Origin of the sequence: Paenibacillus periandrae (assembly GCF_022458865.1) — a bacterium.
Taxonomy (GTDB): Bacteria; Bacillota; Bacilli; order Paenibacillales; family NBRC-103111; genus Paenibacillus_S; species Paenibacillus_S periandrae.
In genome coordinates, this window is record NZ_JAJNMU010000017.1 from 115,344 (window position 1) to 230,686 (window position 115,343).

113 protein-coding genes, 1 tRNA gene and 3 pseudogenes (2 of these 117 cut by a window edge) are annotated in these 115,343 nt (G+C 45.2%); 75 read left to right on the forward strand and 42 right to left on the reverse strand.

Annotation, left to right across the window (positions count from 1 at the left end; translation table 11 throughout):
• The 5 genes from pstC to LRL21_RS26940 all read left to right on the forward strand — a co-directional run.
• Window positions 1-673, forward strand: partial view of a phosphate ABC transporter permease subunit PstC gene (pstC, locus tag LRL21_RS26920; protein ID WP_240418873.1) — the 3' portion only. It extends 260 nt beyond the left edge of the window; 673 of the gene's 933 nt are visible here — the last part of the coding sequence; its start codon lies beyond the left edge, outside the window; its stop codon occupies window positions 671-673.
• Complete coding sequence (gene pstA, locus LRL21_RS26925) at window positions 670-1,527, forward strand: phosphate ABC transporter permease PstA (RefSeq protein WP_240418874.1); 858 nt, start codon at window positions 670-672, stop codon at window positions 1,525-1,527. Before pstC ends, pstA begins: the two co-directional genes overlap by 4 nt.
• A gap of 2 nt (window positions 1,528-1,529) precedes the next feature.
• Window positions 1,530-2,291, forward strand: a complete 762-nt coding sequence (gene pstB / locus LRL21_RS26930) for a phosphate ABC transporter ATP-binding protein PstB (RefSeq protein ID WP_372237345.1) — start codon at window positions 1,530-1,532, stop codon at window positions 2,289-2,291.
• A gap of 18 nt (window positions 2,292-2,309) precedes the next feature.
• A complete protein-coding gene (phoU, locus tag LRL21_RS26935) occupies window positions 2,310-2,969 on the forward strand; it encodes a phosphate signaling complex protein PhoU (RefSeq protein WP_240418875.1) in 660 nt (219 codons plus the stop codon).
• 175 nt (window positions 2,970-3,144) lie between these two features.
• Entirely contained in the window at window positions 3,145-4,980 is a 1,836-nt protein-coding gene (locus LRL21_RS26940) for a GGDEF domain-containing protein (RefSeq protein ID WP_240418876.1), read from the forward strand.
• Here LRL21_RS26940 and LRL21_RS26945 read toward each other — a convergent pair.
• Window positions 4,969-5,724: an HAD family hydrolase gene (locus LRL21_RS26945; protein WP_240418877.1), complete on the reverse strand. Its 756-nt coding sequence runs from the start codon at window positions 5,722-5,724 to the stop codon at window positions 4,969-4,971. The genes LRL21_RS26940 and LRL21_RS26945 overlap by 12 nt on opposite strands.
• Before the next feature lie 158 nt (window positions 5,725-5,882).
• On the opposite strand from LRL21_RS26945, the gene polA reads away from it, so the two are divergent.
• The 5 genes from polA to LRL21_RS26970 all read left to right on the forward strand — a co-directional run bounded on the left by polA (window position 5,883) and on the right by LRL21_RS26970 (window position 11,643).
• On the forward strand, window positions 5,883-8,549 hold the full coding sequence (polA, locus tag LRL21_RS26950; protein ID WP_240418878.1) for a DNA polymerase I: 2,667 nt from the start codon (window positions 5,883-5,885) through the stop codon (window positions 8,547-8,549).
• An 84-nt stretch (window positions 8,550-8,633) separates the two neighbouring features.
• Window positions 8,634-9,494, forward strand: a complete 861-nt coding sequence (mutM, locus tag LRL21_RS26955) for a DNA-formamidopyrimidine glycosylase (protein WP_240418879.1) — start codon at window positions 8,634-8,636, stop codon at window positions 9,492-9,494.
• A 61-nt stretch (window positions 9,495-9,555) separates the two neighbouring features.
• Complete coding sequence (locus LRL21_RS26960; protein WP_240418880.1) at window positions 9,556-10,281, forward strand: MntP/YtaF family protein; 726 nt, start codon at window positions 9,556-9,558, stop codon at window positions 10,279-10,281.
• Window positions 10,282-10,426: 145 nt separating this feature from the next.
• Window positions 10,427-11,023, forward strand: a complete 597-nt coding sequence (gene coaE / locus LRL21_RS26965; RefSeq protein WP_240418881.1) for a dephospho-CoA kinase — start codon at window positions 10,427-10,429, stop codon at window positions 11,021-11,023.
• Window positions 11,020-11,643, forward strand: coding sequence for a lytic transglycosylase domain-containing protein (locus LRL21_RS26970; protein WP_240418882.1), 624 nt, complete (start codon window positions 11,020-11,022; stop codon window positions 11,641-11,643). The genes coaE and LRL21_RS26970 overlap by 4 nt, the downstream gene beginning before the upstream one ends.
• A 41-nt stretch (window positions 11,644-11,684) precedes the next feature.
• Here the strand turns inward: LRL21_RS26970 and LRL21_RS26975 are convergent, their stop codons facing one another.
• Window positions 11,685-11,909: an alpha/beta-type small acid-soluble spore protein gene (locus LRL21_RS26975; protein ID WP_076229044.1), complete on the reverse strand. Its 225-nt coding sequence runs from the start codon at window positions 11,907-11,909 to the stop codon at window positions 11,685-11,687.
• A 124-nt stretch (window positions 11,910-12,033) separates the two neighbouring features.
• Between LRL21_RS26975 and nrdR the strand changes: the two genes are divergently transcribed.
• Window positions 12,034-12,510 carry a transcriptional regulator NrdR gene (gene nrdR / locus LRL21_RS26980; protein WP_076229045.1) on the forward strand — a complete coding sequence of 159 codons (477 nt, stop codon included), beginning with the start codon at window positions 12,034-12,036 and terminating at the stop codon, window positions 12,508-12,510.
• A gap of 176 nt (window positions 12,511-12,686) precedes the next feature.
• Window positions 12,687-12,762 (forward strand) — tRNA-Ala (locus LRL21_RS26985).
• A gap of 208 nt (window positions 12,763-12,970) precedes the next feature.
• Here LRL21_RS26985 and LRL21_RS26990 read toward each other — a convergent pair.
• Complete coding sequence (locus LRL21_RS26990; RefSeq protein WP_240418883.1) at window positions 12,971-13,348, reverse strand: hypothetical protein; 378 nt, start codon at window positions 13,346-13,348, stop codon at window positions 12,971-12,973.
• A gap of 715 nt (window positions 13,349-14,063) precedes the next feature.
• Here LRL21_RS26990 and LRL21_RS26995 point away from each other — a divergent pair.
• The 3 genes from LRL21_RS26995 to LRL21_RS27005 are packed head-to-tail and all read left to right on the forward strand — an operon-like array spanning window position 14,064 to window position 16,077.
• The gene (locus tag LRL21_RS26995) at window positions 14,064-15,017 is read left to right on the forward strand and encodes a helix-turn-helix transcriptional regulator (RefSeq protein WP_240418884.1); all 954 of its coding nucleotides are present in this window, start codon (window positions 14,064-14,066) and stop codon (window positions 15,015-15,017) included.
• 59 nt (window positions 15,018-15,076) lie between these two features.
• Complete coding sequence (locus tag LRL21_RS27000; RefSeq protein WP_240418885.1) at window positions 15,077-15,610, forward strand: GyrI-like domain-containing protein; 534 nt, start codon at window positions 15,077-15,079, stop codon at window positions 15,608-15,610.
• Between the two features lie 47 nt (window positions 15,611-15,657).
• Window positions 15,658-16,077 carry a DUF1801 domain-containing protein gene (locus LRL21_RS27005; protein WP_240418886.1) on the forward strand — a complete coding sequence of 140 codons (420 nt, stop codon included), beginning with the start codon at window positions 15,658-15,660 and terminating at the stop codon, window positions 16,075-16,077.
• 150 nt (window positions 16,078-16,227) lie between these two features.
• On the opposite strand, the pseudogene LRL21_RS46845 reads toward LRL21_RS27005, so the two are convergent.
• Window positions 16,228-16,359 (reverse strand): annotated as a pseudogene (locus tag LRL21_RS46845) (DDE-type integrase/transposase/recombinase); the annotation flags it as partial.
• 425 nt (window positions 16,360-16,784) lie between these two features.
• Entirely contained in the window at window positions 16,785-17,522 is a 738-nt protein-coding gene (locus LRL21_RS27015; protein WP_240418887.1) for an SDR family oxidoreductase, read from the reverse strand.
• A gap of 122 nt (window positions 17,523-17,644) precedes the next feature.
• Between LRL21_RS27015 and LRL21_RS27020 the strand changes: the two genes are divergently transcribed.
• Window positions 17,645-18,247 carry a Crp/Fnr family transcriptional regulator gene (locus tag LRL21_RS27020; RefSeq protein WP_240418888.1) on the forward strand — a complete coding sequence of 201 codons (603 nt, stop codon included), beginning with the start codon at window positions 17,645-17,647 and terminating at the stop codon, window positions 18,245-18,247.
• Between the two features lie 130 nt (window positions 18,248-18,377).
• Here LRL21_RS27020 and dhaK read toward each other — a convergent pair whose 3' ends face one another.
• On the reverse strand, window positions 18,378-20,135 hold the full coding sequence (gene dhaK / locus LRL21_RS27025) for a dihydroxyacetone kinase subunit DhaK (RefSeq protein WP_240418889.1): 1,758 nt from the start codon (window positions 20,133-20,135) through the stop codon (window positions 18,378-18,380).
• A 337-nt stretch (window positions 20,136-20,472) separates the two neighbouring features.
• Between dhaK and LRL21_RS27030 the strand changes: the two genes are divergently transcribed.
• From LRL21_RS27030 to LRL21_RS27060, 7 genes are all read left to right on the forward strand, one after another.
• Window positions 20,473-20,949 (forward strand): VOC family protein, encoded by a 477-nt coding sequence (locus LRL21_RS27030; RefSeq protein WP_240418890.1) that lies wholly within the window; start codon window positions 20,473-20,475, stop codon window positions 20,947-20,949.
• A 125-nt stretch (window positions 20,950-21,074) separates the two neighbouring features.
• Window positions 21,075-21,968 carry a LysR family transcriptional regulator gene (locus tag LRL21_RS27035; RefSeq protein ID WP_240418891.1) on the forward strand — a complete coding sequence of 298 codons (894 nt, stop codon included), beginning with the start codon at window positions 21,075-21,077 and terminating at the stop codon, window positions 21,966-21,968.
• Between the two features lie 163 nt (window positions 21,969-22,131).
• Window positions 22,132-23,265 carry an MFS transporter gene (locus tag LRL21_RS27040; RefSeq protein WP_240418892.1) on the forward strand — a complete coding sequence of 378 codons (1,134 nt, stop codon included), beginning with the start codon at window positions 22,132-22,134 and terminating at the stop codon, window positions 23,263-23,265.
• Window positions 23,266-23,475: 210 nt separating this feature from the next.
• Window positions 23,476-23,811: a hypothetical protein gene (locus tag LRL21_RS27045; RefSeq protein ID WP_240418893.1), complete on the forward strand. Its 336-nt coding sequence runs from the start codon at window positions 23,476-23,478 to the stop codon at window positions 23,809-23,811.
• Window positions 23,812-23,831: 20 nt separating this feature from the next.
• Window positions 23,832-24,032 carry a hypothetical protein gene (locus LRL21_RS27050; protein WP_240418894.1) on the forward strand — a complete coding sequence of 67 codons (201 nt, stop codon included), beginning with the start codon at window positions 23,832-23,834 and terminating at the stop codon, window positions 24,030-24,032.
• A gap of 58 nt (window positions 24,033-24,090) precedes the next feature.
• A complete protein-coding gene (locus tag LRL21_RS27055; protein WP_240418895.1) occupies window positions 24,091-24,300 on the forward strand; it encodes a DUF1801 domain-containing protein in 210 nt (69 codons plus the stop codon).
• Between the two features lie 452 nt (window positions 24,301-24,752).
• Window positions 24,753-25,520, forward strand: a complete 768-nt coding sequence (locus LRL21_RS27060; protein ID WP_240418896.1) for a class I SAM-dependent methyltransferase — start codon at window positions 24,753-24,755, stop codon at window positions 25,518-25,520.
• A 50-nt stretch (window positions 25,521-25,570) separates the two neighbouring features.
• Here LRL21_RS27060 and LRL21_RS27065 read toward each other — a convergent pair whose 3' ends face one another.
• Window positions 25,571-26,305, reverse strand: coding sequence for a WecB/TagA/CpsF family glycosyltransferase (locus LRL21_RS27065; RefSeq protein ID WP_240418897.1), 735 nt, complete (start codon window positions 26,303-26,305; stop codon window positions 25,571-25,573).
• A 278-nt stretch (window positions 26,306-26,583) separates the two neighbouring features.
• Between LRL21_RS27065 and LRL21_RS27070 the strand changes: the two genes are divergently transcribed.
• The 3 genes from LRL21_RS27070 to cysI all read left to right on the forward strand — a co-directional run bounded on the left by LRL21_RS27070 (window position 26,584) and on the right by cysI (window position 31,831).
• Window positions 26,584-27,873, forward strand: a complete 1,290-nt coding sequence (locus LRL21_RS27070; protein ID WP_240418898.1) for a Gfo/Idh/MocA family protein — start codon at window positions 26,584-26,586, stop codon at window positions 27,871-27,873.
• Between the two features lie 339 nt (window positions 27,874-28,212).
• Window positions 28,213-30,069 (forward strand): assimilatory sulfite reductase (NADPH) flavoprotein subunit, encoded by a 1,857-nt coding sequence (locus LRL21_RS27075; RefSeq protein ID WP_240418899.1) that lies wholly within the window; start codon window positions 28,213-28,215, stop codon window positions 30,067-30,069.
• Between the two features lie 37 nt (window positions 30,070-30,106).
• A complete protein-coding gene (gene cysI / locus LRL21_RS27080; protein WP_240418900.1) occupies window positions 30,107-31,831 on the forward strand; it encodes an assimilatory sulfite reductase (NADPH) hemoprotein subunit in 1,725 nt (574 codons plus the stop codon).
• A gap of 270 nt (window positions 31,832-32,101) precedes the next feature.
• On the opposite strand, the gene LRL21_RS27085 is transcribed toward cysI, so the two are convergent.
• The gene (locus LRL21_RS27085; RefSeq protein ID WP_240418901.1) at window positions 32,102-32,377 is read right to left on the reverse strand and encodes a hypothetical protein; all 276 of its coding nucleotides are present in this window, start codon (window positions 32,375-32,377) and stop codon (window positions 32,102-32,104) included.
• A 169-nt stretch (window positions 32,378-32,546) separates the two neighbouring features.
• On the opposite strand from LRL21_RS27085, the gene htpG reads away from it, so the two are divergent.
• Both htpG and LRL21_RS27095 read left to right on the forward strand, forming a co-directional pair.
• Window positions 32,547-34,427: a molecular chaperone HtpG gene (gene htpG / locus LRL21_RS27090; RefSeq protein WP_240418902.1), complete on the forward strand. Its 1,881-nt coding sequence runs from the start codon at window positions 32,547-32,549 to the stop codon at window positions 34,425-34,427.
• Between the two features lie 230 nt (window positions 34,428-34,657).
• The gene (locus tag LRL21_RS27095; RefSeq protein WP_240418903.1) at window positions 34,658-35,995 is read left to right on the forward strand and encodes a cytochrome P450; all 1,338 of its coding nucleotides are present in this window, start codon (window positions 34,658-34,660) and stop codon (window positions 35,993-35,995) included.
• 1 nt (window position 35,996) lies between these two features.
• Here LRL21_RS27095 and LRL21_RS27100 read toward each other — a convergent pair whose 3' ends face one another.
• Window positions 35,997-36,824 carry an SDR family oxidoreductase gene (locus LRL21_RS27100; protein ID WP_240418904.1) on the reverse strand — a complete coding sequence of 276 codons (828 nt, stop codon included), beginning with the start codon at window positions 36,822-36,824 and terminating at the stop codon, window positions 35,997-35,999.
• 187 nt (window positions 36,825-37,011) lie between these two features.
• On the opposite strand from LRL21_RS27100, the gene LRL21_RS27105 reads away from it, so the two are divergent.
• Window positions 37,012-37,620: a TetR/AcrR family transcriptional regulator gene (locus tag LRL21_RS27105; protein ID WP_240418905.1), complete on the forward strand. Its 609-nt coding sequence runs from the start codon at window positions 37,012-37,014 to the stop codon at window positions 37,618-37,620.
• Window positions 37,621-37,718: 98 nt separating this feature from the next.
• Window positions 37,719-38,678: a dihydrodipicolinate synthase family protein gene (locus LRL21_RS27110; protein ID WP_240418906.1), complete on the forward strand. Its 960-nt coding sequence runs from the start codon at window positions 37,719-37,721 to the stop codon at window positions 38,676-38,678.
• 140 nt (window positions 38,679-38,818) lie between these two features.
• Here the strand turns inward: LRL21_RS27110 and LRL21_RS27115 are convergent, their stop codons facing one another.
• Window positions 38,819-39,865, reverse strand: coding sequence for a LacI family DNA-binding transcriptional regulator (locus tag LRL21_RS27115; RefSeq protein WP_240418907.1), 1,047 nt, complete (start codon window positions 39,863-39,865; stop codon window positions 38,819-38,821).
• A 111-nt stretch (window positions 39,866-39,976) separates the two neighbouring features.
• Between LRL21_RS27115 and LRL21_RS27120 the strand changes: the two genes are divergently transcribed.
• The 4 genes from LRL21_RS27120 to LRL21_RS27135 all read left to right on the forward strand — a co-directional run bounded on the left by LRL21_RS27120 (window position 39,977) and on the right by LRL21_RS27135 (window position 44,691).
• Window positions 39,977-40,339, forward strand: a complete 363-nt coding sequence (locus tag LRL21_RS27120) for a Na-translocating system protein MpsC family protein (RefSeq protein ID WP_240418908.1) — start codon at window positions 39,977-39,979, stop codon at window positions 40,337-40,339.
• Window positions 40,340-40,525: 186 nt separating this feature from the next.
• Window positions 40,526-42,877: an FdhF/YdeP family oxidoreductase gene (locus LRL21_RS27125; RefSeq protein WP_240418909.1), complete on the forward strand. Its 2,352-nt coding sequence runs from the start codon at window positions 40,526-40,528 to the stop codon at window positions 42,875-42,877.
• A 12-nt stretch (window positions 42,878-42,889) separates the two neighbouring features.
• On the forward strand, window positions 42,890-43,720 hold the full coding sequence (gene fdhD, locus LRL21_RS27130; protein ID WP_240418910.1) for a formate dehydrogenase accessory sulfurtransferase FdhD: 831 nt from the start codon (window positions 42,890-42,892) through the stop codon (window positions 43,718-43,720).
• Window positions 43,721-43,923: 203 nt separating this feature from the next.
• Window positions 43,924-44,691 (forward strand): sugar phosphate isomerase/epimerase family protein, encoded by a 768-nt coding sequence (locus LRL21_RS27135; RefSeq protein ID WP_240418911.1) that lies wholly within the window; start codon window positions 43,924-43,926, stop codon window positions 44,689-44,691.
• A 317-nt stretch (window positions 44,692-45,008) separates the two neighbouring features.
• Here LRL21_RS27135 and LRL21_RS27140 read toward each other — a convergent pair whose 3' ends face one another.
• The gene (locus tag LRL21_RS27140) at window positions 45,009-45,713 is read right to left on the reverse strand and encodes an SDR family NAD(P)-dependent oxidoreductase (RefSeq protein ID WP_240418912.1); all 705 of its coding nucleotides are present in this window, start codon (window positions 45,711-45,713) and stop codon (window positions 45,009-45,011) included.
• Window positions 45,714-45,836: 123 nt separating this feature from the next.
• Here LRL21_RS27140 and LRL21_RS27145 point away from each other — a divergent pair, with 123 nt between their 5' ends.
• Window positions 45,837-46,718, forward strand: coding sequence for a LysR family transcriptional regulator (locus LRL21_RS27145; protein ID WP_240418913.1), 882 nt, complete (start codon window positions 45,837-45,839; stop codon window positions 46,716-46,718).
• 72 nt (window positions 46,719-46,790) lie between these two features.
• Here LRL21_RS27145 and LRL21_RS27150 read toward each other — a convergent pair whose 3' ends face one another.
• A complete protein-coding gene (locus tag LRL21_RS27150) occupies window positions 46,791-47,612 on the reverse strand; it encodes a helix-turn-helix transcriptional regulator (RefSeq protein WP_240418914.1) in 822 nt (273 codons plus the stop codon).
• A gap of 117 nt (window positions 47,613-47,729) precedes the next feature.
• On the opposite strand from LRL21_RS27150, the gene LRL21_RS27155 reads away from it, so the two are divergent.
• Window positions 47,730-48,572: an NAD-dependent epimerase/dehydratase family protein gene (locus LRL21_RS27155; RefSeq protein ID WP_240418915.1), complete on the forward strand. Its 843-nt coding sequence runs from the start codon at window positions 47,730-47,732 to the stop codon at window positions 48,570-48,572.
• A 40-nt stretch (window positions 48,573-48,612) separates the two neighbouring features.
• Here LRL21_RS27155 and LRL21_RS27160 read toward each other — a convergent pair whose 3' ends face one another.
• Complete coding sequence (locus tag LRL21_RS27160) at window positions 48,613-51,375, reverse strand: CHASE3 domain-containing protein (RefSeq protein WP_240418916.1); 2,763 nt, start codon at window positions 51,373-51,375, stop codon at window positions 48,613-48,615.
• A 538-nt stretch (window positions 51,376-51,913) separates the two neighbouring features.
• Here LRL21_RS27160 and LRL21_RS27165 point away from each other — a divergent pair.
• Window positions 51,914-52,195, forward strand: a complete 282-nt coding sequence (locus LRL21_RS27165; RefSeq protein ID WP_240418917.1) for a hypothetical protein — start codon at window positions 51,914-51,916, stop codon at window positions 52,193-52,195.
• A gap of 109 nt (window positions 52,196-52,304) precedes the next feature.
• On the opposite strand, the gene LRL21_RS27170 is transcribed toward LRL21_RS27165, so the two are convergent.
• The 4 genes from LRL21_RS27170 to LRL21_RS27185 form a co-directional block, all read right to left on the reverse strand.
• Window positions 52,305-52,931 (reverse strand): FMN-dependent NADH-azoreductase, encoded by a 627-nt coding sequence (locus LRL21_RS27170; RefSeq protein WP_240418918.1) that lies wholly within the window; start codon window positions 52,929-52,931, stop codon window positions 52,305-52,307.
• Between the two features lie 146 nt (window positions 52,932-53,077).
• Window positions 53,078-53,359 (reverse strand): hypothetical protein, encoded by a 282-nt coding sequence (locus LRL21_RS27175; RefSeq protein ID WP_240418919.1) that lies wholly within the window; start codon window positions 53,357-53,359, stop codon window positions 53,078-53,080.
• A 114-nt stretch (window positions 53,360-53,473) separates the two neighbouring features.
• Window positions 53,474-54,583, reverse strand: a complete 1,110-nt coding sequence (gene thiO / locus LRL21_RS27180; RefSeq protein ID WP_240418920.1) for a glycine oxidase ThiO — start codon at window positions 54,581-54,583, stop codon at window positions 53,474-53,476.
• Window positions 54,580-55,305: a thiamine phosphate synthase gene (locus tag LRL21_RS27185; protein ID WP_240418921.1), complete on the reverse strand. Its 726-nt coding sequence runs from the start codon at window positions 55,303-55,305 to the stop codon at window positions 54,580-54,582. The genes thiO and LRL21_RS27185 overlap by 4 nt, the downstream gene beginning before the upstream one ends.
• Before the next feature lie 144 nt (window positions 55,306-55,449).
• On the opposite strand from LRL21_RS27185, the gene thiD reads away from it, so the two are divergent.
• The 3 genes from thiD to LRL21_RS27200 all read left to right on the forward strand — a co-directional run bounded on the left by thiD (window position 55,450) and on the right by LRL21_RS27200 (window position 57,629).
• Window positions 55,450-56,292 carry a bifunctional hydroxymethylpyrimidine kinase/phosphomethylpyrimidine kinase gene (gene thiD / locus LRL21_RS27190; RefSeq protein WP_240418922.1) on the forward strand — a complete coding sequence of 281 codons (843 nt, stop codon included), beginning with the start codon at window positions 55,450-55,452 and terminating at the stop codon, window positions 56,290-56,292.
• A 109-nt stretch (window positions 56,293-56,401) separates the two neighbouring features.
• A complete protein-coding gene (locus tag LRL21_RS27195; protein ID WP_240418923.1) occupies window positions 56,402-56,839 on the forward strand; it encodes a DUF86 domain-containing protein in 438 nt (145 codons plus the stop codon).
• 160 nt (window positions 56,840-56,999) lie between these two features.
• Entirely contained in the window at window positions 57,000-57,629 is a 630-nt protein-coding gene (locus tag LRL21_RS27200; RefSeq protein ID WP_240418924.1) for a helix-turn-helix transcriptional regulator, read from the forward strand.
• A 66-nt stretch (window positions 57,630-57,695) separates the two neighbouring features.
• Here the strand turns inward: LRL21_RS27200 and LRL21_RS27205 are convergent, their stop codons facing one another.
• A complete protein-coding gene (locus LRL21_RS27205) occupies window positions 57,696-58,334 on the reverse strand; it encodes a bifunctional 4-hydroxy-2-oxoglutarate aldolase/2-dehydro-3-deoxy-phosphogluconate aldolase (protein WP_240418925.1) in 639 nt (212 codons plus the stop codon).
• A gap of 178 nt (window positions 58,335-58,512) precedes the next feature.
• On the opposite strand from LRL21_RS27205, the gene LRL21_RS27210 reads away from it, so the two are divergent.
• Both LRL21_RS27210 and LRL21_RS27215 read left to right on the forward strand, forming a co-directional pair.
• Window positions 58,513-58,974 carry a DUF948 domain-containing protein gene (locus LRL21_RS27210; RefSeq protein WP_240418926.1) on the forward strand — a complete coding sequence of 154 codons (462 nt, stop codon included), beginning with the start codon at window positions 58,513-58,515 and terminating at the stop codon, window positions 58,972-58,974.
• 14 nt (window positions 58,975-58,988) lie between these two features.
• Window positions 58,989-59,372, forward strand: coding sequence for a YtxH domain-containing protein (locus LRL21_RS27215; RefSeq protein ID WP_240418927.1), 384 nt, complete (start codon window positions 58,989-58,991; stop codon window positions 59,370-59,372).
• Between the two features lie 105 nt (window positions 59,373-59,477).
• On the opposite strand, the gene LRL21_RS27220 is transcribed toward LRL21_RS27215, so the two are convergent.
• The 11 genes from LRL21_RS27220 to LRL21_RS27270 all read right to left on the reverse strand — a co-directional run bounded on the left by LRL21_RS27220 (window position 59,478) and on the right by LRL21_RS27270 (window position 67,868).
• Window positions 59,478-60,587: a phosphodiester glycosidase family protein gene (locus tag LRL21_RS27220; protein ID WP_420832490.1), complete on the reverse strand. Its 1,110-nt coding sequence runs from the start codon at window positions 60,585-60,587 to the stop codon at window positions 59,478-59,480.
• Between the two features lie 101 nt (window positions 60,588-60,688).
• Window positions 60,689-62,497 carry an EAL domain-containing protein gene (locus tag LRL21_RS27225; RefSeq protein ID WP_240418928.1) on the reverse strand — a complete coding sequence of 603 codons (1,809 nt, stop codon included), beginning with the start codon at window positions 62,495-62,497 and terminating at the stop codon, window positions 60,689-60,691.
• A gap of 84 nt (window positions 62,498-62,581) precedes the next feature.
• A complete protein-coding gene (locus LRL21_RS27230; protein ID WP_240418929.1) occupies window positions 62,582-62,704 on the reverse strand; it encodes a cyclic lactone autoinducer peptide in 123 nt (40 codons plus the stop codon).
• Window positions 62,694-63,260, reverse strand: a complete 567-nt coding sequence (locus LRL21_RS27235) for an accessory gene regulator B family protein (RefSeq protein WP_240418930.1) — start codon at window positions 63,258-63,260, stop codon at window positions 62,694-62,696. Before LRL21_RS27235 ends, LRL21_RS27230 begins: the two co-directional genes overlap by 11 nt.
• Entirely contained in the window at window positions 63,257-63,928 is a 672-nt protein-coding gene (locus LRL21_RS27240) for a hypothetical protein (protein WP_240418931.1), read from the reverse strand. The genes LRL21_RS27235 and LRL21_RS27240 overlap by 4 nt, the downstream gene beginning before the upstream one ends.
• A gap of 156 nt (window positions 63,929-64,084) precedes the next feature.
• Window positions 64,085-64,672: a CPBP family intramembrane glutamic endopeptidase gene (locus tag LRL21_RS27245; RefSeq protein WP_240418932.1), complete on the reverse strand. Its 588-nt coding sequence runs from the start codon at window positions 64,670-64,672 to the stop codon at window positions 64,085-64,087.
• 59 nt (window positions 64,673-64,731) lie between these two features.
• On the reverse strand, window positions 64,732-65,391 hold the full coding sequence (locus LRL21_RS27250; protein ID WP_240418933.1) for a hypothetical protein: 660 nt from the start codon (window positions 65,389-65,391) through the stop codon (window positions 64,732-64,734).
• Window positions 65,392-65,454: 63 nt separating this feature from the next.
• A complete protein-coding gene (locus LRL21_RS27255) occupies window positions 65,455-66,111 on the reverse strand; it encodes a hypothetical protein (protein WP_240418934.1) in 657 nt (218 codons plus the stop codon).
• Between the two features lie 71 nt (window positions 66,112-66,182).
• Entirely contained in the window at window positions 66,183-66,842 is a 660-nt protein-coding gene (locus LRL21_RS27260; protein ID WP_240418935.1) for a hypothetical protein, read from the reverse strand.
• Between the two features lie 40 nt (window positions 66,843-66,882).
• On the reverse strand, window positions 66,883-67,194 hold the full coding sequence (locus LRL21_RS27265; RefSeq protein ID WP_240418936.1) for a hypothetical protein: 312 nt from the start codon (window positions 67,192-67,194) through the stop codon (window positions 66,883-66,885).
• Window positions 67,195-67,199: 5 nt separating this feature from the next.
• Window positions 67,200-67,868: a helix-turn-helix domain-containing protein gene (locus tag LRL21_RS27270; protein ID WP_240418937.1), complete on the reverse strand. Its 669-nt coding sequence runs from the start codon at window positions 67,866-67,868 to the stop codon at window positions 67,200-67,202.
• A 191-nt stretch (window positions 67,869-68,059) separates the two neighbouring features.
• On the opposite strand from LRL21_RS27270, the gene LRL21_RS27275 reads away from it, so the two are divergent.
• On the forward strand, window positions 68,060-68,497 hold the full coding sequence (locus LRL21_RS27275; RefSeq protein ID WP_240418938.1) for a hypothetical protein: 438 nt from the start codon (window positions 68,060-68,062) through the stop codon (window positions 68,495-68,497).
• Window positions 68,498-68,532: 35 nt separating this feature from the next.
• Here LRL21_RS27275 and LRL21_RS27280 read toward each other — a convergent pair whose 3' ends face one another.
• Window positions 68,533-69,393 carry an AraC family transcriptional regulator gene (locus tag LRL21_RS27280; protein WP_240418939.1) on the reverse strand — a complete coding sequence of 287 codons (861 nt, stop codon included), beginning with the start codon at window positions 69,391-69,393 and terminating at the stop codon, window positions 68,533-68,535.
• A gap of 76 nt (window positions 69,394-69,469) precedes the next feature.
• Here LRL21_RS27280 and LRL21_RS27285 point away from each other — a divergent pair, with 76 nt between their 5' ends.
• The 7 genes from LRL21_RS27285 to LRL21_RS27315 all read left to right on the forward strand — a co-directional run bounded on the left by LRL21_RS27285 (window position 69,470) and on the right by LRL21_RS27315 (window position 76,207).
• Entirely contained in the window at window positions 69,470-69,901 is a 432-nt protein-coding gene (locus LRL21_RS27285) for a disulfide oxidoreductase (RefSeq protein ID WP_076229098.1), read from the forward strand.
• A 121-nt stretch (window positions 69,902-70,022) separates the two neighbouring features.
• Entirely contained in the window at window positions 70,023-71,321 is a 1,299-nt protein-coding gene (melA, locus tag LRL21_RS27290) for an alpha-glucosidase/alpha-galactosidase (protein WP_240418940.1), read from the forward strand.
• 651 nt (window positions 71,322-71,972) lie between these two features.
• Window positions 71,973-73,097, forward strand: a complete 1,125-nt coding sequence (locus LRL21_RS27295; RefSeq protein ID WP_240418941.1) for a polysaccharide deacetylase family protein — start codon at window positions 71,973-71,975, stop codon at window positions 73,095-73,097.
• A gap of 103 nt (window positions 73,098-73,200) precedes the next feature.
• Window positions 73,201-74,010: a glutamate racemase gene (gene racE, locus LRL21_RS27300; protein ID WP_240418942.1), complete on the forward strand. Its 810-nt coding sequence runs from the start codon at window positions 73,201-73,203 to the stop codon at window positions 74,008-74,010.
• 59 nt (window positions 74,011-74,069) lie between these two features.
• Window positions 74,070-74,951, forward strand: coding sequence for a M14 family metallopeptidase (locus tag LRL21_RS27305; RefSeq protein ID WP_240418943.1), 882 nt, complete (start codon window positions 74,070-74,072; stop codon window positions 74,949-74,951).
• A gap of 105 nt (window positions 74,952-75,056) precedes the next feature.
• The gene (locus tag LRL21_RS27310; RefSeq protein ID WP_240418944.1) at window positions 75,057-75,293 is read left to right on the forward strand and encodes a hypothetical protein; all 237 of its coding nucleotides are present in this window, start codon (window positions 75,057-75,059) and stop codon (window positions 75,291-75,293) included.
• Window positions 75,294-75,367: 74 nt separating this feature from the next.
• Window positions 75,368-76,207, forward strand: a complete 840-nt coding sequence (locus tag LRL21_RS27315) for an MBL fold metallo-hydrolase (protein ID WP_240418945.1) — start codon at window positions 75,368-75,370, stop codon at window positions 76,205-76,207.
• A gap of 59 nt (window positions 76,208-76,266) precedes the next feature.
• Here the strand turns inward: LRL21_RS27315 and ytvI are convergent, their stop codons facing one another.
• On the reverse strand, window positions 76,267-77,346 hold the full coding sequence (ytvI, locus tag LRL21_RS27320) for a sporulation integral membrane protein YtvI (protein ID WP_240418946.1): 1,080 nt from the start codon (window positions 77,344-77,346) through the stop codon (window positions 76,267-76,269).
• Window positions 77,347-77,377: 31 nt separating this feature from the next.
• On the reverse strand, window positions 77,378-77,749 hold the full coding sequence (locus LRL21_RS27325; protein ID WP_240418947.1) for a winged helix-turn-helix transcriptional regulator: 372 nt from the start codon (window positions 77,747-77,749) through the stop codon (window positions 77,378-77,380).
• A gap of 174 nt (window positions 77,750-77,923) precedes the next feature.
• Here LRL21_RS27325 and LRL21_RS27330 point away from each other — a divergent pair, with 174 nt between their 5' ends.
• The 13 genes from LRL21_RS27330 to LRL21_RS27390 all read left to right on the forward strand — a co-directional run bounded on the left by LRL21_RS27330 (window position 77,924) and on the right by LRL21_RS27390 (window position 95,808).
• The gene (locus LRL21_RS27330; RefSeq protein WP_240418948.1) at window positions 77,924-78,796 is read left to right on the forward strand and encodes an NAD-dependent epimerase/dehydratase family protein; all 873 of its coding nucleotides are present in this window, start codon (window positions 77,924-77,926) and stop codon (window positions 78,794-78,796) included.
• Between the two features lie 104 nt (window positions 78,797-78,900).
• Window positions 78,901-79,827: an MsnO8 family LLM class oxidoreductase gene (locus LRL21_RS27335; protein ID WP_240418981.1), complete on the forward strand. Its 927-nt coding sequence runs from the start codon at window positions 78,901-78,903 to the stop codon at window positions 79,825-79,827.
• Between the two features lie 132 nt (window positions 79,828-79,959).
• Window positions 79,960-81,777 carry a sensor histidine kinase gene (locus tag LRL21_RS27340; protein ID WP_240418949.1) on the forward strand — a complete coding sequence of 606 codons (1,818 nt, stop codon included), beginning with the start codon at window positions 79,960-79,962 and terminating at the stop codon, window positions 81,775-81,777.
• Window positions 81,770-83,356 carry a response regulator transcription factor gene (locus LRL21_RS27345; RefSeq protein WP_240418950.1) on the forward strand — a complete coding sequence of 529 codons (1,587 nt, stop codon included), beginning with the start codon at window positions 81,770-81,772 and terminating at the stop codon, window positions 83,354-83,356. Before LRL21_RS27340 ends, LRL21_RS27345 begins: the two co-directional genes overlap by 8 nt.
• Window positions 83,357-83,576: 220 nt before the next feature.
• Window positions 83,577-84,644: an ABC transporter substrate-binding protein gene (locus LRL21_RS27350; protein WP_076229110.1), complete on the forward strand. Its 1,068-nt coding sequence runs from the start codon at window positions 83,577-83,579 to the stop codon at window positions 84,642-84,644.
• Window positions 84,645-84,859: 215 nt separating this feature from the next.
• Window positions 84,860-85,921, forward strand: coding sequence for an extracellular solute-binding protein (locus LRL21_RS27355; RefSeq protein WP_240418951.1), 1,062 nt, complete (start codon window positions 84,860-84,862; stop codon window positions 85,919-85,921).
• 76 nt (window positions 85,922-85,997) lie between these two features.
• Window positions 85,998-87,098, forward strand: a complete 1,101-nt coding sequence (locus LRL21_RS27360) for an ABC transporter ATP-binding protein (protein ID WP_240418952.1) — start codon at window positions 85,998-86,000, stop codon at window positions 87,096-87,098.
• Window positions 87,085-88,752 (forward strand): ABC transporter permease, encoded by a 1,668-nt coding sequence (locus LRL21_RS27365; protein WP_240418953.1) that lies wholly within the window; start codon window positions 87,085-87,087, stop codon window positions 88,750-88,752. Before LRL21_RS27360 ends, LRL21_RS27365 begins: the two co-directional genes overlap by 14 nt.
• 138 nt (window positions 88,753-88,890) lie before the next feature.
• Window positions 88,891-90,141, forward strand: a complete 1,251-nt coding sequence (locus tag LRL21_RS27370) for an extracellular solute-binding protein (protein ID WP_240418954.1) — start codon at window positions 88,891-88,893, stop codon at window positions 90,139-90,141.
• 55 nt (window positions 90,142-90,196) lie between these two features.
• Complete coding sequence (locus tag LRL21_RS27375; protein ID WP_240418955.1) at window positions 90,197-91,054, forward strand: protein phosphatase 2C domain-containing protein; 858 nt, start codon at window positions 90,197-90,199, stop codon at window positions 91,052-91,054.
• 282 nt (window positions 91,055-91,336) lie between these two features.
• Window positions 91,337-92,332 (forward strand): glycoside hydrolase family 130 protein, encoded by a 996-nt coding sequence (locus LRL21_RS27380; RefSeq protein ID WP_338044685.1) that lies wholly within the window; start codon window positions 91,337-91,339, stop codon window positions 92,330-92,332.
• Window positions 92,333-92,453: 121 nt separating this feature from the next.
• Entirely contained in the window at window positions 92,454-94,295 is a 1,842-nt protein-coding gene (locus LRL21_RS27385) for a cache domain-containing sensor histidine kinase (RefSeq protein ID WP_240418957.1), read from the forward strand.
• Window positions 94,273-95,808, forward strand: a complete 1,536-nt coding sequence (locus tag LRL21_RS27390; RefSeq protein ID WP_240418958.1) for a response regulator — start codon at window positions 94,273-94,275, stop codon at window positions 95,806-95,808. Before LRL21_RS27385 ends, LRL21_RS27390 begins: the two co-directional genes overlap by 23 nt.
• Before the next feature lie 62 nt (window positions 95,809-95,870).
• Here the strand turns inward: LRL21_RS27390 and LRL21_RS27395 are convergent, their stop codons facing one another.
• The 4 genes from LRL21_RS27395 to LRL21_RS27410 are packed head-to-tail and all read right to left on the reverse strand — an operon-like array spanning window position 95,871 to window position 98,164.
• The gene (locus LRL21_RS27395; RefSeq protein ID WP_240418959.1) at window positions 95,871-96,440 is read right to left on the reverse strand and encodes a class I SAM-dependent methyltransferase; all 570 of its coding nucleotides are present in this window, start codon (window positions 96,438-96,440) and stop codon (window positions 95,871-95,873) included.
• Complete coding sequence (locus tag LRL21_RS27400; protein ID WP_240418960.1) at window positions 96,437-97,111, reverse strand: ABC-2 transporter permease; 675 nt, start codon at window positions 97,109-97,111, stop codon at window positions 96,437-96,439. The genes LRL21_RS27395 and LRL21_RS27400 overlap by 4 nt, the downstream gene beginning before the upstream one ends.
• Window positions 97,098-97,799 (reverse strand): ABC transporter ATP-binding protein, encoded by a 702-nt coding sequence (locus LRL21_RS27405; RefSeq protein ID WP_240418961.1) that lies wholly within the window; start codon window positions 97,797-97,799, stop codon window positions 97,098-97,100. The genes LRL21_RS27400 and LRL21_RS27405 overlap by 14 nt, the downstream gene beginning before the upstream one ends.
• A complete protein-coding gene (locus tag LRL21_RS27410) occupies window positions 97,796-98,164 on the reverse strand; it encodes a GntR family transcriptional regulator (RefSeq protein ID WP_240418962.1) in 369 nt (122 codons plus the stop codon). Before LRL21_RS27410 ends, LRL21_RS27405 begins: the two co-directional genes overlap by 4 nt.
• Window positions 98,165-98,491: 327 nt before the next feature.
• Here LRL21_RS27410 and LRL21_RS27415 point away from each other — a divergent pair, with 327 nt between their 5' ends.
• The 7 genes from LRL21_RS27415 (at window position 98,492) to LRL21_RS27445 (ending at window position 107,226) form a co-directional block, all read left to right on the forward strand.
• Window positions 98,492-100,159 (forward strand): extracellular solute-binding protein, encoded by a 1,668-nt coding sequence (locus LRL21_RS27415; protein WP_240418963.1) that lies wholly within the window; start codon window positions 98,492-98,494, stop codon window positions 100,157-100,159.
• Window positions 100,160-100,196: 37 nt separating this feature from the next.
• Entirely contained in the window at window positions 100,197-101,126 is a 930-nt protein-coding gene (locus LRL21_RS27420) for an ABC transporter permease (protein ID WP_240418964.1), read from the forward strand.
• A 16-nt stretch (window positions 101,127-101,142) separates the two neighbouring features.
• Window positions 101,143-102,015 (forward strand): carbohydrate ABC transporter permease, encoded by an 873-nt coding sequence (locus tag LRL21_RS27425; RefSeq protein ID WP_240418965.1) that lies wholly within the window; start codon window positions 101,143-101,145, stop codon window positions 102,013-102,015.
• Window positions 102,016-102,099: 84 nt separating this feature from the next.
• On the forward strand, window positions 102,100-103,686 hold the full coding sequence (locus LRL21_RS27430; RefSeq protein WP_240418966.1) for an extracellular solute-binding protein: 1,587 nt from the start codon (window positions 102,100-102,102) through the stop codon (window positions 103,684-103,686).
• 88 nt (window positions 103,687-103,774) lie between these two features.
• Window positions 103,775-105,151, forward strand: a complete 1,377-nt coding sequence (locus tag LRL21_RS27435) for an alpha-galactosidase (RefSeq protein ID WP_240418967.1) — start codon at window positions 103,775-103,777, stop codon at window positions 105,149-105,151.
• Window positions 105,148-105,507: a forkhead box protein gene (locus LRL21_RS27440; RefSeq protein WP_240418968.1), complete on the forward strand. Its 360-nt coding sequence runs from the start codon at window positions 105,148-105,150 to the stop codon at window positions 105,505-105,507. The genes LRL21_RS27435 and LRL21_RS27440 overlap by 4 nt, the downstream gene beginning before the upstream one ends.
• A gap of 432 nt (window positions 105,508-105,939) precedes the next feature.
• Window positions 105,940-107,226 carry an IS110 family RNA-guided transposase gene (locus LRL21_RS27445; RefSeq protein WP_240418969.1) on the forward strand — a complete coding sequence of 429 codons (1,287 nt, stop codon included), beginning with the start codon at window positions 105,940-105,942 and terminating at the stop codon, window positions 107,224-107,226.
• 593 nt (window positions 107,227-107,819) lie between these two features.
• Here the strand turns inward: LRL21_RS27445 and LRL21_RS27450 are convergent.
• From LRL21_RS27450 to LRL21_RS27460, 3 genes are all read right to left on the reverse strand, one after another.
• A complete protein-coding gene (locus tag LRL21_RS27450; RefSeq protein WP_240418970.1) occupies window positions 107,820-108,296 on the reverse strand; it encodes a transposase in 477 nt (158 codons plus the stop codon).
• The gene (locus LRL21_RS27455; protein ID WP_240418971.1) at window positions 108,297-108,830 is read right to left on the reverse strand and encodes a transposase; all 534 of its coding nucleotides are present in this window, start codon (window positions 108,828-108,830) and stop codon (window positions 108,297-108,299) included. It abuts the gene before it with no gap.
• Between the two features lie 341 nt (window positions 108,831-109,171).
• Window positions 109,172-109,867 carry a 4'-phosphopantetheinyl transferase family protein gene (locus LRL21_RS27460; RefSeq protein WP_275900917.1) on the reverse strand — a complete coding sequence of 232 codons (696 nt, stop codon included), beginning with the start codon at window positions 109,865-109,867 and terminating at the stop codon, window positions 109,172-109,174.
• A gap of 255 nt (window positions 109,868-110,122) precedes the next feature.
• On the opposite strand from LRL21_RS27460, the gene LRL21_RS27465 reads away from it, so the two are divergent.
• Both LRL21_RS27465 and LRL21_RS27470 read left to right on the forward strand, forming a co-directional pair.
• Complete coding sequence (locus tag LRL21_RS27465) at window positions 110,123-111,265, forward strand: transposase (RefSeq protein WP_240418972.1); 1,143 nt, start codon at window positions 110,123-110,125, stop codon at window positions 111,263-111,265.
• Window positions 111,240-111,599 (forward strand): hypothetical protein, encoded by a 360-nt coding sequence (locus LRL21_RS27470; RefSeq protein ID WP_240418973.1) that lies wholly within the window; start codon window positions 111,240-111,242, stop codon window positions 111,597-111,599. Before LRL21_RS27465 ends, LRL21_RS27470 begins: the two co-directional genes overlap by 26 nt.
• 525 nt (window positions 111,600-112,124) lie before the next feature.
• Here the strand turns inward: LRL21_RS27470 and LRL21_RS46850 are convergent.
• Together LRL21_RS46850 and LRL21_RS46855 are read right to left on the reverse strand one after the other, a co-directional pair.
• Window positions 112,125-112,412: pseudogene (locus tag LRL21_RS46850) on the reverse strand (transposase); the annotation flags it as partial.
• The gene (locus LRL21_RS46855) at window positions 112,412-112,660 is read right to left on the reverse strand and encodes an IS110 family transposase (RefSeq protein ID WP_420832491.1); all 249 of its coding nucleotides are present in this window, start codon (window positions 112,658-112,660) and stop codon (window positions 112,412-112,414) included. The pseudogene LRL21_RS46850 and the gene LRL21_RS46855, both read right to left, overlap by 1 nt.
• Before the next feature lie 722 nt (window positions 112,661-113,382).
• Between LRL21_RS46855 and LRL21_RS27480 the strand changes: the two genes are divergently transcribed.
• Complete coding sequence (locus LRL21_RS27480; protein ID WP_240418974.1) at window positions 113,383-113,844, forward strand: N-acetyltransferase; 462 nt, start codon at window positions 113,383-113,385, stop codon at window positions 113,842-113,844.
• A gap of 150 nt (window positions 113,845-113,994) precedes the next feature.
• On the opposite strand, the pseudogene LRL21_RS27485 reads toward LRL21_RS27480, so the two are convergent.
• Window positions 113,995-114,624, reverse strand: a pseudogene (locus LRL21_RS27485) (IS6 family transposase).
• Window positions 114,625-114,741: 117 nt separating this feature from the next.
• Here LRL21_RS27485 and LRL21_RS27490 point away from each other — a divergent pair.
• Both LRL21_RS27490 and LRL21_RS27495 read left to right on the forward strand, forming a co-directional pair.
• On the forward strand, window positions 114,742-114,936 hold the full coding sequence (locus LRL21_RS27490) for a helix-turn-helix domain-containing protein (RefSeq protein ID WP_338044686.1): 195 nt from the start codon (window positions 114,742-114,744) through the stop codon (window positions 114,934-114,936).
• A 25-nt stretch (window positions 114,937-114,961) separates the two neighbouring features.
• Window positions 114,962-115,343: the 5' portion of a transposase gene (locus LRL21_RS27495; protein WP_240418975.1), read on the forward strand. Its footprint extends 41 nt past the window's final position; 382 of the gene's 423 nt are visible here — the first part of the coding sequence; its start codon is at window positions 114,962-114,964; the stop codon falls past the right edge of the window.

Here is a 115,343-nt window from a genome sequence, read left to right on the forward strand (position 1 = left end):
CGCCTTTCTGTACAGCACCCTGCTGTTAACGCTGATCTCCGTTGTTTTATCGGTACCGTTAGCCTTGTCAGGAGCTGTGTTTCTCGCCAAAATTGCACCACGATGGGTTCGCGAAATTATGCGCCCAGCAACAGATTTGTTCGTCGGCATTCCGTCTGTAGTATACGGTCTGATCGGTTTGACTGTAGTGGTACCAGGTCTTGCCAAGATCACAGGAACCATTGGATATGGGATTTTACCAGCGGCTATCATCCTCGCCATCATGATCCTGCCAACGATCCTCTCCATCTCTGAGGATGCACTGCGTGCGCTGCCAAGTCGGCTTGAAGAGGCTTCACTGGCGCTGGGAGCAACACGCTGGCAGACGATATGGAGGGTGCTTGTACCAGCGGCGCGTCCCGGTATTATAACGGGTATTATTCTCGGCATGGGAAGAGCAATTGGAGAAACGATGGCGGTGTTCATGGTCATCGGTAACTCACCGCAAATCCCGGGCTCATTGTTAGAATCAACAACGGTACTAACGACAGCTATCGTTAAGGATATGGGTAACACAAATTACGGTACGGTTTGGAATAATGCCTTGTACATGATGGCCCTCGTGCTGTTGTTGATTTCCTTGTTCATGATAATCGCCATCCGGATCGTTGCCAAAAGGAGTGAAGTGAAATGACGAGCAAAACAACGGACCGCGCGGCTACCCTGTTTTTCTGGACTACCGGTGTTGTCATTATGCTGCTGCTGGCTTGGTTCCTGATCCGTATATTAGGAGATGGACTTCCCCAGCTATCATGGAACTTCATTACAGGTAAACCTTCGGAGGTAATGGCAGGCGGCGGGGTTGGCCCTATGCTGTTCAACTCCTTCTATATCCTGTTTTTATCCTTATTGTTTTCCGTTCCGATCGGGATAGGCGCAGGGGTATACTTATCCATCTATGCCAAACAAAATCGGTTTACAGATTTCATTCGGATATCCGTTGAGGCTCTGTCTTCGGTGCCATCCATTGTTTTTGGATTGTTCGGTTTCTTGTTATTCGTTAATCTGCTTGGCTTGAAATTCTCGATTATCGGCGGTGCCGCTACACTGTCCTTGCTAAATTTGCCTGTATTGGTCCGGGTGACGGAAGAATCGCTTCGCTCCGTGCCAGAATCGTATTGGGAAGCTTCGCTCGCGCTCGGCTCTACGCGTTGGCAGGCCATTCGCAAGGTGCTTTTACCAGCCGCTATGCCTATCCTGATTACGGGTATTACGCTGGTTGCCGGACGAGCCTTAGGCGAATCGGCGATTCTGATCTATACTGCCGGGTTATCGGTTTCCCGCCATTTCCCAGACTTTAGTCCTTTGGCAATGGGAGAAACGCTGGCTACGCATCTATGGTACGTACAGTCTGAGGCCATTGTTCCTGACGCCAAGCAAATTGCCCAAGGAAGCGCAGCGCTTCTGCTTATCGTAGTTTTGATTTTCAACTTGTGTATTGCCATTCCAAGCAAAATGATTCAAAAAAGACTGACCGGGGGGAAATAATCGTGGCTGAGAAACATAAAATCAAAGTAGAAAAACTAAACCTGTTTTATGGTGATAACCAAGCACTGCACAACGTTGAATTGGACATTAAAAGCAATAATATCGTAGCGTTAATCGGACCTTCCGGCTGCGGGAAATCGACATTCCTCAGAACACTGAACCGTATGAACGATCTTATCGATATTGTGCGGATTAATGGAAGTATCTATGTCGATGGTCAGGATATTTATGGTTCAGACACCGATGTCGTATCGCTTCGCAAAAAAGTAGGCATGGTGTTTCAACGCCCCAATCCGTTTCCAATGAGTATTTACGATAATATTGCTTACGGTCCGAGAATTCACGGAACGAAGAAAAAATCGGTTCTTGATGAGATTGTAGAGAAGAGTCTGCAGCAAGCGGCTTTGTGGGATGAAGTAAAGGATCGATTGAACAAGTCAGCGCTCGGATTGTCGGGCGGTCAGCAGCAGCGTTTATGTATTGCACGTTTGTTGGCGGTTGAGCCTGATGTGCTTTTAATGGATGAGCCTACCTCGGCGTTGGACCCGATCTCTACCTTGAAGGTTGAGGAATTGACGCAGACCTTGAAGGAAAAATATACGATCATCATCGTTACACACAACATGCAGCAGGCAGCACGGATTTCGGACTACACCTCATTTTTCCTGAATGGATTGCTGATTGAGACGGATCAAACGGATAAAATTTTTACGACTCCGTCGGATCAAAGAACAGAAGACTATATTACAGGCCGTTTCGGCTAGAGGGGACTAGAACCAAACATGGACACACGCCATAACTTTCATCATTCGGTGGAGGAACTGCAGAAGGTTTTACTCAAGATGGGGACATTAGTCGAGGATTCGATATCGAAGGCTATCGAGTCGTTAGCGACGCTGGATGAGAAGCTGGCCGTTACTACTGTTAATCAGGATGATGTAATCGACGATTTGATGCTGGAGGTAGAGGAGCGTTGCTTAAGGCTTATTGCTTTACAGCAGCCTATGGCAAGTGATTTGAGAATCATTGGAATGGCTTTGAAGATTGCAACGGATTTGGAGCGGATTAGTGATCATGCGGTCGATATTGCCAAGATCTCGATTCGATTGTCCGGGGAAGAGCTAATCAAACCGCTTGAGGATATTCCACGGATGGCCATGCTGGTTAGAAATATGCTGCAGGAAAGCCTGCTCTCCTATATGGAGCTGGATATTCACCGTGCTTCGGCGCTTGCTGAAAAGGATGACGAAATCGATAAGCTGTACAGTGCCTTGATGAATGAAATTATTGCCCTGATGAGCAGTGATTTCCAACGGAATCGTCAGCTATCCCATCTGATGTTTGTAGCTCATTATCTGGAGCGGGTTGCCGACCATGCGACGAATATTGGTGAAGGCGTGATTTACATGGTTACCGGCAAGCGAAAAGATTTGAACGTGTAATAGAAGCAAGCCGGCAACGTGAGCAAAGAGCCTTACTTATGGCTCTTTTTTTGCATATCCGCTGAACGAAGGTTTTACACAAATTTAACAAAACCCTGGTCATTTTTGACATAGGGATGAAGGTTGTCTGTTATAGTTATGGGTATATAGCAACTTACTCAAAGTAGGGATCAATATGGACACTCACCAGCTTGCGAGTGCGAATGCGCATTCGGATAATGATTTCCTCAAGGAGCAGTTTCATAATATTTTGGAAGCCAAGCTCATTCATTCCGTTTATCAGCCTATTATTTCATTGAAGGATGGTACTGTTTTCGGTTACGAGGCGTTGACGCGCGGTCCAGAGAATAGTTCCTTCCATTCTCCTATGAAATTATTTCCTTTTGCCGAGGAAGAAGGATTTTTATATACCTTGGAAAAATTGGCCAGGGAAATGGCGATCAAAGGAGCATTCTTCTCACGCAACAACGAAATGCTGTTTATTAATATTTCCGCAGCTATTTTACAGGACCCGCATTTTGCACCTGGTAAAACTTTGGAGCTGCTGCAGGCACGCGGCCTGCAGCCTGGCAACATCGTATTTGAAATTACGGAGCGCAGCTCCATTGAGGACTTTACCACGACCAAACGCATACTTGACCACTATCGGAATCAAGGCTATCGTATTGCCATTGACGATGCGGGAGCCGGATATTCATCTTTACAGGCAATTGCAGAGCTGCACCCGGATTTCATCAAAATCGACCGGTCTCTGGTACATGATATCCATCTTCATAAAAATAAAGAATACATCGTGGAAACGTTCGTTTCGTTTGCTGACAAGCTGAATATCAGTTTGATCGCTGAAGGCATTGAATCGCAGGAAGAGCTGCAGATGCTGACACGCTTGGGAATCCATTATGTTCAAGGGTTTCTACTGGGCAGACCTGCGACGGAGATAGCGGTAATTGATCCGAAATGGATTGAATTGATTGTTCAGCACCGCAAAATACGCGAAACGGGCGGCGGGACATTGACTATTGGTGATGTGATCGCGCCGATTCAAATTTTTGATTGCAAGGCGCTTATTTCCGAGGTTGCTAATTTTTTTAAAAGCAACGTCAAGGCGCAGGGAGCTGTTATCGTATCTAATGACGAGCCTGTTGGCTTGATGATGCGGGAGCGTCTGTTTCAGAAGCTGGCGGGCCAGTATGGCTTCTCTTTGTTCTGGAATCGTTCCATCGATCAAATGATGGATCCGAAGCCATTGATCGTCGACAAGGATACGCCGATTGAAACCGTTTCCCAGCTGGCAACCTCGCGGGATACGAATTTGTATGATTTTGTCATTATCACGAACCAGGGTAAGATGGCAGGCGCCTCATCCATCCGGGCGATCCTGGAATGCATCACGAATACCCGAATGGAAAATGCCAAGGTAGCAAGCCCGCTGACAGGGCTGCCGGGAAATATCCAGATTCAGCGTGAGCTAACAAGAAGGCTGATGGAGAAGAAGCCTTTTGCGGTTTTGTACGCAGACCTTGATTATTTTAAATGGTTTAATGACCGTTATGGATTTCAAAAGGGTGATCAGCTGATTCAGTTCACAGCAGATGTACTTCAGCATGCCATCGGACTGTGCGGCAAGCCATTGGATTTTGTTGGTCATATTGGAGGCGATGATTTTATTATGATCACGTCTACGGATGAGCCGGATCGGATGTGTAAGGAAATCATCCGCCGTTTCGACCAGAGCGTGCCGTTATTTTATGAAGGCGATGACTGGACCTATGTGGAGGATCGGAAAGGAAATCGAATTGAAACGAGCGGTGTGACGATCTCCTTGTCTTTAATAGTATGTGAAAACGAGACACCGATCACCCTTGAAGAGATTTCTCAATCAGCTGCAACCTTGAAAAAACTGTCCAAAGCAAGTATCGGAAGCGTGTATTGCAGCACACATCTTGGTTTGGCTGAATGGACCGAAGCGGAACCAGGCAAATCAGATATGGAGTCCTATTTACTGGAATAGCTCGAGCAGCTGATTAATTTCCTGAATACAATAAATATTACGTTTCCCGAGCTTTTGTCGGGAAATTTTTTTTGTGTTTTCCTGATGAGCTTGCAGCCAGATCACATCAAGTCCCGCCTTAACCGCGCCGCAAACATCGTGTTTCCAGGAGTTTCCAACCATAACAGCCTGCCGCGGGGTTAGCTCCAACGTTTGCAGAGCTGTTTTGAACAGTGAGCTTCCCGGTTTTTTCTCAGATAGCTTGTGGGCAGTGAATATTCGCTCTGGCGGAAAAAATGCGTGAAGCTGAAATCGCTCCAGCAAATGAATGACCTCGTTATGGGGACTGTTACTAATAATCGCGAGCTTGAAATGACCGGACAGGTTGCGAAGCGTGCTTTCCACGCCGTGTACGAGAGTTTTGCCCTCAATGCGTCTCTGTCGAACGAGCCGAAAAAAATCCTTCGCAAATCCTTGATGAACCGGAATTTGCTGCTCCTGGATCGCTTGCTGGAGGCTCTGCTCCTGGAGCTGATCAAACGACACAGCGGGTCCCCTCGTTTTTTTGTTGAGCTGCCAGTTGGCTTGGTATCGATCCCACAGGCTATCCACCTCACCTTGATCCTGCTCTAAGCCGCGAGCACCATACTCGCTGCAGACGGAGCGAAAGGCCTGCTCAAAGTGAATGCCTTGATGAATTAACGTCTCATTCAGATCAAAACAGATCGCTTTTTTTCCTGGGATTTTGTAAACTTTCCCTGTCAATGGTATCTCCTCCGTTCAAGCTTGCTGCACACCCTGATATCCTATGTTTATGCTGGAATGTATGGCGTCACACCTAGGTACAGGAATGTGGGATTAAGCTTTTTATATTGTGTTGTCCTATGCTATCATGGAGGTAGTATGGAAAATGAGGTGCTATAATGTCCAAATTGATCGTCATTGATGGCAACAGTATTGCTTACCGTGCTTTTTTTGCACTTCCGCCGCTAAGTAATTCAAGTGGTTTGCACACGAATGCTGTTTTTGGCTTTACAACGATACTTTTGAAACTAATGGAAGAACACAAGCCTACCCACTTCCTTGTAGCGTTTGATGCGGGTAAGGTGACGTTTCGACATTCGAATTATAAGGATTACAAAGGCGGCAGAGCCAAGACCCCTCCAGAGCTGTCCGAGCAATTTCCGGTACTCAAGGATTTGATCCGGGCATTTGGTGTTTCCCAGTATGAGCTGGAGGGCTATGAAGCAGATGACATTATTGGCACTTTGACACGTATGGCAGATGAGCTTGGCAATATCGAGGTTATCGTCGTAAGCGGTGATAAGGATATGCTGCAGCTGGCTTCCGAGCATGTGAAGATTGCTTTGACACGAAAAGGGGTTAGTGATGTAGAGCTGTACGATCCACCCTATATTATGGAGAAATATGGATTGACTCCGAATCAGATCATTGATCTGAAGGGACTGATGGGAGATACGAGCGATAATATCCCAGGCATTCCGGGAGTTGGGGAGAAGACAGCATTAAAGCTGCTGCACGAGTACGGTTCAGTCGAGGGTGTGCTGGCCAACACGGATCAGTTGAAGGGCAAGATGAAGGAAAAGGTTGTCGAGCACGCAGAGGACGCGCGAATGAGCAAGGAGCTTGCAACCATCTTCCGCGAGGTTCCTATCGGCACGCCTTGGGACGAGCTGGCATATAACGGATATGAGAAGCAGGCTTTGGCAGAGATGTTTTACAAGCTGGAGTTCAAATCTTTAATGGAAAAAATGGAGTTGACTGGCGGAGATGTGAAGCTGGCGGATCAGCAGCCGCAGGCAGAGCTTGTAACAGTAGCTATCCAAAAGCTGGAGCAGCTTGCAGAGCTTACTGATGTGCTGGGCAAGGTCGAATCGCTGCATGTCGAGGTCATTGGTGACAATCCTCACGCCGGGTATGTGCTGGGGCTCTCGTTTCATACGGATCAGGCCTGTTATTATGTGCCATTCGAGCTGTTGAAGGAGAATAGCTCTGAGGTGGATACGCTCAAGGCATGGCTGGAATCACCGGACAAATCAGTCGCTGTGTATGACCAGCATCGTGCCGAGATTGCATTGTCGTGGCAAGGTATTGCCCTTCGGGGGACTACATTCGATGTTCTGTTGGCAGCTTATTTACTCGATCCTACAGAATCAGCGCTTACCCTGCATGGACTGCTGGCCAAATACAGCCTGCCTTCGCTCAAAACGGACGAGGACGTATTCGGTAAGGGAGCCAAATTCAAGGTTCCTGCGATTGAAATCGTAACGGACCACCTGTGCCGTAAAGCTAATGCGATTCATACTCTTCTGATCCTCATGAAGCAGGATCTGCAGCAAAAGGATATGGATCAGCTGTTCTACGATCTGGAGCTGCCGCTTGCGAACGTCCTGGCTGCTATGGAGCAAAAAGGGATCCAGGTGGATGTTGAAGGACTTAAGCAGTACGGTGTTGAGCTTGCTGCACAATTGGACAAGATCATGAAATCAATCTATGAAGCAGCCGGTGGCGAATTCAACATTAATTCGACCAAGCAGCTTGGGGAGATTTTATTCGAAAAGCTGAATTTGCCTGCCTACAAAAAGACAAAAACAGGCTATTCAACGGATGCCGAGGTGCTGGAAAGACTGGAGCCTTATCATCCGGTCATCAGCCATATTCTGAACTACAGGTCGCTTGCCAAGCTGCAATCCACCTATGTCGAAGGTCTGTTAAAGGAAATACGTCCGGAAACCGGTAAAGTGCATACGTATTACAGACAGACGATCGCGGCAACCGGCCGTCTAAGCTCCCAATTTCCGAATTTGCAAAATATCCCGATCCGTCTGGAGGAGGGACGCAAAATCCGTAAGGTATTCGTCCCATCACAGCCTGGCTGGTCGATTCTGACCGCTGACTACTCGCAGATCGAGCTGCGTGTGCTTGCACATATTTCACAGGATAAGAATCTGATGGAAGCTTTCCTGAATGATATGGATATTCATACGAAAACCGCGATGGATGTATTCGGCGTGCCTGAATCGGCTGTCGATTCCAATATGCGCCGACAAGCCAAGGCCGTTAATTTCGGAATCGTGTACGGAATCAGCGACTACGGCTTATCGCAAAATTTGAATATTTCCCGTAAGGATGCGGCTTCGTTCATTGAGCAATATTTTGTCGTATTCCAAGGGGTACGCCGTTTTATGGACGATATCGTACTAAAAGCTCGTAAGGATGGCTACGTGACTACCCTGCTGCAGCGCCGCCGGTATTTGCCGGAAATCTCGGCTTCCAATTTTAATTTGCGCTCCTTTGCTGAACGCACTGCGATGAATACCCCAATCCAGGGTACCGCGGCTGATGTCATCAAGCTGGCAATGGTCCAGATGGACGAGCGCTTGAAGCGTGATGGGCTGGCTAGCCGTATGCTGCTGCAGGTGCATGATGAATTGGTATTCGAGGTGCCTGAGAACGAGATCGAAGTGATGCGGACAACCGTAAAGGAAGTTATGGAGGGCGCACTCAAGCTGGATGTGCCTCTTAAAGTGGATGTGGACACAGGCTCCAATTGGTACGAAGCAAAATAATCAAAGACAGATGTACGGCGGATAAAGAACTGCACAATGGAGATTTATTCACCGTAATTTCAAATAACCAGAGGTGAGGACATCATGCCGGAATTGCCGGAGGTTGAAACTGTCAGACGAACATTAAACGAGCTGGTCATCGGTAAAACGATTGATCATGTTAGTGTTCATTTGAATCGAATTATTATTAAGCCTGAGGAAGTCGGCGAGTTTTGCATACAGTTGGCTGGACAAACGATTCTTAGCGTAGAACGAAGAGGCAAGTTTTTACGGTTTCTTCTGGATGATTACGTACTTGTATCACACCTTCGTATGGAAGGCAGATACGGATTGTACGATAGCAGCGACCCTTTAGAGCTTCATACGCATGTCGTATTTCATTTTACGGACGGCAGTGAGCTGCGCTATAAGGATGTGCGTCAGTTCGGGACGATGCATCTGTTCCCCAAGGGAAGGGAGCTTGAGGAGCAGCCGCTCAAAAAGCTCGGTCTGGAGCCGTTGGAGGAGACGTTCGATCTGGCAGCGTTCCGTGCTCGGATTGCCCATCGTTCGACGAAAATAAAGCCGCTGCTGCTCAATCAGGAATACATCGTTGGGATCGGGAATATATATGTGGATGAATCGCTGCATCTGGCTCGAATTCACCCTGAGCGTGAAGCCAATTCATTGACATCCAAGGAGCTTGCTGCTTTGCACGAAGCCATTGTGAAGACACTGAGTGAAGCTGTCGCCGCGGGTGGCTCATCGATCAAATCGTTTGTAAATGGACAAGGCGAGATCGGTATGTTCCAGCATCAATTCAAGATGTATGGCCGCAAGGGGGAAGCTTGCTATTCCTGCGGACAGCCTATTGAAAAAAGCGTTGTTGCTGGACGGGGTACTCATTATTGCCCCCAATGTCAGCCCTTGAAGCCTGCCAGAGCGAAGAAGATAAAGCCTATATAAAAGCTGCACCCTCCATACCTATCCGCCATATAGTAGGGTAAAATGGTCGGGAGGGAATGCCATGCTTCCTTTTATCTCCTTAATGCTGCTGGCTTTAGCGGTTAGCTTGGATGGTTTTGGCGTAGGTGTGACGTACGGCCTGCGCAAGATTCGGATGCCCTTGGTATCGATTGCTATCATTTCAGGCTGCTCCGGCATTATTATTTATACTTCGATGCAGATTGGTGTCTGGATTAGCTTGTATGTCGATCCGGTTTTTGCTAAAAGCATCGGTGGCATCATCCTGATCGGTATCGGCATGTGGGCGTTGTATCAGGTGCTGGGAAGTAAACAGGAATCTACAGAAGCAGTGCCCGCTAGCGTGGCTGCAACGTCTTCTGTAGTTCAACACACGGAAGACTCCACTGGAATGGTGGACGATCCTACAGACGTGCAGCCTAGTGCCAAGGAAGTATTGTATATCGAGCTTAAACGCTTTGGCTTGGTCATTCAAATTTTGCGAACACCATCTATGGCTGATATGGATCGATCTGGCAATATTTCTCCTTATGAAGCTTTTCTTCTTGGGATCGCTTTATCACTCGATGCTTTTGGAGCCGGGATTGGTGCGGCCTTAATCGGTTTTACGCCGTGGCTAACCTCAATGGTTATTGCTATGGCAAGCGGGATGTTTTTGGCGGCAGGCTTGCGTGTAGGCTATAAATATGCAGAATTATCTTGGATGCGAAGCTTATCCGTCTTTCCGGGATTTGTATTGATTGTGATGGGAATTATGAAGCTGTTATAATAAGCAGATGCTTACGAGGTCAGTTTTGCTAAAGCAAAACTTAAAAGAGAATGCTTACGAGGTCAGTTTTGCTAAAGCAAAACTTAAAAAAGAATGCTTACGAAGTCAGTTTTGCAAAAGCAAAACTTTAAGGAGACTAGCCACCATGAATATAGGGTTAACCGGAGGCATCGCCTGCGGCAAAAGCACCGTTAGCAATATGCTGGTGCAGCGCGGCGCGATGCTGGTTGATGCCGATCGGATCGCGAGAGAAGTTGTGGAACCTGGAATGCCTGCTCTTGATACCATAGTGGACCGGTTTGGTAAGGAAATATTATTTCCCGACGGTACATTAAACCGTAAGAAGCTGGGCGAAACGGTGTTTGGCAATAAGGAAGCATTGAAGGATCTTCAGAATCTGCTGCATCCGTCGATCAGGACATTAATGCGTGAGCGAATGGAGCAATATGAGAACTTATATCCGGACAAGCTGGTCGTTGCCGACATTCCATTATTGTATGAATCGGGATTGGAAGCTGAGTATGATGCCATTATGGTCGTATACGTTCCCAGAGCCGTTCAGCTTGAACGTTTGATGCTGCGCGACGGAATGACCCTGCAGGCAGCGGAGCAAAGACTACAGGCACAGATGGATATTGAATTGAAAAAGGCAAAGGCTGACATTGTTATTGATAATCAGGGTGACTTGATCCTAACGGAAGGTCAGGTGGACAGGTTCCTCAGGGAAAGGGGGCTGTTATGAGCGTCAGCTTTTGGCGAAAAAAACGGGTATTCGCCCTGCTTTTTTTTACCTTTGTTTGTTTTCTTTTTTTGACCAGCAGCTCAGTTAGCAAAATGTTATATCCGATTCGATATCAAACTGAAATTCAAAAAAATGCAGCAGTGTACGAACTGGACCCGTTTCTGATTGCAGCTATCATTCGGGTAGAATCCAATTATCAGACGCATATTGAATCCAAAAAAGGGGCTTATGGCCTGATGCAGCTTATGCCGGACACATCGGATTGGATAGTCGATACGGCTCGCTTTTCACCTTCATTTAAGAATGATCTACATAATCCTGCTGTAAGTATCCAAATGGGCTCCTGGTACTTAAATTGGCTGCATAAGCAGTTCAAGGGAAATGCAGTGCTTGCGATCGCCGGCTATAATGCCGGACAAGGAAATGTCAGCCACTGGCTGAATGACGAACTATGGGATGGAACTTTGGAAAATGTCGCCTCCATACCCTACGGTGAAACAAGACATTACATTCAGCGGGTTTTGTATTATTATAATAAGTATCATAAGCTGTATGCAGAGGATTGGGGCATTCCAGTTGAAAAACAAAAACAAAGAAGTATAGGACAAGCCACTAAGTAAAAGTGGCCTCCCATACTTCTTGTTCATCATCAAATCATTTGTTATTTAAATTGACCAGCAAGCTGTTGTTCTGCGATTTGTACTAATCGGCGTGTAATGTGTCCACCGATTGCACCAGTGTCACGAGTAGCCATGTTACCGTAGTAACCGTCTTGAGGAATGGAGATACCCAATTCCTGAGCTACTTCGTATTTCAGTTGATCCAATGCTTGACCTGCTTGAGGTACTACAAGAACGTTGCTGCTACGAGATTGTCCTGCGCCCATGTGTGTTTCACCTCCTTGTAGTTGGTAAACCTATTATGTGCGTTTCTGTGAACTTCATTACAGGTATTCGTTGCCAATTACATTCCAGCTTTTTAATTTCGTTTAACAAGAGGAGCGTTACCCGATGAAATGTCCTTATTGTGACTACCATGGTACCAAAGTGCTTGATTCCCGAGCCGCCAATGAAAATAAATCAATACGACGTCGCAGAGAATGCGAAAAATGCACAAAGCGCTTTACAACCTTCGAAATGATTGAGGAAACCCCGCTTATTGTGATCAAAAAGGATGGCAGTCGCGAGGAGTTCAGCCGTGAAAAGCTGTTGAGAGGCTTGATTCGTGCCTGTGAAAAGCGACCTGTATCGATTGAGCAGCTCGATATGATTGTTTCCGAGGTGGAGAAGCAAATCCGCAATACCGCCCACGCGGAGGTCAATAGCCGCGATATCGGAGAGATCATGATGGAACAGCTCTATCCAGTTGATGAGGTCGCTTATATTCGATTTGCGTCTGTGTACCGTCAATTTAAAGATATCAATATGTTCATGAGAGAGCTCACCGAAATTTTGTCTAAAAACCATGTCGGTGACGATACTAAATAGATACTACCATAAGTTGAGAAAAGACTGTTGACAAGCGGAAAGTACCTATGGTATGATCATTTTTGTCGCCAAACGTACTGGGTTTTAGATCATCCAGAAGCAACAGCAGCTCGTGGATTCTAACTCGAGTACAGACAAATCATAATGACTTATCTTTTCCGGAGTATTATCAACTTGGGGTCATAGCTCAGCTGGGAGAGCGCTTCGCTGGCAGCGAAGAGGTCAGGGGTTCGATCCCCCTTGATTCCACCAAAATATGTAAACCCAAACGACAGAGATGTCGTTTTTTTTTATTTTATACAGTCCTCACATGTGGAGTCGGTCATATTGATGGTTCGAAAATGAGATGTGGCATGTTCGCTGAATTTAAGCGTGTTACTTGTTGAGAAGAGATTGTATAAAAAGAATGCAGAAGCTTATATTGCTTCTGCACTTATGCTAAGGAATGATTGCTATTTAATTAGTGGGGCAAATTCGGTGTGATAGGAACGAGTTCTCTGATTCTTGTAGTAATACTCTCGTACACATCGATATCTAATTGTTCACTTATTTCTTCAGCCAACTCGAATGTGACGAATAATGCATATTCAATATTTGGTATTGTGTTCTCGGCGTCTTCACGGCAGTTTACTCTTACGTTAACAAAGTCATTAGGATTCCATGCTGTTGCCTGCTCACCAAAAAATATTTCATGTTGCGTTGTTCCTCTTTGAACCGCTTTATAATCAGTATTAAGTCTACTAGGCGTAAGTTTGTTATTCTCTATGTTAAACCATAAATGTGCTGATCGATACTTTTGTTTAGATGGAGTAGTTGGTGAGAAATAAGCAAGAGTCACTATAAGCTTTCTGAAAAACCGTCTTGTTGTAAAGCAAGGGCACAGTATATCGAATCATATAGACATTTACGTGAACACGGTAATGCTTTTGGAATTATTGTTTGTGAGATCCTTTTTGCTTTCTGGCTAATAATGTGGAATTTTTCTCTTTGGGCAATTTTTTATTGGAGCCTATTTGGGTTTACGGCATGGATATTAGGGACGTATTTAGAAGTGTTTAAGAACACTCATAAATAATGAATATATAAAGAGGAAGAAGGAAAAAACCTTTTCTTGGTTAAAAATATATATAACCAACATATGGATTGTTTTGTTGGCTTTTATGATAGTGTAACCGACCAGGACGGGAGAGCGCATCGCTGGCAGTGATGAGGTCAGGGGTTCGAGCCTCCTATTCTCCACCAACAAAAGACCTTATAGCACCGGGATTTCCCGATGCTTTTTGATTTTCTGGCGGCTTCTGAATCGGCTAAACTGCCTTTGTGGTCGCAGTGCTGATTTTGTTGAGCTAGTCAAACCAAGATTTGATATTGGGAAGTATTTTGACACGGAAATAATTCCCGCGCTGATACGCTGCTGAGTGCGTCAAAAAATACTTGCCGCATTGAAGCAAAGAAGCTTTTCACAAAAGCATATATGCATCAAGTTGACAATGGAAAAACCCCCCTTTAGTATATGGGTAACCTAATTTGTTATACAGTGGAGGGGATATGCGTTGAAATTGGAAAGGCTCCTATCCATTATCATTCTGCTGCTGAACCGGCGAATGGTGCAGGCCAAGGAACTTGCGGAGCGGTTTGAAGTTTCTGTACGGACCATTTATCGGGACATCGAAACCATCAATGAGGCCGGCATCCCCATCGTCACGTACCAAGGAACCAATGGCGGCATTGGGCTGGTGGAAGGTTACCGACTAGACCGCAACATACTGACGAACGACGAGCTTGCTGCCATTATCACCGCGCTTCGAAGCATTTCCTCCTCCTACGGTAACGAGAAGCATCAGCGGCTTATGGAGAAAATCCATAGCGTTGTCCCGCCCGCTGACTCCGAAGCATTTCAGGACAAGTCAAGTCGAGTATTGATTGACTACTCGCCTTGGGACGGCAACGAGCAACTTCGCCCCAAGCTGCAACTGTTAGAGAAAGCAGTTGATCATTGCCTCATCACGAAATTCGTCTATTCCAATGCCGATGGTGAAATGTCGCGTCGAATTGTAGAGCCGCACAGGCTCATCCTGAAAGGAAAGCAATGGTACCTTCAAGCTTACTGCTTAGAGAAAGCGCAATTTCGCCTTTTCAAGCTAAAGCGAATGAAAGATTTGGAAATCGTCCACGGGAAGACTTTTATTCGTCGAGAGCTTCCGATAGAAGCAAGAACTTCGGACCGAAGTTCTTCTGAACCGTCTCGGAAGACAGCATTCGTCCTATGTTTCCAGGCTGAGGCTTATCATTTGGCGGAGGAATGGTTTGGCATTGACGCTCTTTGTCCAGTGGATGACGGCAGTTGGTTAGTGAAGAAAGCATATCCGGAAAATGAATGGTTGTATCGCTTTATTCTCGGATTGGGTCACCAAGTGGAGGTGCTTGAGCCTCCGCATTTGCGAGAGGTCATCGCTGATCGCGCTGAGCAAGTTGCGAAAAAATATAGAAAAGATATATCAACCTGACAGATAGTTGTCAGGTTGGTTGTTTTATACTAAACTCATTCTAATCGCAGGAGTGATTCATGATGAAACAAGTCGAATACATCGTAAAGCATCAAAGCGAACGTAACGAACCCTCCCGTGTCGAAGAACTTCTATCTTTCACGTTAGCCGGCATAAGCGCAGTCACAACAAATGCTGCAGAATTATCCGGCAGCGGAAAAATTGGTAGGCTCTTTGAACAATTCCATTCAGACAACATTGTTGATCAATTGAGAGAATATCAACAACAACCTGGCCATTATAGCTGTTACTATAACTATGAAAAAGGTGATGCTGGGCAGTATGAAATCATGGTCGGGGTGCGGGTCAAGGAAAAATCGCAAGACCAATTTCCACAATATATAAAAACATTCATCGTTCCCGCTGCAAAATACGCAGTTTTCGTTACAGAGAGGGGACCGATTATAGAGGTGGTACAGCGAGCATGGTCCCACATTTGGGAATGGTCGCAGCAACCCGGCAATGAACGGGCGTTTTCGGGTGATTTTGAGTATTATGATCAGCATATCGACCCGAATGATGGGCAAGCTGAAATATATATTGCTTTACGCTAGCAGGCTTTTTACAATATTGACTAAGGATAAAGTAAGGGATGATCCGTGTGGGTGAGATTGAAAATATTAAGGTAGCCGCTGTACTTGAACATTATCCGATAAATATTCAGAAGAAGCTGCTTTTTCTCCGGCAACTTATTTATGATACTGCATTAGAGACAGATGGGGTTGACTCCGTGAAAGAAACATTAAAATGGGGTGAACCTAGTTACGTCACGGAAACAGGGAGCACCATTAGAATGGGTTGGAAAAAGTCGAATCCAAGTCAGTACGCCCTGTATTTTAACTGCAGAACGAAACTGGTTGAGACTTTCAGGGAGATCTATTGCGATAAATTCATATTTGAAGGAAACCGGGCTATTGTGTTCAACGAAGAGGACGACATATTAGTAGGTGAATTAAAGCAATGCATTTCATTATCTCTCACTTACCATACTCGGAAACATCTCCCTATGTTAGGTTTATGATCGCATGTATAGTAGCCTCAGGGGCAGTGAAACCGATAATGACGGTAGAGCGCTTCGCTGGCAGCGAAGAGGTCAGGGGTTCGAGCCCCCTTGATTCCACCAAAATATGTAAACCCAAACGACAGAAATGTCGTTTTTTTGCTTTAACTAAAAGGATTCCATTAGAGAATTATCATAACAGCTGCCTTTGCGACTCATGCTGCAGGTAAACCCGTTCTTCTCAAGGAGTTTCTGGCAGCCCTTACTGGTGTATTGAACGCCGCGGTCAGAATGTATAATAATCGTCCCCATCAATATAAAAAGTCAATCCGCCACCTGACAAGGTGGATTTTTTATGTGGGTGATTCCGAACGGGGATTGAATCCCTAATCCCTGGCGGGTTCGCCCCTCACGGACGGAACGAATGCTGAGCTGCATCGGGTATTAAGAAAGCGGCGGTCGATGCCATCCACAACTATAATTGAGATTGGGAAAAGTTAGTTTTTATCAGAGCACATTTATCATCCCAAAACATACTATTTATAGGTGAACGTTATCAAATGATGCTTTAAGCAGTACCATTCTGCATGAAATCGGAGTTGGGGCTGTGAAACCGATTGCGGCGGGGAGGGTGCAGCGCTGGCAGCAGCGATGAGGTCAGGTTCGACCTCGCTAAGGTCCACCAAATTATACAATGATGCAACCCTGATAAGGGTTGTTTTTTTACATTACCCTAATCCTCTCATGATACTGCGGGCCACGCGGGGCGAAACTTTTGAAACCCAATACAGCAATTTTGTTTTCCCTACAAATATTTCATTTCTATTCCCTCTAATTGCTCTGACGATTTCATTCGCTACTTTGTCGGGAGAAATTTTATTTTTACCTCTACCATCCGTCATGGGAGTATCAACCACGGGAGGTAGGACTTCAATGACGCGGATCGAGGTGCCTTCGAGTTGGTTTTGCAATGCTTTAGTGAATATTCGCAATCCACCCTTCGTTCCACAATACACGGCAGAGCTGGTCTTTGGAACGAGGGCCAGTCCTGTCGTTATGTTAACAATAGCGGCTTTCTTTTGCTTAGCCAGGGTGGGCATGAGCACTCGAATAAGAAGAAGAGGAGCAAGAAGATTCGTGTTCAATTCATCTGTGATTGTTTGTGGAGTAGAAGCGTCCTCATGAAAAGCAATATTATTTTGCACGCCTGCGTTATTAATAAGGATTTGGAGATCTGGGTGGTCAGTAACGAGCTTTTCTGCAAGCTGCACGACTGCATGCGGGTTTGCTAAATCGCAACAATAAGCGCCGGCAATCATCCCATCTTCTCTTAGCTGGTCAAGTTTGTTTTGGTCTCGAGCAACGACAATGACTTTGGCGTTTTCTTTCACTAGCCTATCCAACGTCTTACGACCAATGCCCGAAGTTCCTCCCGTGATTAATACTTTTGCGCCATGCAGTTCCATTTCGATACCCTCCAATGTTCTATTTCTTTTCAGAACCCTTATGCTATTCTTAGTGTATAAAGCGAATTGGAAAAGATCATTAACATTTGATAACGACAGACGGAAACGGGAGGAGTTAAAGGTTGGATTACGAAAAAGATTTGCTTCGTGTATTGGGAGAGATCACAGAAATACCGAATGAGGAATGGGAGTACTTGAAGCAAAATTTACAATGGGAGACTATCGAGAAGGGGCATATTCTGCTACGCAACGGGGAGCTGTGCGAGAAAGTTTATTTCTGCGCGAGCGGTCTTATGAGGATGTATTATCATACAACGAACGGGAGCGAATACAATAAAAGCTTTATTTCGGAACGGGGAATCTTCACTTCGTATAGTTCTTTGATATTATCCATCCCGTCCCATTTCTCTATTCAATCCATGGAGTCTTCAGTGATCGCTTCTTTCACTGGCCGAACACTGAATCAACTATTCAGGCGGCATGCGTGTTGGGAAACGGTGGGCAGAAAGCTGGTAGAGCAATTGTATATCAAAAAAGAATTAAAAGAACGCCAATTACTTACGCATTCGGCAGAAGAAAGATATCGATTGTTTCTGAAGGAATACCCAGATATAAACAGGCGAATTCCCCAATACCACATTGCTTGGTACCTGGGGATTACTCCGGTTTCGCTCAGTAGGTTAAGAAGTAAGGTGGGTCTTATGGATGACAGCGTAATTGACTAGCGAGGGGAAGAGCAGGTCAAGGGTTCGTGCCCTCTTGGCTCCATAACAATACAAAACGTCGCCATAATCCTGTGGCGACGTTTTTGCATTCGGAGCCCTGAAGGGGACGAATCTCGGAGTTCCGTCAAACTTATTTTAAGGAACGAGAGAGCTCAGTGAAAATGACTCCCAGACTGTAGGCCCCCGCGTCGGGATAACCGAGGCTTCTTTCACCTACCACACCAGCCCGTCCCATTCGAGCTACGATTCCTTTTGTTTTTTCTGCACCTTCAACAGCAGCAGCTGCTCCTTTCTCAAATGCAGTCTTAAAATCCTCGCCCGCCGCTTCGCTTGCAACCCATGATTGAACACAAGGCACTAGCGCATCCACGAGAGTTTTATCGCCTACAACTGCTCCTCTTCCAAATGAGCGCTCACCCGTAGCTTGTATACCTTGAACAGCAGCCTGCAGCATATATGCAAACTCTCCGACAGATAGTTCAAGTTTACCGTCAGCTGCTTTACCGGCAGCCCGGAAGGCTGAACCCCAAATCGGACCGGACGCACCGCCGCAATGTTCCATGATGACCATGGAACAAGCATTTAGAAAAGTTCCGATATTCAATTGAGGCTGACTTAAAATTTCACTCCACTCTCGTTTTAGCTGCTTGAATCCCTTGGCGACACTCATGCCGAAATCACCATCTCCTGCATGTGAATCTAGTTCACAGAAAGGGACTTCATTTTTGATAATGACCTCGCTCATCTTATCGACAAGATAGATCATGTTATCCAGGGAAAGTACATCGTCTTTGATTACTGCGTGTGTTTCCGATGTCTCTGTCTCAAAGAAAACGGGTTTTGTTTCATCGTTATCAAAAAGTTCGACGTACGCTGGACGCCCTACCGGTCCATCCACTTTGAAAGCCGGCGTTATACATTCTCGAGATAGCAACGTCTTTAACTCCTCGTCCAGCTTCATCACTGTCAACGAAATTCCTGCCATATCGATGCTCGTCATGTAATTACCAACAAAGCAGCGGTATATTGGAATCGTTCTACGATGCATCTCTCGCATAACCGAATTGTTAAATAAATAGAGCTCTTGTAAAGGAGTTGCACCAAAGCCATTGATCAGGATGGCAATTTCTGCGGTTTCATCCTTATCTATTGCCAAATCATTCAGGAGGTCGTTCGTCATTCGATCTGCCAATTCGTCGGCTGAGATCATGTTTTCCCTTCTGATTCCCGGCTCTCCATGAATACCGACACCATATTCGATCTCATCTTCGCCTAATGCGAAGGTAGGTGTTCCTTTGGCGGGGACGGTACATGAGGTAAAAGCGACACCAATGCTACGTACGTTTGCAGCTGCTTTATCCGTTGCTTCTTTAACCTGCCTGAGATCCCAGCCTTCTTCTGCCGCAGCCCCAGCGATTTTATGGACCAGTATGGTTCCGGCGACACCGCGGCGTCCTACGGAATATAAGCTGTCTTTTACTGCGATATCATCGTCCACCCGGACGTATTCTACCTGTATGCCATCTTCTTGCGCTAACGCCGCGCCGTTTTTAAAGTTCATCATATCACCGCTGTAATTCTTAATAATCATAAGAGTGCCTTTGTGACCGGCAGTTGCTTTGATCGCCTGATACACCTGGATCTGGGAGGGAGAAGCGAATACATCACCGCATACTGCAGCATCCAGCATTCCTTTCCCTACAAACCCCGCATGTGCGGGTTCATGTCCACTACCCCCGCCACTGATTATGCTTACTTTGTTTTCGTTAATTGTTTTTTTCTTGATGATTGTATGCTTTTTCAGAAACTCCAGATCCGGATGCGCCATGACCATTCCATTACACATTTCCATTACGAGATTCTCGGGTTTGTTCAACAGTTTCTTCACTTGCTTTACCCCCTTATTTGATCATGGACGAAGTCCGATTCAGCACTTATCTCCAATAATTATATTAAAGTATAAATACCTCATGGTAAACGGATAAATAAAGAGCTTATAGAGCAGGGAAAGATTAAATCCGTCATACATAGAGGCTCTCCGCTGGAACAGATTCCTGAAGCTCATCGATAAGTAGAAAAAGGACACAATAAGGGAAATGTAGTCATCACAGTGAAATAGAGCATTGAATCTACGATTGTAAGCAATCCATAAGAAATCGCAGCTCGATTTTATGTTACTATTTACTTGTGGGAAATAAATATGATGTGAAAAGGAGCATACCAACATGCAAAAAATTAACCCGTTTTTGTGGTTTGATGGCAATGCCGAAGAGGCGATGAACTTTTATGTCTCGATCTTTAAAAACTCCAAAATTGAAAGTGTTGCTCGTTATGGGGAAGAAGGACCAGGACCGAAGGGTTCGGCAATGTCTTGTACATTCCAACTGGACGGCCAACATTTTATGGCATTAAACGGTGGCCCACACTTCACGTTCTCACCAGCCATATCGTTCTTTGTGAACTGCGAGACCCAGCAAGAAGTAGACGAGCTGTGGGAGAAACTATCTGAAGGCGGGGAGAAGCAGCGATGCGGCTGGCTGAAAGACAAATATAATTTGTCATGGCAGATCATTCCCACTGCATTAGGCCAAATGCTTCAGGACAAAGATGCAGAGAAATCATCAAGGGTGATGCAGGCCATGCTGCAAATGGACAAGATTGATATTGAAATTCTAAAGCAGGCATATGACGGACAAGCCTGATCTTGTCCGGGCTTTTTCTGCTGACTGCTGCACGTATTGATTTGCGTAGGTGGGTATGAGACCATAGACTTGTCTTGTAGTCTCTGTCTAATTCTCACTAATAACAGAAAGATCAGGTGTTGAGAGTGGATTTACTTCAGCTTAAGTATTTTCAAACTGTAGCCAAATATGAGCATTTATCCAGAGCAGCTGAAGAATTAAGAATTGCTCAGCCATCCCTGAGCCAAACGATTTCACGTCTGGAAAAGAGCCTGGGATATCCATTGTTTACGCGTAACGGGCGAAAAATTGAATTAAATGAATGCGGCAAAGCCTATCTCCGAAGAATCGAAAATGTATTTATGGAGTTAAATGAAGGGCTCAGAGAAATGGAAGAGATTAGCCGGAAAAACAATGAGAAAATCGCCATCGCAGTAACCATTCCGAGCATCCTGCCGGATTTAATAGTCGGATTCAAAAATTTGTATCCTCAGGTCAGATTCAGACAGTATCAGTCATCGTCAGCACTGATGAGCAAGCAGCTGGAAAGTGCCGAGATTGATTTGGGTATTTCAACGGTGGAGCTGATCAGCGAGAATCTGCAATGGATTCCGCTGCTGCGGGAGGAAGTATTGCTGACGGTTCCACCAGGGCATCGTTTAGCGGATCGCACAAGCATCAGACTAAATGAAGTGAAATCTGAGCCATTCATAGCTATGCCTGCGGGTCACGGGTTCCGAGACATTACAGAGGATTTTTGCAGGGAAGCCGGCTTTACACCCTTTACCGCATTTGAAGGCGACGAGGCGGGCATTACACAGAAATTAGTAGCCAGAGGACTCGGGGTCGCTTTTTATCCATCGATTACGTCCTTTAACTCAGCTTCTTCAGATACCGTCAAATTGCGGATTGAAGAGCCTTCTTGTTTCAGAACCATCGGGCTATTATTGAATAAAAAGCATTACCTTACCTCCACTGTGCACAATTTTATCGATTTTGTTATTGACCATTTTGAACAAATCAAAATCAATCATCCATGACTCACGTTTCTCTGATATATAGTTCTAAACCTATGAATATATACAATTAAATGTATTTATTATTATAAATGGGATTCGTTATAATTTAGCTTATCATGAGTAAAGAGAGATGAGCTGATTGAATAGCAACCGGATATGGACGAAAGATTTTATGGTTATATGTATGAGCAGTTTTTTTATTTTTCTGAATTTCTATATGCTTGCTGCCGCGCTGCCGTTATTCGTGAAAGAGGTGCTGAATGGCAGCAAGCAGCACATGGGATTGGTCATTACTCTATGGTCTCTGGGCTGTGTACTGATGCGCCTGTTCTCAGGGAGATGGGTTGATCGTTTTGGCATGAAAAAGCTGTCTGTAATATCATTATCCATTTTCGTGCTCGCATCTTTTGTGTACTTTGGGGTATCCGGTATTTTATTATTATTGATCATTCGTGCCATTCATGGCGGAAGCTTCGGAGTCGCGGCTACTTCCACGAGCGCATTGGCGACAGACATTATTCCGGAATCCCGAAAAGGAGAAGGCATTGGTTATTTTAGCATGTTTATGAGCATCGCCATGGTTGTTGGTCCGGCACTCGGGATCATGCTGTGGAATCAATTCGACAATGAAGCTGTATTGTTCTCCATCAGCGCGGGTATTTCGTGTTTGGCGCTGGTATTCACCATGCTCGTCAAAAAGGACAATAAGCGCGAATCCATTCCGCAGGCAGCAGAAAAAATGTCATGGCGGAATCTGATCGAGAAAAAGGCGCTGCCGATCGCATTTTCTGGAATGGTGCTCGCGTTCTCCTACAGCTCCTTAACTTCATTCATTACGGCTTATAGTATAGAGCTCCATCAAGACAATGCGGCAGGGCTATTTTTTATCGTTTTTGCTGTGATGATCATTATTTCCAGACCGCTTGTTGGTAAATTATTTGACAGGTATGGTGGGCATTATCTGACTTATCCAGGTGTCCTTTGCTTCGCGATAGGTATGCTGATACTGAGTCAAGCCGATTCGAGCTTTGTACTGCTGCTTTCCGGTGCTATCATTGGACTGGGTCATGGAGCTTTGGTTCCCTCCTTTCAGACACTCGCCATCCAATCGGTTTCCAGTGAGCGGCGTGGTGCTGCTACGGCAACGTTCTTTTTATTGTTTGATTTTGGTTATGGGCTGGGCTCGTTTGTTCTGGGTCTCATTGCTGGCGCTGCGAACTACCGTGTCATGTTTCTTGTTGCATGCGTTGTCGTACTGTTATCGGCTTTCATTTATTACTTCATGGTTCACCGTCGAACAGCTCGTATGGTCAATTAACTGGAAGACATGTCTACTATATAAAGCGGCAGAAATGTCGTTTTTTTGTTGTTTAGGAATGGGAAAAGGTCATAAGTCAGGTGTGATGATATACTAATTTGGTCAATATTGCTATGATAAATGAAAGGATAGACAGCATGTATTTGCAAAGATTTGCGTATTTAAAAAATGAAGCTGGCAGTAGCATAATTTTAAAGGGAGCTGTTAAGGTTGAATAGTTTTGTACAGACGATTGTCATCTATTTTCCACTTGTATTTTGGTTGGCTGTTATAATGGGTATTATTTATTTTTTTAGAAGAAAAAATTTCCGGTTTTCCAAAAAAGTTCGTGAATTTGATTTTGAATTATCTCAAAGAGGAACAGGATGGATAAAAATCCAGCCGTTAGAAGCCGTACATATTGAAGAAGTGACACAATGGGACGCGAGGAAGCAAATCATAAGCTTGAAAGATGGAACGCAAAAGAAAGTGCATAAGGTTCGTGCGGTTGGTATGGATAAGGAATTGGAATTTGTGAGAAATCAATTGGTGAACAAATCATCTTGAATTTAAGGGGAAGCTATGGAATGGAAGAAGAAGAATTGGCAAGAGAAGAGCTGAGGGCCCGATTAATTGAAGCTGAGCTTGCTTTAAAAGAAGCCGAGGAAGCCTATGCGCTATATGTCCAACAAATTGATCATTACAAGAGAACTATACGACAGCAAAAGGTTGTGATTTTGGGAATCAAATCGAGTTTGGCCCATCATTTGCATGGAGGCACCAATTAGGGCAGTATCATAGTGGGTATGTTAGTACTCATGAGATTGTGAGGAGCTGACCAATAAAATGAAGTACGAGGCAAATAGTCCAGAAGCCTATATCAGCCAACTACCTGAAGACAGAAAGCAAGCGATGGACAAGCTGAGAAATACGATCAAGGAGAATCTTCCAACAGGCTTTCAAGAAACCATATCCTATGGAATGATTGGTTATGTCGTACCCCTTAGTATTTATCCTTCTGGGTATCATGTTAATCCCGAGGAGCCTCTACCCTGATTTCATTTATGCGAAAAGAATAATAGGCGGGAAAACAATTTATGTTTTCTTCGTCTTTTTTTGGATCTTGGGATATACAGAGGACCCTTTTCTGGCTTGTCGGAAATATCCTTGGATAGTAGCAACGTCAATTCTTCATTGGTTATTCCTTGATTATTCATCTGTACACACCCTTTGAAGTAGTCTCGATTAGCTTATCATATTATTGAATAAAATAATGTATCAGATGTCACGTTTTGATGAAAACAGACGTATAGTCACGCTGGCGCTTGAATGGTTGAATTGAAGCCTTCCATAATTAGTGTGCCATTTGTAAGCGGCTTTAAACATAAGTTTATCAATAAGCGCAGCAGATTTGTACAATCGCAGCAGATTTGTACAATATCGTTAATAACGAATTAATCCGTTGTATGATCGGAAATCATATACTACACTTTACATACAAGGGAGAGATGCAGTATGAAAAGAGGTATAAAAAATTGAGCGCTAATAACTGGGAAGCTTTTTTTGATACGCATGCTCCTTTTTATATGAATAATGGTTTTACGAAAAATACGGCGGCCGAAGTTGATTTTGTTCTTGAGGAATTGCAGCTTCCCGTTGGAAGCTTCATTCTCGATGTGGGGTGTGGGACAGGAAGACATTCCATTGAGCTTGCACAGCGTGGGTATCAGGTTACAGGTATCGATATATCGTCGGGGATGCTGGAAGAAGCAATGACAGCAGCCAAAGCAGCAAAGGTTCATGTCGAGTGGGTTCATTGTGATGCAGTAAATTTCTCCCGAAGCGGATTTTTTGAAGCTGCAATATGTCTGTGTGAAGGTGCCTTTGGTTTAGTGGGTCAAGATGACGATCCCCTTGAGCATGATATGGCAATCCTCCGCAATGTGAGTCAGGCGCTTAAACCGAACGCCCGCTTTATTCTGACCACTTTAAATGCCTATTCAAAAATTAGGAGATTTACTCAAGAAGAGGTCGAACTTGGTATTTTTAATCCGGTAACGATGATTGAGCAAAGTGTCGTAGAATGGGATTTGCCGGAGGGAAAGAAGAACATACAGATGAAGGAGCGCAGATATTTTCCAACAGAGCTTCAACAAATGTTTGACAACGCAGGTTTTCACGTAGATAACATCTGGGGTGGTACCGCAGGACGATGGGGGAAAAGAAAAATCAACCTCGATGAAGTGGAGATTATGGTAGTGGCAACCAAAAAATAATTCAAAACAGGGATTGCTGATGTTCAGGCGATCCCTGTTTTCACTGTAAACTAATGCTCTCTAAACATTAATGCCTTTATGGCGAATCGAGGCAAAATCAGCTGTCTACGCCACCTCGACGGTTGTTTAATTAACCGATACAACCATTCTGCATGTAATTTTTGCCAAACCTCCGGTGCCCGTTTGACCTTGCCTGCAATAACATCAAGACTTCCTCCGACACCGATAGCAATTTTGGCATTCAGCTTTGATTTGTACTTATGAATCCATCGTTCAGCGTATGGCGCCCCAAGTGCTACGATTAAGAAGTCAGGTGCCAAGGACTGAATTTCTTGAACAATCCTTGCATCATCCTCCTGTTTAAAAAAGCCATGATGCCTGCCCAGTATGGATACATTCGGATAGGTTTGAGTAATCACTTCCGCTGCTCTTTTACTTGTAGCATCGTCTGCACCGAGAAAGTAAAATGACCATTTTTTGTGATTTCCAGCCTCCAGCAGCTTGAAGAGCAGGTCACATCCGGTAACCCTTTCTGGAAGATGTCCACCTTTGAAGCGGGAAACCATGACGATGCCAATACCGTCAGCCGTAACGAGACCGGCCTCATCAACAATGGCACGCAGCGATTGATCGTGTTGGCAGGACATTACGATTTCCGGATTCCCCGTTACGACATGGAAAAGCTCTGATTTATGTTTATCTACGACCTTGTCAAGTACTTGTACGGTTTGGTCCATTGTCATTTTGGGAAAAGGAATGCCCATGATTTTGGCGACATTATCCATTGAAGAAACTCCACCTTCGTTTCAGATATCCCTATATATTAACACGATTTAAGCTAAGGGGCTATACTGCTGTCCAAGAACACAAGAATGAATCTGCCAATGCGCAACGGGTTCAAGATGACAACAAACAGTAGGAAAAGGTGAAATTAGGGACTGGTTACTTTTCGAATTCGCGTTATAATCAAGGTGATACGGAGACTGCCATACCAGCTCGTCACAAAGTATCAGACTTGTCATGAATCCGTTTAAATGCTGAAGAGGGTAGAGGAGGAGTCAAAATGAGTTCAAATGCAAGCAAGCCTGTAAGCGCAATCATTGTAGGTGCGGGACAACGCAGTCTCGTCTATGCATCCTACGCAGAACGTTATCCCGACCAATTACAGATTGAAGGTGTGGTGGAGCCGGACCCGGAGCGCAGACAACTGGCTGCGGAGCGTTTTGGCATTTCTGCTCACAACACGTTTGCCTCCGTAGAGGAATTGTTAGACCGTGCTCAACTGGCGGACGCAGTAATTAATGGTACGATGGACGAGCTTCATGTGTCAACAACCCTGCCCTTGCTGGAACACGGGTATCATGTGCTGCTGGAAAAGCCGATTGGTGTGACGGAGGAGGAGACGCTGGAGCTGGAAGCTGCTGCGCTTAAATATAACCGGATTGTGATGATATGCCATGTGCTTCGTTATGCGCCCTTTTACAAGAAAGTGAAGCAGCTGGTGTCTGACGGCGAAATCGGCGAAATCCTGACGATGCATACCTCGGAGCATGTGAGCTATCATCATATGGCGGTATCCTTTGTCCGCGGCAAATGGAGCTCCGAAGCCCAATGCGGATCCTCAATGCTGATGGCCAAATGCTGCCATGATCTGGATTTGGTGTCCTGGCTGATGGGGAAGGCACGGCCTCAGCAAGTAAGCAGCTTCGGCAGCCGTATGCAGTTCAGACCGGAGAAAGCACCTGTGGGAGCCGGCACCCGCTGTCTGACTGATTGCAGCATTGAAGAATCCTGTATGTACTCAGCGCGTAAGCATTATTTGAATATGGAGCGCTGGGGCTTCTATGTGTGGAATAACTATCACCTGGGTATACGGATGAGTGAGGAGGATAAGCTGGAATCGTTGCGTACGGATAATCCTTACGGCCGCTGTGTATGGCATTGCGATAACGATGTTGTAGACCACCAGTCTGTCATTATTGAATTTGATAATTTGGCAACAGCATCCCACAATATGGTAGGTACCGCTTCAAGATCCTGCCGCATTCTGCATATCATCGGTACGCATGGGGAGATTCAAGGGGTTCTTGAGGACGGATATTTCTATTTGCGTCAGCCAGACCCGGTTAAAGGGCGTGAATACAAGGAGCACAAGATTGCCGTAGATGTAGCTGACGACAGTCATGGCGGGGGTGATCTTCTATTAGTAGAAGATTTCGTGCGTGCCTTGCGCGGAGAACAGCCATCTATCTCCTCTACTACACTTGAACAATCGGTAGATGGTCACCGGATCGGCTTTGCAGCGGAACGATCCAGACGTCTTAACCAACAGGTAAGACTCGAATTGAATTAGAGATCTTCATGTGGGATTTACCAAGTACGAATGGACCGCACGGTGACAGCCCGAGCGGTTTTTCTATGAATACAGCTGTTTTTACAGTTCATATTGCAAAAAGACTATATCATTTTTTCTAATGAAAACTATCATTTTTAATAATGAAAAGGGGTAAATCAGGGCAAATCACCCCGTTTTCTATGTCTTTTTGTTTAAAATGGATATTAATGTAATAAAACCATTTATCAGGATGAAATGTCTCCGTTGATCGTTTTGTTGTAATATGTTAGGTTAGTATTTGATGAAATGTCGATTTGGATAGAAAAAAGATTTTATGTTTATGAGAGGTGGATATTGTTGCAACTTCAGGTAACGAACAGTCCTTTTAATCAGGAGCAAGTCGAGCTTCTTAATCGCCTTCTGCCAACCTTAACAGATTCACAGCAGGTATGGATCAGCGGGTATTTGTCCGCCCTACAAAGAACAGCTGCATCGGCATCGATCGTCGCTGATCAGCAAGCAAGTGCGGTCGCAGTTGTGGAAGCACTTCCTACAGTCAGTCAACCTGTTATTTCCCGTGAAGTGACGATTCTATTTGGTTCCCAAACCGGTAATTGTCAGCGTCTGGCTGGCAGCTTGTCACGTAAGCTCGAAGAGCAAGGGTTTCAGGTAACCTTGTCTTCCATGAACAACTTCAAATCGAATGGCTTGAAGAAGGTCGAGAATTTGTTGGTGCTGGTAAGTACCCATGGTGAAGGTGAGCCGCCGGATAATGCCCGGTCCTTCCACGAATTCCTTTATAGCAAAAGAGCACCCCAATTAGAAAACCTGCGTTTTTCCGTGCTTGCCTTGGGAGATACTTCGTATGAGTTTTTCTGCCAAACCGGCAAGGATTTCGATACTCGTCTGGAGGAGCTTGGCGGTCAACGATTGACTCCTCGTGTTGATTGCGATCTCGATTATGACGAACCGGTAGCAGAATGGTTTGAGCATGTTCTAAGTTCTTTAAGCGGAAGCCAACCTACATCTGCATCGGCATCGAATGCTGCCCAAGTATCGGTTAGCACAATCGGGCAAGAGCAATCTGAGTATTCCCGTACGAACCCTTTTAAAGCCGAAGTACTGGAAAATTTGAATCTGAATGGCCGCGGCTCAGATCGGGAAACCCGTCATCTTGAACTGTCGCTTGAGGGCTCCAATTTACAGTTTGAGCCTGGCGATTGCGTAGGGATTTATCCGGAAAATCACCCGGAATTAGTAGATTCACTGATTAAGGCTATGAACTGGAATCCTGAGGAGTCCGTTCCGGTGAACAAGAAGGGTGAAGAGCATCCTTTACGTGAAGCGCTGCTGTATCATCTTGAAATTACGGTACTGACAAAGCCATTATTGGAGCAGGCTGCGCAGTTGTTCTCCAACCCTAAGCTGAGTGAGCTGTTGGCACCAGGACATGAGCAGGAGCTTAAGGCGTATATGGATGGTCGCGATTTGCTGGATTTGGTTGAGGATTTCTCACCGGGTCAAGTCTCGGCTCGCAGCTTTACAGCTATTTTGCGGAAATTGCCTGCCCGTCTCTATTCGATAGCCAGCAGCCTTAAGGCTAACCCGGATGAGGTGCATGTTACAATCAGGGCAGTTCGTTATGAAGCCCATGGTCGGGAACGGTATGGCGTATGCTCCGTTCATTGTGCAGAGCGTTTAGAGAATGGCAGCACCTTGCCTATTTATATTCAGCACAATCCGAATTTCAAGCTTCCAACGAACCCGGATGTCCCTGTTATTATGATTGGTCCAGGTACGGGGGTCGCTCCATTCCGGTCTTTTCTGGAGGAACGCGAGGAGCTTGGTGCACAAGGAAAAACGTGGCTGTTCTACGGCGATCGGCATTTTGTTACCGACTTTCTGTATCAGACCGATTGGCAGCGTATGCTTAAAGAGGGCGTGCTGACACGTCTGGATGTTGCGTTTTCTCGCGATACGGAAGAAAAGGTATACGTACAGCATCGTTTGCTGGAAAAAAGCAGCGATGTCTTTGGATGGCTTCAAGAAGGTGCACATATCTATGTTTGCGGCGACGAAAAGCATATGGCACATGACGTCCATGCTGCGTTGGTCACTATCCTCCAGCAGGAAGGCAACATGAGTCCTGAAGAAGCTGTCGCTTATCTGGACGATTTGCAGCAGCAGCAGCGTTACCAGCGCGACGTGTATTAATAGAAGATGGATTGAGTGCGAGAGGAGAAAAGCAACTATGGCGAATGATCAATTGGTGAAGCCTGTAGGCGGACCGCCAAGCGAAGTTGAGCATATTAAGAGCGAGAGCAATTACCTGCGTGGAGCGCTCGTAGAAACGATAGGAAACCCGATAACCGGCGGTTTGCCCGAGGATGATAATCGGCTGTTAAAATTTCATGGGAGCTACATGCAGGATGATAGGGACTTGCGTAACGAACGTGAAAAACAAAAGCTGGAGCCTTCTTACCAGTTCATGCTGCGCGTAGTGGCGCCAGGCGGCGTTGCTACACCAACCCAATGGCTAACCATGGACAGTTTGGCTCAAAAATATGGTAATGGAACGCTGCGTGTAACAACACGTCAAGCTTTTCAAATGCACGGGGTTCTCAAATGGAACTTGAAAAAGACGATTCGCACCATTAACGACACGCTGATGACTACATTAGCTGCCTGTGGTGATGTAAACCGTAATGTAATGAGTAATCCGAATCCTTACCAATCTGAGGTTCATGCCGAGGTTTACGATTGGGCACGCAAGATTAGCGATCACTTGTCCCCGCGGACACCGGCTTATCACGAAATATGGCTCGATGGCGAAAAGGTTCTCGACAGTACTGAAGGCCAGGCAGAAGTAGAGCCGATTTATGGTCCTGTGTACTTGCCGCGTAAGTTCAAAATCGGTATGGCCGTTCCTCCTTCCAATGATGTAGATGTGTTTTCTCAGGATCTGGGTTACATTGCCATCGTGGAAAATGGGAAGCTGCTTGGGTTTAACGTTACGGTTGGCGGCGGAATGGGCATGACTCATGGCGATACAAGCACTTACCCGCAGCTGGGTCGTGTTATTGGCTTCTGCACACCGGAGCAAGTGATTGATGTAGCAGAGAAGACGGTTACGATCCAGCGCGATTACGGAAACCGTTCTGTCCGCAAAAATGCTCGTTTCAAATACACGATCGACCGCCATGGTCTGGAGTGGTTTGTAACCGAGCTGCATAACAGAATGGGCTGGCAGCTGGAAGCTGCACGTGCGTATCATTTTGATCATAACGGCGACCGTTACGGTTGGGTGAAGGGCAGTAACGGCAGATGGAACTTGACGCTTTACGTTCAAAGTGGACGGATTCAAGATCAAGAGGGCTACCTTCTGATGACGGCACTGCGCGAAATCGCCAAGATTCATACGGGTGACTTCCGGTTAACACCGAATCAGAACGTGATCATTGCCAACGTAACTACGCCGAAGAAGCGTAAAGTCATGGAGCTTGTCGAGCAGTATGGACTGTCTGATGGTGCTCACCAATCTGCATTGCGCAGAAGCTCCTTGTCCTGTGTGGCCTTGCCAACCTGTGGGCTGGCCATGGCTGAGGCCGAACGTTATTTGCCAGTCTTGATGGGTAAGCTGGAGCTGATCCTTGATGAAGTTGGTTTGCGCGAGGAAGAGATTGTGATTCGGATGACTGGCTGCCCTAACGGGTGCGCAAGACCTGGATTGGGTGAAATCTCGTTTATTGGTAAGGCACCAGGCAAATATAATATGTATATGGGTGCTGGTTTTACCGGAGACAGACTGAACAAGCTGTACCGGGAAAATATCGGTGAGACCGAAATTCTGGATACACTCAAGCCTATTTTCCACCGGTATGCGAAAGAGCGGACACAAGGTGAGCATTTTGGAGATTTTGTTATCCGTACCGGCTATGTAAAAGCAGTGACTTCAGGATTGAATTTTCACGACTAAATAATAAGCTGAACTCAACATCCGCACTGCTGAGAACCGCTACGAAAGCAGACCCTTCTTCCAATCGCTGTTGCAGCCCGATTCTTTGTATTTTTATCCCACAGGGGTAAGAATCTGTCTGCAGAGGCGAACACTACGTTTCTCCGGAAGGGTCCGCTTTCTCCGCTCCGGTTTGGTGTTCTTTAGTTCATCTTATATAATTTTAATTTAAACCATATATCAAGAAGACCAGGGATATTCGACTCTGGTCTTCTTGATATATTTATAATATTAAAGATTTAAAAGTCCGGTGATAGCTTCGTAAGCATCTTCTTGGAAGGATATTTGACGACGCAGCGGAAGCTTTTTCACCGGACTTTTAAAGCAAGCAGCACCAAGCTCAGGTGTAGAACAAGAGAGGGAACGGCTGTGGGGTGGAGAAGCGGCAGCGTCCGCCTTTGAAGCTCGTGTTCCAACCACTGCAAGCCTGCATTCATGGAATACGGCTTCGACAGCGGTCGGAATCCCATAGTCGCTTCCCTCCCCACGCACCAAAGTAAATTGCACATCAATGACGCCATAAGTCTTTTTTCTTAATAATTGACAATTTGCAACTATACATAACCTGCACGCTATATTGACATTAAAAGCGAGTAATGATATAAAAATAGAGAATAGCACTCAAAGGCTGAGAGTGCTAATCTATTTTTGTTCGATACTCAAAGGAGAGATTCAAATGGAAAAAAAGCAGTTTCAGGCAGAATCCAAGCGATTATTGGAAATGATGATCAATTCCATTTACACACAAAAAGAGATATTTCTCAGAGAGTTGATTTCCAACGCGAGTGATGCCATCGACAAGATCTATTACAAAGCATTAACAGACGATAAACTGGTCTTTGACAAAGACAGCTACTATATCAAGGTTACGGCCGACAAAACGAGCAGAACGCTAACAATCCGCGATACCGGAATTGGCATGACCAAAGAAGATCTGGAAAATAATCTTGGCGTCATCGCCAAGAGCGGTTCCCTTGCCTTCAAAAAGGAAAACCAATCCAAAGACGGTCATGATATTATCGGCCAGTTTGGCGTTGGATTTTATTCCGCTTTTATGGTGGCGGATGTAGTTACCGTTATCAGTAAGTCTATTTATGAAGACAGTGCCTATAAGTGGGAGTCGACGGGTGCAGAAGGTTATACGATTGAAGCGTGTGATAAGGATTCCGTCGGTACGGAGGTCATCCTGAAAATCAAAGACAATACAGAGGATGAGAGCTTCGACGAATACTTAGAGGAATACCGTTTGAAAGCAATTATTAAAAAGTACTCCGATTTCATTCGCTACCCGATCAAGATGGACGTAAGTGGCAAAAGGCTGAAAGAAGGAAGCGAAAGCGAGTTCGAGGACTACCAGGAAGAGCAGCATGTGAACAGCATGGTTCCGATCTGGAGAAAAAACAAAAGCGAGCTGACACCCGAGGATTACGAAAAGTTTTATGCGGAAAAGCATTACGGCTTCGATAAGCCGCTCAAGCACATTCATATCAGTGCGGATGGAGCGGTGGTGTACCAGGCTATTTTGTTTATTCCTGAGAGCACGCCTTATGACTTCTACTCCAAGGAATACGAAAAAGGACTGGAGCTATATTCCAATGGCGTGCTGATCATGAACAAATGCGCTGATTTGCTTCCGGATTATTTTAGCTTTGTCAAAGGGATGGTTGATTCCGAAAGCTTATCGCTTAACATTTCCAGAGAAATGCTGCAGCATGACCGCCAGTTAAAGCTGATTGCCAAGAACATTTCAAGCAAAATCAAGAGCCAACTGCAAAGCCTGCTGAAGGACGAAAGAGAGAAGTATGAACAATTCTACAAATCGTTCGGCAGACAGCTTAAATACGGGATTTACAGCGATTACGGCAGCCACAAGGACGTATTGCAGGATTTAGTTATGTTCTACTCCTCGAAAGAGAAAAAGCTGGTCACGCTGGATGAGTACGTATCGAGAATGCCGGAAGAGCAAAAATACATTTATTATGCATCCGGTGAGTCGAACGAAAGAATTGAAAAGCTTCCACAGACAGAGCTAGTATCCGATAAAGGCTACGAAATCTTGTATTTCACTGATGATATCGATGAATTTGCGATTAAAATGATTATGAAATATAAAGACAAGGAATTCAAATCCGTATCCAGCGGCGATCTGGGTATTGAAGTGGAGGATAACGAAAAGGATACAGATGCCGAGAAGAACGACAATCAAGCTTTGTTCGAGCATATGACAAGCTTGTTGAACGGTAAAGTAACCCATGTCAGAGCGTCCAAAAGGCTCAGAACGCATCCGGTTTGCTTGTCTACAGAAGGCGAGCTCACGATTGAGATGGAAAAAATATTACAAGCGATGCCGAACAATCCTAATGTAAAAGCAGATAAGGTGTTGGAAATAAACGTAAATCATGCTGTGTTTGAATCCTTGAAGGACTCCTATGAGAAGGATAAGGAGAAGCTGAACCTGTATACGGCGTTGTTATATAATCAAGCCTTGCTTATCGAGGGATTGCCGATTCAGGATCCGGTGGAGTTCACCAACGATATTTGTAAAATTATGGTTTAATAGGTGTGGAACGATGAAACGGCAGAAATGCCGTTTTTTTTTTATAATATCAGAATTTCTAAGTTTTCAGCAGAGCTGAATATTCTGATATTGCAAGAAAAGCAACCTATCTTCACCGAATAGGCTTCGATCAGAAGCTTTTCTTACATTCATATCCAGTGGGATAGTGTAATCGAAAAAGGGAAGCTTATACATATTAAGGAATAAGGATCAGCGAGAGGCGTGATTACATGTTCAGCAATCATACAGTTTCGGGATTAAACATCAAGAATCTGCTGAAATTCAGAAACAATCCATTACATTTTTTAACTGAAATTCGCGAGCTGGGTGATATTGTTGAGATTGGTCACAGAGCTAATCGCAAAATATTCGTGTTGAATCATCCGGATTTGATCAAAGAGGTTCTAGTTAACAAAACTTCGAGTTTTCGTAAAGGAAAAGGACTGCAGATTGCTGGTAAATTTCTAGGCCAAGGATTATTAACAAGTGAAGGTGATACTCATAAACGCCAGCGGCGGTTGATGCAGCCTCAGTTTCATGCCAAGCATATATCTTCTTTTGCAGGTGTCATGGTGGAGCATACGGAACGAATGCTGGATACCTGGGTCAACCAGGAAGATAGAAATATACATCGGGATATGACGGAATTAGCTCTGGAAATCATAAATAAAACGATGTTTGGTCATACCCTGACTGAAGATGTAGATCAAATAGGAGAAATTATTGAGGCGGGAAGCCGAAGAAATATGCAACAAGCCAAAAGTGTGATTAGTGTGCCAAAGTTTTTTACCAAAAAAACAGACGATAAACTGCAGGAATCACAAGGTTATCTGAATCGAATTATTTATTCAATGATAGAAGAAAGACGTAAACAGCCGTATGAAGAACACCACGATCTGTTATCCCTGCTTCTCGCAGCTACGGATGAGGATGGTACTCGGATGACAGATCAGGAAATTCGTGATCAGCTCATTACGATCTACATAGCAGGGCATGAAACAACAGCGAATACGTTGTCCTGGACCTGGTTTTTGTTAGCTCAGAACGCAACCGTCGAAAAGAAGCTGTGGGCTGAACTGGATGAAGTATTAGGAGGCAACTCACCCAGTTTGCCCGATATTCCCAAACTCAAGTATACGAACCAAATCATTCAAGAATCGATGCGACTGTATCCGGCCGCGTGGATGATTGGGCGGGAAGCCACAGAACCGGTGGAGATAGGCGGGATGAACATTGCTCAAGGTGATACGATTTTTATGAGTCAGTATGCGATGCACAGAAACCCCAAATATTTTGCCAATCCGAATCAATTCAGCCCAGAACGCTTTGATCATGATTTTTTGAAAACCATCCCTGCATACGCTTATTTTCCTTTCGGAGGAGGTCCAAGGGTTTGCATAGGAAATAACTTTGCACTCATGGAAGCAGCAATTATTGTGGCTGTAGTAGGTCAAAGATACAGATTACAGCTGTTGGACTCCCATTCGGTTAAACCTGAGCCTTTAATTACTTTGCGAGTACAAGGCGGCTTACCGATGAAGGTTATGGAAAGAAATCAACATGCCTAAACTACATGGAAAACTCCTTTCCCAAATAAACGTCAGGTGCAGTCATATAGACTTCGCGCACTACCACATTTTGAGGTTGATTGAGGACATAGAGGACTGCTTTGGCGATATCGTCTGCACTCAAAAATATTTGACCCATGGCAGCATGAATACGTTCGAGCAGTGCATCGGGTAGATGCTCGTCCTTCTTGATTTCCACATCGATGCCAAGCTTGCCAGCAAGCTCTTGAATCCGCGCCGGGTCAACGCTTCGACCGAAATTTGTCGCAACTGCGCCTGGCATAATAGTACTTACCCGGATTGGTTCGTCCGCCAACTCGTGTGTTAATGCTTCACAAAGGGCATTGACCATATGTTTGGTAGCGCTATAAAAATCTTTGCCCGGTTCTTTGGCATTGCCTGAGGAGATATTGATGATGTGTCCGACAGCGGCATCGGGATGCTGGCGCATTGCACGAATAGCTGCTTGTGACCCGGCCAGCAGGGCCATAATATTGACATCGATCATCTCACGCCAAATATCGGGATCAGCCTCAGCGATTTCCCCATGCAGGTGCAGACCGGCATTGTTGACCATAACGTCCAATCTTCCAGTTTGCTGTGCAGCTTGCTGAACAAAATGCTGAAGCTTCTGGATATCGCGAATATCAAAAGCGCTGATACTTGCGCGGCCCCCCGTTTTTTCGATTTGATCACGTATAAGCTCCAGCTTATCCTCGTTTCTTCCTGTCATGTAGACGTGCATTCCCGCTTGAGCCAGATGAATTGCTATAGCACGTCCGATTCCGCTTGAGGCACCTGTGACGATGGCTGTTTTTATATTTGACAAGTGGATCACTCCTTTTTGGTATATAAACAATAATCAACACATTGTTGATTTACTTGATTGATGTTTATTATAATGTAAGTAATTTTGACTTACAATAATCACAATTACGCTGAATGTTTCATACTAGACAGGTATTGCGGTTCTGTTTATTAACCGCGTACATGACTTGGAAGGATTGTGTTTGCACATGGAAAAAGCCAATGATCTGAGAGTTATACGAACCAAAAAGCTGATCGAAGATGCTTTTCTGACCATTATGGAAGAGCAAGGGTTCGAGGGTGTGACGGTCAGGAGCTTATCGCAAAAGGCAGGGATCAATAGAGGAACCTTTTATTTACATTATCAGGATATTTACGATTTGATGGAAAAGCTGGAGGATTGCTTGATCGAGGGAATGAATGGTCTTTCCGATGATGAAGCTCCAAGAGATCTCACGAGTCTTGACACTGATAATGAACCTTTCCCCTTGATCATGTCCTTCTTTGATTATATGAATGCCAACCCACGCATGTTCAAACTGGTGTTTGATCCCCAAGTGCCGAGTTTCGGCCATAAGCTGACTTCCCTGCTGCATGACCGGATGTATGCCAAGATCCCACTGGAGCTGAGGGATTCCCACAAACAAACGATGCCGCCTGATTATCTTATTGCTTATTTTAGCTCTGCCTATTTCGGAATTATTCACCATTGGTTTGCATCGGGAATGGAACTTTCCCCACGGGAAATGGCATTGATGATAACTCGTTTGATTCGACATGGCCCCTTGGTAGCGGCGCTGAAGGAGACAGGGAAGTAGAGAACACGATACTTTTGAATTGACAGTTCACGGATTTGAAAATATAATCAGTATTAGGAATAACGTTTTAGCAAACTATTAGAAAGAAGGATACTTATATGGAGCAGCCTGCAAATCTTATCGTTGACGGTGTGTGGCCGACTATGGTTACCCCTTTTACGGAGTCAAATGAAATCGATTACAATGCACTGGAAAAGCTCGTTGAATGGTATATTGCCAAAGGGGTAGACGGCTTGTTCGCCGTGTGTCAGTCGAGTGAAATGTTCAAGCTCTCTCTGGAGGAGAGAGTGCAGCTAGCCGGATTCGTCAAGAAGCAGGCTGCTGGCAGAGTGCCGGTGATCGCTTCCGGTCACGTATCCGATTCCATTCAAGATCAGATCGAGGAAATTAAAGCAATTTCCGCGGTGGGAATCGATGCTTTCGTAATGGTAAGCAACCGTCTGGCAGCACAGGATGAGTCAGATGAAGTATGGAAGCGCAATGCGGAGATTATATTGGCGGCTGTGCCTGACGTCGCACTTGGCATTTACGAATGTCCATTTCCTTATAAAAGATTGATGTCGCCCGAATTGCTTGCCTGGTGCGCATCGACTGGGAGATTTTTGTTCCTGAAGGATACCTGCTGCGACGTGGAGCAAATTCAAGCCAAATTAGATGCAGTTAAAGGAAGTCAGCTCAAAATTTTTAATGCGAATTCAGCAACCCTGCTGGAAACTCTAAAGATCGGCGCGGCAGGCTTTAGCGGGATTATGGCAAATTTTCATCCCGATCTGTATGCATGGTTGTTTAACAACTGGAACAAGGACACGGACAAAGCGGCTCTGGTGCAGAGCTATCTGGGAGTTTCCTCGATGATTGAGCATCAGCTGTATCCATTGAATGCCAAATACTACTTGCAGCAGCAGGGACTAGGCTTTACGCTTCAATGCCGTGCGAGGAACCAGGAAGATTTTATAACGAAAGAACGACTTGTTATGGACCAGATGAAACAGTTGGATCAGTGGTTAAGCTTATTCGTGAGCGGGCAGGCTGCTGTTGCGAATACTATAGCGAAGTAAGTGGAGCAGGGCAGCAATCATTCTTAGTCCAAGGATATGCCATAATCGGAAAAAGCAAACAGCAGAACCGTTGATGACGGAACTGCTGTTTTTGTTTTGTGGCTATCTATCAGGAACATTGGCATCAGCTGTATGAGCAGCTATCGATTGACTGTTGTAAATTCTCCACAGGATTGCCTGATGACCAGGTGGGGCTCGAACATGCGCGCAGCAGGTGGAACAACCTGATGATGCAGGACATCGACGATCATCTGAAAGCAAGCCTTGGCCATCTCCTCAACCGGAAAATGAACCGTGGTTAATGGAGGGACAGTGAAGCGGGCGATCTCATTGTCATCGTGTCCAACCAGCTCCATATCCTCAGGAACGCCTATTCCTGCTTCTCGCAGGGCTGCAAGTACACCTACAGCCATTTGATCACTAAGTACGAATAAAGCTGTAGGCCGATCTTCAGAAGCCTGCAGCAGTGCTTGTGCCGCCTGATAGCCGCCTTCCTCCGAGAACTCCCCCTCCGTTATATGATCAGGGTTAATGGAAAGTCCAAGCGTTGCTGCCTTATCAATAAACCCCTGCTTGCGGTACTGGATGGCTCTGGAGGATACTCTCGGAACGATGACACCTGCATGAGTGTGACCTCTGCTTGTAAACAAACGGGCAACCTCCTGCCCAGTATGCTCATTATCTACATTAATCGTACAAAATTTATCGGAATACCGCTGATACAGCACAACTGGAACCAGAAGCGGTGTCGTTTGTAGAAAGGCCTCATCCTCATCCGTAGCATTCGCAATAATCGCTCCATTGAAGCGGGTACCCGTCACAAGGCTTTTGACATCTTGAATCCGGCCTCCCACGTAAGGCTGAACTAACAGCTCATACTCGGTTTCCTGCGCGTGCATACTCTCCTGAATCCCTTTTAAATAACGACCGATCAGCGAAGCTCGTGTATCCATGGTCCAAAATAATGCAATGATCGGAGCGACCGTTTCTCCACCACTGCGCAGACGACGAGCCGAGATATTAGGACTGTAGTTAAGCGCCCGGGCTGCTTCCAAAATCCGTTGTTGGGTTGCCGCCGAGATCCGTAGTGCGTTTCCCTTTCCATTCAAAACAAGTGAAGCCGTGCCTTGGGAAACCTGTGCAAGCTTGGCTATATCTTTAATACTGGACAGTGTGTTCACCACCATTCACTGAAATACTTATTAATCGTATTATAGCTTAATTTGCTTAGGGATTGAACTCTGTACAGTACCATGATAAAATTTGCTTCATAGACCCGAAAATGAGGGATTCTCGGTATGAACAAAAAGGAAGCAGAGTTCAGCAATTTAGTGAAAGCGTTTCGAAAACGACATATGGGCAAGGGACCGCGGGAAATCCGGACTACCTTTTGCAAGCAGTGGGCAATTTGTGAGATGGAAGGCAACTTGTCCCCGGTGGAAAAGTTCATCGCCTCAGGAACGGAAGGCAAGCAGGTATTGCGCACAGCGCGTACCGAAATGGTGAAAGATATTTATCGCAATCACCCGCCGATAGAAATGGAACAGCTGCTAGGTGCCAAATTTATCGAGCTGTTCGTAGATATCGATCTGGAAAAAGATTTCGGGATGTCGATATTTGTGTTCGATCAGGATATTGAAAGCAAGTTTTTATTAAAATAAATCGTTGAAACCGTCATAATTGCATACCTGTGCCGTTGGCACTTGGCAGCGACCCTGCTCAAGACTAACAGCCGCATCAGAACCTTTATTTTTGTACCAACAAAAAACGAAGGGACTGCTGCGGCTTTTTTTGTGAATGCATTGGCTTTGCTGATCATTTTGAATGAAACCAAGGAGGTAATCTGGTTGGGTAAAACACAACATACGGGACCCATTAAGCTCCCCAAACGACTGGATCCGAAGCTGTGGGTGAGTAAAGCTCCCTTCGGATTGGGGCAAGTCAAACCACATCATATTAAAGAATCATTGAAGATTGCCTGGGAGAATAAAGATCAACTGCCATATGCCTATCGAATATTGACACAAGGCGTGTGTGATGGCTGTGCACTCGGTGTATCCGGACTGTATGACAGGACGCTTGCAGGACCGCATGTATGTACGACCCGACTTAACGTTCTGCGTCTCAATACGATGCCGGAGATCAGACCGGAGGTACTGCATCAGGATATTGCAGAGCTGCGGACCATGGACAGTGCAGCGCTGCGCAAGCTGGGCCGAATTCCGTATCCGTTGATACGCAGGCCTGGGGAGAACAGGTTTGCCAGACTTCCATGGGATGAGGCTCTCGAGCTGATCGCCGCAAAAATTCGAGCTATCGATCCCAAGCAGCTTGCTTTTTATTTGACAGGACGTGGCATCACTAATGAATCCTATTACGCTGCAGGCAAGGTTGCACGCTTGCTGGGAACGAATCATATAGACAACGCCTCCAGAATCTGCCACTCACCATCCAAAACAGCGCTTAAGCGTTCTGTCGGAATCGGGGCTTCCAGCTGTAATTATAAGGATTGGATTGGCACCGATGTGCTCGTGTTCTGGGGCAGTGTAGCCGCCAACAATCAACCGGTATCGACCAAATATATGTACGCGGCCAAGCGCAAAGGCACCCGGATTATCGTCATTAACCCTTACCATGAGCCATCGATGGATCAATATTGGATTCCCTCTATCCCAGAGTCTGCGTTATTTGGGACCAAGCTGACCGATGACTTTTATCAGGTTCATATTGGTGGGGATATCGCTTTTATGAACGGTGTGATGAAGCACTGGTTCGAGATGGAAGAAGCGAGTCCAGGCTCTGCGGTAGATCATGCCTTCATTGAAGCGCATACGAACGGTTATGAACAGCTGAAGGCTCATGTCAGGGTGCAGGATTGGGAGCTGCTGGAACGCTCATCAGGACTGAGCCGTGAACGCATGCTGGAATTTGCCCGTTTGCTGGCTGCGGCGAGATCAGCTGTATTCGTCTGGAGTATGGGGCTGACGCAGCATCGTTTCGGTACGGACAACATTTCACAGGTGGCGAATTTGGCCTTGCTGCGAGGATTTCTGGGCCGTGAGTTTTGCGGGTTAATGCCCATTCGCGGACACAGCGGGGTACAGGGATCCGGAGAAATGGGTGCAGATCCGTTCAGCCTGCCCGGAGGCGAATTCAATGCGGATGGTATTGCACGCATGGAACGGGCATGGGGCTTCGAGCTGCCCAAATGGCAGGGGGATATTGTCGGAGTCTCGTTGGAGAATTCGATGCTTCCTGATGACCACGAGCGTAAGCTGAAGCTTTTTTATACGTCAGGAGGAAATTTTTTGGAAACGATGCCTGACCCCGATTTCGTTCGCAAATGTCTGGAAAATGTCGATATTCGGGTGCATCAGGACATTGTGTTGAATACGTCTACGCTTGCTGAAGCGAGGGAGGCCGTGATCGTATTGCCTGCGATGACTCGCTATGAGCAGCCTGGAGGTGGAACCTCGACATCCACAGAGCGGATGGTCTATTATTCACCGGAAATCAAAGGGCCAAGAGTCAGTGAGGCACGTGCAGAGTGGGCCATCTATGCCGAGCTTGCAGCCAAAGTAAATCCAGCGTATGAACGATTGATCGCTTTTCAGAGTGCAGAGGATATTCGGCGTGAAATTGCTGCTGCGGCCACTTATTATGATGGTATTCAGCATTTATCCGAGCGTGGCGATGTGTTTCAATGGGGCGGCGCCTGGCTCTGCGAGGATGGAGTGTGCCCGACCGCGGATGGCCGCGGTAATCTGATCCCCATCGAACAACCTGAGCTTCGTAAGCCGGAAGGGCATTTCCGTGTCACGACCCGCCGCGGCAAGCAGTTTAATTCCATGATCTATAGTGCCACCGATCCTTTTAATGGAGCCGACCGTTACGATGTGCTGATCAATCCGCAGGATGCTAAATCACTGCAGCTTAAAGCGGGTGATGCTATCGTAGTATATAACCAATACGGATTGCTTCATGGGTGGGCGAAGCCGGTTCCGATTCAACAAGGTAATATTGAGGTTCATTGGCCTGAAGGCAACAGCCTGATTCCCAAAGGTGTCTATGAAGCTCACGCAGGCATACCAGAATATAATACAGCTGCAGTTGTAGAAAAGGCGGAAACGTTCCATGCCCTTAAAGACACCAAATACGTCGAAAAACGAGTGCTGGAGCTGGAAACGGAAATGGGGTGAAGCCGAATGGGAATGGACTTTATGGATGACTTTGCAATTGAACAACCAGTAACGGCCACATGGCGTATATTGAAGTATTCCGGTGGTCAATTTAACGAGCAGGAAGACGTAGTGGCTTCTGAATATCCGCTTACTGTTCGAATAGACGGAGAGGAGTTTGCCACCATCGTATGCAGTCCTTCGGATCTGGAGGATATGGCGATTGGTTTTCTTGCCTCTGAGGGGGTTATTCGCGTCATCGAGGATATCCGTACGTTAAAGCTGAATGTGGAGCGCGGTTTTGTCGATGTTGAGCTCAAGGTTAAGCAAAACACCAGCAAGGATTCGTATAACAAGCGATTCATTGGCTCTTGCTGCGGGAAGAGCCGGCAGTTTTATTTTCATAATGATGCGAGAACAGCCAAGACGATCCCATTACGTACTCGTATTAGTGCTGTACGCTGTCTGGAGCTGATGAACCAGCTTCAGCAAGCTTCCGCTGAGTTTCATCATACCGGAGGTGTGCATAATGCGGCGTTATGCAGTGCTGACAGCGCTGGAGCGCCTGTCTCGCTCATTCGTTCAGATATAGGCAGACATAATGCACTGGACAAAATTTTTGGACAATGCATCAGACACCGCATCCCGCTTCAAGGAAAGGTTATTGTTTTTAGTGGGAGAGTTTCCTCTGAGGTGCTGCTGAAGGTGGCGAAGATTGGTGTAGGTATCCTGCTGTCCAAGTCGGCCCCGACAGGACTGGCGCTTGAACTTGCCCATGACCTTGGGATTGCTGTAATCGGATTTATTCGCGGGCATTCTTTTAATGTGTATACCCATTCGGAACGGTTGGAAATCGATAATTAAATTTCCTTCAGCGAAAAAAGTGAGGTGTTTGATGTCAAGGTCAAGATATGTTGATTAATTGAAAAAACCGACAAGAAATGTCCTGAAACGATAATATATTTACTGTAAAATTAACCGTAGGCGATGAGCATTTACAGGAGCTTTGCAAGCGTCAGGGTTCCTTCCGTCTTTTTGTGATAAACATACCCTAAGGAGGTATTGTAATGACCGCATTTGGTTGGTGTATGCAGATCGAGCATGCTGAGGAGCTTCAAAGATATGGATATGATTATATTGAATGTTCAATTGCTCCCTTGTTGAGTCAGGATGAAGAGGCTTTCAAGAAAGCGTTACCTTTGTATATCAATAGCCCACTTCCGGTTAAAGCCTGGAATGTGCTATTTCCCGGAGATATTAAAGTCGTAGGTCCTGAGGCTAATGAAACGATCATCACGAACTATTTGGCCAGAGCCGTAGATACGATGTCTCAAGCAGGATCATCCATTTTTGTATTTGGAAGTGGAAGATCACGCAGCATCCCAGAGGGTTGGGAGCATGCACGTGCAGAGGAGCAGCTATTAAGGCTGCTAAGGATCATTGCGGAGCAGGTTAAGGGAACTAATCTTACTCTGGCTATCGAGCCTCTAAACACCAAAGAATCGAATGTGATCACGAGTGTAGCTGAAGGTGTGCATTATGCCAAGCAAATTAATGATCCCGCTATTCGTGTATTAGCTGATTTTTATCATATGGATGAAGAATCTGAGCCATTGGAAACCATTGTCGCTCATAAGGATTGGCTGTCGCATATTCATATTGCCGATACGGGGCGTCAGTCTCCCGGAACTGGTCAATATCCGTATGAACGCTTTGTTGCGCAATTGAAGGCAGCAGGCTATAACGGTATGGTGTCGGCAGAATGTACGGTCAAGGATCGCGCTCAAGAGCTGCCGGCTTCACTGAGCTTTATGAAAGAGCAGTGGTCGAAATAAACGAATCGCAATTGCTGTAAAGCTGCTACAAAAAAGAAGTCACCGTTGATCCCAACGGCAAACTGGTACTCTTAGTCAAGGATACTTTAAAAAAATTGTTAGGCTAAACTTAAGAGATGATTCCTGTATTGAGCACTGAAACAGGAGTCATCTTTTTTAGTCCCCACTGATTGTGCTATGATTAACTTATCAACATAGGCACGGACCCGCTTTGGCGGGCCCATAGCTACAGCCACATTCATTTGTAAAAAATCATAAGGGCGTCCGGCAGGAAAAAATGCTCCGCGCACCTCATGTGCAAGAACAGTAAAAGCTCTTTATTCCATATATTGCTCATCTGGCTCGTGTAAAGCTGAAGCCAAGATTTTCTCTGCGACGAATTCAGGAGTATCGGCAGAAGTGGAAGAGCCTTGTCGCTGCTTCTGGCGAACACCCAGAGCGTTTTTGCCAAAATCCGTTGCGGTTGAGCGCGGATAGACAGTAATCACCCGAATATTCTCTGAGGCTAATTCATCTCGTGCCGTATCGGAAAGCATGTTCAATGCGGCTTTGGTAGCTGCATAGGCTGCCATTCCAGCAATACGCATCTTGGAGACCACCGAACTTATATTGATGATCAGTCCTCCCCCTTGCTCTCGCATAATAGGAATCACAGCTTGCATAGCTGCTAATGGTCCAAACACATTGAGGTCCAGGGTCTTGCGGAAGTCATCAGGATTGAGGTCAGCGATCGTGCCAACTGCAGCTTGTCCTACGTTATTGATGACCACATCCAAGCTACCAAAGTAGCGCACCGTCTCCTCAATGACTTTTTGAACTTGCTTCGGATCGCTCACGTCAGCAGGCAGAGCGACGGCGTCACTTCCCTGGCTCTGCAGTTCCTCGGCGAGATGATTGAGTGCGTCGGCAGATCGAGCTACCAATGCTAATTTAGCACCAGCAGCTGCAAAGCGGCGTACTGTGGCTAAGCCGATACCAGCGGATGCTCCAGTAATAAGAACGACCTTGTCACGAATTTCCATTATAATTGCCCCTTCCATTCTTTTTAGCGCCTCTCAAATTTAACTGTTTGGCACTTGAAACGGAAGTTCAAATAGGTTAGCATGGCATTAACTAAAAGTTTATGCAATGAAGGGGTTCTTTGAATGAATGAACAATTGAATACGTTTATTCAAGTGGCAGAGTCTGGCAGCTTTTCCAAGGCAGCCGAAAAACTATTTGTGTCTCCTACCGCTGTGATGAAGCAAATTAATTTGTTGGAAAAGCATATAGGAGTGCCTCTTTTGATTCGCACTAACCATGGTGTTGAGCTCACCGAGGCAGGTAAATCATTTAACAAGGATGCAGCATTATTTTTGCGGAATTTTCAAGAAGCCGTGCTGCGTATACGTCAAGGTACACTGGGAAGTCAGCATGAAATTCGTGTGGGCACTTCTATACTTAATCCCTGCAAGGTTTTGCTGGATTTGTGGAATGAAATCAGCGACCAATATCCGCAGTTTAAAATAAAAATCGTCCATTTTGAGGATGATGCTTATACACTTCCAGCCACTTATCGTACCATTGGCAAACACTTTGATTTCATCGTTGGGCCATATCTTACAGAAGACTGGGAGGATTATCTCCGTTTTAATAAACTGGGTAGTTACCGTTTTTGCTTTGCTGTATCTCGCAGCCATCGGCTGGCTTCTAAAAAAACACTGTCTGTCAAAGATTTGTATGGAGAGAAGTTGGCCGTGGTGAAAGGTGGAAAAAGTGCAGTAATTGATGGAATTCGTGATTTTTTGATAATGAACCATCCTAAAATCAAAATTAAAGATGTTCCACGCCTTTATGATATTGATGTATTCAATCGTTGCGAGCAAAGTGATACAGTCCTACTAACATTGGATGCATGGGTAGATATTCATCCGTCCTTAGTGACCATCCCAAGCGATCTGGATTTCAAAATACCCTATGGTTTGCTATATCCCTTAAATCCATCCGAGAATGTCAATCAGTTTTTAGAAATCATAAACGAAATGTAATCTAAGCAAAGTTAACCGGCACATCATTGTGCCGGTTTTTTCGTTAACGTAATCTGCCCGCTTAATGCAGTGTTACTTAATTATATTCCCCAGACGTGCAGCAGTATCCGTTGAAGCTGTATAAATCATGACCTTCAGATCAGGATGGGTCGGTGGCTGCAAGGTCACATGTTCAAACTCCATCTCTCCGATACGAGGATCGTACCACCGTTTGTGGCAATCTGTTACTACCTGAACGTCATGCATAGGCCAGCTCTCGCGAAACAGCTGGCTGGTCTGCATAAATTCATCAATAAGCTCCTTGAACCTCGTATCATTAGGGAAGTGTCCGTAATCCGCACGAAAGCGTGCAATCATGATTTGTCTTTTGGCATCCCAATCCTTTACGCCTGATCCCATCTTGGCGTCCGTCAAAAAAAGTCTCATATAATTGGGGCTGTGCGGCATGTGAGTTGATAATGAGGGGAATTGGAAAACGAACTCAGCTGCTTTGTTCCAAAACAGTAAATCCCAGTATCTTCCGATTGCGAATGCCGGATTCGGTTCAAGAGCCCTGATCATCCGTTCCAAGCCTGTATTTAATTGTTGATTTTCTATGTTTTCTTGTTGTACGGGTCTTGCAAGAAGATGGAGATGGCAGCGTTCATCCTCAGTCAATTGCAGCGCTATTGCTATGTTATTCAGCACATCCTCTGACGGATTGACATTTCTGCCTTGTTCCAAAGAGGTGTACCATGATGTTCCAATATGGGCAAGCTGGGCTACTTCTTCCCTTCGAAGCCCCGAGGTCCGGCGTTTTCCATAGGATGCCAACCCTACCTCTTCCGGAGTAAGACGTTCCCGGCGCGAGCGCAAAAATTCACCTAACGACTTCCTGGGAAAAAGATCCTCCATTCAAATTCCTCCTTATCCTGATACTTTCAATCATACGATAAACACAGGAAGGTTGCTGCTTGCGCGTTCTATTATACTACCAGTATAGCTTCTAAAAAACTTGGGAGGATTTGAACAATGAACATTTTTGTAACAGGTGCCACAGGAAAAGTAGGAAGTCGTTTAGTTCCGCGTATGTTACAGTGGGATCATCACGTTAAAGTGTTGGTTAGGGACGCTGCAAAGGCGGATTGGCTTCATCAGCAGGGAGCTGAGCTTGTTGAAGGCGATCTTTTGCAGCCGGACGATTATATTGACGCTCTCCGGGGTACTGAGGCTGTGATTCACTTGGCTGCACAGTTCCGTGGGGTGGACGAGAACACCGCCAAAATCTCAAACATCGATGGCACTATAGCTCTGGCAAACGCTGCACTACAGACGGAAGTGCCAAAATTTGTTTTTTCCAGCACCAATCATGTATACGGCTCCGGGAATCATGCAAGACCAAACCGTGAAGATGACGAGCTTAGGCCTTCCTTTCCTTATCCTCAAACCAAAGCCGCGGCCGAAGTCGCCTTGCTGCAGCTGCACCGTGAACAGGGATTGGGGCTGCGTATAATGCGGCTTCCTTTTGTCTATGGGGATCGAGACCCTCATATCATGGAATTTCTTCCGTTCATGCGCAATTGGAATCCAGCCAAACGAATGCATATGGCACACCATGCGGATGTAGCTCAAGCCCTGCTGCTCGCCGCTTACACACCAGGAATTAATGGTCGGATCTACAATGTTGCCGACGATGCACCAATCTCCGTTGCAGAATTGGCGCTTCTTCATCATAGTGAAATTCCGTCAAACGCCCTGCAGCAGGATTATGATCCATGGGATATGATCGTCGATACAACACGGATCAGAGAAGAATTAAATTATCGGCCGATTTACCCGTCATTTTATTCGGCAAGAGATGCAGGTGCTATCTAATAAAGTTGAATATGGATAATTCGCCCCCAGCTACTTGATTTTAGGATTTACTTAACCAAACGCGCATAACAGAAAATAATTGTTCTAAATTGATCGGTTTACTAATATAATCGGAGGCGCCAGCTTCCAGACATTTTTCACGATCATATTTCATCGCTTTGGCTGTTAGCGCAATAATAGGCATCTCATTCAGCTGTTCATCCCGACGAATATGTCTCATCGTCTGGTACCCATCCATCTCAGGCATCATAATGTCCATCAAGACAATGTCAACCTCCTTATGGAGCTCCAGCATATCCAGACACTGCCTTCCATTATGAGCTGTGAGTACACGCATACTCTGCATTTCGAGGGCCTTGGTCAATGCGAATATATTTCTGACGTCATCGTCCACGACGAGTACCTGCTTGCCGCCAAATATCGATTGATGGATCACGGCAGGCTCGGTCTCAGGAATGATCAGGTTATCGATAGCCGGGGCTTCAGAAGGAGCATCCGACAACACCAAGGCGCTGACATTGGTAGCTGAGGATTCAGCATACATCGAAACCATCTCCATCGATGAAGGGTTGTGCAGGCATGGTATATAAAGTGTAAAAGTACTTCCTTTACCTTCTTCACTTTCCAAAGCGATGCGACCGCCAAGCAAATTGGCAAATTCACGCGATATCGACAAGCCGAGTCCGGTTCCCCCATATTTGCGTTCTGTTTTCCCGTCAACCTGCTGGAACGCTTCAAAAATCAGCATACGTTTGTTAACAGGAATACCAATGCCTGTATCCGAAACCGAAAAGGCAATGACATGGGCTGGACTTGACTCCGGCAGCGCTATATTGGCCTCAAGCGGATCTGCCTTTCGTATGGATAAAGTAACGGTTCCATTTTCCGTGAATTTGAAGGCGTTTGACAACAAATTTTTCAGTATTTGCTGCAATCGCTGTTCATCCGAGAAAATCAAAGAAGGAAGTCCAGGATGCTGAACAATTCGGAATTGCAGGTTGCGCTGCTTGGCAATTGGTGTGAAATTGCGCTCCATTACATGAGGAAGCTCTGTCAGATTGACAGCTGCGATCTCGATCTCGAGCTTTCCAGCCTCAACCTTGGATAGATCAAGAATATCATTAATCAATGACAAGAGATCATTCCCGGAGGAATTAATAATTCTTGCATATTCCTGTTCATCAGCATTTAGCGTACCATTTGCATTTTCAACTAAAAATTGGGACAAAATAAGCAGACTGTTGAGCGGCGTACGCAGCTCATGAGACATATTAGCCAAAAACTCCGATTTATATTGAGAGCTTTGCTGCAGCTGCTCAGCATACAGCTCAAGCTCTTTCTTGGCTTGCTCTACCTCAAACGACTTTTGTTCGGCAAACAGGTTCTGTTCTTCCAGATGCTCATTCGTGGAACGCAGCTCCTCGGTTTGCACCTGTAATTCTTCGGCTTGTGTCTGCAGCTCTTCCGTCTGGGCCTGCAGCTCCTCAGCCATCGTCTGGGACTCGCTGTATAAATTTTCAATTTCCGTACGGCTGGCCGCATTGTGCAGTGTGACTCCAAATGGCTCGACAATTTGTTCAAGCAGCTCTCGTTGAAGCTTGGTAAATTCGTTCAAGCTGGCCAGCTCCATGACAGCAAGCACATTTTTTTCGAAAATAATGGGTGCTATGATAATTTGTTTCGGTGCTGTATGGCCCAAGCCTGATGTGACTTTAATATAATCGTCCGGTATTTGATTCAATACCAAAATTCGATTTTCCGATGCGCTTTGACCAACGAGCCCTTCACCCATTCGGAAGCTTTCTATACCCACACCATCCGCCTGCCCGGCATAAGAGACAAATCGGATCAACAGATCTTTTTTTTCTGCGATCTTACGTAAATACAAGACTCCATAGTGGGCTTCGACTAAACCGGCGATTCTATTGATGAAGGATTGCGTCAGCAATTTCATTTCGGTCATACCTTGAAAAGTTGTGGCCATGTCCGTAATCTGGGTGTTGATCCAATTTTGTTGTTCAAGCTTGGCCAACAGCTCGTTGGTAATCTCGGCGAGATCGCCAACCTCATCCTTTGTTTTCACTTCAACCCGCATGGATAAGTCACCCTTGGAGGTCGCAATATGTTTGATCGAGCCTGTGACTTGCTTGATCGTATTCACAATGGAACTGGACGTGATTAGAGCGATCAGCACGGCGATAGCGGATACTACAACCCATATGGTGTTTAATATCGAAAGAAGTACTTCGTTATCACGGATGAGCTGTTGGCTCCGCGCATCGGTTAAGGAGAGCTCAGTGCTGCGGAAGGAGGCAAGCTGGGCGCGCAGCTGATCCGTATATTTTTTACCGATATCCTGTTTGTAAAATTCAATGACCCCTGCATTATTATTTTCCTTTTTCATTGATAGTACTGGATCTCCCGCTTCAGCGATCCAAAGCTCAATGTTGGTTTTGATCTTTTCCAGATTCTGCAGCTGTCTGGGATTATCCATAATCAACTGGCGTAACTTGTTATACGATTCCTTCCAGTTATTGTATCCATTATTATAAGGAATCAAATATTTGGCATCGCCGGTAATGACATAGCCGCGTTGGCTGTCTTCCATTTCCAGCAAGTTTTTTTCAATCTCATTGCTAAGATTATGAACCTGGAAATCGTGTCCCGTAATATATTCTCTATCTACTTTCATCGACATCACACGATCATTAATTAAAAGTATCGATATGCTAAGGCCGATAAGTACAATAAGATAGCCAAGTATAATTTTTGTTCTCAAATTGAATCTTACTTTGCTGAACAACTTTAAATACCTCCCCTTGAAGCCTGCATCGAACTGAACAACATATTTAAACCGTTTAATAGTTAGAATTGCAAGCTTAACTCTATCATAAAAATGATAGCGATAAAAGGTAAAAATCCAAGATTACATGGCCGGATTTAGTCAATTGTTCCGATAAAATAAGTAAATGGAACCATCTCTGCTGTCCAGGGAGTGGTTCCATTTATGTTTGCGCTGCAGCTTTTCCTTATGCTCTCTAAGTGTAGGTGTAATACGCGCTGTAGGAACGAGTCCATTCCAGCTTAATCGATTCAGCTCGGATTGTATTTGCCTTCGCGTGTCTGCTTTTGACGATTTTTTTTGGCTTTACTAAGTGCCATCATGGCACCTCCTTATTAAGAATGACGCTTCTACCAGTATACTAAATATGACGATCTTTTGTAACGAAAGAGTTTGACATTTTTGCAACGTTACGCTGAATCTGTTGTGTTCGCCAATTCGTTTTGGTAATCTAATGAAAGATTGCTGCAAATAATAGACCCATTCGGGAGTGAATACCTTGTCCTACGATTTTTACTATTGGCTGATTATGGGTATCGGATTTATGATTCCAAATTTGGCAGGTGTGGGGCTGATGTGGAAAACGCAGAAGCTTCTCATGTCTTCATTGGTTTCATTGGTTATCAATTTGATCATATTCGGAGCAGCTAGTTTATGGTGGGCTTCTTTATTTGTCGGATTTCCACGTACCTTTGGATTGGCTGGCTATGGCATCGCATTTGTGAACATTGAAGTGCTGCTGCTGTTCACTTTGATTATTATGAGAAAGAAAAGTACTTGAATCCTCCTTGTAGCTTATCAGGATGTATACGAAAAACTCCCGCTACCTAATGAAATAGGGTGTGGGAGTTTTTAGGTTATCCATATGAAGATGTTTCTTTAAACTTTTCTTAGAATGAAGCGGCAGCAGCTTTAGCTTTTTCCAGACCTTCTTCAATAATGGCTTGGCCACGATCCGGGAACTGGTTGTGTCCTTCGATAACAACAGTAGTTGGATTTTGAACTCCAAAGAAATTAAAGATCGTTTTAAGATAGTTCAGGGACATTTCGATTGCTGCGGCAGGACCTTCGCTGTAAACTCCGCCACGTGCGTTCAGCAATGCTACTTTTTTATCGCCGATCAAGCCCTTAGGGCCTTCAGCTGTGTAAGCAAATGTTTTGCCTGCTTGTGCAACATACGTCAAATACGTCAATAATTGTGCAGGAACTGTGAAGTTCCAGAGTGGGAATGCAACAACGATTTTGTCAGCTGCAAGGAACTGCTCCAAATATTTATTAACATTGTCCGCTTTTTCCTGTTCGGTTCCTGTTAATTCGTAACCTTTGCCAAGCTTGAACAAGCCAGTCAATGTATCTACATCGTAGTATGGCAATGTTTCATTGAAAAGATCCAGTTCTTCGATATCGTCATTGGGATTAGCTGCTTTATAGCTTTCCAAAAATGCGTAGTATAATTTGACGCTTACTGCTTGATCAACCGGACGTCCATTAGCTTTAATAAATAATACTTTTGACATAAGTATGATGCCTCCTGAAATTAAATTAACTTACTTTACTTTAGTATGATATTCAATTCGCTTACGTTTGTCAAGTGACTAATAATTAATAATTTGCGAAGGATTTTCGAAATTATCGTTTGAAAAGAAAAAAAGAGCTGATCGGATTACTCCGAAGCTCCTTTTTTGGCCAGGTAAGACTTGAATTTTCTTTCACGGGCCTCCCAGCGCAGCACGGATATAAAAAATCCGATTGAAGCAAACACGATTAGCCGAATGTATAACCAGGACATTTGAAAGGTATGCTGTGTCAGCCATTCCATTCCTGTAATTATGGCAGTTACTGCGATTCCCCAGGTTAATATGCCAAAATACATGACATACTTGCCCTTGCCCATAGTTCTTCTTTTACGCCACTGTGTGGCTTGTTGTTCGTTCATTTCGTTCATAAAGCTGCTCCTCCTGAGTCGGTCTCGATCATTTCATTTCGTTACTTGGAGTTATTCGCTACCAAGTGCTCGAAGTCCTCCTGCCTGTAAGTCGTTCACAGCGGTTGGTCTGCGTTAGACAGCTTTCGCGCGGTCTGGAGAGAATGGGGTCAGATCGATAGTGGTTTGCTCACCCAGAATCTGTTGTTTAATGAGCTTGCCCGTAGCGGGGGCCAATAAGATCCCATTGCGGTAGTGACCCATTGCAATTGTTAATCCAGGAGCTTGAGCAGATGTTCCTATAAATGGCAGGCCATCTCTTGTACCCGGACGCAGACCTGCCCAGGTGCTGACAAGCTCGGCCTGCTCTAACGACGGCAGCAGCTTGACGGCTTTAGCGAACAAATCACTAATCACACTCACATGGCAGCGTTTGTTAAAGCCAGCTTCCTCCTGGGTAGCTCCGATAATCATACTCCCGTCAAGCTTCGGTACGATGTAACAGCCTTGTGTAAATACGGTGCCTTGAAGAACTGGCGTTTCGGTTCTTACCGATATACACTGCCCTTTCACTGGAAATATCGGAAGCTCCAGACCTAATGGATCGATTAAGGATGATCCCCAGGCTCCTGCACATATAATGACATGATCCGCGTATAAAGAAGCTTCGGCTGTTCGCACACCCTCGATGCGACCCTGCCGTTCAATAAGACCGAGTACAGGTGTCCATTCACGAATTTCACAGCCAAGCTTGTGAAGGCCCGCTTGAAGTGCTTTGGCGAGCTGTACGGGATGTATTTGATGGTCCTGCGCAAAGCGAAGACCACCCCGAATGTGTGGGGAAAGACCCGCCTCAATGGCAAGCATCTCCGGTGTACTTAACCATTCGGCGTCCTGAATCCAGTGTAGGCGGCTTTTCAATTCCTGCTCGTCGTCAGCATGAAATGCGGCACGCAAAATACCTTGTGCTATGTATTGAGGCGAAATCGCGCTGATCTGATGGATGTCCTCGCTCCACTCGCGATATAATTGTTGGCTCATACGGCACAACTCATAGAAGGCACCCGGCTGATGTGTCTCTACCTGTGCTCCCAGCATGCCCGCGGCGGCTGTAGAGGCTTCCTGATTCAATGCCCCTTTATCGACAAGGGTACAGCGTATTCCGCTGCGGGCGAGCTCCCATGCTATCGTACAGCCTATAATACCGCCTCCGATAATGATTGCGGATGTAGATCTGGTGTTCAATAATAACCTCTCCTTGGGCAATATTGGGAATCATTCAACGCTTCACGATAACGGATGATTTGTTGAGCGGGTTCGGGATGCAGCAGGATGGAGGACAGCAGGGCAATGCCGCTGCATCCAGTCGACAGCACCTCCTCAACTCGATCCAGCTCAATGCCGCCGATTGCAATGACCGGGATTGGACTGGCTGCAACAACTTCAGACAGTGTGGCAATACCACGAGGTGCGAGTCCAGGCTTGGAATTCGATTCATAGACATGACCATAGAAAACATAGTTGGCTCCATGCTTGGCCGCGTGCACGGCTTCGTCGGCAGAATGGACAGAGCAGCCTATACGGACGGTCGTGGGCATGATCTGACGGCTTTGCTGAATGGTTAAGCTGCTATAGCCAAGCTGAACGCCAGGAGCTTGTACGGCAAGCGCCGCATCCAGCCGATCATTGATATAAATGGCAGATTGGGCGAATAACGGCTTAAGCGTTGTATACCATACTGTCAGCTCGTGAGCGCTGCGTTGTTTTTCCCGTAAATGAAACATATCGATAAGCTCAGTCGGGCACCTGGAAGCAATGGCGGCTACTTCGTCAAGCTCCTGCTGAGCTGTAGTCAGGACATGAAGCTCATGCTTTCTTATGGGAAGCACTTCCTTTGGCGGCAATCGATTTAGGACCATCATAACGCAGCCTATGCAGACCGTCAAAGCGTTTGAGAAAGTTGTCATAAAATGCTCAATAAGCTGCTGACTTGACGGTGGGAAAACAGACCTATACACTTTATGATAAGAGTATGACATGTTAACCTGTAAAAGATGTTGTGGGTTATGAAAACAGACCTTATGAGCACGTACTAGAAGGAGAGAATAAAAGTGGATCAAGTCTATAAAGCACTAACCATTGCAGGCTCAGACAGCGGTGGTGGAGCGGGGATTCAGGCTGATTTGAAAACCTTTCAAATGCTTGAGGTTTATGGATTGTCAGTGATTACAGCAGTAACCGCACAAAATACACTCGGAGTTCATGGTATTTATGATATTCCTATTGAAGGCATAGCCAAGCAGATGGAGTCGGTCATTTCGGATATTGGCGTAGATGCACTCAAGACCGGTATGCTGTCGCAGCCTGAAGTGATTGAGCTGGTCGCGGATCTGGTGACCAAGCATAAGCTGAGTAAGCTCGTTGTCGATCCAGTGATGATTGCCAAGGGTGGTGCTGCGCTGCTGGCTGAGCATGCACAGGATGCGATGCGTAAGCGATTATTGCCGTTAGCGGCGTTGGTGACACCGAATATTCCGGAAGCAGAAGTCATTATCGGGATGGAGATATCCTCATTGGATGCCATGAAGGAGGCTGCGGTTCGAATTGTTGAACAGTTTGGCGCGGCGGCTGCGATCATTAAAGGAGGGCATCGAATTGGTGATCCCACCGATGTCTTATATGACGGAGAGCAGTTTCATATCTTTACCGCAGAACGTTATGAGACGCGCCATACCCATGGAACAGGCTGTACATTCTCTGCTGCGATTACGGCTGAGCTTGCCAAAGGCAAAAGCTTGACAGAAGCGGTACAAACAGCCAAAACCTTCATCACACTAGCCATTCGACATGAGCTTGGTATCGGTGGGGGACACGGACCTACGAATCATTGGGCTTATTGGCGCGAAGCACAGGCTCAATCGGGTTTACAGGCAAAGGAGCAGAAGAAATCATGAGTTACGAATATTTGATGCAGGCAGCCATGTTAATCGTTCTGTTGCTGGCTAGTTTTCCAGCTATCATGCTGTGGTCCAAATGGAGAAATAAGAAACGGAGATAAAACTCATGTATTATGTCAATCACGAACAAATTGATTTGCGTTTGCAATTTATTCCCACACTAATCGCGGCATGTGAGCAGCTGGAGCAAGCCTGGGAGTCAACTCCCTCATCCGAGAGGCTGCTGCTGCATTTGGCCCAGGAGCGTACTCTCCATTTATGTATTGAGACCGTTACCGATGTCGGGAGCTTGTTAATTGATGCTTTTATGATGCGGGATGCCAGCAGCTACGAGGATATTATTGAGATTCTGTTGGATGAGCGTGTTTTTGAAGCCGATACAGCAGGTGTTTTTCGCGAGCTGGTACAGCTTCGGAAGTCACTGGCGCAGGAATATGCCGGCTATCCGCGGGAAGCTCTTCATCCGTTGATCGGTGTGCTGCCATCGGTACTTGCCATATTTGAGACGGCGGTGCCCGCGTTTATTAGCCGTGAGCTGGTGTAAGAATCGTTAGGAACTGCTGCCGTTGATCTTGTGAGAAAATTGGAAAGTTATGATACTTTTTAGTATAATAATTTACTTATTGTTGATTTTCATATACAATCAATTTAAGAGCAGGATTGTCAGGTGAACACGACAGTAAACAATAAGGTGGTGAGACTAAGTGACCCAGGAATTTGATATGTCGACACGTAGAGTCGTAATGACGATGTTGAAAACCAAAGGACCTCTGGCTGTCAGCGAAATAGCCAAGCAGCTCGGAATTACAGAAATGGCTGTACGCCGGCATTTGAATACACTGGAACGCGATGGTCTGATCGAGTCGAAGCTGGTACGTCAAGCGATGGGAAGACCGACCAACCTATATTCGTTGACGGAAAATGCAGATGAGTTATTTCCCAAAAATTACTATAATTTGACATTGGATCTGTTAGGAGAGCTTGTGGAAGAAGCAGGCGAAGCCAAGGTGCAGCTGTTGTTTGAACGTCGCAAGGAAAAGCTGATTGATCGCTATGAAGAGCAGATGCAGGGCAAAGAGCTCGGGGATCGGGTAAAGGCACTGGCGGAAATTCAGAATGCTAATGGCTATATGGTGAATTGGTCCGCTGATGAGGATGGTACCTTTGTCATCAATGAACATAATTGTCCGATCTCTCAGGTAGCCAATCAATATAATCATGCTTGTCACTGCGAGCTGATGATGTTTGAGACTTTGCTGGATGCCAACGTCAAGCGTACGGAATGCTTGGTCAAAGGCGGACTCAAATGCTCGTATTCGATACAAGCCAAATAGGAACGATCTCCCGCACATGACCAGCGCAGGAGATCGTTTTTATTTTATGGGATAATGACGATATGATTACTTAACCCACACATTAGCTGTCAAAGCAGCGGCTTTATCACGAATCCAAGAGAAATTACCAGCGGCAATTTGCTGCAAATTGATCAAAGACCCGCCAATTCCAAGACCATAACAGCCCGCTTGAATAAATTGCGCAATATTGGCCTCATTCACTCCGCCTACGGCAACCATCGGGATGTGATTGAGCGGTCCTTGAAGCTCTTTGATATAAGCCAATCCGAGACTCGCTCCCGGGAATATCTTCACTGCGGTTGCGCCTGCTTTCCATGCCTTGACGATTTCAGTCGGTGTCATCGCTCCGGGGAAAATCGGAACTCCTTGCTCTACAGCATAACGAATAACATCCTCATCCGTGTTCGGGGTCACTATGTAGGAGGCGCCTGCCTCAATCGCTTGCTTCGCATCTTCCATATCGAGTACCGTTCCAGCCCCGATATACATCTGATCGCCGAACTGCGCCTGCAGCTTGGTAATCATTGATAAGGCACCAGGCGTATTCAATGTTATTTCCATAGCGCGAATACCGCCATCCAACAGAGCTTGAGACAGATCGTTAATATGACGTTCCTCAACCCCACGAACTATCGCTATAATCCGCGTTTTTTCAATCCATTGTAAACCTTGTTCACGATTCATGCTCCTATACACCTCATCCACAAGTTATGAGTCTATTATGCCACCTTTTGCACGAACAGGCTATTGCTCCACTAAACAAATTTGAGAAATGTGTGTCAAATTGATGGGCTGCTACCTATAATGTAGTATTCCATAGGCATTCGTCCTGGGAAGCTGCTTGGGAAGGAGGTCCGGCTACATGGATTTGCCATTAATCGTTAGCTTAGCCGTACTCATAAGCGTGGTAGTGATTGGAATTGCCGTTCTCTTATGGCTTGAGGTTCGTCGAGCACTCCACAGGTCGTTAGCGATGATGGAACGGATGGAGGCACGACTGAAGGGTACGCTGGAAGATACCCACAAGCTGATCCAAACCACGCAAAGCCTGACTGTTGATATTCAGCGCCGCTTACACGCAGCCGACGGATTCATGCAGGCTATCCAGAGCACGGGGGAAGCCTCTGCAAGCCTATCCAAGTCCATTAAGGGAATATCCGGGGTATTGGCTGATTCGATAACAGAGGCCCAAGGTACTCTTCAAAATGAACAGGATACGGTGCGTAATCTTATCGCCATGACGACAATGGGTATAGAGCTGTGGCACAAATGGCAGTCTCGGAAACCTTCCAGGCCAAGCTCGCCTGCGAATGAACAACAGTGAAGGAGATGATCAGTTTGACAACCAATAACAGAAGCAAGGATTTGTTGATCGGTGCGGTAGTAGGTACTGTACTGGGAGCTGTGACTGCACTGCTCTTTGCTCCCAAATCAGGTCGGGAGTTGAGAACGGATATTGCCGATGGTGTGCAGCAGGTTACTGCGAAGACACAGCAGGCAGCAGAGTCCATTGCAGATAAAACGAAGCAGCTGGCTGGTACCTTAAATGAAAAAACACAGCTAGCCGCACAAACAGTAAGCCGCCATACATCCGAATGGTCCGAAAAAGCGAAGGAAACGGCCTTGTCCTGGAAAAATAAAGCTTCACTGTCCATCAATGAAGGAACAACGGAAGCCGCGGAGACCGAGATAACGACTCAGGACGAGTCTAAAGTAAGCTAGTTACACAAATCCGTTGGCAAGCTTGGTTGGCTTCCATAGCAAAAACACGGACCCAGCAGCGCCACTCGTTGCTATGTCCGTGTTTTTTGTTGTTAAGCTCTATAATTACCATTTGGAGGCATCAATCTTGCTGGGGTCCAGGCCTTCCCAAATATTGCGTATAGGGGCGGAAGTAGGATTATCGAAAACGAGCCATGCCGTAGGCAAATACCGTTCACCGTATTCACTGGAAGGACGGTTTACAATCTGATTGTCATGGACAAGAACAGTTGAGGAGCCTCCATCCAGGTTGGCCGCTGTGACTGCACCTTTTTCCAAAAATATTTGTTGGATATCATAAAGCGTAGCACCGATACTGTAACCGGGCTGTCTACCATCAATAATGGCAAACATGATCGTGCCATCTGCTTTTTGGGCCATTGCGGTCCGAGGTGCAACGCCCCAGCCGTCAGCTTGACTCTTAATCTGGCCTACACCGTTAACAATAAACCGCGGCGCAAACGTAACCGCCTCCTGAACGCCCATTTGCAGCAGCTCGCTTGGCTTGTACTTGCCAGCAATCATCCGACCCTCCTTATCGATCGCCACGATATGATTCGCTGTATTCATGTCGCCATCGTTGTAAAAAATTTTACCGCCAGAAATGACAATCCCGGTTGGCTGAAAGCCATTTCCTTTCCATTCCGGATCGACGAATCCGCCTGCATTCACGCCAGCGACTGCACCGAGACGTTTGACCATGGCAGATACCTTCTCGCCTTTGCCTGCTTTACCAGGAACAGCTATTCTAAGCTTTTTGGCATCATTGACAATTAGCAGCTTGCCTTTAAAATTTTTCCCTTCGATCGGCTCGATTTGGACAAGCGGTTTTTTCTCGACAACCTTGGTTTCCACCGGCTTGTTCACCTGGACAAGCTTCTGATCCTTGATTTCGGCAAATTTATCAAATTGCTTCCAATAGTTGTCGACACGTTTATTAAGCTCTTCCTGACCAATCAAATATACGGCCCAATGGCGATGCTGCGTAGAGATCAGCGTGTCAGCCATCATATAACGAAGATTGGAGCCGGATTCCGTCAAAAAGAACCATAAGCTGAACATCATCCCAAACATCATTAGCACGATAGAGGTATACAAGGTTAATGTGAGAATAACGGAGCCGCTTTTCTTTTTTACTTTCTTTTTGACGCCCCTTACTGCAGTTGTTGCTGCCATGATCGATTCCTTTCTCTATTTCTATACTAGGATTGCTACTTAGTAGACGAAAAAAAATAGAAAAAAGTTTCAGTACAAGACCGCACACTTTTTTCTATGATTCAGACGATCGACAGCTGTTTATTTTCTCTAAGCAGAATTTCAAATTCATCAGCCGAAATCGGTTTACTAAAGACATAACCTTGAATTTCATCACAGCCTCGCATAATGAGAAAATCGAGCTGTTCCTTCGTTTCCACACCTTCTGCAAGGGACTTGATTTTTAATTGCTGAGCCATAGCGATAAGTGCCGTGACAATAGCGGCATTTTCTTCATCAAAGGTCACATCACGGATAAATGATTGATCGATTTTAAGTGTATGTACCCGAAATCGCTTCAGATAGCTGAATGATGAGTAGCCTGTGCCAAAATCATCGATAGAAATAAAGACACCCATGGATCGCAGCTTCTGCATCGTTTCGATAATATAAGGCACGTTCGTCATGGCGACGTTTTCTGTAATTTCCAGGCAGAGCAATGATGGATCGAGACCTGTTTCCTCCAGAGTGTCCTCAATGATTTGCACAAACTGAGGCTGATGGAATTGTATAGCTGAAATGTTCACAGAAACACGGAGCGGGTGGTTACCGAGCGATTGCCACTTTTTATTTTGCAAACAAGCTTGCCGGAGCACCCAGTTGCCTATCGGAATAATCAGGCCGGTTTCCTCAGCCAGTGGTATAAATTCAGCCGGAGAGACCATTCCCCATTCCGGATGAAACCAGCGGATGAGTGCCTCCATACCGAATATTTCGCCATGACTCAAATCGACAAAGGGCTGGTAATATACGTGGAATTCGTTACGCTCCAGTGCTTTTCGCAAATTAATTTCCAGACTCAATCTGTGCATAGAGCGCTTGTTCATTTCCGGATGATAGTAATGGTATGAATTCCCACCTTTCTCTTTGGAACGATACATCGCAATATCCGCATTTTTCAATAAGGTTTCTGCATCGGTACCGTCGTTCGGATAAAGACTGATTCCTATGCTGGCTGTTACAAACAGTTCCTGTTCTTCAAAAATAAATGGTTCCTTAAGCAGCTCCGGGATTCCTTTGGCAAATTGAGTAGCTTCATCGATGCTGGCAATATTAGATAATAATACAATGAACTCATCACCACCGAAGCGTGCTACAAGATCCTTCGCTAATACATAATCTTTAAGCTTTATGGATAATGCATGCAGGAGCAGGTCGCCGACATGGTGCCCAAGTGTATCGTTGATCACTTTGAAACGGTCCAGATCGAAGAAAATAATAGCCATCTTTCCGTTGTTTCGTTCTGCCTCGGTGAAGCTTCTTTTGAGTCGCTGATCAAAATGCAATCGGTTAGGTAAGTTGGTGAGTGCATCATGGTAAGCCATATGGACAATTTTTTCTTCTGCACGTTTGCGTTCAGTTACCGCACGTATTGTTGCATAAGAACGAAGCAGTTGACCATCCTGAGTCTCGCTGATGATTTTTTCAAACAATTGATCATGTTTCTGAGGATTGTGTTCAGCAGAGCTCGGATCCGATGTACAGATGAGCTGAATCACATTCTCTACATGTTCGCGGTGAATACGGGCCGCCGAAGCAACTTTGTACTTTTTGCGGTCCTGCTTGTTGAGATAGACGATGCCTTTCTTATTATCGTATTCCGCCACGTGATTCATATTGACGATGTTGGCATTATCCAATAATCGAAAGCCATCCTCAAACAACCATTCTTCCAAATTGTCGAATGAGAAGTCAAGGTAATACTGATGTTCTTGAGTATGAATCATAATTTCACGATCACGAATTTTGTCGATTTTGACAACTTCGCTAGAATCAATAATCAGTATTTCTGACCCTCTCTTGCCATCTCGCGTGACGGGAATTTTCTGCATAAAGACTCAGCTCCATAAGAGAAGGATTAGATAGCGCAATAGGGGCCGCGGCAAAGCGCAGCCCCTACATGTAACAATAACACATTATTTTTTCAAAAGCTCTTGTGGAGTTTCAGGACGGTTAATAGCCAATGAGTTTGTAGTAACAAATACAGCGGCTAATGCCATTAACACCGTATTTGCAATAATTGCTAATTTAGTTTTCATTTGGTGTACACCTCCTTCCAATAAAATCCCTTAATTTATAAGCAGGCTGAGTCGTCAATATTGCTTGTATAAAAAAAGCTGATGTTAACACTGTAGAGTGAAATATAAGATTGCTTAGAACAAATGTAATAGCAAGTAGTTTTAGAAGAGGGTAGAACTTGGCATCCAAGCTGCTAAAGAATTGTATATCGTTTGGCGCTGTTTTGTAAAAGATAAGTATTGATATCAAATCTATGAATAAATAAAAGTTATTAAAAGAAAATGCAGATAATCCTACGCATATAAAGATGAGAATAGACATGATGCAACAGGATAATGAAGAGGAAAGATGAAGACCGCCAGTAATAAAACGTATCGCTAAAAAAGTAGCAATCCCCATCAAACATGAATCTAAATGTCCAAAATATGTACAGATTAACAATGAGACGACAATAGCCGTTGTTGTATTTATAAGCAAACTTAATGCGTATTTCAAAGCAATCTCAGATCCAGCATTGGAGTTGTGCTTGCGGATAGATCTTGCAATAGATTCAGAATAATGGTCGATAATATTCATCTATTAGACAACCTTTCACGACGGTTCTTCCAAAGCTTTTGGTTATGTTTGTATGCCAGATATATTCCTGTTAAAAAAATGATTCCAAGAACAATAGGAATGGAGATATATACTACAGATACTTTAAAAGCTAAAACTTCTACCTGCACAGCAATGACAGCGACAACCAAAACACCGGAAAGATAGAAATTGTAACCCTTCAATGCATCATTGCTTGTCGTATGGAAGCCCAACTTGTATTTTTGCAGTGGATATATGAGAAGCATGAGTATAACTGTAACAATGAGTTCATAAATAGCGAATTGAAAAATAGAGGTTGTAAGCATTTGTTCAGAGAACATATTAAAATATGATCCAATGGATACAACGAAGCCTTCAATAGAGGAAATTGCTACTGCACCTATTACACAAAGCAGCAAAGAAAAAATCAATGGTAAATTAAATAGCAGTGTAATTAATATAATTTGCGTTATTATTACTGGTAAAAACGCAAATAGAGGTACGTCAATAACATCTCTGATAAAAACGGAAAGTAATGCCATAATGAAAGCAATAAAAAAAACTTTGTACAGAGAATAACGAAAATAAATTCTGAATAAGGAAAGGCAAAGCAATACCAAAGCTGAAAACTCAATAGTAGTAAAAATGATCTTCGATAACACCAACATACTAACACCTCTATCACTATTTTGATATTCATGATTGTAATGGTACAAGAGAGATTTAGCGTAATAGGAAACATTTCTCAATAATTAAGTTTAGTTTAATATACTCTTGCTAACTTAACAAGTAGAATTTTGTCGAATAAAACGGTTTCATCAGACTCAACCTTTCAAAGTTCTTACTAATATTGATATATAATTTAAAGCACTATGAATAAGCATTGCAGTGACAATGGTGCCGCTCTTTTTATAAATGTAACAAAGTATCAAGCCTGTAATAAAATAGGCGGATATATTTGATAAACTAAAATGTCCAATAGCAAAAATTGAAGAAGAAACAATTGAGCCTACCCAAAAAAGATTTTTATTATTAAAGTATCCGAAAATGATTTTCCTATAGACAATTTCCTCGACGATAGGAGCGACAACAACCACATAAAAGGGCATGACCAAATAATTTTGTATAAGATCATCCGTTATAATTTGGGAGTTTCCTATAATTATAGCGTTAGCTGCATGTGCAAAAATACAATATTTAAGACCATTAAAAGCTGAAGTATACATTTCCTTATTTCGACATAGTGTGTTCAGATCTGTACTTTGGATTTCTTTTCTTAAGAGGATAAGAAAGGCGATGCAGCTGCCAAGAGGAAGAATGGAGACCGTATATTTGTTGAGAAAGAAGACAACGGGGCCTGGACCGACAAATATGAAAAAGATGGCAAGTATTATTATATATTCTTTTTTCAATCCAATGCTCCTTATGTAGGTAAGTAGGGAAATCAGAATTAAAGTCGAGACATCAGAAGTTAATCCATTAATTCACTTTTATAACTGTAATGCAGTACAAAAGCAAGCAAGGTTACAACTGCAATCGCAATAACAAAAAACATTTCATTCCAGAAAAAAATAGAAAGACTAACCAGACTTAAACATATGATGCCTGTCATTGCGCTGAAATGAAGCTTGCTAAGCACTTCTGCTGTTTTAGGTTTTTGTATAGCATACCTTGAAGAAATAAAGGTAAATCCCCACCTAAACTTCACCATAATATAAGCTAACAGAATATTAAAAGCAGCTACCCAGGCACCTTGGACAACATATTCATTTTGAGTTACTGTTAAAAACTCAGTGAAATCAAATTGAACTATGATAGCGTTATAACTGAACTCTATAAACAAACCGTAACCAAAAGTAATACCGATCATGAGAATACTTTGCAGAAATCGCACCTTAAAAAATATCAGTAGGCACAACAAAAAAAACAGCGGTTGGATTATAGTGATTAAATAAACTATTTTCCAGCTTTGTAATAAGGCTCCTACATTCACCATAACGAAAGTTCCTGCTGCAATCGGGATTAAATAAGAACGTAAACGCATTCGGAAAATAACAAGAGAAAGAATAAACAATGAAGGCCAAACCAGAAAATGGATCATATATTCGGGTATGTGGTCAGTAGTAAACATATAACTCCCCCATTTAAAGTTGCTGATTTTTTTACTAATAATATGTTCTAAATAATTAGAAGACTAGTCATGAAACTCTCTCTTATAACTGTAATGAAGAACAAAAGCAAGAATTGTAGACGTAGATGTAAAGATGAACAAAAACATGTCTTTCCACAAATACACAGATAAACTGATCATGCTAAACGAAGCAAGGAAAATTAAAACACTTAAGTAAAGCTTGTTTTGTATGATCATGGCACTTGAATGAATTTTACTGTTTCTAGTTGATATAAAGGTAAATCCCCACCTACTTCGTATAATCAAGTAGGTTGTCATGTAATTGATAAACGACACCCAAAACCCTTGCATGATATATTCATCTTGCAGAATATCCAAAAAATATTGGTAGTTGAATTGAGCTACGATCATATTGTAAGCAAACTCTGCAATTAAAGAGTAAACAAATACCAAACCGATCATCATAATGCTGTGGAAAAATTTGAAACGAAACACAATCATCAGGCAAAATAAAAAAGCTAACGGCTGAATGATTGTTAGTAGGAAAAGTATTTCCGAAGACTGCAGCAAAGCGGCAACAGGCGTCATAATGCAAGTGCTAACAATAATTGGAATTACATATTGTGTTAACTGCACACGAAACAATGCGAGGGCCAGTACAAAAAAGGAAGGCCAAACCAGAAAATAAATCAAATATCCCAGCATTTGTTCAATAGCCAATTTTCGGTTCCTCCATCTGAATAATATTTGGTTTCATTTTGTTAGTAAGAATGAAGTACCGAGCTTCTGGACTAATCCAGGAGTTCTCTCTTATAGCTGAAATGTAAAACAATGGCGAGTATTATAGAAGTAATAGAAAGCACGACTACAAGCAGTTCGCTCCATAAATAAAGGCTTAAACCAATCATGCTTAAAGGAAAAGTGATTACCATCGCACTTACATATAGCTTATTTTGAATATTCAATGTCCCAGAACGGACTTTACTGATTCGTGGGGAAATAAAAGTAAACCCCCATCTAGCTTTTATTAGGATATAGATGGTCAAATAATTGATAATGGACATGAAAGTAGCCTGCATAAAATATTCATCTTTGGATATTTGTAGAAACTTTTCATAATCGATTTGAGCTACGACCACATTGTAGCTGACTTCTAAGAATATGTTGTAGATGTATACTAGACCAAGCATAATGATGCTGTGAAAAAACTTGAAACGAAATACGATCATCAGGCACAATAAAAAAACCAATGGTTGAATAATGGTTATTAAATAAATCAATTTTGAAGCTTGCAGCAAGGCTGCACTAGGAGCCAAAATACAAGTTGACACAACAATAGGCATCACATATTGCTGTAACCGCATACGAAACAAAGCCAGGGCTAACATAAAAAAGGTAGGCCAGCCCAGAAAATGGACAAGGTACTCCAGAACTTGTTCAATAGCAAACATATCGATTCCTCCGACCTATTATTTTGTGCCTCGCAGCTATCTATTCCATAGCTTCCCTATGGCAAGCCTCCCTGATCACGACAAACCTCAAAACAATAACCATTACTTGTAGCAGCATGGCGATATGGGTATCGAAATAAAAGAGTGCAAAGCTGGATAGCATCAGGATGACAAGTGTAAAGAAATAGGTCGGCATCATCCGCTTGTTTTTTCGTGCTGTCTGGCTGAGGCAAAATACAAGAAAAGTTTCAAGGCTGAAATTGATTAAATAAATAGGAGGTAGCACTGATATAGCAGTATGGAAGCTGTAATAATTTGCGCCCAATAGGACCGCAGCCAACTCAACAATCATTACGTTTAGCTTTTGCTACGGACAGGAGAGATCGATGCTTCTTTGCCGCTTGTTTTGCCGAATGAGAATTCAAGGCTGGCCTGATTGTTGTTGGCTACATGCCGTACAATAAGCTCGTGGTATTTGCGTTGACGGGTAGCTGATATCGTGACACAAACCCCTTCACCTGAGGCATCAAAATATAAGAAACCGCTGCGTTCGTCGTATTTGCGGATGTTATGAAAATTCACATAGAGATCAGAATCAATCTTTTTGAATCCACTCTCTTCTAAGGTATCCAGGAAATCGCTGAAGTCTCTTAATGAATCAATGCTTTTCTTTAATCGGGTCTGCTGATCCGCATATATAATATCTCTCATACCAATTTCGATGTAGTACACTTGGCTAAGATCCACCTCAATATCAGGGGTAGCCGCGTCAGGCATTAAGTCGTGCGCTTCGAGATGCCCGGCTTTAATCATCAGTTCCTTATAGGGGTAGCCGTATGCGTTGGAGAGTTTTTGTAACGTATCGGGGGATGGCGTTATTTTTTCATTGGTGGAACGGTTTTTTTCTAATTCCAAGTCACGTATATACGCATGCGAAAGTCCGCTTTTTTTGGCTGCCTCTCTAAGGGAGATGGAACCTCGCAGACTTTCAAGAAATTTGCCAAAATTAGGGATAGCTTGTCCCATTAAAATCACCTCTTAATCGTTATTGTAAGGGAGCTTGTGTAGAAATGAAATAGGTTGATACGAAAATGTCGGAAGTTATTTTTATTTTCTCACATACTGCCAGTAAATTAAAGTAAACCTTGACGTAATGTAGTATAAATACTACATTTATCACAGGGGGAGCCATACATGAATCGGGAGGGGGATACATATTGAAAGACAAAAGCATGAAGCGTTGGAGCACCTACGAGCCCTTTTTTATTGAGTTTAACGGATACAAGATTGCTGATATTGTCGTTACCAGTCATGCCCTGTCCCGATGGTCGGAACGAGTGGATAGCGACCAAGGTAATATCGACTACATATGCACCTTCTTATGGGAGGTATTGAAAAACAATCGGATTCAGCCCTATTACGATAATGAAAAAGAAGTGTATTTAATCGATGATGATTTGGCCGTGGTATCCGAATTTATGGTGATTAAGGATGAAACGGATATCACGGGCAAACCTTTGCATAAAATGATTGTTGTTACCTTTTTGGGACATTTGTCCAAAGATATTCAGCTTCGCGATTTGAAAGCGTATTATTCCTGGCTGCGGCATTCACGACGAATGACACTGGTGAAGCATGGCAGGAAGCGCAAATGAACTTACAGGGTTTTACTATGTCGTAATGCCGTTGGTTATTCATTGCAATCATAAGGGTTGGTGGTTTGGTCCTGCCGGTATTCAGACGGTGAGCGGCCAAACCACTTTTTAAATTGCTTGGAAAAGTACAGTGCATCCCCGAAGCCGACGGATGAAGCGACCTGCTCCACAGTCAATGTGTCCTGCAGCAGCAGTCGTGCACGCTCCATCCGTATTTTCAGCAGGAAATTCATGGGGGACATTCCGGTGTGCTGTTTGAACATTTTCGATAAGTGAGTGCGGTGATACCCAAGGCTTTGCGCCATTTGTTCGATGGAAATTGGTTGATTGTGCTGGAGAGTCAGCCAACGGATCGCCTGTTCAATTTGCTGCTGAATCCCCGACGCCTCTTCCTTCGGAACATTGGTCTCATGATGGGATTGAGCGTATTCGGCAAGGATGAGCCGAAGATAGCCTTGGGATTGCAAATCACTATTGGGAAGTCGCCCCTGCAGCTGGTGATCCAATTGATGAAATAAAGCATTCAGCTTCCGATGCTGCTTTGTCATATTCACAGGTCGGTGCTGTGAAAGACCCAGCATGTGCAAATATTCATCAGCCCGATTGCCCTTGAAGCCTACCCAACGATAGCTCCACGGGTTCAATTCATCCGACTCATAGCTGACCAATTCCCCGGGAAATATAAAAAAGCTGCCACCGCGTTCCAGATGATAGTCCTGCCCCATACAGCGAAAGGTTCCTTCACCCGATACCACATAGTGCACCAAGTAGTAGTCAAGCACCTGTGGACCTACCTTATGCAGCGGATTCGTCTGCGCATGCCCGCTAAAAAGCACGGATAATTCCCCTTTACTGGGATGCGGATTGAATGAGACGTGATGATGATGTGAACTCATGTGGAACACCTCGATTGATTTTGATATGATGAAGTGTACATACCTATATTAGAAGGAAAACAAGGAGCGCTGAACCATGGGTTGGAATCGGTTTATTAAAGAAAATGGACTACATATGTCTTGGATTGTTGCTGTAATGGCTATGTTTGGAAGCTTGTATTTTTCAGAGGTTCTGAACTACCTGCCCTGCAAGCTGTGCTGGTATCAACGAATATTGATGTACCCATTGGCGATTATACTTGGGATTGCTGCCGTTCGCAAGGATACGAAGCAGTTTATCTATGTACTTCCTTTGAGTATATGGGGAATGGGGATTTCGCTGTATCATATCTTGATGCAAAAGACTTCCTGGTTCAAGGAAGCAGCGACTACGTGTGGGCCTGTTCCGTGTGATGTTGACTATATCAACTGGCTTGGTTTTATTACAATTCCTGTGCTGGCTTTTATGGCTTTTACATTAATTACAATTATTCAACTTGCTCTATGGTCTGCAGTTCGTAAAGGGTAACGACAAACGTACTACATTTATCCATGTGAAAATGGTTTGTCTCCATATGCATTCCCGGTTTCTTGACGTATAGTTCTAGTTAAGGTTATGAACTTATTCAATGAACTGGGAGGCTGTTACGATGTCCAAAATTACATTTTTAGGTGCAGGTAGTACCGTATTTGCCAAAAACGTGTTGGGTGACTGTATGATGACACCTGCTTTGCAAGGCTTCGAATTGGCTTTATTCGATATTGATGCCGAGCGTCTGAAGGATTCCGAGAACATGCTCAATAATTTGAAGCAATCGATCGGAAGCACATGCAACGTGAAAGCGTATTCGGACCGCAAGGAAGCGCTGCGCGGAGCCAAATATGTAGTTAATGCAATCCAGGTTGGCGGTTACGATCCTTGCACAATTACAGATTTTGAAATTCCGAAGAAATACGGTCTGCGTCAGACGATTGCAGACACGCTTGGAATAGGCGGGATTTTCCGTAATCTGCGGACATTGCCCGTGATGCTGGATTTTGCCAAGGACATTCAGGAGGTTTGCCCGGATGTCTGGTTCTTGAACTATACGAACCCGATGGCTGTTCTGACGAACGGGATGAATACGTATGGCGGAGTTAAAACCGTAGGTTTGTGTCACAGTGTTCAGGCGTGCATGCCGCACTTGTTCAAGACGCTTGAGATCGATACGGAGGGCGTACAAACCAAGATCGCCGGAATCAACCATATGGCCTGGCTTTTGGAAGTGACCAAGGACGGTAAGGATCTGTATCCGGAAATTAAACGCCGTGCCAAAGAAAAACAAAAAGAGCAGCATACGGATATGGTGCGTTATGAGCTGATGTTCCGTTTTGGCTATTATGTAACTGAATCCTCCGAGCATAATGCCGAATACCATCCCTATTTTATTAAGAAAAATTATCCGGAGCTGATCGAACGCTTCAATATTCCACTCGATGAGTATCCACGTCGTTGTATCCGTCAAATCGAAAAATGGAAAACGATGCGCGAAGAGCTCGTTAACAACAAAAATCTGGAGCATAATCGTTCCAAGGAATACGCTTCTTTTATGCTGGAGGCCATGGAAACCAACAATCCGTTCAAAATTGGCGGTAATGTGATGAACACGGGCTTAATCACGAATTTACCTCGTGAGGCTTGCGTTGAGGTGCCTTGTCTGGTCGATTCAAGCGGGGTAACTCCGACTTATGTAGGTGATCTGCCTCCACAGCTGGCTGCCTTGAACCGTACGAACATCAACACTCAATTGTTGACCTTGGAAGCGGCGATTACCGGTAAAAAAGAGCATATTTATCATGCGGCTATGCTGGACCCGCATACAGCTGCCGAGCTGTCGATGGACGATATCGTAGCGATGTGTGACGATCTGATTGAAGCGCATGGTAACTGGCTGCCGAAATTCGTGTGAAAATAGTGTGAAGTGCGGTGAATAAGGGGCGCTGCGCGGCCGTAGTGTCTTACGATCGCTGTTGTTTCCGTATTTTTTGATTAGAATAAGTGATTTAGCGGTGAAAATCCGGAAACAAAGGCGAACGCTACGCTTCTCCAGAACACTACGGTCGCTCCGCTGTTATTCACCGCACTTCGGGTGAGGGAAGTAGGAAGAGAAAAGATTAACAACGAAAAGGACCTTCCGAGAGAAATATCGGAAGGTCCTTTTGGCATTAAAGGGCATGACAAAAGAGCGAAAAACTACTTGCTATCGCAGAAAAATAAAAGCAGCTATCAGCACAATCACGAGGCAGACGATCAAAATAATCAGCTTGCTTTTTTGAGGCTTAGCCGTGCTGTCCTTGACTAAAGCATTTCCTTCAGTACGACTGGAGAACGTTCCGCAATACTTGCATGGAAGGTGTTCCTCAACGATCTTCTCATTACATTTTGAACAATATAGCGCCTCCATTTGCATCACTCGCAATCTGAATGGATTTTGTCAAATGACATTAGTTCTCTATATGTATGAGCCGCATTTGATTAAATAAATACTAAGAACGGAACAATGGAACGGGGACATATACCGAATTTCGATGGAACGTGTGCCTATGTAATGTTATGATGAATGAAAGCGAATAACCTACGAATGGAGCGAACCTACATGATGAAGAAACGAAGCCGCGCAGGCGCTGCAGCTTTGACGGTAATCCTGTGCGGAACCTTGCTTGCAGCTTGCACTGGGACAAGCGGTTCGAAGGAGTCGGCGCAGCAGCAAGCCGAAACTGGCAAGCCAACACCTTCCGGGGCTGATGCGATTAAAGATACGAAGCCTGCGCCTGCCCCGGAGACGGTACATGCTCCCGTGGAGCCGTCACCTGTACAGCCACCGGTGGAATCACCAGCTGCACCAGCTGAGGCACCTGCGCAGCCGCCGCTCAAGCAGCCGAGTAATCCGGCAGCTGCCATTGTGGGCAATGGGGCAGATAGCGGGTATGGAGCCTCCGGCAGCAGCACTGTAGCTGCAAATACATATAAACCACGTCAGCCCATCACAAATGACCGTAAGGATTATTCATGGTACTATATGAAGCAGCCGAAGGGTAAGGTCCCGAATTTTCCTAATGAAATCAATCAGTACACGGATAACATGAAGGCTTTGTGGGTCGGAACCGGTAAGAAAGTATACTTAACGATTGATACAGGCGGTCCGATGGGCGATACAGAGCTCTTGATCAAATCGCTGAAGGATAATAATGCCAAAGCCAACTTTTTTATTGCTGGTTACAATGTCAAAAAAGATCCTGATTTCGTCCGTAGACTGGTCGAGGATGGACATCTGGTTGCCAACCACACGATGACGCATACGGATATGAATTTACAGACGGACGAGCAGGTCAAGAAGGAAATTCATGATTATGAAAAGCTGTATAAAGAAGTGACGGGCCAAGATATCCAGCCGTACTTCCGTTTTCCTTACGGTCGCTATAATATGCATTTGTTAAGCATGGTGTCGGATATGGGCTATACCTCGGTATTCTGGTCCACGGCAATGAAAGACTGGGTTCCGCGTGCTAATGGAGCTGATGATCCATATAATGATATTATGGGGAATCTCCATGATGGCAATATTGTGTTGATTCATCAAGGCTCCCCGGAAAATATTGAAGCGTTGGATCGGATTATTAAAGGGATACGTAAAGCTGGCTACGAGCTTGCCTTATTGACCGATATTCAGCCTCCAGCTAGATAATAGCAGCGGACAGGGTTATCCTTGCGGTACGTTTTGGCTTCCAGCAACATACTTTATTTAGAGGTATGCGGTATATATTCATATACAAAGGAAGCGAATATTTGTGCAGCAAGCGATAGCCATACTGGATTCCGGAGTGGGTGGGCTTACCGTAGCCAGAGAAGTGATGCGTCAGCTCCCCAAAGAGCGAATCTGCTATTTTGGCGATACTGCCCGCACACCTTATGGACCCAGATCTTCAGCGGAAGTTATTCAATTTACACATCAGATTGTCGATTATCTTATGCACTTTAATCCGAAAATGGTCGTCATCGCATGCAATACAGCGACAGCCGTAGCATTGGACGAAATCCGTTCCCGCCTATCGATTCCCGTAGTGGGCGTTATTCATCCCGGTGCCCGCGCTGCAATCAAAAACACGAAAAGCGGTAAGATCGGCGTTATTGGAACCGAAGGCACAATTAAAAGCAAAGCCTATGAGCTGGCTCTGCGCCAATTATCACCGCATATTCAGGTGTCGAGCCAAGCCTGTCCCTTGTTTGTACCTTTGGTAGAAAAGGGCTTGTTCGAGACTAAGCAGACGGCAGCTGTAGTGAAAAGCTCTTTGCAGCAGCTGAGTGCTGTACCGATGGATTGTCTGATCCTGGGCTGTACGCATTATCCTTTTTTGATCAAACCAATCTCGGAAGCGATGGGGCCTCAAGTGGCATTAATCAGCTCCGCAGATGAAACAGCAAGGGAGATCAGCGCGATTTTGTACCATAAAGGGATGCTGGCGGCCACGGGTGAAATGCCCGTGCACCAATTTTTTTGCAGTGGAGATCCATGGATGTTCAAAAAAATAGCACAAACTTGGTTGAATGATCAAATTGGGGTTATGCCCGTTATTTGGCGATCTCCAACAATTCTATGAGACAGCGATTCGGAAGCCATAAGCTTTCGGATCGTTTCTTAATGAGAGGGTGCATATGGATGAACGAATTTGGTAAAGGTCTTGGATATGCCGGGATGGTTATGGACATTCAACAGCTGAAAGAGCACTACCCTTTTCTGGAGGTCGGATCGATTGGCCGCAGTGTCGAGGACAGGGACATTCCGGTACTAAGAATCGGCAGCGGTAACAGGCACATTCATTTTAACGGGGCTTTTCATGCAAACGAATGGATCACCACATCGCTGCTCATTCGTTTTGTTCGTGAATATGCGGAAGCTTATGCGCAGAGGGGTTCACTGCAGGGAGCTGATGCCAGGCAGATGTTTGATCAAACCTCTTTATGGGTTGTGCCGATGGTTAATCCGGATGGTGTGGAGCTGGTCTTGACCAAACCGGAGAATCAGCAGCGGCACGAATTGTTGGAATGGAACGGCGGGTCCACCGATTTCTCAGGCTGGAAGGCTAATGTTCGCGGTGTTGATTTGAATGACCAGTTTCCTGCTAACTGGGAGCTGGAACGGGCGCGTAGGCAAGTAGAACATCCGGCATCACGGGACTATAGCGGGAGCTCTCCCTTATCGGAGCCGGAAGCGAGAGCTATCGAGGCTTTTACACGGGAGCGGGACTTTGCCATGGTTATAGCCTTTCATACGCAAGGTGAGGAAATTTACTGGAATTATAATGATTATGAGCCTGTTGAATCCGAGGCTCTCGCGGAGCGTTTTGCTGAGGTAAGCGGCTATAGGGCAGTGAAGCTGATGGGTAGTGACGCGGGATACAAGGATTGGTTCATTCAGGAATTTCGTAGGCCGGGCTTCACGGTAGAAACGGGGCTTGGAAGCAATCCGCTGCCTTACTCGCAACTGGACGATATGTACAGGAAAGCTTCAAAAATTATGGTAGAGGCACTCAAATTGTGATTCCTGCAACCCCGGATCGGCTGCTGCGTATATGAAGCATACAGGCGGGCAAGCCTACAGAAGTTGAAGCCAGCAGCCTGACTCATACTAAAGGGGGACAATTCCATGTGGAAACGTTTGCTATCATTTCGAAATTGGGGCCATGTATTTCAGCGAATTCTGCCGCTCTTATTTTCCAGTAAAGTACCGCTGAGAGAAAAGCTGCTCTTTGTCATACCAGCTGTCGTATACTGGATTGCCCCTGACCTGCTTCCTTTTATGCCAATTGATGATATTGCAGTTTCCTTGCTGCTGATGAACTTTTTTACGGATCGTGTCGAACGCAAGTACGCTGTGAAGTAGCATGTAGTATAATGGAATAACCTAGTGGCGCGTTAGCGCCTCAGTGATTCACAGCCAATAGGAGGATTCAAGCTATGAATGAGAAAATCGTCATCCGCAAAACAGGCAAACAATTATTAGAGCAAATGGATGCAACTGTGGTTCCACAGGATGGTATCGGGATATGGCAGCTAGGGCAGGAAAGCCTGGTTGTCAAACAATCGGGATTGATCATCTACTTTGATCCGTATCTGTCAGCCTCACCCGCGCGATCCTTCGCACCTCCAATCCTGCCAGAGGAGATATACAACGCGGATTATGTCATCATTACACATCATCATTCGGACCATTTGGATCCCTTTACCTTAAAAGATCTTGCGATTCGCTCCCCGCAGGCGGTATTTATTTGTCCAGCACCTCATATCGAGCGAATGGTGGACGCGGGTATCGCCCGTGATCGGATTATACCGGCACAGGCGGGCATCAAGTTCGAGCTGGCTTCCGGTATCGCCGTTACACCTGTTGCTTGCAAGCACGAGCAGTACATAACCGACGCAGAAGGCAATCATTTCTTCTTGGGGTATGTGATTGATTTCAATGGTCTTGTATTTTATCATGCAGGGGATGCGCTTGCGGATCAGGAGCTGGAGGATGCACTGAAGCCACATCAGATCGAAATCGCTTGTATGCCAATTAACGGTCATGACTGGCGGCGTCTGCGCAATCATATTTACGGTAATATGACGTTCCGTGAAGCGGCAGATATGGCGGCTGAGATCGGAGCGGAGATGATCATTCCGATGCATTATGATATGTTCGCTGGCAATACAGAAAACCCGGCATATTTTGTCGATTACTTGCTGCGTTATTACCCGATGCTAAAATTCAAGATGCTGGCCCCGGGCGAGCGGATGCTGTATTTGACAGAGCGGTAAAGAATTGGATATACGAAGAGCCCGGTGATTAATGCTCACTGGGCTCTTTATTTATTTGTTTACTCCCCCTCAGGCCAGCGGATCCAACGCTGCAGATATCCCTGCTCGTACAAAGCTTTGATGGTGATGATGAGGATCGGAGAAAGTATCAGGCCGGATATGCCAAACAAGGATAGAGAAATGATCATGAAGGACAGCATCGTAAAAGCAGAAACGCCAAGCGAGTCTCCTGTGATTTTGGGCTCCATAATTTGTCTGACCATGATGACGACACCTAGTATAATGCATAACCAGATCGCAAGCGTTGTCTGTCCGACAATGAACAAATAAATGATCCACGGAATAAACAGGGTAGACACACCTAGCAGCGGCAGCACATCAAATACGGCCGAAAGCAGGGCAATCGAAAAGGCGTTGTCCACTCCAAGCAGCAGCAGCGAAATAAAAATAACGATAAACGTTAAGCCGATGAGCTTGCTCTGAGCCTTCAGGTAGCCGACGATTCCGAGCAGTACGTTTTCACGCAAAAAGGTAAACGCGGCTTTGAAGGTTTTCGGTGTTTTATCACGGGCCATTCTTTTCCAGGTTTCAATCTCTATGCTTAAAAAGTAAGCCAATATTATCGCAATCACGAAATTAACGACAAAGGTGGAGAAGCTGGTCAGCATCGAAAACGTACTGGTGAGTAATTGTCCGGCCAGCTGAGAAGCTTTATCTGCAATTTCTGTCGAGTACTGCGTTATTTTATGTATCACATCATCCGGCAGTGCGTCCATCCTGTTGCGCAGAAATTCTGTTTTCAGGATCAGCTGCTTTTGCATAATGGCTGAATATTCGGGCAAACTGGCTTTGAGGCTCAGTATTTGACTCGTAAAAATAACTCCGACACCGGCGATGACACCGAGAATGACGAGAATAAACAATCCCGTTGAAATGGCGGAGGCAATACTCTTGCTTAAACCACGTCTATGTAAAAAGCGAGCCAAAGGCTCAATGATCAGGTAAATAATAAAAGCGAGAAAAATCGGTGCAGCAATCTGATACAAATAACTGAACAACAGCATGAACAAATAAATAGTTAGCAGCAGCAAAGCAATATCAAAAACGGTTTTCCAATATTTTTGGTAAAACGCTATCATCCGGTCACCTCGTCATGCAGGGGAATAGGGTTTAGGTCCATTTGGCGGACCAAAGCTTCATTTCTTTCAAAATCTGGTGGAGATCATGGCCCTTTGGTGTCAAGGTGTATTCAACAGTGACAGGTACAGTCGGATAAGCGGTTCTTTCCAATACGCCTTGCTCTTCCAGATGACGCAAGGTTTCGGTGAGCGATTTGGGGCTGACGCCGTTGATTTTCTTTTGCAGTACACCAAAACGTTTCGTTCCGCCGAATAATTCACGCAGCACAAGAAAAGACCATTTTCCACCAATGGCATCCAAGGTTCTTTCAATGGAGCAATCAATGTACACAGGTTGTTTGGGGATATAATTGCTTCCAGCTTCAGTGAGTTTATTATTGGTTTCATTTTCTAAGAGAGACATATGTACCATCCTTCCTGTTATTAAGGGATTACCTCAAGGTTACTAGGTATATTTCCTGTAATAATATGAATAAAAATTCACTACTTCCCATTTTAAAGAACTATGGATAAAATAGCAATAGCAGTCAGGTTCCTAAGGAACCGAATCTGTAAACTATCAAAGGAGTGTCACGTTGTGAGCAAAAAAACGATTATTATTACCGGAGGCAGCGGCAAGGCTGGTGTATGGCTGGTAAAGCATTTTATAGAGCAGGGCTATGAGGTTATCAATCTGGACTGGAAGCTTCCTGAAGAGCCTTTGTGCCGTACGATAATAATAGATTTGAATGATTTGGGTCAGGTTCATAATGCACTGGCGCCATTCAGTGGCACGAACCGCAGTCAAGTCGAAGGTATTGTCCATTTTGCAGCTATTCCACAGGCTTATACGCATACGAATGATGTTTGTTTCCGCAACAACGTCATGAATACATATAATGTGCTGGAAGCAGCAGCGAACTTCGGTATTCAAAAGGTTGTGCTTGCCTCAAGCGAGTCTTCTTACGGTATGGTATTTGCCAGTGAATATTTTGCGCCGCAATATTTACCTGTCGATGAAGCGCATCCACAGCTTCCTGAAGACAGCTACGGCTTGTCCAAGGTTGTGAATGAGGTAACAGCCGAAGCTTTCCATCGCCGTACAGGGATGCAGGTAATTTCGTTTCGTTTGGGCAATATTCTTATTCCTGAAAGCTATGCGACGATTCAGGCCAAATTCGCGGATACAGAAGGCAGAAAACGGATTTTGTGGTCGTATATTGATGCCCGCGATGTCGCCAGTGCTTGTCGCCTTGCGATAGAAAAAGACGGACTTGGCGTGCAAGCGCTTATCCTGGCTGCTGACGATACCTCTTCGGATCGGGATACACAGGAGCTGGTAGCTACACATTTGGCACAGGTGACGGATATTCGTGTTCCTTTGGAGGGGCGTGTAAGCTTGCTGTCCAATGCCAAAATCAAGCAGGTGCTCGGCTGGGAGCAGCAGATTTATTTTATGGATCAATTGTAAAACCGTTTGCAAGTTAACCAGTGAACACAATCAGATGAAGGGTCTTCCCAATAGGGGTGGCCCTTTTGCTGATCTGATCAAATACGAAAGGAGAAGTGGGTGAAATCAAGCTGAGTGTGTTGGATCTTGTTCCAGTAATTGGGGAGGTCAGTGCTTCCTTTGCGCTGCAGCAGGCGCTGCAGCTGGCTCAAACCGCTGAACGCTTGGGCTACCATCGCTATTGGGTGGCTGAGCATCACGATATGGTCGGCTTGGCCTGTACATCCCCCGAGGTGCTGCTTGCTCATATTGGCGCGTTGACGAAGCGAATTCGGCTTGGTTCCGGTGCGCTGCTGCTGCCGCATTACAAGCCGATTAAGGTGGCAGAGAGCTTTCATCTGCTGGCAGCCCTGTACCCCGAACGGATCGATCTGGGGATTGGACGGGCACCCGGGGGTTCTGCCCATGTGACCATGGCTCTAAGCGGCAATTTTTTGGACAATCTTAGACAGCTGCCTGACTCGCTGCAAGCCTTAATGGAGCTGCTGACCCACACCTATCGGCAAGACGGTGAACCTGTATGGGCACGACCGATTCCAACAGAAGCTCCTGAGGTATGGATGCTCGGTACGAACCATAAGAGTGCCGCTTACGCAGCACAATATGGTACGGGATATGTATTCGGGCAGTTTATGAGCGACAATGATGGGGTTGAGATGCTCTCCGTCTATCGTCAGCAATATGTGCCTTCCGCTCTTTCTTCGAGACCACGTGACATTGTTGCCATAGGTGTAATCTGTGCAGAGACCGAAGAACAGGCCGGACAGCTCGCCCTTCAGGCAGCCAAAGCGTTCGACCAGGCCGGGCAGCGTGAGGAAGTGAATGCTGCTTCCAAGCGTAAGCTATTGGTTGGCACGCCGCAGCAGATCATAATCGAGCTGGACCAGCTTGCACAAGTATACGGTGTGGACGAGTTTCTGGTTGTTACCCCTATACCTGACTATCAACATCGGCTGCGTTCTTTTGAGCTGCTGGCCGAAGCTGTACTATAGATGAACAATCATTTTATGAATTGACGCTGTCAGACTCTCCGCATTACAATAGTTACAATTCATGCTCGGGCAGCTTTTAACCGGAACCTGCATCGGGCATGATGTGTAATAAGAAGCGAGAGAGGGTGCGAGATGGCACAAGTGCTGAACCGGATACAGAACTACCTGCTCGGAACAAGTCTCCAACAGAAGCTGATTCTGCTGATACTTCCGCTTTCCATTATCCCGTTATCTATTCTGGGAACCTTCTCCTACTATAAATCCTCGCAGGTCGTTCAAAAGCAAGTGTGCCAGACAATTTTGGAAAGCTTATCCCAGGTCAATTACAGCCTCAACTATTTTGTCAAAGATATCGAGCAGCTTACCATGTACATTTACAGCAACCGTGAAATTCAGGATGTGCTCTCCAAAGACGGTGGGCGTTCGTTGGTGGAAAAGCATCAGGACGAGAAACGGATCAACGATATTCTGGACACGTTCCTGGGCTTTAAAAGCTGGAATATTGCGATATATTTGCTTGGTTCTAATGGAGACCGCTATTTTACGGGGAAGTTATTGCCGAACCAATATGATGATTACAATGTAAATTGGGGATTGTTTCGCAAGATGCGGCTGGCGGGCGGCAATATCATTTGGGATACGCACTATAGCATGAAAAAGCTCGAGGATTTTGGTATTGTACTCAGCAGCGGCAGACTGTTAAAAAAGATCGAGACGAGCCAGCCGCTTGGTTACATGGTCGTCGATATTATGGAGGACGCCCTGGCGGACAAATACAATAAGGCTCAGCTCCAGCCCGGTGGACAAATGCTACTGCTGGATCGCAACGGCTACGTAATTTCCAGCAGTCCATCCAAGCATATCGTCGGGACGAAGCTGAACGAGCCTTATCTGGAAAATGTGCTTGCCGGCAACAAAGGTTTTTTTGAGCTGGACAGCAAGAATGCTCCTGCAACCATGGTCATTTATGATACTTCAGAAATTACCGGATTCAAGATGGTTAGTGTCGTTCCTGTAGCTGTTCTGACCAAGGAGAGCAGCAGCATCCGCAATCTGACGTATTTTATAGTCATTATGCTTGGTGTTGTCTCATGCTGGCTGGCTTATGTGCTATCTGTCACCATTACCCATCCACTCCGGAAGCTGAGGTCCCTGATGCATCTGGTGGAGAATGGCAATATGGAGGTCTCCTTTCGGTCCAGGTACAGAGATGAAGTCGGACAGCTCGGAATCAGCTTTAACAAGATGGTGCAGCGGATCAAACAGCTGATCGATGAGGTGTATACCAAGCAGCTGATGGTGCAGGAGGCTGAAATCAAGGCGATTCAGGCTCAATTTAACCCGCATTTTTTGTATAATGCACTGGATTCGATTAATTGGATGGCTCGTATTCACAAGATCAACGATATTAGTCAGACCGTGGTTTCACTTGGCGAGCTGCTGCGGTTCAGTATACGCAAGGGACAGCCCTTCATTCAGGTACAAGAGGATATGCAGCAGATTCGTAATTATTTGGTCATTCAAAAAATGCGCTACGGCGAAAAGCTGGAAGCGGAATTAATTATCGTTCAAGACATTGAAGCGCTGTATACCCTGAAGCTGCTCATTCAGCCGCTGGTGGAGAATGCGATTACCCATGGGCTTGAGCTTAAGCCGGGCAAGGGGCATCTTCGGATTCATGGTTCACGTGTGGGCGAGCGTGTTCGCCTTGAAGTGAGCGACGATGGAGTAGGTATACCACCGGAAACGGTGGAGCTGCTTCTACACGGCAAGTTCGAATCCAGTGATGAGCATAATACGGGAATCGGACTTCATAATCTGAAGCGACGGCTGGAGCTTTATTTCCATTCCAACTATCGTTTTGACATCGAAAGTAAGGCATTGCAGGGGACCAGGGTCATTATTGAAATTCCTGTAATGCGCACAGCAGGGGAGGATCGTCATGTATAAAGTGGTCATTGTCGAGGATGAATGGCTTGTTCTGCAAGGATTGAAGCTGACGATTCCGTGGGAGGACATGCATTGCTCGATTATCGGTGAAGCAAGTGACGGGGTGACGGGTCTGGAGGTTATACAGCAGGAGCAGCCCGATATATTATTAACGGACATTCGAATGCCAGCGATGGACGGGATTCAATTAGCGGAAAAAGCAGCCCTGCTGTGGCCCAAAATGAAAATCGTGTTTCTTACGGGATTTGATGATTTTACTTATGCCCAAAAAGCAGTAAAGCTGGGAGCTGCTGACTTCGTGCTTAAACCAACCAATGCAGAGGAACTGATTCGTGTCATCGGGCGCATCACCTCCAAGCTGGATGAGGAGAAGCAGCAGCAATCGCTGCAGGAACGTATGGAGCTGCGCTACAGCTGGGAGCATCCGCTGATTTTGGAGAAAATGCTTTATGATTTGCTGCTGGATTATGCCGGAACGATGGAGAAGGAGTGGCTGTTGGAGTATGGGGGATCCTCATCGGAGGAATTTTCCTCCTATCGGGTAATACTGCTGCAGCTTGATAGTTTGCATACGAGCGGGGCGACTGGAGAACAGCTGAAGCAGGGGGTTAAAGAGCAAATGGCCGTGCTGTCGACCTTGCCTGCGGTGAGAATACACGAAAACCGTTATGCCTTAGTCGTTAACCGAATTATAGACCGTGCCCCGCTAACCGAAATGCTGGATCAGTTGTCTCCGCTCCTTCCCTTGATTGCAAAAAGCCATGTACTGGGCGCAAGCGAGCTCTGTATCGGTATCGATCAGCTTCCGACTGCTTATCAACAGGCGATGAGCGCCTTATATCAAACAGTATTTGTCGGTCAGGAGCGAATGATCTGGTTTGAGGATATGGACCGGCAGCAGGATCCTCTTCGTGCTAATTATACGAGGCTGGAGGAACTGATCGATCTGGTCAAATGGGGAAACCCTGCATCCATCAAGGAAATGACAGAGCTCTGGTATAGCCAGCTCATTCATCGTCATACGGATGGTTTGGAAGCCAGAAGGCGTTTTTTTGAATATACAGTGACACTGTATTCGCTGCTGCTGCGAGATTCAGAGCTTCGTGGCATCGTACTGGACAGCAGCTTTTCGCTGGCTTCGGCTGAGCGGGTGGAGGAGACGCTGGAATTGTCACTGGAACGGCTGAATACTTCATTATTCGAATGGAACCGCAAATATACCGAGCAGTCGGATACTCATAAGAAAAGCGGCTTCGAGGAAATTGAAGCTTTCATTCAAGCTCATTATGCCGAAGATATTACCCTTCAGAGCATCGCAGAACGCCATCATATGAGTGAAAGCTATTTTAGCCGATTGTTTAAAAAACAGGTGGGTACCAGCTTTCTGGAATATATAACCCAGATTCGGATGCGGCATGCGAAAGAGCTGCTAACGAATCCGAGATTGAAAATATACGAGGTTTCCGTTCAGGTAGGCTACCAGGATTCACGTTACTTCAGTCAAATTTTTCGTAAATATACCGGAGAAACACCGACAGAGTTCCGCAAGCGGCTTGGGATTGAGAGTTTACCGTTGTAATAACGGTCCTATATAGGCTACGTCCGGCCCTTGGGCCGGTTTTTTGCGTTTTTTTGTGTTTTTTAAGGGGAATGCTAGACGGAAAGAGCGGTTGTACGGCGAATGAAGTGGTCAAAAATTTCAACAACTGAGCAATTTCATCACATTGAAAGCACTTTCATCAGTGGATATAGTAGTACTAGAAGTAAAACGCTTTCAAACTAATAGGGGGTCATACACAATGAGAAAAATGGTAACCAGTATTTTGGCATCACTGCTTTTGGTCGGTTCATTAGCGGGCTGTGGCACAACGGAAACACCAAGTGCCAAACCGGCCGAGGGAGCAGCGCCTCAACCTGCCGCACAGCAGCCAGCTGCCAAAACAGGCGGTAAGCTGACGTTGTATTCACCCAATGCAGCAGAGGTTAACAACCCGATCGTCAAGGAATTTCAGGACCGTACAGGAATTGAAGTCCAACTGATTGCCGGAGGCACGGGAGATTTGCTGAAACGTGTTCAGGCAGAAGCGGCTAATCCACTCGGGGATGTATTCTGGGCAGGCGGTGCGGATTCGCTGGAAGCCTACAAGAAATATTTTGAACCGTACAAAACGAAGGAATTCGATAATTTATCCCCGCAATATGTGGATAAAACGAATGTGTGGACACCGTTTGCAGCCTTGCCGATGATCATTATGTACAACAAGGAATTGGTGAAAGCTGGCGAGGAACCGAAGGGCTGGACGGATCTGACAGATCCGAAATGGAAGGGCAAAATTGCATTTGCCGATCCGGCCAAATCCGGCTCCTCCTACACACAGCTTATTACGATGCTTACAGCAAACGGGAAAGACAACGGCTGGGGCTTTATTAAGAAATTTGTGACCAACCTGGATGGAAAAGTGTTATCCGGCTCTGGTCTTGTGTACAAAGGTGTAGCGGATAAGGAGTTTGCACTCGGTGTGACTCTGGAGGAAGCGGCGCTGCGGTATGTTGAAGGTGGAGCCAAGGTCGGAATCATTTATCCGGTTGAAGGCACCTCGTCGGTACCTGATGGCGCAGCGGTGATCAAAGGCGCCAAAAATATGGAGCAAGCCAAGCAATTTATCGACTTTCTGGTAGGCAAGGATGTACAAGCGCTGATTCAAAAAGAATTTAAACGCCGTTCTGTCCGTAAAGATGCAGAAGCTGTGAAGGGAATTGCTGAGGCCAAGGATATCAAGCTCGTCGATTATGATTTTGACTGGGCGGCAACCAAGAAAGACGACAACATTAAACGTTTTGGTAAAATTGTTACTGGACAGGAATAACAGTTATTATAGTTAACATGTATATAACATTTAATGAAACTTTCTTCTGAAAGACTATAGAATCATGACTGATAAAGGTCGAAACATTTATATTCATGGACGTTTCGACAATAATTTAAACAATTTAGAAATTTTATCTCATTTAAAGTTAGTATATCTGACATTATAGTATGAAGTAGAAATCAAATCTGCTTTTACTAACTGGAGGATACACAATGAGAAAAATGTTTACAAGTGTTCTTGCCTCACTGTTGCTTGTAGGAACTTTGGCGGGCTGTGGAACGTCGGAAACCCCGAAATCGAAGGAGGGAGCTGCGCCTCAGCCTGCGTCTCCATCGACAGCTTCCAAGGCGGGCGGCAAGCTGAATCTGTATTCTCCTAATGGAGCCGAGGTGAACAACCCGATTCTAAAAGAGTTTCAGGATCGTACGGGCATTGAGGTACAGCTGATTTCCGGTGGTACAGGAGACTTGCTGAAGCGTGTGCAGGCTGAAGCGGCTAATCCGCTTGGTGATGTATTCTGGGCTGGAGGTGCTGATTCCTTGGAGGCCTACAATAAATACTTCGAGCCTTATAAAACTAAGGAATTCGACAATCTCGCTCCGCAATATTTGAATAAAAGCAATGTCTGGACACCGTTTGCCGCCTTGCCGATGATTTTTATGTATAACAAAGAGCTGGTGAAGGTCGGGGAGGAGCCGAAGAGCTGGAACGATCTGCTGGATCCGAAATGGAAAGGCAAAATTGCTTACGCGGATCCGGCCAAATCCGGTTCCTCCTATACACAGCTGGTCACGATGCTGACAGTGAACGGCAAAGATAACGGATGGGATTACGTTAAAAAGTTTGTTAAAAACCTCGATGGCAAAGTATTGTCCGGCTCGGCTTTAGTATATAAAGGTGTGGCAGATAAGGAATTTCCAATCGGTGTTACGCTGGAGGATGCAGCTCTCCGTTATGTCGAGGGTGGTGCACAGGTAGGCATTATGTACCCTACGGATGGTACCTCGGCTGTCCCTGATGCCGCCGCAGTAATCAAAGGTGCCAAGAATATGGAGCAGGCGAAGCAATTTATTGATTTCCTGGTAGGCAAGGATGTACAGTCGTTGATCCAAAAGGAATTCAAGCGCCGATCCGTCCGTAAGGATGCTGAAGTGGTGAAGGGCATTGCAGAAGCGAAGGATATCAAGCTGGTTGACTATGACTTTGACTGGGCGGCAACCAAGAAAGACGACAACATTAAACGTTTTGGTAAAATCGTAACGGGGCAGGAATAAGACATTTTTAAACCATCAACGGTGCCTTGCTTGAACGTGGAGGCACCTTTCTTTTAGATAATGGAGGGCTATAGCTATGCAAAAAATTGTATTCGATCATGTGACCAAATATTTTGGCGACTCCAAGGCAGTCAATGACGCTCATCTGACCATCCAGGAAGGTGAATTTTTCACCCTGCTCGGTCCAAGCGGATGCGGGAAAACGACCCTGCTGCGCACGATAGCTGGTTTTTATCGTCAGGAAGAGGGGGATATTTACTTCGGTGAGCGCAAAATCAATGATATTCCTACGCATGAGCGAAACATTGGGATGGTATTTCAAAATTACGCGATTTTCCCGCATATGACGGTTTTCGAGAACGTCGCTTATGGACTGAAAGCACGTAAAGTGAACAAGAAAGAAACGGAACAGCGTGTCATGGAAGCATTGGAGATGGTACAGCTTCAGCATTTGCGTGATCGTGTTCCTTCCGATATGAGCGGCGGTCAGCAGCAGCGGATTGCATTGGCTCGGGCCATCGTCATTCGTCCTGGTTTACTGCTGATGGATGAGCCGTTGTCCAACCTGGATGCCAAGCTGCGAATCAAGATGAGATCGGACATCCGCATGCTGCAAAAGGAATTGAATATCACGACGATTTACGTCACCCATGATCAGGAGGAGGCACTGGCCGTATCCGATCGAATTGCAGTTATGAGTGAAGGGAAAATACAGCAAATCGCTCCTCCGGAAGATATATACGCATATCCCGCGAATCAGTTCGTAGCCAATTTTATCGGCACCTCCAATTTTATCGAAGCTCATTGTCATGGAGGTATGGATAGCTCAGGGCTCGCAAAGATCGATTTACTCGGTGCCTCGTATCAGCTGCCGCTTGCCAAATCGTATGAAGGCAAGGTTGTTATGTCGCTGCGTCCGGAGCGCATCCGCTTGGAGACAGCGGGTCATGGACTACCGCTAATACCGGGAACGATTGAAAATGTCACGTATTTGGGGGAAAAGGTAAGTTACCTTGTCCGCCTTCAGAACGGGCCCGTGATCGACGTGCAGGAGCATGCGGTAGAGCCTCATCATCTGCGAAAGGTGAAGCAAGCCGTACAGGTGAATTTGCAGCTGGAAAAATCAACGATGTTCGACAAAGGCGGCAAGGAGGTCGTTTATCGTGCAACCTACTAAGAAGGGCCGACTATTTTCATTTAAAAAATGGGACTTCTGGTCCTGGGTCACCTTGATTGTCTATGTATTTCTGTTTGCCTTTATTGTGTATCCCTTATTTACCTTGCTGTTCAACAGCTTTTATAACGATGAGGGTAGCCTCACACTGGACAATTATGCAAACTTCGTGAAGCTGAAATACTTTTACGGAGCGTTGTGGAACAGCTTGAAGGTATCCGCCTTTGCCACCTTGTTTTCCATTCTGCTCGGTGTTCCACTTGCCTATGTGACGGCACGCTATAATGTGAAATGTAAAGGACTGATTCAAATTCTGGTCATTATGTCCTTGCTTTCGCCTCCCTTTATTGGTGCGTATTCCTGGATTCTGATGCTCGGAAACAACGGTTTTTTGACCCGTTTTCTGCATGACCTTGGCATCCCGTTCTCTTCAGTTTACGGTTGGAAGGGAATTGTCTTCGTCTTTACTCTTCAGTTCTATCCGCATATCTATTTGTATGTATCCGGTGCACTCAAAACGATCGATACTTCACTGGAGGAGGCTGCGGAAAGTCTGGGACGCTCCAGCTTTCATCGGCTTCGCACGGTTACGCTGCCGCTGATATTTCCAACGTTATCGGCTGGAGCTCTGATGGTGTTCATGGCATCCTTTGCCGACTTCGGTACACCTATGCTGCTGGGGCAAGGCTTTAAAGTATTGCCAATTCTGGCCTACGAGCAATTTATTAGTGAAATGGGCGGCAATCCGGCTATGGCCAGTACGCTCAGCGTAATCCTGATCATATGCTCGACAAGTATTTTGTTCCTGCAGCGCTTCTTTGTCGCCCGTAAAAATTACACCATGACGGGGATGCGCACACCGAAAATTCAGACGCTAAGGCCGCTTGCCAAATGGCTGTTAACTGCTGGAGCTTTGCTGGTGGCTTGTGTATCGATTATTCCGCAAGCGACGGTTATTGTCACTTCCTTTATCAAAACAAAGGGTCCTGTGTTTCATCCAGGCTTCAGCTTGAATAGCTACAAGGAAGTATTGTTTCGTGTGCCCAAAGCTATCTTGAATACGTACAGCTTTTCATTGATCTCGATTGTAATCATGGTTGTCATGGGTATGCTGATTGCTTACGTACTCGTCCGGAGAAAATCGAAGCTGACTGCGATGCTGGACGGGTTGATCATGATTCCTTATGTTATGCCGGGTACGGTGCTCGGGATCAGCATGATCATTGCGTTCAATAAACCGCCGGTCGTGCTGACAGGTACTTGGGTGATTCTGGTCATTGCTTATGTGGTGCGTAAGCTGCCCTATACCATTCGTTCGAGCACGGCGATTTTATATCAACTGGATCGCAGTGTGGAGGAGGCTTCTATCAGTCTGGGAGTACCGCCGATGAAAACCTTTTTCAAAACAACAGGGCGCTTAATGGGTCCCGGTGTACTGTCCGGCGCGATTTTAAGCTGGATTACGACCATTAATGAGTTAAGCTCCACCATTGTCCTCTACTACGGCTCTACAGCGACGATCTCGGTTACGATATACAGCGAAGTATTTACGGCCAACTACGGTACGGGCGCAGCACTTGCTTCGATTTTGTCGATAACGACGCTGATCTCTTTGATAGTTGCCAACAAGCTGAGTAAAAAGGGACTGCAGCTGTAACCATTGAAGGAGGATGCTTGATAAGTCCCTCTCTTAATCTCGGTCGGCTGCCGCGTCACCCTGCTATATAGGAAAAGCCTTGCTGCAATGTTAGTATAGGAATAGTGATATGGCGACGCAGACCTGTCGGGAGGATATATGGGCTTAAAGCAATGGACATTATGGGGCATAGCCGCTCTGTTAATATTTACGGTTGGGGCTTTTTATAGCATGAATATGAACCAAGCCAACGGTGTGAACAGCGAGTCTGACCGTACTACAGCGATCTCGATCTGGCTGTACAGCGAAGGCTGGGAAACGTATGTAAATGAATTCAAACAGCTTCATCCTAATATAGATGTAGATATACGTTACTTTCGTTCAAGCGAGCAGTTATTTACGGAGCTGACAGCCTCGATTTCTGCTAACGCGGCACCGCAATTAGCCGAGCTGCACAGCTATTATGGTCTGTCACAGCTGGTGGATACCAAAGCGGTTATTCCCGTCGAACACGCCCTGATAGAGGGTGGAAGCCAACTGCATCCAACATTCACTGCTCCCTTTCATTACGAAGGGACCGACTGGGCTGTTCCGTTCGGCGGCGGATTACCGCTGATTTATTACCGTCAGGAGCTGTTAAGGCATCCGCAGGAAAAGACCTTTACCAGCTGGGATCAGCTCGTTCAAGCGGCCCAACAGCCGTTATCCGAAGGCTCCGAGCTCGGCGGCAATGGACACTGGGGTCTGGCTATTGATAACGAGCTGCCCTGGTTTGTCGATAATCTTTCCTTCACATCTGATCCTGCTGGTGACAAGGATTCCTCTGTTAAAAGCAGCCGCGTATATTCAGCATTGTCTGCATGGAGTGGCTGGATTCATCGCTCAGGAATTATGAAGCCGCTTGTTCACCGGAGGGCTGCCAGTGATTTCATTAATGGAAAAATCGGCGTCTTCCTCAGCTCCTCCGAAATGCTGCCTACTGTGGAAAGATATATAGGAGGCAAGTTTCAATTTGATGCAGGACGCATACCGACCCTCGCACAGCAGGGGATCGTGCCCGAAATTCATGGCATGGTTCTTATGCAAGCAGCTCCGGCCAAGGTGCAGGCTGCCCAAAGCTTTATAGCTTATTTGCTTCTTGAGCAGACACAAGCATCATTATGGCGCAGCAAAGGTCTCATTCCGTCACGATCGGATGTGCTGGTTAAGCTGCAGGAAGAGGATGTATGGAGTCAACGGCAAAAAATGATTCTGGATTCGGCCCGCATGCTGGCAGTGAAGCCGCCTTCAGCAGATGATTATGAACGATGGGTAAGCATGACAACCCTTGTTGAACAATTGGAGCAAAATAAGGACGTTAATCTGATTAAGAAAATAGAGGAGATTTATGGAAGCCATAACGGAAAATAAAGCAGGATACGTGCCGTATATAGATGCAGATGAGTTGAGAAGGAGGAAGGGAAACATGAAGCTGGAGATGTTATCGCGGCAGGGGACTACGGAGTGGAATGAGGATGCACTGATTATCAATGAGCCTTTACAGCTATTCGGAGTTTTGGACGGAGCTACCTCCTTGCATCCTTACCGCGGTCCGAATAACGAAACCGGAGGTTATCTGGCCTCACAAATTATTAAACAATATTTGGAATCATTGGCAGAGGAGGATGTCAGAGACACCAATTTGAAGCAGTTGGTCATTCAGGCGAATATTCGATTGCGTGACAAAATGGTTGAGGCCGGAATTCAGCTTTCAGACAAGACGGCATTATGGACCAGTGCATTGGCTCTCATTCGTATTACAGACCATTATGTGGACTACGCTCAGGTAGGAGACTGCATGATCGCAGCTGTGTATAATGACGATACGATCCGTACCGTTTCCCGTGATCAGGTGGCTCATATCGATCAGCAATCCAAGGCGATCTGGGAAGAGGCCATTGGCCGCGGAATCTCCAAACGTGAGGAGCTGTGGGAGCTGGTGAAGCCGGTCATTTTGGGTAATAAATCGAAAATGAACACGATGGAAGGTTACTCAATTTTAAGCGGTGAACCGGAGCTGGCTGATTTTATTGAGTATGGCAGAATAAACCGAATCCAATTAAAGTCGCTGCTGCTTGTCACGGACGGATTGTTCCCGCATACGGAGAGCGGCAGAGAACCAGAGGATATGATTCATCAGCTAACTGCGCGGATTCAAAGTGATTCTTTAACCGCCTATGCGGATTGGTTGTTTAAACTGGAGTCGGAGGATAAGGACTGCCAAAGGTATCCGCGTTTTAAAATATCCGATGACAAGACAGGGATATCGATTCATTTTGAATAAGCGTTCCCTACATGAAAAATAACATTGTACTCTCTGCTGCTGCAGGATACGGGGCTGTGAAGCTTCGTTTCTTGACAGCAGTTTTTTGTGTTAATTCACCGCGCAGTGAGACTGATTTACCGGACTTCTAAAAATTGTATCTGTTTTTCAATGATTTATAGATGTTGGATAAGTACGGATGGTTTACACTGGCTGTGTGAGGATTCGAGCCGCTCGCTGCTGAGTGATTAAAAAATGGAGCGAAAAGGTTGGAAATATTGTATATTATGGAGGAAATCTTCGATGTCAATGAGTGGAAATCTTAAATCCAGTCCAATAATTACGCGTCACCCGAATAATCCGGTTCTGACTGCAAGCGATGTGCCTTATAAGCCAGCTCTAGTTTTTAATGCGGGTGTTACGAAATATGAAGGACAGTATGTCATGATGTTCCGCAACGATTATGGCGACATCGAGAATGAAACGCTGCTGCCTATTCATACGACGAATTTGGGGCTTGCGTACAGTCAGGATGGCATCCATTGGAATGTGCAGGATAAGCCCTGCTTCGGCATGGAGAGCGAGGAGATTATTCGCACTTATGACCCGCGTCTGACCGTTATTGATGGACGCTGTTATGTTTGTTTTGCTGTTGATACAAAGCATGGTGTACGTGGCGGTGTAGCCGTTACGGACGATTTCTCAAGCTTTGAGGTTCTAAGCATGTCTGCACCGGATAATCGCAACATGGTGTTGTTCCCTGAACGAATCGGAGACAAATATATACGGTTGGAGCGGCCTTTTCCCGTCTACGGTAAAGGGGGCAAAGACAGCTTTGATATTTGGATTTCCGATTCTCCTGATTTGAAATATTGGGGAAATACGGAATTGCTGTTGGGCTTGGAGCAGGTACCGTACGCCAATGATAAGCTTGGACCGGCAGCGCCTCCGATAAAAACCTCCAAAGGTTGGCTGACTCTGTTTCATGCGGTAGACATAGATCCTTCCCGTGGCCGAAACGGATGGGAGCCGTATTGGAAGAAACGTTATTCAGCCGGGATCATGCTGTTGGATTTGGACAATCCGTACAAGATCATCGGTATGTGTCAAGAGCCCTTGTTGGCTCCGGAAGTGAGCTACGAAACGGATGGCGGCTTCCGTAACGATGTCATTTTCCCCGGGGGAATGATATTGGAGGACGATGGTGAGGTGAAAATCTATTATGGGGCGGCAGATACGGTGGAATGCTTGGCGACTGCCCATGTAGATGATTTAATCCAGATGTGCTTAACCAAGTAACCTGATTTTTTTGTTACGTCCGATTCGCATGGTGTAGGGAGGCTCTGTATAACAGTAGCTTCTCTACTTTATTTGTATTTACTTATAGTGGTGGCATCGATTGCAGAAGGAGTTCTTCGCAATGAAGCATAGACGTGTTCTCCAATACATCAATCAACATTTCAAAGTGAAATTAATATTGATCCTTTCCGTGATTATTATTGTGTGTTCCATGGTTACCGGCTATGTGTCCTACAGGATTTATTTGAACCTGTTTGAGAGCGAGATCAGCAAGCAGTATCTCAATACGAGCGAACAAACGATTGAGCAGATTGGCTTCAAAATTCAAGATATGCACCGGATCACCGACTTTATTTTTTTCCATCCGCTTGTAGAGCAAATCGTCCAAAACATGCATGCCGAGCCTGCGGAAGGAGAAAGCACGGAGTATCGCAGTTTTATACTTGAGAGGGATCTGGCAGATATATTGCTTCCTGTAAAAAATGAAACACCGCAAATTCGCGCCTTGTATATCGTTGATTTGCAGGGTGCTAACAGCTACTTCAGTCATATGAGCCCTTCGCTGCAGATCGAATTTCCGGAATTTTATAATAGGGTCAAAAGCGGTTTGAAAAGCGAGTCCGCTGAGCTGGTGTGGCAGCGGATGCTTATTCAGGATTCTTCGGATCCGTCCGGTGAGAAGAGCCATCTTGTGGCCGCGAGGCTGCTGAAATCAACCAAACAGCAAACGGTATATGGCATGATTATTATGATCATTGACGAATCATTTCTGGCAACCCCTCTCGAATCGTTGATGGCAGGTCGAACCACAGGGGCCTATCTCTATGATCAATATAACCGCATCCTTTTTAGCCGGGAGCCAGAAGGCAGTATCGGATTTGTACCGGATTGGGAAAATAAGGAAGGTGTTTTTACCCAGCGTACGGAGGATGGCAATGATTATTTATTTGTCAAAAGTGTCTTTGAGCCGCGGTCGTTCACACTGGTAAGCGGCATTTCACTGGTGGATATCGAGGAAAAAGGACGGCGTGTTTATCAGGTAGCCTTAATTTCCGGTTTGGTCAGTGTGATGCTCATGGCGGTTTGTGTTTCCTTCTTCAGCGGCAGACTGCTTCAGCCGCTGCAAGGCTTGGTAGCGGCTATGCAGCAGCTGCGCAAAGGAAATTTGCGTGTGAAAATTGCCAAGACGTCGAATGATGAATTTGCTTTTCTAGCGGAGAGCTTCAATACGATGGCAGCCGATATTCAATCCTTGATTCAGGAGGTGTATGTAAGCAAGCTGAGTGAGAAGGAGGCTGAATTAAAGGCGCTTCAGGCGCAGCTGAATCCCCACTTTTTGCATAATGCGCTTAACTCTATTTATTGGAAAATCATGCTGCTTTACGAGGATGAGGAAACGGCTTCTCTCGTAACCAGCTTGTCGGAGCTGCTCCGATATTCCTTGGCATCCGTGTCGACCCCAAGCACCCTGCAGGATGAGCTGGCGCAAATCCGTAATTATATTACGATACAGGAAGCACGGCATGGCGAAGATCTGCATGTCAGTATTGAAGCCGAGGAGGAGCTGAGCGGCTGTGGCATGCAAAGGCTGCTGCTGCAGCCTCTCGTTGAGAACGTATTTGTTCATGCGTTTCGTGATCAGACGGCTAATAAGCGCCTGTCCATTCGAGCTTTTCGACAGCATACAGAAATGCATATTGAAATCGAGGATAACGGGTGCGGGATGGATGCAGATACAATTCGTCACATTATGAAGGATCGCTCCGTCCACGATCAGCAAGGAGAGCGGGAGAGCCTCGGTGTTCGCAACGTTACACGACGTATTTACCTGGTGCATGGCGAGCCGTACAGGCTGGATATCCAGCGGCTGCAGCAGGGAACGATGATGCGTTTAATTTTGCCGTGTGAAGCTTACGAGCCTATGAAAGGAGGTGCAGTAGATGAATCGGCTGCTTCTGGTTGAGGATGAGCCTTTATTCAGGAAAGGTCTTGCGAAAATGATCACCGGTTCCACGACCAACTGGAGCGTATGTGGGGAAGCGGAGAATGGACAAGAGGCGGAGAGCTTGATAGCGGAGCTGGTGCCTGACCTCGTGATCACGGATATTCGAATGCCGTTATTGAATGGCCTTGAGCTGTTGAAGCGTGTAAAAAGCAGGTTCCCGGATATTGAGTTTATCGTTATAACGGGTTTTCAGGACTTCCAATATGCTCAGACTGCACTTCGTTATGGCGCACTCGATTTGCTTATCAAGCCCTGCAGTAAACAGGATGTATATGACGCGCTGGATAAAGTGAATGACCTTGTTCTGGACAAACAGGCAAGGCTCAGAAAAGCGGAAACAGAGCATCAGCTGATGCTGGAAAATACATTAAGGGCGATTTTTCTGAGGTTTCCTTATCATACGGAGGCAGTAGCAGAACTGGAGCATGGACTACATGGGTGCAAGCTCATCTTGTTTCGAATTACCGATTATTATCCTGCTCATAAGCAATATACGCGGAGAGATGTTCCGTTACTGCAGTTTGCTGTTTTAAACATCATTAGTGAATTGCTGGACACACACGGGATAGCAGGCAAGCTGCTGCTTATTGAATACGGCCGATATGCGCTGCTCGTGAAGGCTGCAGCCGAGGTACAGGCTCTATGTGATGCGGTATGTGAAACGGTCCCACGTCTGCTGGGCTTATCGGTCTCAACGCATCATGCTGGTTTGACTCACAGCCTGACACAGCTCGCCGATCTCTATGAAGCCGGTATGGAAGGAGCAAGAATAGCCGAGCGTACGGATAAAGGGGTGGAAGCGGAGGGCATGCTGCCGATGAATCGGGCGCGTCAGCAGTTGATCAGTGCGCAGACGGTTGCATTTATCGTATCTGGACATATGGAAGCTTTAAAGCAGTATCTGGACCATTTCATGAAAGAAGCTAGCGGAATGTCTCAGGAAAACGGGAAAATGGAGGCATTATCGCTGAGCTTTGCGCTTCAGGATACGGCACGTAAACAGTTTGAGCAGATATATGAGCCGCAAACCTTGACGGATCGAATCAGCAAGCTGCATGAATGCAGCAGCAAGGACGAGATTTATTGCTGGATGCAGACGGAAACGGATCGTTTTTTCCATAACTTCACGAAATGGCAGGAAAAATACAGCGAAAATGCGATATTAAAGGCGGCGCGCTACATGGAGGAGCATTACTCCGAGCCGCTGCCGTTACAGCAGGTAGCCTCGCAGGTGCATTTGAATGCGGCCTATTTCAGCCATTTGTTCAAGAAAGAAACCGGACGCAGCTTTATCGATTATTTAATCGAGCTGCGCATGGAAAAAGCCAAGCAGCTGCTGTGCAATACGGATATGAAAATTACCGAGGTATCCGGCACAATCGGCTACGATTTATCGAATTACTTTGCCAAGCTGTTCAAGCAATCCACGGGTCTATCCCCTAAAGATTACCGCAAGCTTTATCAAAGCTAATTGTACGGCAGTCATGAGGCTATGGACGCAGAGATTGCTGTTATGACTCAATCGGATCTTTATCAGATTGGGTCATGCTTTCCCCTCACTTTTTTGCATTTAAACACCCAAGCTGGCGGTACGTTCATCCATGTATGCCCCGTTTCGATAGATGGGAAGTGAGTCTGAAAGTTTTTTTTGAGCAGCAGTGTATATTGGAACGCAATAAACGTTCCATTGCTTGCCAATGCGCTCTCGATGGATAGAAATAGTCTTTCTTTCAGTTCGGAAGAAAAATTAGCAAAAGGAAGACCCGAAACGATCAAGTCGAACGGTCTGCCCGTTTCATTAACGATTTCCCCCAATCTCAATGCATCGTTCAGAATGGGGAGATCAGGAAATTGAATATTCAAATTTTCCCGAAAAGATTCATTTTGTTCGAACAAAAATAACCGGCTTCGAGGATCCATATGTCGTTTGATATACCGGGTAAATACACCGGTGCCGGGGCCCAACTCCGCGATTTGGGCCATCTTGTGCCATGGCAAGGAGGGCGGAAGCATTTTGCGGGTTAAAAAACCCGAGCTGGGAACCAAACTGCCTACCTGACCCGAATGGCGTATAAACTGTCCGAAAATCGATGGCTGTTTCATTCGATACCTACTTTCTTATCCAGCAAATAGCAGCTTGCTGAAAAATATGCCAGACAAAAGATGAGCAATGTGAGAAAGGACGGGAAATTGGCAAAGGCTACGATCCAAACGAGCAGTCCCGCCGTAAAGCTTGAAAAAGTGATCAGCATAGAATGACTACGGCTGCATTTTCCAAGAAATATGCTCGTAAAACATAGAAAGATAAGCCCAGTCGCAGAGAAAAGCCATTTCACGATGAGCAAAACTTTCGACCAATCGAATAAAAGCAAAGGTTCGACTCGAAACAATAGTCCGTTGCTCATCCCCAGTTGTACCCACATACCCACACTCATAGCCACCGTTATCAGCAGTGCCTCCAATAAAATCACCATATATTTGGACATCAGCATATAAGTTCTAGGTACCGGAAGGGATAACAAATGGGTAATCGCCTGTTGCTTCCACTCCTCTTGCCATGTCGAGAAGCAGTGAAGAAACGTCATCAACAGCAGGCCGGCAAAAATTATGACATCAAGCAGCGTAATCAGACCAAGTCCTACCTGAGGCAGGTGCAAATAAAAGATGAGGATGGAAAGCGCCGCATTCAAAAGAACGGTTGTTGCCAATGTAACGAGCAGCGTATTCCTTCGATTTCGCAGATCGGTCAAGAATAATCGCCTAAACGCGTGCATGATCATACACCTCTTTCAACATTTCCATCAACGATTGGTTGCGTTCCAGTTTTAGCATCTCGACATTACCAGCCAGCAGAAGCTTTCCCTCGTGAATAAAACGTATCTCATCCAGCATCACTTCGACCTCCGATATTTCATGCGTCGAAACGAGGATCGTCTGCCCTTCTTCCATGAAATCTTCTACGATCGCTTGCGCAATCTGCTTTCTTGCGAAAGGATCTATGCCGGAAAAAGGTTCGTCCAGCAGCATATACTTTGCCTGCCGGCTTAGAGCGAGCAGTAATTTCATCTTGGCCCGCGTTCCTTTCGATGCCTGATGAATCAACGAATCTGCCGATAATTCGAAAAAATCGAGCAAATGCCGTGCTTTATTATCGTCCCAGTCCCAGTACATGTCTTTCATATGCCTCATGCTGTCGGATAGTTTCATCCAAGGGTACCAAACGTTCGCATCAGGAAGGAAGGTCATCATCCCTCTGGTCGATAGGCATGGCGATTTCCCATCAATCATGATTTGGCCGCCATCCAATCGTAAAAGACCTGCTATCGCCTTAAGGACCGTCGACTTCCCTGCGCCGTTCGTTCCCAACACTCCGATAATTTGTCCCTCATCCGCAGTAAACGTAATATCGTCCAACGCCTTTTTCCGGCCAAACGTTTTTACGGCATGCTCCACATTGATCATGGCGTTTTTCCCCTTTCCAAATACTTTTTCACCGTGTCCAAAATGTCTTGGTCGGATTTACCGAAAGACCGCAGCAATTCTACGCTTTGCCCGACTGTCTCGTTCAACGCCTCTTTCCGAATCGACTCCAGCATATCCCGATCGCTTGTCATAAAGCTTCCCTGACCCCTGACGGTAATAATCAAATTCATGTCCTCCATTTCCCTGTATGCCCGTTGAATGGTATTGGGATTGACTCCCAACGTTTTGGCAAGCTCACGCCGCGAAGGGATTTCTTGCCCCAGTGTATAGGTGCCCTGGATGAATTTTATGCGAAATTCGTCGATAATTTGGGAGTAAATCGGTTCTTTCTGATTAAATTCCATCGCTTCCTCCATCGACCACAAACTGTGTTACTGTATTATTTAATTAATACAGTAACACATGGGAAAGCTTCATGTCAATGATGGACACGAAAATGGGCTGAGCAGCAAGTTATGGCTGCCCAACCTGGTATTGGCATTTTTTCGGTGGTTCGTTCATTTATCGATTTCCATTTGATCTAAAAATTTTATCTTTTTCCCCATAAATCGTAGATGTAGCTCTTTCTCAATTTCCCTACAATTAGGTATATAGACAAACAACAAGATATGGAAGGTGCGGTGAGATGAAGATGGTATGATAGACATTGTAAATGAACAGGGGGAATAACAATGTCTAATCCAATAGCAAGAGTAGTCCTTCCGATGCTGGCTTCTGCAGCATGGATCGTCGTGATAACAGGCTGTACGAACGTGATCGACGGGAATGGTGTCAGTGGTGTGTCAAAGTCCGATCAGCGGAGGATGATTACGGCAACCATCTATGACCGTGGTAATATTCCATCCAGTGAGGGCACGATTGAAAACAATAAAATCACTAAATGGATTAACGAAACAGGACCCGTACAAGTCAAATTCATAGCTGTACCCCGGACACAATCAGAGCAAAAGCTGAACACATTATTCGCAGGCGGGGGAGCACCAGACCTGATTCTGGAATATGCGCCGCAGGTCAAAAATCCGTTGATCGACCAAAAGCAGCTTCGTCCGATTGACGACATGATCGACAAGTACAGTACGGAATATAAAGCGCTTTTGCAGAAATATCCATCGCTCAGGAAAGCAGGAACAGGAACCGATGGCAAGCTGTATCAGTTCGGGCGTATCAATGAAACGATTCCGCAGCGCGGATTGTTTATCCGTACCGATTGGCTGCAAAAGCTGAACCTGGACATCCCGAAAACGACTGAGGAGCTGTATCAGGTAGCCAAAGCCTTCACGGAGCAGGACCCGGACGGAAACGGCAGAAAGGACACTTACGGTATCGCGATGTCCTATAGCTCCGGAGCTATTCTGGATGAAATGTTTGGCGTCGCCTACCCGGGCTTCATTGTGCAAAACAACGAGCTTATCCATGGCTGGGATCACATTAAGGCGGTTACGGCGTTTAAAAAAAGGCTCTACAGTGAAGGTCTGGTTGATAAGGACTACTTGAACGACAAGAATGGCTCAAAAGCGAAGCGGGATTTCCTGAACGGGAAAATCGGGATATACATGGATCAGTTTAACGTTCCGATTGTTTTTTATAACGATTATTATGTGAAATTGAAAAAAAATGTTCCGAGTGCTGAAGTTACAGTCATTCCGTATCCGGTAACTCCGGTGGGGCAATTTAACCCGATCTTAGTTAATCCGATCCAGATGACGGCTGTTGTCAATGCTCAAGTCAAAGATCCGGAAGCGGTGATGAAATACGTTGATTTTGCCGCATCCGATACTTTTATGAAAACGATGTATTACGGCTTTGAAGGCGTGCACAGCAAGTCGGAGTCGGGTACATGTCCGAAGGTGATCAATCTCGATAAATGGAAAACCGAATTTAATTTCGGTGCCGGTGATTTTGCTATGCTGACTTCCCCCACATTAGCGGGCAAATGTTATTTTGGTACGGAAAAGCTCGATCCCCGGGATGTTCTTCAAAATCAGGTGAAAAAGATGTTTGAAGCGAATTCATCCTTTATTCGTTTTGATCTACCGGTAGCGGGACCGACGCATTCCGAGCAGATGCCTCAGCTGCCGAAGGAGCTGCAGCAGATTCTGACGAACACGACGAAGCAGGTCGGTGTCGGTGAGGGCGATATCTGGATAAAGTCGATATTGACACCTGGCTATAGCCCGGAGATGGCCAAACAGGATGCGATCGCAGCATGGCTAAAAGCCGGAGGCAAGCAGGTTGACGATTGGTATAAGAGCTTCTATGCCAACGATAAGGACAAAACGATTTGGACTAACGATATTTACGATATTTTCAAAGAGCAGCGTGCGCTGCAAACCAAATAAGAGTCAGAATTTGATAATCAGGTGGTGAATAAATCGGATGGGGACCGTACGGGCCAAGACGGCAAGAGATGCCTTGCGTTATTTGAATAAGAAAAAATATTTGTACATTTTGTTAATCCCTTGTGTGATTTATTTTTTAATATTTAATTATTTTCCGATGTATGGCGTCATCATAGCTTTTAAGGATTTCAATTTTTCCAAAGGTATTGTAGGGAGTCCCTGGATCGGTTTCGACAATTTCAGATACATGTTCGGGTTAAGTGATTTCTACACGGTGTTTTGGAACTCGCTTTACCTCAGCATGCTTAGGCTGGTTTTCGGATTTCCTTTTCCGATCCTACTGGCTCTGCTATTAAATGAAATGCGAAACCGCACGTATCAAAGGGTAACGCAGACGATTATCTACCTGCCTCACTTTATATCCTGGGTAGTCATTGGAGGTATTCTGGTCAACTTCCTGTCACCCTCCTGGGGTATTGTAAATATTTTCCTGAAACAGATCGGAATGGACCCTATTTTCTTTCTGGCGGACAATAATTATTTCCGACCCTTGGTCATTATTAGCAGTATCTGGAAGGAGTCCGGTTGGGAAAGCATTCTTTACCTGGCCGCCATGGTTAGCATCAATACTGAATTATACGAGGCTGCCAGTATTGACGGTGCCAACCGATTGCAGAAAATGCGCTACGTGACGATGCCTGGTATCAAATCAACGATCGTGATTTTACTTATTTTGCGGCTCGGTCAAATTATGGGCAACGGCTTTGAACAAATTTTTGTGCTCCAGAATCCTTTGAATCTGGGTGTTTCCGAGGTATTTGAAACCTATGTATACCGGGTCGGTTTAATTGGTGGCCGGTTTTCCTTCGGAACTACGGTTGGGCTGTTCACCTCAGTGATCGGATTGATTTTCCTGCTGGCAAGCAACCAGATTGCCAAATGGCTGAAAGAGGACGGGATATGGTAAAGGGAGGCGGCGGAGCTTGAGTATCAGATCATTCGGAGATAAATTGTTTGACGTTTTTAATTATACAGTCGTCACCTTGTTCGCACTTGCTTGTTTATTTCCTTTTTTTTATGTGGCATCTTTTTCTGTGACCCCTTATTCGGAATATTTGCAAAATCCATTAAAGCTCATTCCGAGTCAAATCGAGCTGTCCGCCTATAAGCAGATTCTTCAGATGCCGCTAATGTGGACCGGATATAAAAATACGATCATCATTACGGTTGCCGGAGTCGCAATAAACATCTTTTTGCTAATCATTTCCGCTTATCCACTCTCCAAGAAGGATTTAAAGGGCAGAAATGTGATCATGGTATTAATCACGTTCACGATGTTTTTCAATGGGGGTTTAATACCGAATTTTTATCTCATTAAAACCCTGGATATCTATAACACGCTGTGGGCGATGATTTTACCTGGTGCCCTTGGCGCCTATAACCTGATCCTGATGAAAAACTTTGTCAGCGCGATACCCGAAAGTTTGGAAGAATCGGCTTTTATCGATGGGGCCAATGAAATCAAGGTGCTGTTTCGGATCATCGTTCCCTTGTGTAAGCCGGCGATAGCGACCTTTGTCATCTTTCATGCGGTAACCCAATGGAATACGTTCTTTTCGGCCATTATTTATACATCGAGAAGAAGCCTATGGCCACTTATGTTGATCTTACGCGAAATGGTTGTTGACGATGGAGGCATTACCAAGGATACGATGGACATGAACAATACGGGGGTTACTGTGTTTACGATTAAAATGGCGATCATCATTTTTGCAACATTACCTATTCTGCTCGTCTACCCCTTCCTGCAAAAATATTTTATGAAGGGTGTGCTGGTAGGCTCGGTCAAGGGGTAATGGCTGGTTGCTTTCATCCGTACGATTAAAATCTGCAGTTGTTTGCAGTTTTAATAAATGGTAATTAAAAAGGAGATGTTTATATTGAAAGGGTCTGTCAAAACGCTGGTCAGTTCCTCAGTGAGCATTGCGCTGCTTTCCTCCATCGTGGTGGCCTGCAGTCCGAATACTGACAACAAAGAAGCAGCCAACACCAAGCCAACAACCGGTACCACGGCGCCAACACCAGCCAAAGCAGCACCTGCTGCAATCAAAATGTTTAACAGGGTCAATGCAGCGGTCGTTGTAGAAAATAATCCGGTTATCGCGGAGGTTGAAAAGCTGGCCAATGTCAAGCTCTCGGTTGAAGCTCCTCCAATCAATAACTATGTGGATAAGCTCCAGGTGCTTATGGCCTCGGGAGACCTGCCGGACCTCATCTACAATTGGGGAGGGGCAGATGCCAATATGGAAAAGTGGGCGCAAAATGATCTGATTGCCCCATTGGACGACAAAATTAAAAATTATCCGAATTTGACGAAAAATATTACGAAAGAAATGTGGGATGGAGTCAAATCTGTTAATGATGGAAAGACCTATATTATTCCAAGAACGAATATAGTCAACCACTGGGGCTATATGATCAATCAGCAATGGCTGAACAAGCTTAATCTCAAAGCGCCTACGACCCTGGATGAGTTCACGAATGTATGCAAAGCCTTTACCCATAACGATCCTGACGGAAACGGAAAGCCGGATACGTATTGCCTTAGCTTTTCCAGTCCGACACTGGGTGCCAATACAATCTGGAATGCCTCCAATTTTCTTACCTCTGCATTTGATCTTCCTATCGTGAATGGAGCCAAGGATACAGACGGAACGTATAAAATAAGAGAAAAAATGTCGGGCTATATTCCTTATCTGACCTATCTGAAGCAGTTAAACGATGAGAAGCTGATTGATCCCGAGTTTCTGATTAACAAGATCTATGTAGATCAGGAAAAAATGAACCAGAACCGGGTCGGTATCATCTACGCACATCAATATGCGGTTATGGCCAATCTGGCAAAGGATAAGGAATCGGATAAAAAGTACACCTATCAAGCTGTGTTAAAAAACAGCAAGGGCGTTGCCTCCGATTGGGTCACACCTGCAACGTGGGGCGGCTGGATGATAGCCAAAAATTCAAAAAATATCGACAGTGTGCTGAAATTTCTGGATTGGGGCAATACGACGGAAGCGAATACCTTGTTCCAGCTTGGTATTAAGGGCGTAACTTACGACAATTATGATCCGGCTACGAAGAATATAACCCGGACTCCCGATCAGGCTACCAAGCTTGCATCCGTAACTAGTACGTACATGACGCTTGCTAACGCCATAGATGGAAACGCCGCCATCATTGAAGGTGCAGATACCCTGGACAGACTTAACGCTTACAAGTCACAGCTGGATGATGCATTAAAGCAGATGAATGTTATCAATGTTCCTGCTGTCAGGTCTCCCAAAATTCTGAATCTGAACAGCACGATTCCCGATATGGTCAAGAAAAAAGACGATCAGGAATTGAAGTATATTCTCGGCAGCATTACCCTGCAGCAGTTCAAGGACTTCCTGGAGAAGGAATGGAATCCGGCTACAGCTGATGCCGAAAAGGAATATGTAGACTACATGAATAAGGCAGGTAAATAAAAACGGATAAGTGAAGGGTGTAGAGGTGATATGGGAATTTTCCGAGTATCACCTTTTTTCATCCATATTTTAAGTATGGTGATTAATAATGGGTAAAGGTAAAGCCCGCAGTATGGCTCGTGGGCTCGTTTGTTTCGTCCTCGTACTCAGTATGTTGTTTTCAAGCATTCCGTTTATTCCAACAAGTGGCATTCAGACAGCGTATGCGGCTAATTCGAGCGTAGTCAGAAGTGGTGATGTGTGGACACTGGAAAATGACGTGATGAAGTCAGTCGTGTCCTTTGCAAGTGGAAGCATTCAAATGACAAGCTATTACAACAAAGAGGCCGGAAAGGAATATCTCACCGGGAGCGGAAGCCAATATTTGTTTTACTATCACTATGGTGGAAGCGACCTCTATGCGAATGATGGAGGATGGACGCTGGGTACCGCCACGATTACCGACATTACCAAATTCGGAACCAATTGCGGTAAGCAGCTTACTATCCCGGTGACCCGGACCTCCCCACAAAATGTAACTATTAATCTGAAATTTGAAATTTATAACGGGAAATCCGGATTGAAGTACAGCAACTCCATTAAAAATAATGCGGCTGCCCAGAAGACGATTACGAACTCGGACATCATCTCGCTGAACCTGCCTAATGATGCACACACGCTGTATTATGTGCCGAATATGGCCTGGTACAGTACCTCGGGCTCGCTGGCTCCGAATGCAGGGAAAAATGCGATAACGGTCTACAATACGGGTGATGGATGGGGCCTGCAGCCGGAAATGAATTGGAAAACCGAGGGAACCTCTGGTATGCTGCGGCCCTTTGCCAGCATTAATGCCTGGAGCAGTATAACGAATGTCAAAGTATCCACCAATACCGAAGCGCTGCAATTGGTGCTGTTTCCGAACGAGGAATTCGAGTATATTTCCGTGAACATGACGGTATTTAAGGGCGATATCATAGATGGAAAAATGGCAGTCGAGGAGCATTTTAGAAAGCGCTTTAAATATCATGACGTGACCTCCCTGTTTCTTACCAATGATTGGGACTATATAGGGCAGCGCACAGATGCATTTTTCAGAAATACAGTTGTGCCGAAGGCTGTACAGGCAGGTCTGGATATGGTAATGATCGACGATTTATGGAATACGACTAGAGATACAACGACAGCGAAAACCAGCTTTACAAGTAATCTGGCATCCCTGACCGATTATATTGTAAGACAAGGCCTGCGCTTCGGATTATGGTTCAGCATGACAGGTGACAACCATAATGTGGGAAGGGATTTGGCTGATCCTGCCAACATTGAATTCAAAAGAAGCCAGGTTGAGGATACGATGATTCCTCAATATCATTTATCGCATCAAATGATTGATTTGACCGAATTTTGGCCCAACACAGCGGCGACCTCAACCTCGCATCCAAGCGATAGCGTCTATCGTAAAAACGTATTGGTAAAAACTATATGAACGATCTGACGTCACGACACCCGGACTTCATTGGCAAGCTGACCAGTGAAGTGGATATATATCCTACTCAGGGTGACAGAAATAACGGTCTGCTGCATATCTCAGATAATGGATTTCTGTCCGCTAACGGCGGAGTGGGCACCAGCATGAAAATCGGCATGGACAGCTTTGGTTATTTGCTGATGAATTCCGTTTATTACGGCGGCAACCCGTCAGGCAAGGTCGAGGATTACTATTCCTATATGCTGGCAAGAGTGATCAAATTCAATACAGACCCTTCCGGTTGGACGAATGCAGGCATGGATTCTCTGAAAAAATTCAACAACTGGCGGAAAGTCCGAGAATCAAGGCATTAACGGAGCAAACGACAAGGCCGCTTTATGCCGGCCCGGATTTTGATACGTCAGGCTCCTACGCATGGATGTATGCGTCTGAAGATAAAAGCAAGGCGCTGGTCATCGCCTCAGCTGCGAATGTATCCTAGCCTGGGCATATGGAGATATTCTAATGTCTTTAATACTATCCTAGCTTAGGTATGTTTAAAACTATAAATTGGCGCTCGTTTGGATCGCCCAAAGACCAATTCTCTTTTTTAAAGAGGAGACAAACTTTGGACGTTGCAAAGGAGTGCTTTTTTTATGCTTCTATAACCCCAAAAAACTCTTAGGAGCCATTCCTGTAATGAAGTAATTTGAGCTTTGAATGAACAATGCACCTCTAGTATACTGGGAATCGTTCCGGGAAGAACAAACCCACATACGAAAAGAGGCGCACATATGAAGTATAAAATGAAACAGAAACAGAATCAACGAATTACGCGAATTACGGAAGGAACTTTGGTCGTTGGAGCAGATATTGCTAAGAAAATTCATGTCGCCCGAGCCGTGGATTTCCGTGGCATTGAGCTTGGCAAAGATTGTGTTTTTCATAATGATCGAGAAGGCTTAATGAAGCTGACAACGTGGATGAAAGTTTTGCAGCAGGCGCATAAGAAAACAGAACTTGTTTTCGGAATCGAGCCTACGGGGCACTACTGGTTCCCTTTAGCGGCTTTTCTAGAGGCGCAAGGCATCAAGATCGTCATCGTTAATCCGCATCACGTCAACAAAAGTAAAGAACTTGAGGACAACTCACCCACGAAGAGCGACTATAAGGATGCCAAAGTCATTGCAGACCTCATTCGAAATGGGAAGTATTCGGAGCCCAAATTACCGACGAAGGAATACGCCGAATTACGCATTCTCATGAATTTCCGTGAGAAGGTCATGATGAGTTTGAATCAAGTGAAGGCCCGCGTGCATAACTGGTTCGATCGCTATTTTCCAGAGTATCTGAGCGTGTTCAAGGGCTGGGAAGGCAAAGCATCCTTAATGACCATGCGTCGGTTTCCAACGCCAGAAGAGATCGTTTCTACAGGCGCCAGAGGCGTTCTCGAACATTGGAAAACGGAAGTGAAGCGCGGAGTCGGCATCAAGAGAGCAGAGAAGCTTTTTGCTACCGCAGAGACATCTATTGGGCTTACAAAAGGGCTACGAGCTGCGAGAATGGAGCTTATAGGCTTACTCGACCAGTTTGAGCTTTTCTCTAAACAGGTGGAAACGACAATGGATCAAGTCATGCACATCTTAAGTGAGATACCTAGAGCCACCCCGATGCTAAATATACCAGGCGTTGGTGGGGTTACCGTTGCGGGATTCCTTACTGAGGTTGGTGATCTGAGTCAATACGGCCATGGCCAACAAATCATCTGCTTGGCAGGCTTGAATCTAAAGGAAAACAGTTCCGGTAAACGGAAGGGAAAGACCGGCATTACCAAGCGTGGACGCTCTCGACTGAGGGCCTTGTTGTTCCGTTGTGTGATGCCTTTGGTAGCGAAGAATAAAGAATTTAAGGCACTTCATAAGTATTTCACAATACGAAGTCAAAACCCGCTGAAAAAGAAGCAGTCGCTAATTGCACTCTGCGGCAAACTGATACGCGTCCTGCATACGCTGGGGACTAAGCAAAGAGAATACAACGCAAACGATGTACTTGGACCGGAACGCCTTGCCCAGTTACAACAGATGGCAGCATAAATTCAAGCAACGATGACCTAAAAGCTCACTCAAGAACCGATGTGCAACTCGACAACTGAAGCACCGGAGAAGCCGAAGTTTAATATTCCATAAGGGCAAAGACCACGTTTAGGAGCGAGAATCGGCCTCCACCCCTTGGCAGGTAGAACGAAGGAATGTAAGGGCATAGACCCAGCGTGACATGGGAGGGTAAACCCCGAGGGAAGATGTGGAGATCCACTGTGCGATCACACGAATTATCCACAGTTTGGAAAAAAACGAATCCAAGCCTTATTCCCGCCACCGGCCCTTGTGGAAAAATATGGACCTACAACAACATTCCTCCAACAACTCTAAGGTGTCGAAGCTGAAAATCTAAGAATGAGTGAGAAAACAGGCGAAAACATTACTTTTTAGTGGGAGGAAATTAATCATGACTAGAAAAGCACACATCTTAGCAAGCCAATGGGCACGTATTCAGGCTTTGTAAAATCTTACGGTTCAAGGACAACTGACTTTGAAATAGTATAAATAACCGAAAGGTATTCAGGTTTCAAGTAAATCTGATTTACTTATTAACTTGATTGTTGGATGGACCAAAACCGCTGAATACCTTAAAAGGAGAGCAACTGATAGTGGTCAAAGCCTAACAGTTCTTTGAAATAGCGATAGCCGGTTTCGATGTTCCAGCGTACGTGGTAATAGCGTTGGATGGTAACGAGATCCAAGCTTAAATCCGTACATAGGAGACAAACCTGAGGTTTGCTCGATTCCGCATATTCATCTTTCCAAGACAGCAAAGCTTTGACGTTTTCCATTTCGCTTAATGGACCTTCATATTCATAAACCCAGTACGTCCCCTGACTGTCCACCGTAACGGAGCGTAGGTCAGACTTGCGAAGATACTGGACAGCGAAATCAGCCATAGAAATCGTTACGCCGCTGACACAGATAAGTCGGTTCGTTTTTACAGCGGCGATGACATGAAAACCCTTGCGATTGCAGGCATTGATAACCTTCTCACTGGTGTACCAGCTATCCATGAGCACGTAAACCTGCTCATCTTGAGTAGCCGGAAATGCTTCGATCATTTAAAGAGCAAGATCATTCTTACTTTTGAATGAGAGGCGGTGCTCATTACAATATTCTTCACGGTAATAAGGACGGAAATCCCAAGCATAGGAACTACCTTCGCTTACAACGTGATCCGTGACAACGCAGTGGCACCAGACTGATTTTCCTGCTTCGTGTGAGTATTGAAAGCTGAGAGCTTCCATTTTCTTCGTTGAGGGTTCCTTCTTACAGCAAGTATCATCCACGATGAGAAAGACAAGTTGCCGAGAATCACCGCTCTTTGCTCGTTTAGCGCGAATCTTATCCATGACGAATTGCATGCGTCGGCGCTGCATGCGATTGACACACCAAGGTGCATGGTTCAGAAAGCTAGTCATGCTGCTCAGATGACAATCTTGCCTTGCAGCGTTACGAATCTGCGTCATGTTCTTACGCCCGGCACAAAGAATGATGCCATGGACGAGAGTGAACAAGTGATTCCGTTGGGGTTTAGAAAACTCCAGTTTGAGAGCTAAAATGAACTTGACGATCGGCAGGTAGAGGGATACCATAGTAGTGGGACATCTCCTTTTATCTAGAAATTGTGGCGTCGTAACCAACAATTTCTTCTTTAAAGGCGGATGCCCTTCTTCTATTCGTCATTCGACGAAACTTCTAAAATCTTGACTTTAACTGGGCTTTATCGACAACAGGTTTTTTGCAACACTCAAGTATTTTAGTGAGATTATTAATTAGTTTCAAAGTAAAAGTGCTTTTTTTAACAAAAGACTCACTATAATTATCAAAACTGAATATTTCCCGAATATTATATTTCCTTCTACGTACATGTAAATAATTCGGTCTTCAAAACACCGATTTTAAGTCAACATTCTGTGTATGTTAATTTAAACCACTAATCACAACGTGTAATAAGTTCTCCATTCATAAGCCGCAAAGAGTCTACGAACTTTGGTTTAGTCGGGAAGCAAGTTTCCTTACTGCAAACAGCTAACTTGTAGCCATCCACGAAATCATATTTCTTGCAGCGATAACCTTGCTCCAGTCCGGTTAGTATTGTTGGAGGCTCATCTGCTGTCTGAACTGTAAACGAACCAAGAGGGATCGCTAAGCCTTTTCCTACTGCTTTAATATAACTCTCCTTTAGCGTCCACAGACCGTAAAAGAAATCTAGTTGGTTTTCTGGCGATTGCTGCTGGAGAGCTAAATATTCCTCAGGGCTAAAGAATCTTTTCGCAAGACTAAAATCTATAGGCTGAATAAGCTCGATATCAATACCTACAGGAGTCTGTCCAATCGCACAACCGACCCAGTCTCCTGAATGAGTTAAATTAAAGTAAATGTCGTCCCTTTTTACTAAATATGGTTTACCATACACATTAGTTCCGAACACCATATCTTCGTCACTTATCTGTAACTGATTATGCAAAATAGTCCTCAGAAGCACATCTGCTAATAAGGAGCGAAAAGCATCTTCTTTGTAAACAAAACGAAGTATTCTCTCCTTTTTTTGCTTATCCACACGTTCAAGAGCCTTGAGGTACCAGTGTTCCTCCCATTCGAAATCTAACTTGCATACAAAAATATGCAATAAATTTCCCTCCCACTAAAAAGTAATAGCCTCTCGGCATTCGCCGTGGCAGGTGTGACAAGGGTTTCCTTGTACCACCAAAGTTCCAATCCTCCCAAGATTGCCGGAGGATTTTTTGTTGCTTCTACTTCTTGAACTGGAAATTTATTTGTGAAAATGGGCTTCAATTTGCCGAAAACGCTTGACTTCTCATGGACACCTCAATAATTGCGACGGAAGGATCGATTTCCTTACTACCCCTAAGAGGTGTTTGCTTTGAAGCCTGTTTTTATCCCACATCTTTGTTACCAACAGTTTCTTCTGGAGAATTTTAGACGGTTATCCGGGCCCGCCTTTGTCATCATTAATAAGGACTGGCCACTCGTTACGAAGTTCTGGATGACCGATTTATCCGCTATAACTCCATTGCTTCAAGATTTCTACAGTAACCGCGGCCCAGAACCTCGCGACCCCGCCTGCCTGTTTCGCTCTTTGCTCTTGTTCATCATGACCAATCCCACGATCGGCATTACGGAATGGATTAATGAGATGAAACGAACGCCTCTCTATGCCATCCTCAGCGGGTTTGAAATCGGTGACGTTCCCGGTGTCGGCACCTTTTACGACTTTTTCAAACAGCTCTGGGCTTCAGGCAACAAACACCTTCGTCCTCAGCATCGCAAACGGCGTAAGTCTAAACCCAAAAAAGGTAAAAAAGGTGAGAAAGCACCTACCACCACGCCGGGCCGTGTCGCACGCTTAGTGGATTGGATGATGCGTCATACCGCAAAGAAAACAGCTTTACCTACGGATCGACTCTTTCATTTCTTTCAAGACAACATTTTAAGCGTTTCCGCCCGTCTTGGTTTACTTGGCGATTGTTCGGCTCTTTCTGCCAGCGGAGATGGCACGCCCATTGTGACCGCTGCTTACTCACGCAGTAAATCGACTTGTGATTGCCGTGCCCAAGGCCTTGCTGAGTGTAGCCATCCTCGTCTCTATTCCCAGCCTGATTGCGACTCAGGGTGGGATAGTTCACGTGAAAAGTATTTTCAAGGTTTCCACCTCTATATGATTTCGGCTGCGGACAGTAAACATGATTTACCGCTTTATCCCAAACTACAGCCTGCTTCTAGGCACGACGCTGTTAGCTTGGTTCTCAGTTCAGTCGAATTCAAACAACGTTTCACCTTAGGCACGATGGACAAGATGATTCTTGATGCCGCTCATGATGCCGAATCCATCTATGTACTTCTAGAGCATCAAGGGATGGAGCCGTTCATTGACCTCAATGTGCGCTCCAAGAAAAACACGCCAGCCAAAGAGGGGGATTCAAATCTCGCCTACAGGCATTCCCATTTGCCCGAAGGGGACCCCTATGAAACCAAACGGAATGGACACAAAACGCTATCGCCGTAAGTGGCGGTGCTCTCCAGCATGCGGCTGCTCTGATGCTAAATTCGGCCTTACCTTCCACACGAAAACTAGTGATGATCCCAGGCTATTTCCCAAAACACCACGCGATTCTGAAGCATGGAAGCTGGTGTACAACCGCCATACTTCCTCGGAACGATCCAACAAAAGAGAGAAGATTGATTACAAACTGGAATCAGGCAGACACCGCTCCACGATGATGTGGGTTATGCGTATCTTCGCGATTATGACTTGCCAACACATGGATGCATGGTATCTCCACCGCGAGCAAGAGCTACATGGTGTTCGTAACGAGATTAAACAATTTATAGTCTCTTAAAAAACGCGATCACGAAAAATTGGCTTAGTCTGCCCATTTTTGAAAATGGCTTTCATCTCCCAATTTTTCCAGCAGTATTTTAACGATATTTCCACAAACACCACCTTAACCACCACTCAATTCCGAGAGGCTATAAATAGTGTTTTCGCCTGTTTTCTCACTCATTCTTAGATTTTCAACTTCGACACCTTAGAGTTGATGGAGGAATGTTGTTGTAGGTCCATATTTTTCCACAAGGGCCGGTGGCGGGAATAAGGCTTGGATTCGTTTTTTTCCAAACTGTGGATAATTCGTGTGATCGCACAGTGGATCTCCACATCTTCCCTCGGGGTTTACCCTCCCATGTCACGCTGGGTCTATGCCCTTACATTCCTTCGTTCTACCTGCCAAGGGGTGGAGGCCGATTCTCGCTCCTAAACGGGGTCTTTGCCCTTATGGAATATTAAACTTCGGCTTCTCCGGTGCTTCAGTTGTCGAGTTGCACATCGGTTCTTGAGTGAGCTTTTAGGTCATCGTTGCTTGAATTTATGCTGCCATCTGTTGTAACTGGGCAAGGCGTTCCGGTCCAAGTACATCGTTTGCGTTGTACTCTCTTTGCTTAGTCCCCAGCGTGTGCAGGACGCGTATCAGTTTGCCGCAGAGTGCAATTAGCGACTGCTTCTTTTTCAGCGGGTTTTGACTTCGTATTGTGAAATACTTATGAAGTGCCTTAAATTCTTTATTCTTCGCTACCAAAGGCATCACACAACGGAACAACAAGGCCCTCAGTCGAGAGCGTCCACGCTTGGTAATGCCGGTCTTTCCCTTCCGTTTCAGTAGTGCCCCGTAGGCTCGATTCCGAAAACAAGTTCTGTTTTCTTATGCGCCTGCTGCAAAACTTTCATCCACGTTGTCAGCTTCATTAAGCCTTCTCGATCATTATGAAAAACACAATCTTTGCCAAGCTCAATGCCACGGAAATCCACGGCTCGGGCGACATGAATTTTCTTAGCAATATCTGCTCCAACGACCAAAGTTCCTTCCGTAATTCGCGTAATTCGTTGATTCTGTTTCTGTTTCATTTTATACTTCATATGTGCGCCTCTTTTCGTATGTGGGTTTGTTCTTCCCGGAACGATTCCCAGTATACTAGAGGTGCATTGTTCATTCAAAGCTCAAATTACTTCATTACAGGAATGGCTCCTTAAGACTTTATATTAAAGAAAGATTCGTCGCAGCGTCCGACTTTATCACTTCTCAATTAAAACAGTTAACCTCTTTTCTGGTGCCTTGTCAACAAAAACCCAGTCTTAATATTATCCGACGGATCGAAGTAAACTTTATTCAATAATCTCAATAACTGTGAGTTCAAAAACTCCATAATTATGCAAAGATCTCTTGAAAATGTCAAACAATTGAATGTTGTTATGACGAAGCTGTTGCTAAAAGAAATACTTAAATGGAGAGTTGGATGCCTTGATAGGCTAATTCCGATTCGAAAACACTTACTAATATTTCAGTTCCAACAACTACATTTTGCATTAGACTCAAAAGGTGGATTGAGGACATATGAAACTAGAATTGATTACCTATGCAATAAAGTAGGTGATTGTTCCTGCAGGAATTCAACTGTATTTTTAAAAATCCCCCCGCGAATTAACACATGCAGGAGTCGCATATTGTTTCAGCAGTTCAGGCAACGAAATCCCGAAAGTTATCGAAAATTTCAAATTATATATTGTATCTTTATTCATTATTTTGTATATTTACCTTGTTGTTATTTTTATAAGGGGGTATGTTTGTCATGTATCAAATTAGAAAAGCAACAATGGATGATACTCAAATTATGTATAAACTTATTAATACTTACGCTGATGAGGGTAAGTTACTTCATCGTACTCTTAGCTCTATTTATGAAAATCTCCAATGCTTTTATATTGCAGAAAATAATGGAGAAGTTGTTGGAACTGTAAGTCTTCATATTTTAGATAAAGATCTTGCAGAAATAAGATCACTTACAGTTTCAGATCATCACTTCGGGATAGGTATAGGAAAACGACTTGTTAATATAGTAATTAATGAGTCTAGATCACTCGGCGTTAAAACTTTATTATCCCTAACTTATCAAGTTGATTTCTTTAAGAAGTGTGGATTCACACTTGTCGATAAAAGTAAGTTACCAATGCCAAAGATCTGGAAAGATTGTATGCATTGTTCAAAATTCTCGAATTGCGATGAAAATGCTATGGTTATTGATACTTTCTAATTTTATAATTGTTTTATTAATTGTAGGTCTTTATATAATTTTCTGAGTTTGTCAAAACTTTCGATAATTGATTTCCCCGCACTAATTGCATTACCAGTTCTGATGCAAGGATTTAAAAAGTTCGCATTTACCCGACAAACTATACATTGTCTATGCCATTAAACCAAATATCTTATTTAGCCATTCAACGGCAGTGAGGACAGTCGAATTATCATCGGCCTGCCCTTTCCTTATCATATGTAAAGTCTCAATTCCCTTTAACGTCTGATCCGTTGTAAGAAACGATTTGAAACCAAGATTTGGTTCTGTGATTTTCCTTATGAACCGGAGATCTTGCTCCACAATGTTGTTCAGATAATTGGCCTGTCTAATTAAGGTTTCTTTTGGTAAGGATTTCTCATTTTTAATTCTTGTATGGCTGGTGGATATGCTGGATTTTTATACAAGTTGATTACACATGGGATTTGGGTATCTGGAGAGGACAAAGCCTTTGTAAAGAAGCGTTAGCTACCTGCAAATCCCGATTTTCAGATAACTTGAAATCAATGGTTTTCCCCATAGAATCAACCGCTCAGTATAAATACTACCACTGACCTTTAACTTTGATGTAGGTTTCGTCAGTCCTCCATGAGTCGTTTGTCGATTTCAGGTCCAAGTTCATGTACCCATTTCATGATCGTCATATGGGAGATCCTTAATCCTCGATCATTCATCATTTCATACTATATCTGGATAGCTTAAACTATATTTCAAATACCATCTCACCGTTAGTAAAATAATTGCCGATTCATACTGCTTCCATTTAAATAAATTCTATTTCGTTTCCAAAGCTCCATTCCATGACTTCATTATCAATTACGTTATCATGAATTAGAACTTTGCACCACAACCCTGCAAATCACTGGAGAGTACATTCACCGTGAATTTGGCAAAACGTATTCGATTCGCGGTGTTTCTAAGTTGTTGCACCGAATGGAGCTCAGCTACACCAAGCCGACGTACACCTTGGCAGCTGCTGACGAAGAAAAGCAAAAGTTGTTTGTTGAAACAACCTTCCCCAGGTTAATAATATCACGAGAACGGCGATATTAATCATTTATTGTTTGAAGATGAGAGTATGATTAGTAATTATCAAGCGCTGCAGTTGACATGGTTTTCCAAAGGAAAGCAGCGAATAATTATTAAGACGACAGGCAAACACCGCGGTGTCAAATTACTGGCCACTCTGGACTACGCCGAAAGTAAGATCGTCTGGCGGGAAGAAGTACAATATAATGACGAGGTCTTCTTAGCATTCCTTGTGCAGGTCATAAAGGCTTACCCTAGCGAAAAAGTCGTTATGATCCTGGATAATGCTCGTATCCATTATGCCAAAATGCTTGCGGATTTCCTGAAAGAACAAAAGGAACACCTCGAATTGGTGTTTCTCCCACCGAACAGTCCTTATCCCAAACTTGTGGATGGCCTTTGGAAATGGTTGAAAGTCGACGTAATCAATA

Excerpts from the sequence above, each read along its gene's own strand:
- LRL21_RS27110 (WP_240418906.1), top strand. The coding sequence starts at position 37,719 with ATGGAGCAGCCTGCAAATCTTATCGTTGACGGTGTGTGGCCGACTATG.
- LRL21_RS27000 (WP_240418885.1), top strand. The coding sequence starts at position 15,077 with ATGATGAAACAAGTCGAATACATCGTAAAGCATCAAAGCGAACGTAAC.
- LRL21_RS26940 (WP_240418876.1), top strand. The coding sequence starts at position 3,145 with ATGGACACTCACCAGCTTGCGAGTGCGAATGCGCATTCGGATAATGAT.
- LRL21_RS27355 (WP_240418951.1), top strand. The coding sequence starts at position 84,860 with ATGAGAAAAATGTTTACAAGTGTTCTTGCCTCACTGTTGCTTGTAGGA.
- LRL21_RS27280 (WP_240418939.1), bottom strand. The coding sequence starts at position 69,393 with ATGAGTTCACATCATCATCACGTCTCATTCAATCCGCATCCCAGTAAA.
- LRL21_RS27250 (WP_240418933.1), bottom strand. The coding sequence starts at position 65,391 with ATGTTTACTACTGACCACATACCCGAATATATGATCCATTTTCTGGTT.
- LRL21_RS27235 (WP_240418930.1), bottom strand. The coding sequence starts at position 63,260 with ATGAATATTATCGACCATTATTCTGAATCTATTGCAAGATCTATCCGC.
- LRL21_RS27240 (WP_240418931.1), bottom strand. The coding sequence starts at position 63,928 with ATGTTGGTGTTATCGAAGATCATTTTTACTACTATTGAGTTTTCAGCT.
- LRL21_RS27350 (WP_076229110.1), top strand. The coding sequence starts at position 83,577 with ATGAGAAAAATGGTAACCAGTATTTTGGCATCACTGCTTTTGGTCGGT.
- LRL21_RS27390 (WP_240418958.1), top strand. The coding sequence starts at position 94,273 with ATGAATCGGCTGCTTCTGGTTGAGGATGAGCCTTTATTCAGGAAAGGT.
- LRL21_RS26975 (WP_076229044.1), bottom strand. The coding sequence starts at position 11,909 with ATGGGCGCAGGACAATCTCGTAGCAGCAACGTTCTTGTAGTACCTCAA.
- LRL21_RS27285 (WP_076229098.1), top strand. The coding sequence starts at position 69,470 with ATGGGTTGGAATCGGTTTATTAAAGAAAATGGACTACATATGTCTTGG.
- LRL21_RS27195 (WP_240418923.1), top strand. The coding sequence starts at position 56,402 with ATGTATTATGTCAATCACGAACAAATTGATTTGCGTTTGCAATTTATT.
- htpG (WP_240418902.1), top strand. The coding sequence starts at position 32,547 with ATGGAAAAAAAGCAGTTTCAGGCAGAATCCAAGCGATTATTGGAAATG.
- LRL21_RS27295 (WP_240418941.1), top strand. The coding sequence starts at position 71,973 with ATGAAAGCGAATAACCTACGAATGGAGCGAACCTACATGATGAAGAAA.
- LRL21_RS27185 (WP_240418921.1), bottom strand. The coding sequence starts at position 55,305 with ATGACAACTTTCTCAAACGCTTTGACGGTCTGCATAGGCTGCGTTATG.
- LRL21_RS27310 (WP_240418944.1), top strand. The coding sequence starts at position 75,057 with ATGTGGAAACGTTTGCTATCATTTCGAAATTGGGGCCATGTATTTCAG.
- ytvI (WP_240418946.1), bottom strand. The coding sequence starts at position 77,346 with ATGATAGCGTTTTACCAAAAATATTGGAAAACCGTTTTTGATATTGCT.
- phoU (WP_240418875.1), top strand. The coding sequence starts at position 2,310 with ATGGACACACGCCATAACTTTCATCATTCGGTGGAGGAACTGCAGAAG.
- LRL21_RS27405 (WP_240418961.1), bottom strand. The coding sequence starts at position 97,799 with ATGATCAATGTGGAGCATGCCGTAAAAACGTTTGGCCGGAAAAAGGCG.
- LRL21_RS27415 (WP_240418963.1), top strand. The coding sequence starts at position 98,492 with ATGTCTAATCCAATAGCAAGAGTAGTCCTTCCGATGCTGGCTTCTGCA.
- LRL21_RS27120 (WP_240418908.1), top strand. The coding sequence starts at position 39,977 with ATGAACAAAAAGGAAGCAGAGTTCAGCAATTTAGTGAAAGCGTTTCGA.
- LRL21_RS27360 (WP_240418952.1), top strand. The coding sequence starts at position 85,998 with ATGCAAAAAATTGTATTCGATCATGTGACCAAATATTTTGGCGACTCC.
- fdhD (WP_240418910.1), top strand. The coding sequence starts at position 42,890 with ATGGACTTTATGGATGACTTTGCAATTGAACAACCAGTAACGGCCACA.
- LRL21_RS27105 (WP_240418905.1), top strand. The coding sequence starts at position 37,012 with ATGGAAAAAGCCAATGATCTGAGAGTTATACGAACCAAAAAGCTGATC.
- LRL21_RS27445 (WP_240418969.1), top strand. The coding sequence starts at position 105,940 with ATGAAACAGAAACAGAATCAACGAATTACGCGAATTACGGAAGGAACT.
- LRL21_RS27440 (WP_240418968.1), top strand. The coding sequence starts at position 105,148 with ATGAACGATCTGACGTCACGACACCCGGACTTCATTGGCAAGCTGACC.
- polA (WP_240418878.1), top strand. The coding sequence starts at position 5,883 with ATGTCCAAATTGATCGTCATTGATGGCAACAGTATTGCTTACCGTGCT.
- melA (WP_240418940.1), top strand. The coding sequence starts at position 70,023 with ATGTCCAAAATTACATTTTTAGGTGCAGGTAGTACCGTATTTGCCAAA.
- LRL21_RS27175 (WP_240418919.1), bottom strand. The coding sequence starts at position 53,359 with ATGAACGAAATGAACGAACAACAAGCCACACAGTGGCGTAAAAGAAGA.
- LRL21_RS26970 (WP_240418882.1), top strand. The coding sequence starts at position 11,020 with ATGAGCGTCAGCTTTTGGCGAAAAAAACGGGTATTCGCCCTGCTTTTT.
- LRL21_RS27325 (WP_240418947.1), bottom strand. The coding sequence starts at position 77,749 with ATGTCTCTCTTAGAAAATGAAACCAATAATAAACTCACTGAAGCTGGA.
- LRL21_RS27470 (WP_240418973.1), top strand. The coding sequence starts at position 111,240 with ATGGACACAAAACGCTATCGCCGTAAGTGGCGGTGCTCTCCAGCATGC.
- LRL21_RS27050 (WP_240418894.1), top strand. The coding sequence starts at position 23,832 with ATGGAAGAAGAAGAATTGGCAAGAGAAGAGCTGAGGGCCCGATTAATT.
- LRL21_RS27450 (WP_240418970.1), bottom strand. The coding sequence starts at position 108,296 with ATGATCGAAGCATTTCCGGCTACTCAAGATGAGCAGGTTTACGTGCTC.
- pstA (WP_240418874.1), top strand. The coding sequence starts at position 670 with ATGACGAGCAAAACAACGGACCGCGCGGCTACCCTGTTTTTCTGGACT.
- LRL21_RS27070 (WP_240418898.1), top strand. The coding sequence starts at position 26,584 with ATGAGTTCAAATGCAAGCAAGCCTGTAAGCGCAATCATTGTAGGTGCG.
- LRL21_RS27115 (WP_240418907.1), bottom strand. The coding sequence starts at position 39,865 with ATGGTGGTGAACACACTGTCCAGTATTAAAGATATAGCCAAGCTTGCA.
- LRL21_RS27220 (WP_420832490.1), bottom strand. The coding sequence starts at position 60,587 with ATGGCAGCAACAACTGCAGTAAGGGGCGTCAAAAAGAAAGTAAAAAAG.
- LRL21_RS27380 (WP_338044685.1), top strand. The coding sequence starts at position 91,337 with ATGTCAATGAGTGGAAATCTTAAATCCAGTCCAATAATTACGCGTCAC.
- LRL21_RS27345 (WP_240418950.1), top strand. The coding sequence starts at position 81,770 with ATGTATAAAGTGGTCATTGTCGAGGATGAATGGCTTGTTCTGCAAGGA.
- LRL21_RS27435 (WP_240418967.1), top strand. The coding sequence starts at position 103,775 with ATGGGTAAAGGTAAAGCCCGCAGTATGGCTCGTGGGCTCGTTTGTTTC.
- LRL21_RS27065 (WP_240418897.1), bottom strand. The coding sequence starts at position 26,305 with ATGGATAATGTCGCCAAAATCATGGGCATTCCTTTTCCCAAAATGACA.
- LRL21_RS27375 (WP_240418955.1), top strand. The coding sequence starts at position 90,197 with ATGAAGCTGGAGATGTTATCGCGGCAGGGGACTACGGAGTGGAATGAG.
- LRL21_RS27225 (WP_240418928.1), bottom strand. The coding sequence starts at position 62,497 with ATGCAGAAAATTCCCGTCACGCGAGATGGCAAGAGAGGGTCAGAAATA.
- LRL21_RS27230 (WP_240418929.1), bottom strand. The coding sequence starts at position 62,704 with ATGAAAACTAAATTAGCAATTATTGCAAATACGGTGTTAATGGCATTA.
- LRL21_RS27400 (WP_240418960.1), bottom strand. The coding sequence starts at position 97,111 with ATGCACGCGTTTAGGCGATTATTCTTGACCGATCTGCGAAATCGAAGG.
- LRL21_RS27170 (WP_240418918.1), bottom strand. The coding sequence starts at position 52,931 with ATGTCAAAAGTATTATTTATTAAAGCTAATGGACGTCCGGTTGATCAA.
- LRL21_RS27385 (WP_240418957.1), top strand. The coding sequence starts at position 92,454 with ATGAAGCATAGACGTGTTCTCCAATACATCAATCAACATTTCAAAGTG.
- LRL21_RS27055 (WP_240418895.1), top strand. The coding sequence starts at position 24,091 with ATGAAGTACGAGGCAAATAGTCCAGAAGCCTATATCAGCCAACTACCT.
- LRL21_RS27145 (WP_240418913.1), top strand. The coding sequence starts at position 45,837 with ATGAATGAACAATTGAATACGTTTATTCAAGTGGCAGAGTCTGGCAGC.
- LRL21_RS27210 (WP_240418926.1), top strand. The coding sequence starts at position 58,513 with ATGGATTTGCCATTAATCGTTAGCTTAGCCGTACTCATAAGCGTGGTA.
- LRL21_RS27260 (WP_240418935.1), bottom strand. The coding sequence starts at position 66,842 with ATGTTTGCTATTGAACAAGTTCTGGAGTACCTTGTCCATTTTCTGGGC.
- LRL21_RS27040 (WP_240418892.1), top strand. The coding sequence starts at position 22,132 with ATGAGCAGTTTTTTTATTTTTCTGAATTTCTATATGCTTGCTGCCGCG.
- LRL21_RS27410 (WP_240418962.1), bottom strand. The coding sequence starts at position 98,164 with ATGGAATTTAATCAGAAAGAACCGATTTACTCCCAAATTATCGACGAA.
- LRL21_RS27455 (WP_240418971.1), bottom strand. The coding sequence starts at position 108,830 with ATGGTATCCCTCTACCTGCCGATCGTCAAGTTCATTTTAGCTCTCAAA.
- LRL21_RS27480 (WP_240418974.1), top strand. The coding sequence starts at position 113,383 with ATGTATCAAATTAGAAAAGCAACAATGGATGATACTCAAATTATGTAT.
- LRL21_RS27015 (WP_240418887.1), bottom strand. The coding sequence starts at position 17,522 with ATGGAACTGCATGGCGCAAAAGTATTAATCACGGGAGGAACTTCGGGC.
- LRL21_RS27265 (WP_240418936.1), bottom strand. The coding sequence starts at position 67,194 with ATGATTGTTGAGTTGGCTGCGGTCCTATTGGGCGCAAATTATTACAGC.
- LRL21_RS27315 (WP_240418945.1), top strand. The coding sequence starts at position 75,368 with ATGAATGAGAAAATCGTCATCCGCAAAACAGGCAAACAATTATTAGAG.
- LRL21_RS27150 (WP_240418914.1), bottom strand. The coding sequence starts at position 47,612 with ATGGAGGATCTTTTTCCCAGGAAGTCGTTAGGTGAATTTTTGCGCTCG.
- LRL21_RS27060 (WP_240418896.1), top strand. The coding sequence starts at position 24,753 with ATGCAGTATGAAAAGAGGTATAAAAAATTGAGCGCTAATAACTGGGAA.
- mutM (WP_240418879.1), top strand. The coding sequence starts at position 8,634 with ATGCCGGAATTGCCGGAGGTTGAAACTGTCAGACGAACATTAAACGAG.
- LRL21_RS26960 (WP_240418880.1), top strand. The coding sequence starts at position 9,556 with ATGCTTCCTTTTATCTCCTTAATGCTGCTGGCTTTAGCGGTTAGCTTG.
- LRL21_RS27395 (WP_240418959.1), bottom strand. The coding sequence starts at position 96,440 with ATGAAACAGCCATCGATTTTCGGACAGTTTATACGCCATTCGGGTCAG.
- LRL21_RS27270 (WP_240418937.1), bottom strand. The coding sequence starts at position 67,868 with ATGGGACAAGCTATCCCTAATTTTGGCAAATTTCTTGAAAGTCTGCGA.
- LRL21_RS27305 (WP_240418943.1), top strand. The coding sequence starts at position 74,070 with ATGAACGAATTTGGTAAAGGTCTTGGATATGCCGGGATGGTTATGGAC.
- LRL21_RS27205 (WP_240418925.1), bottom strand. The coding sequence starts at position 58,334 with ATGAATCGTGAACAAGGTTTACAATGGATTGAAAAAACGCGGATTATA.
- LRL21_RS27340 (WP_240418949.1), top strand. The coding sequence starts at position 79,960 with ATGGCACAAGTGCTGAACCGGATACAGAACTACCTGCTCGGAACAAGT.
- LRL21_RS27095 (WP_240418903.1), top strand. The coding sequence starts at position 34,658 with ATGTTCAGCAATCATACAGTTTCGGGATTAAACATCAAGAATCTGCTG.
- LRL21_RS27420 (WP_240418964.1), top strand. The coding sequence starts at position 100,197 with ATGGGGACCGTACGGGCCAAGACGGCAAGAGATGCCTTGCGTTATTTG.
- cysI (WP_240418900.1), top strand. The coding sequence starts at position 30,107 with ATGGCGAATGATCAATTGGTGAAGCCTGTAGGCGGACCGCCAAGCGAA.
- nrdR (WP_076229045.1), top strand. The coding sequence starts at position 12,034 with ATGAAATGTCCTTATTGTGACTACCATGGTACCAAAGTGCTTGATTCC.
- LRL21_RS27370 (WP_240418954.1), top strand. The coding sequence starts at position 88,891 with ATGGGCTTAAAGCAATGGACATTATGGGGCATAGCCGCTCTGTTAATA.
- coaE (WP_240418881.1), top strand. The coding sequence starts at position 10,427 with ATGAATATAGGGTTAACCGGAGGCATCGCCTGCGGCAAAAGCACCGTT.
- LRL21_RS46855 (WP_420832491.1), bottom strand. The coding sequence starts at position 112,660 with ATGAAACAGAAACAGAATCAACGAATTACGCGAATTACGGAAGGAACT.
- LRL21_RS27140 (WP_240418912.1), bottom strand. The coding sequence starts at position 45,713 with ATGGAAATTCGTGACAAGGTCGTTCTTATTACTGGAGCATCCGCTGGT.
- LRL21_RS27135 (WP_240418911.1), top strand. The coding sequence starts at position 43,924 with ATGACCGCATTTGGTTGGTGTATGCAGATCGAGCATGCTGAGGAGCTT.
- LRL21_RS27030 (WP_240418890.1), top strand. The coding sequence starts at position 20,473 with ATGCAAAAAATTAACCCGTTTTTGTGGTTTGATGGCAATGCCGAAGAG.
- LRL21_RS27155 (WP_240418915.1), top strand. The coding sequence starts at position 47,730 with ATGAACATTTTTGTAACAGGTGCCACAGGAAAAGTAGGAAGTCGTTTA.